Genomic DNA, 86687 nt, shown 5'->3' with positions numbered 1-86687 from the left:
AAAAACACCTCCGATTTCAGTACTTGTGGTAAGTGTACCATCTCGAAGGTGTTTTATAGTGTCTCATTTTACTGTGTTAGTCTATTTCTTCAACGGCTTTTTTATATGGAAGAAACTTATACCCACCAGCTCCAAGAAACGACGAGCGCGATGATGGAGACAACGATCGCGGCAATGACTGCCATGGAACGTTCCCTCCGGACCAACATCGAAGTGATGCCGGAAAGGAGTGCGACAACAAAGGACGCAAGGGACATCAGCAGCAGAAACGTCAAGAGCAGGTTGTCGGACATCTCCCCCTCAAACGCCAGCGGCAACTCCTGGAATGCACCGGCAAGGGCAATAACCAATGCCAACAATAATGGGACGACCGTGAAGACAACGGAAATATTGCCGAGCTTTGATTTAGGCCAAATTGTCATATCAGCCTCCACCTTTCCCCGCATTTTACGTTCTGCATAGTGTATTCCACTTGACTTCCCCATTTCCTGCCGAACGCATTGTAAAGATTGTTAAAATCCGAGCCGGCTGCGCACCTCGGCTGTGTAGTTTTGGCTGACGGGAATCGTCGAGCCGTCGCGTAAAGTCAACACATAATTCGACGCGATGTCTTTTGCGATTTCTTCTATATAATGCACGTTGACGATAAATGAACGATGGACGGTCAGGAAATAGTCGGGCAGTTGTTCTTTCAAGTTCTTTAATGTATGGCTCGCACAATATGAATCTTCTTCTGCATAGAACCAGGTTTTCTTTTGGCTGCTTTCGATATGGGATACTTTCTCTACGGGGACTGGGCGCCAACTGTCATCTTGTTTGCCAGTCAAAAAGGCAAGCGGCTTTTTTCTGCCGACCACATAATCCGGCGGCAAAGTGATGACCAGCACCGCCTCCCGGTCATCGATGGTGATCGGATAGCCGATGCCGTAATAAGCGGATCCAAGGACCGCTTCTTCGACATACATTTCGACTTTGCGGCCTTCTTTTGCGACGCGTGCCGCGATGGTGCCGGATGATACCGGTTGCCCTTCTTTAATGGAGAGATCGTGGACCCCGGCTTTATAGTAGATATACTGATTATCGGCCGCAACCGCGATCGACGCCTCTTTCGGAATCCAGTCCCCGATGATGAATCCTACCTGTTCCAGTACAGTGTTTGCCATAGCCATTTCCCCTTTCAAGTCCATTCATCCGAATATTCTGCCTTTTGTCCGCCCATACCGGCTTTTGTCATTTTTTCAGGACAGGCTGAATATTCTGTTATATATTAATATACATCAAAACAAACTGTATTAATACAGTTGATTTTAAAAAATATTTTACACCGGAAAGGGATGGTTGGAATGGTAAACAAACAACAGCAAATCGAGGAATTGAACAAAGCATGGCAGGAAGATAAACGCTGGGAAAACATCGAGCGTCCATATACAGCGGAAGATGTCGTCAAACTCCGCGGATCGGTCATGATCGAGCATACACTTGCAAAACGTGGTGCAGATCGCCTCTACCGCCAGATTAACGAAATGCCTTTCGTAAACGCTCTCGGCGCACTTACCGGCAACCAGGCAGTGCAGCAAGTGAAAGCCGGGCTTCAAGCGATTTACTTGAGCGGCTGGCAAGTAGCAGCGGATGCGAACTCCGCAGGCCAGATGTACCCCGACCAAAGCTTGTACCCGGTTAACTCGGTTCCGGATGTTGTCCGCAAGATCAACCGTGCATTGCAGCGTGCAGACCAAATCGATAGCGTTGAAAACACAGAAGGCTTCGACTGGTTCGCGCCGATCGTAGCGGATGCTGAAGCAGGCTTCGGCGGGCCGCTTAACGTATACGAATTGATGAAGTCGATGATCGAAGCTGGCGCAGCTGGCGTCCACTTTGAAGATCAACTCGCTTCCGAGAAAAAATGCGGACACCTTGGCGGCAAAGTATTGCTGCCGACTCAAAACGCAGTGAAAAACCTAGTCTCTGCTAGACTTGCAGCTGACGTGATGGGTGTCCCGACACTGATCATCGCCCGCACGGATGCAGATGCAGCGGATTTGATCACGAGCGATATCGATGAGCGCGACCACCAGTTCATCACAGGCGAACGCACACCGGAAGGCTTCTACCGCACAAATGCCGGCATCGACCAGGCGATTGCACGCGGCCTTGCTTACGCACCATACGCTGACTTGATCTGGTGCGAAACGTCCCACCCGAACTTGGAAGAAGCACAGCAATTCGCTGATGCGATCCATGCGCAGTTCCCTGGCAAGATGCTTGCATACAACTGCTCGCCTTCATTCAACTGGGCTGCGAAGCTTGATGAAGAAACCATTGCGAAATACCAAGTCGAACTTGGCAAGATGGGGTACAAATTCCAGTTCGTTACGCTTGCCGGTTTCCATGCACTCAACCACAGCATGTTCGAATTGGCTTACGATTACAAAGACAACGGCATGGCCGCTTACTCGAAATTGCAGCAAGCTGAATTCGCTTCAGAATCGAAAGGCTACACAGCAACGCGCCACCAGCGTGAAGTGGGTACTGGCTACTTCGATGAGATCTCGCAAATTGTCTCTGGCGGAACTAGCTCAACGACGGCGATGCAAGGGTCGACTGAAACTGAACAATTCCAGACAGCGAAAGGGTGATTTGATTGCTTACGAAATCGAATGTACAGATTACAGGTGAAGCGGTTCCAGGCATGGAGGAAATCTTGACTCCTGAAGCGCTGGAGTTCATTGAAAAGCTGCACACTCGTTTCGACAAGCGTCGAATCGAACTTCTGGAGAAACGCCAGGTGCGCCAAAAAGAACTCGATAGCGGCAAAAAGCTCGATTTCCTTCTTGAAACGAAAGAGATCCGCGAAGGGGACTGGAAAATCGCTCCCCTTCCGGAAGATATGAAAGACCGCCGAGTGGAAATCACCGGCCCGACCAACCGAAAAATGCTCATCAACGCGCTGAACTCCGGCGCGAAGATGTTCATGGCGGATCTCGAAGACGCGACAGCGCCAAGCTGGTTCAACGTTATCGATGGACAGGTCAATTTGCGCGATGCGATACGCCGCCAAATCGATTTTACGGCTCCTGAAACCGGCAAGAACTATGCGCTGAATGAAAAAACGGCAGTCTTGATGGTGCGCCCGCGTGGCTGGCACCTGCCGGAGAAAAACCTGCTCATTGATGGAAAGCCGACTTCCGGCAGCCTGGTCGATTTTGGGCTTTACTTTTTCCACAATGCGAAAGAACTGATTGACCGCGGCACCGGCCCTTACTTCTATTTGCCGAAGCTTGAGAGTCACTTGGAAGCCCGGCTTTGGAACGACGTGTTCATCTTTGCACAAGATGAACTCGGCATTCCGCAAGGCACGATCCGGGCGACGGTGTTGATCGAAACGATCATGGCGGCATTCGAAATGGACGAAATCCTTTACGAACTGCGCGACCATTCTGCCGGCCTCAACTGCGGCCGCTGGGATTATATCTTCTCTGTCATTAAGCGGATGCGCAACAATCCGGATTATATTTTCCCGGACCGCTCCCAAGTGACGATGACGGTGCCATTCATGAAGGCCTACACATCCCTCTGCATCAAAACTTGCCACAGAAGAGGTGCTCCGGCGATGGGCGGCATGGCTGCCCAGATCCCGGTCAAAGGCGATAACGAAGCGAATACAGCCGCTTTCAACAAAGTGGCTGAAGACAAGCGCCGTGAAGTGACGGACGGCCATGACGGCACTTGGGTCGCCCATCCTGGCATGGTCCAGACGGCGATGGAGCAATTCGACAAGTACATGCCGACACCGAACCAAATCGATAAACAGCGCGACGATGTCCACGTGACAGCGGAGCAATTAGTGGAAGTACCGGAAGGCTCGATCACTGAAGAAGGCCTCCGCTCCAACATCTCGGTCGGCATCCAGTATATCGCCTCTTGGCTCTCCGGAAACGGGGCTGCACCTATCAATAATTTGATGGAAGATGCAGCGACAGCGGAAATCTCCCGCTCACAAGTATGGCAATGGATCCGCCATCCGAAAGGCGTCCTGGAAGATGGCCGAAAAGTCGACGTCAGCTTGTTCCACGAAGCCATCGAACAAGAAGATGCGTTGATCAAACAAGCGGTCGGCGAACAGCGCTATAACACCGGACACTACGCGGAAGCCCGCGAGTTGTTTACAAGTCTCACGTTGCAAAGTGATTTTGCTGAATTCTTGACGCTGCCAGGGTACGAAAAACTAACCTAACAACTGGAGGAGATCACTATGAAAAACATGCAAACATTTGAGACGCGTACACGCAAAGAATGCCGGGAATGCGGTTGTGAAATTAAGGAACGCCGCGAATCGATCATCTATGAATGCGAACGCTGCATCGCGAATAAAGACGAATAGATAGTAAAAAGGGAGATCCGATTTCGGATCTCCCTTTTCTATCGATCATTCCTGGTTCGATGCTTCAATGCGGTAGCTTTCATCAGCTTCGATGGCGTTGAAGATATTGATATAGCGCATGCCTTGCGGCGAAGGTTCTTCTGGTGCTTCGTCTTCATCAAGGACTTCTTTGAGTGGTTGCTTGACCGGCTCCTCAACGGTCGCATCGTAATCTTCCATCAAACTTTGCAGTTCACCATAAGAGTCGATGCCTCTCGATTTTTTCACTTCATTAAACAGGCGGTCCGATTCGTCTTGCGTCAATTCAACGTAACCGACCGTGATTCGTTGCTTTGCCATGTCTACCCCTCCAGCTTCATTGTTTCCCTTCCATACCCTTGTGAAGAAAACGGCTAAACATGCTTGGTGAAAACTGGAGATTTCCGCTATGATGGAAACAGCAGGAAAATGAAAGTGGAGGGATTCTATGCGCGTCGCCATATTCGATTTCGATGGCACTTTATATGCAAAGGAAACATTTCAATTGATGATGAACCATTTAAAAAATCACCCGATTCATAATCGCCGATACCGCAAATTTTACCGCGCCATCATGCCGCCTTATATCGGCCATAAACTGAAGATTTATCCGGAAGCGAAAATGCGGGCCCGTTCTGTCCAGGCGTATCTCGCCGCACTCGAGACTTTTTCGAAACAAGAGCTGGAAGAATACTTTGGCGAAATCGCCGAGCTCATGCACGATGATTTCAACCACGAAGTCGTCGAGCGCCTGAAACAGCATGTCTCCAATGAAGACTACTGCATGCTTGTCTCCGGCGCATTCACGCCGCTCTTGCATGCCGTGACGAAAGAATTACCGATCGAGAAAATCATCGGCACGGAAGTTCCTTACGAAGCGGATATTCTCGACCATAAAACACCAGTTGTCCATATCCAGGGACCGCTCAAAACCGAGAAAATCTTGGAAGCACTCGGAAATGAAACGATCGATTGGGATAATAGCTATGCTTACGGCGACAGCCTGTCAGACGTGCCGGTGCTGGAACTTGTCGGCAACCCGGTCGCTGTTCGCCCAGAAGCCCGCCTCCGCGCGCTCGCCTCTGAACGCAACTGGGAAATTATCTAAAAAAGAATCGCACATAGCGATTCTTTTTTATTATGAGGCGCTGCGCCATTCCATTAGACGGATGGCCATCGCCATGCAGATGCTGCCGAAACCAAGGAGCAGCAATAGTGGCATCGCGACCGCCTGCAGGCCGTTACCGTAGACGGCGACACTCGTTAACGCCTGCAAGCCATATGTGATGGGCAATGCTTTCGATAGTGCCAGCAGGATTTCATTGGTCACCAGCTCAATCGGCCAGAACGCACCGCCAACCATCGCCATCCCCGTCGCGACAATCGGAATGACAGCGCCAAGCTGCTGCGGCTTAGTAATGAGCGAGATAATCAACAGCCCGAGCGCGACGATGGAAAATGTATAACATGCCGCAATGGCGATCAATAGCCAGAACCGGTCCCCCAGCTCAAAACCGAACGCAAAGCGGAACAACAAGAAGATAAGCGTAATCTGGGAGAACCCGATCAAAAAACTATACCCGAGATGGCCCAGATACATCTGCCATTTCCGGACCGGTGAAATAATCATCCGGCTCCACGTTCCCGTTCTCTTTTCATCCACGATGCGCAACAGGCTGAACATGATCGTATAAATGACAAAGAATAAAGTCATGCCAAACAATAGCTGGAGCTGCCCATTGTATTGAAAACTGTCGCCTTGCCCTTGCAGCGATTCGACCTTAAGCGTCAACGCCGGCTCCGCCAATGAAGATTCCATCTCTGCCCTGATCCCTGGCGTTGTCTGTTGCGCCTTTTCCAAGCGCAATTCTTCTGAATAGATGCGGCGCAAAAACGAATCCAAGGCAAAACGCGCCGGGTCTTCCCTGCCGACAAGCAAACGATAATCGGCCTCAAGCAAGTTGACCGCTTGCGAGACATCGCCTTCCGCTACATACGAACGAGCTTCAGATTCGGCCATTAATTCAAACTGGAATTGATCTCCGCCGTTCAAGCGCTCAAGCCACGTTTGCGCCCTTAGCTCATTCATCGATTCATCGGCATAAACCGGTATCGTTTGCGGTCCGCTTTGCCCTCCTGCCGCTGTAACGGAGACGAAAATAACGGTCAGCCCGAACATCGCCAAAACGAGCAAAGGTTTTCGGTAAAAACGGCGCCATTGCAATAAGAACACAGCTTTCATGCCGCTCCCCCCTTTCTCGGAAATAGAGCGAGTGCCATAAGCAAAAATACCGCTGCCACGACCGCAATCCGCATGAGCGGACCTGTCAACTGGCCGAGATCCGGTTCCAATAACCAGGAAAAATAGGCGGATAGCGCCGCACCGTTCGGAGTCCAATTGCCGATCGCGCGAAGCAGTTCCGGCATGCCGTCAAGCGGCATAAAACTGCCGCCGACAAATGCCATCAGGGAAATGACGCCGCCAGAGAAAATCGCCGGCACGGCATCGCTTTCAAGCCTCAATGTTATAGCGACCATTAAAGCGGCGAGACAGCCGACCGCTGATGCCAGTGTAATGGAAATGATGGCGATCCCCGACCAAAAAGTCCAGGAATCAGCTGCGAAGGTCCGGAACAATAGCGCCGATAAGCTGAACAGCAAGGTGAGCTGTACGAATACGATTGCCGCGGCGGCGATGGCTTTGCTGCTTAAATACAGCAGCGGCGAGCGGTTCGACAAACGGATGCGGTCAAAGACCATTTGTTTTTGTTCCATGTTCGCCTGCCCAGCGATCGTGGATCCGACAAAGAGTACGAACATGACCGCCATGCCGATCGTATAATATTGGAACGAAGTTATCGGCTCCCGTGCGGTGATTGTTTCGATGCCGCCGGATACTTCCGCTGCTGATTCCTGTCCTGACAGCCTGGAGATCGAAGCTTCAAAATTCACGGTGCGTACAAATTCATTGAGGATGGAATCAAGGACATCCGTTTGCGGCGATGATAAATCCGCTGCCAGCAATTCAATTTCACCGCCTGAACTTTCGCCGAACAGCATATTCCTCAAGGAATCCCGCGTAAACCCTTGCGGCAAGGTGATAACGGCATCTACGGTTTCTTTCTCCAGGCTTTCTTGCGCCTGCACCCGGCCCATCCGTTCGACCGTTACCAATTCACTCAAATTTTCATCTTCGAGAAGCGAGACGAGCATCGTTTGCGGGCTGGCCGATTCAGCCGCTTGTTTGAGTGCCTGTGCTTGTTCTGGCGGCAGCCCCATTTCCCCGATTTCGCTCTGGATCGATGCGACTGCCTGCGCTTCGTCTTCTTCTGACACTAATGCGATGTCCATTTCCAAAGCTTCCAAATCCCCTGAAAAAATGCCGCGCAACGAAAAGCCAAGAATGGCAATGAGCAAAAAAGGCATAGCCAAAAGAATCAACAGTTCGGAACGGTCGCGGAGCAATAGCATGATGTCTTTTATTAGAAAAGCGCCCATAATGCTCCCTCCTCAGTCCCTTAATTTCCGTCCGGTCAAACGCAAGAAGACATCTTCAAGTGTCGGCGTCTGGACATTGACGTTGATTACTTGCGCGCCGTAGCGCTCTGCTTCGTGGAACAAAGCCGCAAGCATTCTGGTTCCTCTCGGGATGATCAACTTCAAGCTTTGGCCCTCGACTGTCGCGTGTTGCACTCCCTCTATTTCGCTGAGTTTCGTGAAGAGCTCCGGATAATTCTGGTCAAATTCAATCAGTACCGTTTCCTGATCCGACAAGATCGCTTTCAGTTCTTCTTTCGTTCCTTCCGCGATGACCTTGCCGTGATCCATAACGTAAACCCGGTCGCAGAGCTTTTCAACTTCCTCCATGTAATGGCTTGTGTACAGGACCGTCATCCCTTCGTCCCGGTTGAGCTTGCGGATTGTCTCTAATAAGTGGTTGCGAGATTGGGGATCGATGCCGACAGTCGGTTCGTCCATAATAAGCACTTCGGGTTCATGCATCATCGCTGCCGCCAGGTTGACTCTCCGCTGCATGCCTCCTGAATAATTTTTGACCAGCTCTTGTTTCCGGTCTGCTAAACCGACAAGTTCCAACACATACTCGATGCGTTGTTCGAGCTTGTTTCCCGACAAGCCGTAAAGCCGGCCGAAAAATTTCAAGTTCTCATAAGCACTCAACTCTTCATACAAAGCGATTTTTTGAGGAACGACGCCAAGCACACGGCGCATGTCATCCGGTTTTTTTAATACGCTCTTGCCGTTAAGCCGGACATCGCCGGAGCTCGGCTTCATCAACGTGGAAATCATGGCGATCGCCGTAGATTTTCCAGCCCCATTCGGACCCAACAGCCCGACCGATTCCCCTCGATTGAGCACCAGGCTCACATCGTCGACTGCGACGGTGTCTTTGAACTTTTTCGTCAGCTGCTCCGTTTCAAGCATAAGGCACCCCTTCTTCTAAATATCCTGTTAAAACTATCCTACTGCAATTCACTAAAAATGCCATTATATTCAATAAGAATGTTCAAGATTTTGCTGCAAAGCCTTTTTTCATCTATTACTGCTCACAATAAAAAGACAGAGCTCCAAGGCCCTGTCTTTTCAATTTTTATGATCCTTCTTCAGCCATCGTTTCCAAACAAATTCGCACACCGCGCAACAAATCTTCATGCGACCAGCTCGGCAGCTTTCCGTGCTCGATCGCCAGCTGATGGTCTGCCGGGATATGAATAAAGCCCGACAGCATCTCCGGCTTGTTCATGGCGGCATAACGAAGACCTTCATACATAATGTTATTGCATAGATATGCACCAGCTGTATTGGAGATTTCCGCTGGGAGGCCCGCTTGAAGCAGAGCTTCCGTCATCCTGCGCACCGGCAAAGTCGACAGATACGCATCAGGCCCTTGTACGGAAATCGGTTCACCGACCGGCTGGTAGCCTTCATTATCCACATCGCCGTCTTTGACATTCAACGCGACACGCTCCGGCGTGATCTTGTAGCGGCCAGCTGCGAGCCCCAAAGAAACGACCGCATCGGGCTTCAGCTCGTCGACCCATTGCACGATCAAATCGCCTGAACGGTTAAAATCGACCGGCAAGATGCGGCTGATGATACGGTATCCGCCAATCTGTTCGGCGTCCAATTTCTCCGCAATCCTCATCGTCGGGTTTACCGCGTATTCCAAGAAAGGTTCAAATCCTGTTAAAAGCAAAGTTTTCATCTGTCCACACTCCAATTTTCTGAACTATTTGAATTAATAAATATTCATTAATATGTATAAAAACTCTTTTACTTAACAGTTCTCCGTGTTAAGATTCATTTTATCGAATAAACATACGACGGAGGGAATTATTATGAAAAAATCATATTTACTTGCAGGCGGCGCTACAGCGCTTCTTTTGACAGCTTGCGGCCAAGAAGAAACAGGCGCTGGAGCTGCCGAACAAAAAGAGGTATTGGAAATGGGCACATCCGCTGAGTTCGCCCCGTTTGAATCACGCAATCCGCAAGGCGACATCGTCGGTTTTGATATCGACCTTGCCAATTATATCGCAGATGAACTCGGCGTTGAACTGAAAATCACCGACATGAAATTCGACGGCTTGATCGGCGCTCTGCAAAATGACCGCGTCGACCTGGTCTTGGCCGGCATGTCCGCAACGGATGCCCGCAAGGAAAACGTTGATTTCTCGACGGAATATAACCATTCCGGTGAAATGTTCGTTTCCCAAAAAGGTTCAGGTCTCGAAACGCTTGAAGATCTGGAAGGATTGACAGTTGGCGTACAGCTCGGCACGATCCAGGAAGAAGGCGCAAAGAGCATCATTGAGGATGAAGCGATCGATTTCGAACTGAAGGCGCTCGATGATTCCGGCGCATTGATTCAAGAAATCCTGTCCGGCCGCATCGATGCCGCTTATATGGATAAGCAAGTCGCACTCGGCTATATCGAAGCACAAGGGCTCGATGCATTCGATGACCCGACGACCGCTTCTCCTGGCATGGCGGTAGCTTTCCCGAAAGGCAGCGAGTTGGTGGAAGAAGTGAATGCTGTCCTTGCTGAAATGGAAGAGAGCGGCAAGCTCGATGAACTGAAAGAAAAATGGCTCACAGACGAGCAGTAAAATTCGCCTTTAGAAAAGAGTTGGAACTGTTATGAATCTTGATTTCTCACAAATCGTCCCGTATATCCCCTTCATGCTTGAAGGGATTTGGGTGACCTTAAAATTCGTCTTCTTCGCGATCATTCTCGGTTCCATTCTTGGAACCTTGCTGGCACTCTTTAAAATCGGATCGGTGAAACCGCTGAGATGGTTCGCCGATTCCTATACGTCGATTTTTCGCGGCACGCCGCTTATCTTGCAGCTGATGATCATTTATTATTCAATTCCGCAATTGACCGGCTATGACATCTCGCCGTTTCTATCGGCAATTCTCGCGTTCGGTTTGAATTCCTCCGCGTATATCTCGGAAATCATCCGCGCCGGCATCCAGGCAGTCGACAAAGGCCAGCTGGAAGCAGCGCAAGCCCTTGGCGTCCCTTACAGCGCCATGATGAAAGACATTATCCTGCCGCAAGCGCTGAAGAACATCCTGCCTGCCTTAATGAATGAATTCATCACGTTGACGAAAGAATCCGCCATCGTTTCGACGATCGGCTATCTGGACTTGATGCGCCGTGCCCAAGTGGTCGGGGCGGACTTGTTCCGTAATTTTGAACCGCTATTGTTTGTCGGTGTCATCTATTGGTGCCTCGTTATGGGACTCACTGTCATCGGGCGCATGGTCGAAAGGAGATTGAAGCTTAGTGATTGATGTACAAGCCTTATCGAAACAATTCGGAAACAACCTCGTATTGAGCGATATTACAACCAGCATCCAAAAAGGCGAAGTCGTTGCGATCATCGGCCCGTCCGGTTCCGGTAAATCGACTTTCCTGCGCTGCTTGAATTTACTGGAGACGCCGACTTCCGGTGCGATTGAAATCAACGGCAAGAACTTGACCGCTTCCAAAAAAGAGATTCATAAAATCCGACAGCAAATCGGCATGGTGTTCCAGCATTTCCACCTCTTCCCCCATATGACGGTGCGGGAAAATTTGATGTATGCCCCGATGAAAGCAAAAGGCGTCAAAAAAAACGACGCTGAAGAAAAGGCACGCCAATTGCTTGAGCGCGTCGGCTTGGCGCAAAAAGCCGATGCCTACCCGAACAGTTTGTCGGGCGGCCAGAAGCAGCGCGTCGCCATCGCGCGCGCACTCGCCATGGAACCGGAACTCATGCTGTTCGATGAGCCCACTTCCGCTCTCGATCCGGAAATGGTCAAGGAAGTGCTCGAAGTCATGAAAGATCTCGCGAAATCCGGCATGACGATGATCGTCGTCACGCACGAAATGGGCTTTGCCCGTGAAGTCGCAGACCGTGTTTTATTTTTGGACCACGGCGTCCTTGTGGAAGAAGGCGAACCCGAAAACTTTTTCAAACATCCGTCGAGCGAACGCGCACGTGACTTTTTAGATAAAGTGCTGTAACCAGAAACGTTCATGTGATGCTCAAAACTCTCGCCCATTTTCGGCCTGTCCCCGTGCTATAATCGGTAATGCAGGAAATACCCGAAATTTGAGGTGGAAATTTTGTTCAGAAAGCTTGCCATATTGATCATTACTTTGTTTTTCATGGCGCTGATCATCTTTACAGCGGTCATGTTTTTAAAAAATGAGGAAACCCTTTATACGTATCAGGACGTTGAACTCAGCATCGACAAGCCGACCTTTATCACGCTCGGCGAAGCCCAGACGGAAACCGACGGGAATGTCACGACTGAAGTCTACCCGCTGACATTCCTCACACTGTCGGTCGGCTCGCTGTCCATCACCGAGGAAACTTTGCCGAACGGCGATGTCCTCCTCTTCGACAAAGCCGAAAATACCGGTTGGATGCCGTTCACGTTCTCCATGAACCGCAGCGGCATGGCCGATGCTGAAGTGACACGCTGGAACGAAGAACCGATGTTGCAGCAAGAGGAAGAAACTTACGGCACCGATGCGACGCGCAATCCATTTGGCGTCATTCGCAGCGCAGATACCGAAACGCTGCAAGGCAATATCTATGTTTCCCGCGGCTTGTCGCTCGGAAACGGTGAACGCGTGCAGGAACTGCGCCATGAGATCTATGACTTCCCGGTCGAAGAAGGCGTGATGGAAAAGAGCTTGTGGCTCCCGCCGAAACACCAAAGCGAAAGCTGGATGCTCATTTCAAGCGAAACGCTGTTCGACTCCACTGAAACCGAAACCGACTGGGTTCAATTCGCCAACGCCAATCGCCGCGCGCAATTCAATTGGCTGACGCCGGATGGGCCTCGCCAAAAGATGGCCTTGACGGATGACTTGCGGACCGAGCTTGCCTATACCATTCCAGAAGATCCGGAATCGGCGTACCCCGAATGGTCCGAAGAAACATCTTCGCGCTTTTTTGAATCGATGCAACAGTATTTAGCTGAATAAGCCTGAATCCCCCTGGATGGAAGTTCGCCAGGGGGATTTTTTGGGGGTTAAACCTTAAGCTTCATGTGCTGATGGATCAACAGACCGATCTTCGCAATCAATTGACAGGCATCGAGCGGATGATCTGCCCCTTCCACAAAGACCGCAGCGATGATGAAACTTTTGCCTTGCCCAAAAATCCCGGCATCCGCCTGCAGGCCAGCCAGTTCGCCGGCTTTTCCGTAAAATTGCACTTCCTCTTCTTCGATTGCTGCAGTCAGTTTTCGGCTTTGCTGCTTGCCCAAAATATCCATGGCACGTTGACGTTCGCGTTCCGGCAAGATGCCTGGCCTGGCGAACGCTTCCATTAACCGAACCATATCGCTGGCACTGGTCCGGTTGTCGAGCCCTTTTTCAGCCGCTTCAAAATCCATGAAGTTGCGCTCGATTGCTGTATTCTTCATTCCGAGATCACTGCACGCCTTATTGACAAGGTCTTTCCCAAGCAAATCCAGCACCGCATTGGAGGCGGCATTATCGGAAACGATGATCATCAAAGTCAATACATCCCACAAGGCCAATTCTTTAAGAGAATCCATATGGTCCAATATGCCAGCTCCGCCGGTCGTTGTGCCCCCGAATGCAACCTTCTGGCCACCCGACAAGGTGCCGTTTCCGATTTGCCTGCACGCTTCGAATAACAGGGCCAATTTGACCGTACTGGCTGCCTGCATCGAAACTTCGCTATTGATGCAGACGCGTCCTGAATGGGAGTGCACTGCCACACTAACACGGCCGGAACACTCGACAATCAGTTGTTTAATTGCATTTTCCACTCTTGCCACGCCCCTTCCCTTAATGATTCCATTCGTCAAAAATCGTTCCAGTCCTTTAAGTCAAATTAATATTAAAAAGACAGAATACTCTGTATAATGGAAAGTGAAAATAGAGAGGGTCCGTCGTTCTTGCGATTTTAACAAAAGGAGGATAATGTCATGGAGCGCAAATGGGTGGAACGAAAAGAAGTCGAATTGCGGCTCGATGAAGAGTTCAATGCAATTTTGAACATGATTGGCGAAGGCGGCCCGGACTACGCAAGAATCGATGAAGACACCGAACCGAAGGAATTGAGGGATTGGCTCGCCGAGGAATTCGATTCGATTTTGAACATGATCGGCGAAGGCGGCCCGGACTATGCACGGAACGATGAAGACATCGAAAGGCAAATCATGAAGCACGACGAAGCCAAATCCCAAGACCTTCACTGATGGCTCCCCCTCCTTATCCGGAGGGGGATTTTCTATTGAAAAAAAGCACCAGCTCATGGCTGGTGCTTTTGTTATTCCATCATGTCCGCAAGCAACGAATAAGAATGCAGGCGATCTTCCTGATAAAAAATCGGTGAATTGACGATGACTTCGTTGGCGCGGGTTTTCGAGACAAATGCGGCAAGTTTTTCGCGTACTATTTCCGGCGTTCCGACGATCATCGATTCGGATTTCAGTTTGTCGCGGAACATGACGATTTCACGCGGCGTCCACACCGACCCGAGGTCATCAATCGGCGGCTGAAACGTTGTCGGTTCACCTTTCATTAGCGCAAACATTTGCTGCTGCGAAGATGTGGCGAGCCACTCTGCACGCTCCTGCGTATCCGCTACGATCAGCGACACGCCAACCATCGCATACGGGCTGTCGAGCGCCGCGGATGGTTTGAAATTCTGATGGTACAATTGCAGCGCCTGCATCGTAAAGTCCGGCGCAAAATGGCTGGCGAATGAAAACGGCAAGCCTTTTTGCGCAGCGAGTTGTGCGCTGAATCCGCTCGACCCGAGGAGCCATAGCGGAATGTCCATGCCTGTTCCAGGGTACGCTTTGACGCGGCCGACCGGTTTATCGGAGAAATAATTCTCCAATTCCATCACTTGCTGAGGGAATTCGTCGCCTGTGCTGTGAAGTGTGCGACGCAGGGCATAAGCCGTCGCCTGGTCGCTGCCGGGTGCACGGCCTAGGCCTAGGTCGATGCGGTCCGGATACAATGACGCAAGCGTCCCGAATTGCTCCGCGATGACCAGCGGTGCGTGGTTTGGCAGCATGATGCCGCCTGAACCGACGCGGATCGAGTCGGTTTTCCCGGCGATATGCCCGATCAAGACGGACGTCGCCGAGCTGCCGATGCCTGGCATATTGTGGTGCTCCGCCAGCCAGTAACGGTTGAACCCAAGTTTCTCTACGTGCTGCGCAAGTTCCACGCTATTTGCAAATGATTCCGTTGCGTTGCTGCCCGAATTGATCGGCGCCAAATCGAGCACGGCCACAGGAATCTGCTGAAATGTTTTTTGTGTCATAGCTTTAAGCACTCCTTTACCTCCCCTATTGTAACGCTCAAGTTTCGGAAGGCGTACGAAAATGCTCAGAGACCGTATTTCATTTTCTCACTGGACGCGAACTGCCCACCGGAGGCACAGCCAGGCACTGAGGAAAATGCTCACCCACAGCGCGAGGTTAATGGACAAAATGACAGGATAGGAAACCGTCTGCACTTTCTTCTTATAGAAATAGACTACAACAAGAATTGCCTCCACTGTCCACAATGGAATCATCCAGAGGAACTCAGGTGCTACGAAGCGTTCGTTTGTGTAGTTCTCACTGATGGCCCCTTCCGCAAAAAATATGGAAATCGAGATGGCCATAAACCCGCTGAACAATAAATTGCCCCATAATAAGACTGCTTTCATGCTCCGCCACTCCCTATGCAAGTTTGGTGAAACCTAGCCTGAACACGAGTTGATGTTATGCATTTAGCTTTTGGACGATCCTGTTCACTTCGTCCAACTCATCTATAGCGTAATCCGCCTCGGCTTCATTCCAATAAAAATCTTTTTTCCATACCCCGATCATGCCGGCATTTTTAGCTGCCTCCACATCCGATGTTGGATGATCGCCGACGAACAAACTTTGGGGCGGCAGGACATTCAACCGGGCCATCGCTCTATCGAAAATCCGCGGATTCGGCTTTCTTAAATTCTCGCTTTCGGAAATCAAGATTGCATCAAAGCACTTCTCGATTCCCAAGGCTTTAATATTATCCATCTGGAATTTGCCCTTGCCATTTGAAATGATTCCTAGTTTCATGCCTTGTTGTTTCAAGCTCTCCAGCATTGCTTGAAGCCCATCGAAAGGGACGCAATGGAAGCGAAAATGGGCGAGATAATCTTCCAATAAATTTTCCATCGTTGTCTGTTCGATTCCAAATTCCTGGATCAATTGAGCATAGACCCGGTCTTTCCACACATAGCCCCGCCTGTCCAATTCAATAAAGCGCTCGGCATACACGTCCTTTGGAATATGCCCGAGAGATCCATGCATCCGTTCGTATTGATCGTCGATAAACGACACGACTGAAGCATCCCGATTGAGCAAGGTCCCGTCCAAATCAAACAGCACCGCTTGAATCATCGAGAGTCCTCATTCCACAATCGTTCCCCGCTCTTCCCATCTAGCGTATCAGTTAAAACAAACACATCCGGATTGCTTAAAGCACGCCATCCTTCAAACCCGAAGCCTTCCACATAACGCGACAGAAGCAAGGCCATAATATTACCGTGGGTAACGATTGCTGCTGTTTGGCCACTTTTTTCAAGCTCACCCACGACTTGTGAAATACGGTCCAGCGCCTGTCTGCTGGATTCGCCGCCTTCAAGCACAAGATCGTGGTCATCGAATGTGCTCTTCAAGCGCTCGAACCAATCCGTAAGATTTCCTGAACTCAAGACCCGTTCTTTCAAACGCTCGTCGGTTTCGATTTCTACAGCCAACGCTTCTGCTAACGGTGCGATCGATTGAACGGCTCGCGTATAGGGGCTCGAGACGATTCGCTCGATTCCCGCCTCGCTTAAAAAACCGCCTAATTCCACAGCTTGTGCCATGCCAGTTTCCGTAAGCGCTGCCTTGGGCTCCTGTCCAGTTGCGGCACAATGCCGGATGATGTAGATCTTTGTCACTTAACACCACTCCATTTCCATTTATAAGCCAAGCAAATCCGCCATGATTTCCGCGCTGCCTGGCGAGAACATGAATAAGGAAAACCCAATGCATAGAGCACCGCCCACGAGCAAGCCGATTTTCACGATGAGCGGAAACCCTCTTTTCGGCAAGATCCCTGCAAAAAACAAGCAAATGCCGACGAACAACAACAGCATATACCAGAAACCCATGCGCCCACCCCTTTTTTAATTTGTTAATAACTGGACGCTTCCTGAATGAAAAGGTTCTGCTGTTATGCTAATGCCACTCCTGCATCAAGCTTATCATATGCCTGAGCGCTTATTCGGCATAAAATTCCCCGCTGCAAAAAATTGCAGCGGGTGATTTTTTTTACTTATCCATCACTTCTTTAAAATAGTTCACGGTTTTCATTTCCCCACCCCTCGTTCTCGTGTCCCATGTCAGTTCGGTGAAAACCTCAGATAGCGGCGCATACAGGCCGCCATGTTTTTGAGCCCATTCGAGTGCGACTGTGTTCTCGAAAAGCTGCGCCATTTTCTTCATCAGGCCCTTCGCTTCAAAGCTTTGCAGGGCGGCATCGAATCCGGCAAACGCCGTCAGCTCCTCACCAAGCTCTTTGGTTTTCTCTTTCAGCAATTCCACATCAGCGCTCGCCTGTAGCTTTGCCAGCCGCCCTTTGATATGGTCGATGAATATTTCATGCGCTGATAATTTATTGACGAGGCGGATCAGCTCGAGCCCAAGAATATTTGCCGTACCTTCCCAAACGGTGAGCACTTGTGCGTCGCGCAATAGGCGCGGTGTTATGAAATCCTCGATATAGCCATTGCCGCCGTGCATCTCGATCGCTTCGTGAGAGAAATGGATCGCCTGTTCCGCTGATTCTTTCTTCAAAATCGCGATGAGCAGGCGGTTCAGTACTTGTTCTTCTTGTGCGGCGCTGCCCGCTGCGACGCGGTCATACAAACCGATTAAATCAAAAATCGCCGCCGTTTCAAACTCCTGCTTGGCGCGCAGCTTCATCAGGCTGTCCTGCACCATCGGGAAATCAGTGAGCTTTTGGCCGAATGCATTGCGGCGCTCGGCGTATTCCGCCGCTTCATCAAGCGCGCGTTTCATAATGCCGATCGATGCGACCGCGTTACAGATGCGCGATAAATTCAACGCTTCCATCATGTACTTGAGGCCACTTTTCGGATCACCGACGACATATGCTTTAGCGCCGTCGAATTCGACTTCTCCCGACGGCACCGCCCTTACGCCGAGCTTGTCTTTCAAGCGGCGGATCCTGATGCCGTTCAGTTCGCCGTCCACTTTCCACGGCACCGCGAACAACGTCAGCCCTTTCGACCCTTCCGGTGCTCCCTGCCTGCGGGCGAGCACCATCGCGACACCCGCCATGCCGGCATTCGACGCGAAATATTTTTCTCCATACAAGCGGTATCCATCATCGGTTTCAAGCGCCTGCACGACATTCGCCCCGACGTCTGAACCGCCTTGGCGTTCGGTCAGGAAGGTCGCGCCTTCAAACAGTTCCGTATCGCCCGTCGCACAGACATGCGGAAGGAACCTTTCTTTCAGCGCTTCATCTGCGTAATGGTCAAGCAGATAAGCCGTCGCCATCGTCAAAGTGACCGGGCAGTAAAAGCCGGGTTCCGATTGCGCTAGTAAATACCCTTGCGCAAAACTGTAGACGTAATTGCCTTTTCTTTCGAGTTCCGGAATCTCTTTGTGGATGTAACCGACGATTCCGGTCCTGTAGGTTTCATCGACTGTCTTTTTATAGCCTTCGTTGACCCATACGTGCGAAATGTCTTCGCCGAGCCGGTTGTATTTCTCGAGTTTCGGCGCACCTTCCCGGTCGGTATGGCGCGCGCGTTCATCGATGTCGCCTGCAGCGAGCTTCCCGAATGCTTGCAGCTCGCGTTCTGCATAGCGGAAAAAATCCTCCGGCAATTGCTGTGCCAAAATCTTTTTCAAGGTCTCGTCATTTGTATAGAAATTGCGTTCGCCGCTTGGTGCGGCACCTTTTAAGACGACCATTTAAACACTTCCTTCCCGCAGCGGCTGCTTGAGGATCTTGCCGGAGGCGTTGCGCGGCAAAGCTTCGACTTGTTCGATGAGCTTCGGCACTTTATAGCCTGCCAGCTCCTTTTCGGCGAACGACTTGATTTCGTCTGCGCTCAATTCACGCGAGGCGGCGAAATACGCTTTCACGGTTTCGCCCCATTCCGCGTGCGGCACGCCGATCACCGCCGTTTCGTGGATGTCCGGATGCTCCAGCAGCACTTCCTCGATTTCTTTCGGATATATATTGACGCCGCCTGATATAATCAAATCCTTCTTGCGGTCGACGACCCAAATAAATCCGTCCTCATCGAATTTCGCCAAGTCGCCGGTTTTCAGCCAATCGCCAATAAAGGTTTCTTTCGTCGCTTCCTCGTTCTTGTAATAGCCGAGCATATTGCCTTCGCCGCGCAGCAGGATCTCCCCGACTTCACCCGCAGCCACGTCCTGCCCGTCTGGATTTACAATTCGGATTTCAGTATGGAGCGCGGCGCGTTTCCCGATGCTTCCCGCTTTTTCTGCGTGTTCCGGACCGGTCATCAAGGTTCCGCTCGGCCCTGCTTCTGTCAAGCCGTACACGCAGACTAAATTATTCGTGCGGAATGATTCCTGGACGAATTTCACTTCGCCCGCAGATAACGGAGCGCTTCCGTAAATCCACCATTTCATCGAAGACAAATCACGCTTAGCGATATCCGGATGCTTGGCGGTCATGAGATAAGCGACCGGCGCTCCGAAGAAATGCGTCGTCCGTTCCCCTTCGACCGTATCAAGCAACAAGTCCGGCGTGAATGTCGGGACGAGCACATGCTTTGCGCCGACGATCATCCCGGCCACCAAAAACAGATGGAGCGGTGCGGAATGGCTGAGCGGCATCATGTGCAGCAGGCGGCTGTCGGGCTTCATTTCCATTTCGACGCAGATCATTTGCGCGACCGTCAGCACATTGCGGTGGCTGAACAGGACGCCTTTTGGTTTGCCGGTCGTGCCGGATGTATACAGGATTGTCGACGGCTCGTCGTCCTGTGCATCGGAAGTTAGCTTTTCCGCTTCCTCTACAGCTGCCAAATCAGCGAATGCTTCCCATCCTGGCACTGCTTGCCCGGTCTTAACCGTCAGCAACCCGTCTGTTTCCGACTCCATCACGGCATCAAATATCAATTCGTGGGCAAAAAGCGCTTTGGCATCCGAATGTTCCAAGATATAGCCGATTTCTTTTGGCCCGAGTTTTGCGCTGATCGGCACGATCACCGCATTGATGCGTTGCGCAGCGAAATACGTCATCACGAATTCCGGCACATTCGGCATGAACAGGACGATTTTATCTCCTTTGCCGATGCCTCGTTTCAACAGCGCGTGCGCCAAATTATTTACAGTCTTATCCACTTCTTGGAACGTCAAGCGCTGCCCCATCCCGACCAGCGTCTCTTGTTCCGGGTATTTCCGTGCATTACGCTCCAGCAATTGTGAAATATTCATTTTTCCATCCCCTTCAGTTTCGATAATTTCTCGTTAAACTCCCCAAGCAAAGACTCCATCTCCTGTTTCGTCTTTTCAAGCTCCTCGATGCGGCGCTCCATTTCCTGTATTTGCTTCTGGCCGTATTCGATCGTGCGTTCAAGCTGTTTCCTGCCCGAGCGGTCAGCATCGAACAACAACACCATTTCCTTGATTTCCTCCAATGTGAAACCGTATTTCTTGCCCCGGTCGATGAGCTTGAGTTTCGCGATTTCGGCATTCGAAAACAGCCGCTTATTGGAACCCGTCCGCTCGGGCTTGAGCATGCCCAGTTCCTCGTAATAACGGATCGTCCGCGTGGTCACCCCGAATTCCTCTGCGGCTTCACGTATCGACTTCATCTGCTGCCCCCTCACTTTGTCTGATTGTTGTGATAATTCCAGTCTAGCATTGACGTTAACGTAAAGCACAAGGGCTTTTTGCACAAAAAAAGCCAGCAACCTGCCGGATGGACAGGTTGCTCGCTCGAGATAGACCTTATTCAATTCCATACCATTTCAATGCATTCAGATAGAGCACCTTTTCCGCTTCTGTGCCGCCCAAAGTTTCTTGGATAATTGTCACATCACTTGCCCGGAAAGGTGTTTTTGCTCGTGTCGACGGAAGGTCGGTGCCAAACAACAGCGCCTCCGGATCAATTTCATGGATGGCCCGGACTGCGTCAGACGGATCAAAATCAATTCGGCCGAATCCGGTCGCTTTCACCTTCACGCCTTGGTCTACTAGCTTCAAGACATCTGGAAATCCCGCTTTTGACAAACCGAGATGATCGATGGAAACCGACGGCAACTGGCTGATTGTGTCTTTCAGCTCCTCGAGATCGTTTGAATCGATGTACAGCTCGGCGTGCCATCCGGCGATATCATGGACACGCCTCGCGAAATGATCGAGCCGCTCGATGGTTTCCGAACCGCCGCGCTTCACATTAAACCGCACAGCCCGTACGCCTTTTTTGTGAAGCTCCAGGATTTCTTCATCCGATGTGTCCGCCGGCAATTGCGTCACGCCGGCAAACCGGGCGCCGAGCGTTTCGAGCGCATCGAGTAAATACGATTGGTCAAAGCCTTGGAACGATCCCGACACGATCACCCCACCGGTCACCTCAAACCCTTTTACGGATTGAAGATAATCAGAAACGGTGAATGCAGGCGGCAAATAGCCTTGATTTTCGGTCAACGGGAATCGGGGGTCGATAATATGCAGATGGGCATCGAAGATTTTCACTTTATTCATCGCTTCAGTTCTTTCGTCAAAGCTGCAATCGCCCGCCTGACATTCCTTAGGTTCGTTTTATCGTTCATTTCAGTTCGCGCATGCAAAAGCACTGGCCGCAGTGATTCGACGGAACGCCCGAACTCGTACATCCATTCATAGCGCGGCACCATCCACGTATGGAAATGATGTGTCGTGTCTTCATTATAGAAATAATAGACCGACTCGATGCCAAGGATGTCGCGCTGTGCTTTGCGGATTTCCGAAAGGATCGCGATGTAATCGAGACGTTCTTCTTCCGTCAATTCATCCAGGCTTTTCAAATGGCGCTTCGAGGCGAGAATGATCAAGCCAGGGATTGGATAAGCCACATCCTGATGGGCATGGAAATGCTCTGTCTCTACCACCACGCCGCCTTCGGGTTCGATCAAGCCATTCACCAACGCACAGCTCAAGCATTCGACTTCGACGGTTTCGCCATTTGCCAAAGTGATGGTTCTCATTTTAATCATCCTTCCTTTTCATGGCTTTTCTTTACCGGAACGACCCATCCCATGCATAAGTCGAAAAAGAGGCCAATTTCTCGAAATAGTGTTCCAGCCGCTGGTATACGGAAGGGACAATCAAGCGCTCGCGGTTCATTTGCTGAAACTCGATCCAATTGACTAGCTGCGCGGCGCACACTTCTCCTGCCTGAAGTTGCAAGGCATCCATATCGATGCGCTCCTTGCACCTCCAGACGTAACTGTCCAGAAAATAATTGCCGCCTTTCATTTGCCCTAGAAACTGCAATTCCCCTGGCCTTGCGAACAAGCCGGTTTCTTCTTCCAACTCGCGAAGCGCCCCCGCCAAGCTGTTTTCTCCCGCAATGACAGAACCACCCGTTGTTTCCCACAGCATCGGAAGCGTTTTTGCCGGGTCTCTTTGCGTCATGAAGATCCTTCCATCTGCATTGAGCGTAATCACTTCGACGACAATGTGGAACTCACCAGGCTGCAATTTATTTCCTCTAATATGTTTTTTCCCGAGCGGGTTCCGCTCCCCATCATACAAATCCCAAACTTCCATTTCTCTTGCTCCCATCCTATCGTCATTAATTTCCATGCTAACTTTCTTACTATTTAAGCTCTGTATTTACTTTAATAAATATTCCCATTAATTAACAGACTTTTTTTCATCATTTGCGATTTTCTAAAAAAAAAGGCACTGGAGGCAGATGCCCCCAGCACTGGTTTTATTTCATTGCGTTCATGTTAATTACGCAGGGAACCGACTGCTTGTAAAAAGCTGTTGCGGCTATCGCGTCCGTACCTCCCGAGATCCTTGTGGAAAAATGTGTTTACCATATAGTCCGCGGCACAGTCCAGGCTGCACCCGTGCGAAGACATGACAAGCGTAAGATAGGACTTGAAATACGCTGGCTGCAGGCGGCCTCCGTGGTTGACTGTCATCACGATCCACTCCCATTAGCAGCAGCTGCCGATTGCGGTTGGCTGCTGGCCATTCTTGGAAACACCCGAACTGCAAACGCCCGTTTCCGGCAACTCCAGCTCCACTTTTTCTGAAGCTGCAATATCGCCGGTGAGATAAGAGACGATGGAACGGACTTGTTCATAACCGGTCGCCAGCAAGAATGTTGGCGCACGGCCGTAGCTTTTCATGCCGGCAATGTAAAACCCTTCCTCTGGCTGCCGCAATTCCTTCTCGCCGTGCGGCCGGACCGTTCCACAGCTATGGACGTTCGGGTCGATCAGCGAAGCGAGTGCTTCAATGCTTTCGGTGGCATCATCGATTTTCAAGCGAAGTTCTTTCAAGAAATGAAAATCGGGACGGCTGCCCGTATTGACGATGATTTCATCGATTCCTTCGATCGAATGGCTTTTTCCTTGCCATTCACCCGTCAAGGATAGTTTTCCTTCTTTTCCGGAAACTTGCTCTATGCGAAACGGCGTAAAGACTTTCACACGCCCGGAATCCACCAATTCATGGACACGCGCTCCGAGTTCACCGCGCGCTTCTAGCGCATCCTCCGCTCCGCCGCCGTAGACATCCTCGATTTTCGGTTTGCGCAGAATCCAGGAAATCTTCCCTTGATGTCCAGCATCCTCAAGTACGGCAAGATCCAATAAGGTGTTGATGGCAGAATGCCCTCCGCCAATGACCGCTGCGTGTTTTCCGGCATAACGCTCCCGGTCTTTGCCATGAATATCGGGGATTCCATAAAAGATATGCGCTTGCTGGCTGCGCTCGCTCTGTGTCCAAACCCCATCCGCTTGAAGCGGATTCGGCTGGCCCCAAGTGCCTGTGGCATCGATGACGGCTTTCGCTTCAATCCGCTCCGTCTCCGCACCGCCTGTCTCTACATAGATCACGAAAGCTTGATGCTCTCGGTTCGCCGTCTTCAGCTTGTCTTGATGTTTTCGGCTGATGGCACTTACACGGGCATTGAGGCGGATAAATGGCTCGAGTTCGGGGACAGCAGCCAGCTTCATCAAATAATCTTCCACCAGCTCGGCTCCTGTCGGCAATTTATCCTCCCCTGGCGCATTCCAGCCAGAGCGGTCCAATAAGGCTCGCGCCGCTTTATCGATATTGTATTGCCAAGGAGAGAACAAACGGACATGTCCCCATTGCAGCACGTGATGGCCGATTCGGTCACCCGCTTCAAGCACCAGAAACTTCTCACCCGCCAGCGATAAATGGGCAGCAGCTGCCAAGCCGATTGGCCCTGCCCCGAGGACCACGACCGGCAAGTCCGGCGCTGTCTTTTTCGTTCTTTCGAGTTGGATGGTTTGTGGAGTGGTTGAACAACAAGTTGTTTGAGTGTTCATGTATTAGCCTCCTTATTTTCCAAAACTTGATTATTGCAAGCATTTATTCGACTTCAATACATTGGTTTACAGCAGACCGAGGATTTCGCCATCGCCTCGTTCAGCAACTTGATCGATTGCAGCACCATATCCCGTTCGAATTCAGTCATATGCGAGAAGATTTCCTCGAGATGTGCCTCCATGTCTTTCTGGATGGCAAGCGCTACTTTCTTTCCTTCTTCTGTCAAGCCCAGCACCGAGATCCGTTTATCCGCAGAAGACGGAACTTTTGTGACCAAGCCTATCTTCATCAAGCTTTGCACTTGCCGGCTGAAAGTTGACAGGTCGGTCGCAAGGGCATCTGCCACTTGTTGCATGGATGGCCATTCCCGGCGGTCGATCTCATAAAGGATATGGCTTTGCACCAAGCTGATTTCCACATTGTCAACTGTACAGCAATTTTTATTTAATAAGCCAAAGCGTTTAACCATGCTTTGAAAAAGTTCCCGTTTGTTTTCCATCTTCAACACCTCTAGTGATAGCATATAAAATTAACTTGCAAATTGCAAGTATTTATTTTAATATTTAATCTAATTATAAGAATCGGAGTGATGCATATGGAATACATCATCAGGCCGGCGGTGGAGTCGGATTGGCCGGAAATCAAGCAAATCTATGAAGCGGGCATGGACAGCGGGCTCGCTACCTTCGAAACCAAAGCGCCTAGTTATGAACTCTGGAGCGATAGCGAGACAAGTTATTGCCGGTTGGTTATTGAGGCAGAAACGCAAATACTTGGCTTTTGCAAGCTGTCACTTGTATCGAAACGCCCTGTTTACTCGGGTGTCGGGGAAGTGAGCATCTATATCGATCCCGCTCATTTCGGCAAAGGCGTTGGCCAAAAACTCATGGAAGCCCTTATTCAAGCCTCGGAACAACAAGGCTTCTGGACCTTGGAAGCCAAGGTTTTCCCTGAAAACGAAGCGAGCATCCGCCTTCATAAGAAAAACGGATTCCGTGAAGTCGGTGTCCGTGAACGCATCGGAAAACGGGACGGCGTCTGGCGCGATAATGTCCTGCTCGAACGCAGAAGCAAAGTAAACGGGATCCACTAAAAAAAGAGCTCACGAATGAGCTCTTTCATCTATTCAACAGCCAGTCGGCGCGCCAATCATGACCAGGCCGCCTTGCTCGCCTTGCGTGTCAAAATCCAAAGCGAGCTCCTCTGCCATTTCTTTTGCGTCCGGCGCGACCGCTACACTGATGCCGTTCACATCGATGAGTTCATCCGTTTGTTCCGGTGCATCGAGCGATAGGCCGATTTGCGGGCCGCAGCAGCCAGCGACTGCATAAAGACGCAAGTTTTCCGTTTGCTGTTCTTCCAGAATGGACTGGATATAGTTCTTAGCTTCATTGGTAATCATCATACGATTCATCTCTCCTATTCTTTTCAATTATTCTTCACTCTAATATGGATTAGGCTTGTGGAAAAATACGGTGCAGCGATTCTTTCAGTTCCGGCTTCACGCTGATGATTGGCCGGACGTTCATGGCCATCTGTTCGGCTTCGTCGACCGTCTTGGCTTCACCTAATGCAAGCAAGGTGCCGATCGCGACCGTACCGGTGCGATTGCTTCCGCCTGCGCAGTGGAAAAAGATTTTCTTGCCTTCCTCATAAGCAGTGACGACCCCGTCCACTGCTTCTTGGATCGACTCATCCTGCTGCTCGAGTGAATCATCGACAATCGGCGTGTGGATGCGTGTATAGCTTTCATCGCTGTTCCCTGCTTCTGCGCGCAAATCGAAGACGACGTCGATGCCTTCGTTTTTGACGGCAGTTTTCGCATCTGCTGCGCCGCCGATGAAAATGCGGTCTTTCACTATTTGCTGGTATGCTTCACTCATCGTTTGCCTCATTCCTTCCAAACTAATTTGATGTCCCTATTATTATAAAATGAATTCTTTCAGCTGGTCATATCCAATTTTCTCTTCTTCGAGCCAAGGAATGATGGCGCATTTCTCGGCCAGTTCCTCATCGACTTTGCGAATCCACTTTTTCTCGGAGATCGCGCGTCCCCTCAGTACAGCATCTGCTGTATTTGTAGCATAAAGGCTTTGGTTAATGACCCACCATTTCGGCTCGATCCCGGCACGCTTTAAGTCTTCTTCGAGACGCGCCGCTTCCAACACCGGCGTCGCTTCCGCCAAGGTGACGATGACGACGCCTGTTTCTTTTGGATTGCGCAGCCTGGGCAATAGGTTTTTAACACTGTCCGGCACATCACCGGTCGAGCGGCTCATTTCCTTATGATAGGCTTCTGTCGAATCGAGCAGCAATAAAGTATGCCCGGTCGGCGCGGTATCGATGACGACGATTTCGTTCTCGGATTTCTCCACTACTTTGGCGAAGGCTTGGAACAACGCGATTTCTTCGGTGCACGGTGACTCCAGGTCTTCTTTCAAATAAGCGAGCTCTTCCTCGGTCATTCCGCTGCCAGCCTGTTCGATAACAGCGTCTTTATAACGCGCCACTTCGATGTCAGGATTGATGCTGCTGATGGACAAATTGTCGCGTATGCCGCTTCCTTCAAACGTATACGCCAAGTGAGCTGCTGGGTCGGTCGTCGTCAAATGGACTTTATGGCCTTTCTCGGATAAGCCGACTGCGATGGCGGATGCGACGGAAGTTTTGCCGACGCCGCCTTTGCCCATCGTGAAAATGACGCGCGTATTGTGTTCGGAAAAGTCATCGATGACGCTGTTCAATCCGGGCAAGTCGAGCGGACCTCCCGCTTCTTCCGTTTCGAACGAAGTGATCGCGTATGAACTGAACAGATGGCGCAAGTTTGCAACGCCTGTGAGCGAATAAGAAACGTATGGCAATGAATAAGCCATCACTTGCTTCAACGCTTCAGGTGTCTGTTCAATCGCCGCACGCTGCCGCTTGTAGAATGCTGCCGAGACCGCGTCTTCCGGCTGATGCGTCTGAAGCAGCCCATTGACGATGAGCAATTGGTTTTTGATGCCGATTTCTTTTAATTCAAATGACGCACGGTCCGCCTCGAGCAAGGAGGAATTGTCAGGGCGCGCCACTAAGATCAAAGTCGTTTTGTTGCCATCGGACAGCGAATCCACCGCTTTTTTGTACAGCGCCTTTTTGCCTTCAAGCCCATCAAGCGGGCCGAGGCACGATGCGCCGTGTGTGCTGTCTTCCAAAAATCCGCTCCAAGCCGTCGGCAATTGCAAAAGGCGCAGCGTATGGCCGGTCGGTGCCGTATCGAACAGCACATGGTCGTATTGCGCGAGAATCTCCTCGTCTGCCAACAAATGCGAAAACTCATCGAATGCCGCGATTTCGACCGTGCAAGCCCCGGATAATTGCTCTTCCATCGTTGCGAGCACCGCCTCCGGCAATTTGCCGCGGTAAGGCCCGACGACACTCTCTTTATAAGCTTTGGCCGCTTGTTCGGGGTCAATGTTGCAGGCGGATAAATTCGGGACAGACGGAATTGATTTCGGATCATTTGTCAGTTGGACTTCCAGCACGTCTTGCAAATTAGAAGCAGGATCGGTGCTGACGAGCAATACCTTCTTGCCCTGATCAGCTAAGGCGACAGCTGTTGCACACGCAGTCGAAGTTTTCCCGACACCGCCTTTACCGGTGAAAAATAGAAACGGGGTGACGGCCATTTGATTCGGATTGAACAATGAATACATAGGAACGCTCCTTTAGTTGTTGATGTTCAGTGACACGTGCACACGCGGCTTTTCATGTAATTCGGACGGTGCGGTCTCGAACCACTCTGCCAATTCTTCTGTTGTCGGGTATTCGGCAAGCTTTGCGACTTCTCCGTTGACCAGCACAACTGGCAACGCGTCCGGGCCTTTTTCAACTAGCACTTGATTGACTTTTTTATTTTCCACAAACGCCGATGGGTCGTCCGTCAAATTATGGCGTGAAATTGCAAATCCCTTTTTCTCGAGTGAATACACAGCCGACGCAATGCGCGTCAGTTCCGGATCTACAGCGGGGCCGCAAACACCCGTCGAACAACACATCGCCGGATCGAAAATTTCGACCTTTTTCATCATTAACTCTCCTTCAACTTGTGTAGTTTGGTTTTATCAACTAAGACTAAAGTCATCGTACATATGATCACTCTATTTAAAACTTCGTGCAGCTAGATATGAAAAATTCGGCACTCCACTATTGGAGTGAAGCGGAAGGCCTTGACTCCTGAGGGACCTCACCGGGCAGCCGATATCGCAACGCCCTATCGCACCGACTGCATGGCACGCATCCTGTGGGCCAAAACAAGGCCAAGCGCGCAATCTCCTCCTAACGAAACCTCAATTATTCACCAGTTGCCGCGAAATGGCGGATGCGCGCTTCGATGTCATCGCGTACCGACTGGAATACTTTCCAGTTCTCTTCTTCTGTGCCCTGCGCCTTCGCCGGATCCGTAAAGCCCCAGTGGTCGCGTTTTACATGAGGCGGTGTCATTGGGCATTTATCAGCCGCATCGCCGCAAAGTGTCACGACGAAATCCGCATTGTTTAAGATATCGGTGTCAATCACATCGGACGTTTGTCCTGAAATATCGATATTCACTTCATTCATTGCCTTTACGGCGTTCGGGTTGAGGCCATGCGCTTCGATTCCGGCACTCAATACTTGCCAGTCATCGCCCAAAATTTCTTTCCCCCAGCCTTCCGCTATTTGGCTGCGGCATGAATTGCCTGTGCATAAAAAGTACAATGTTTTTTTCGTCATATTGATTAACTCCCTTTTTCGTAATTTATTTTTCTATATACTGCATCTGAGTAGTTTTTCCACACTTTATGACATGAAGCAAAACTGCGGAGACTCCCGCGGGAAAGCGAGACAGCAGAGACCCCACAAGAAGCGTAGCTTCTGAGGAGGCTCGGCGCTCGCCCGCAGGAAAGCGCAGTAGTTTTGCTCCATATCGCCGTATCAAACTTTCAATTCTGAAATTATTCACAACGAATGCGCAGCCCCTGTTCCACCAATTTCTCGATGCGTTCATCCTGGCTCGGGATGAATGATAAGACTTGCATAAGCATGCTGTACAATTCACTGTCTTGGTTCAATGAATAGAAAATCCATTGCCCCTTGCGCTTTTCCTTTACCAACCCGAGATCCCGAAGCTTGCGCAAGTGCTGGCTGATTGCCGACTGGCTGATGTCAAAGATCTCCACGAATTCACAGACGCAGCAATCGTTTTTTTCGAGCAATTTGACCATCGACAATCTCGTCTTGTCGCCTAACAGCTTGAGCACCATGCTCGCCTTGTCGATTTCTATTTCATGCGCTTTCACTTCCATCGGATGATTCCCCCCGCTTCTAAGCTTCGTTAAATTAAATTCTTTAATAGCAAATACAGCATATCAGCATATGCTTATATACTCAAGTAAAGATTCTGAAGTGGTAGCTTGCGCTATTTAAGTTTCCCATAAAAAAAGAGCGGAACGATTCCGCTCCTGCCCATTTGACCCTGTATTCAATGATGGTGTCTTGCCGCCCCAGGCTCTTCTTGCTCTTGGCAGCGGATCGAGTCGTCGTGAGGATGATCTTCGGTTTCCAACTGCACGGTCACATGGCCGATTTTCAGCTCCAAAAGCGCATGTTCAATGTCCCTGAGCACCTGCTGGCTTTCCTTAAACGAGATATGTTCTTTAATGACCACATGTCCGGACATGGCATTTTTTCCACTCGTGATGCTCCATACGTGAAGGTCGTGGATGCTTTTTACGGCCGGCAGCGCTTCGATTGCCTGCGCCACTTGCTCCAAGTCGACATTCTTCGGCGTGCCTTCCATTAAGACATGCAGCGCTTCCTTGGTTACACGCCAACCGCTGATTAAAACGAGGACGGCGACCACCACACTCGCCAGTGGATCTGCCCATGCCCAGCTGAAAAAAATGATCAACAGGGCTGCCGTGATCGCGCCGACCGATCCAAGCAAATCACTTAAGACATGCAAAAAAGCTGCACGAAGGTTCAAGTTTTCTTTTGTATCGCCGCCGCGCATCAAAATCCATGCAACAAGGATATTGACGAGCAAGCCGATGACCGCAATGGCCAGCATCCCCGAAGTCGCAATTTCCGGTGGATCGGAAAACCGGTGATAAGCTTCATAGAAAATATATAGCGAAATCAAGACGAGCGTCACGCCATTAAAGACCGCCGCTAAAATTTCAAAACGTTTATAGCCATACGTCTTCATTTGGTCAGCCGCTTTTTCACCGATGGTAAACGCCAGGTAGCCGACGCCTAATGAAATGGAATCGCTGAGCATATGGCCGGCATCCGCGAGCAGCGCAAGGCTGTTTGTCAAGTACCCACCTACCGCTTCTACGACCATGAAGCTTGTGATGATCAGAAAGGCGACTAACAATGTTTTTTTATTGCGGCTATGCGAATGATCATGTGAAGATCCCATTGCCCCCACCTCCACTCCAGCTTTTCAAAAGCTTTTTCCATATTGGTATTCCCGAATTCCAGCTGAAAATCCTTTCTTGAAAACCTTTAAAAACGCAGAAAAACCGGCCTCATGAGCCGGTTTCGTCAATTTTTTCAGCAGCTGCACTCAAAACGGATTCCAATGAAGCTTCGAAACGCAAATTCATCTCCCGTCTCAACAGATGCAATTTTTGGGCATGTTCTGGTTTCACCCCGGTAATGACCGCATCGATTCCCATGACCCCCAAGGTTTGCACGAGCGATTCCAAGTAACTGACGCCTTCTTGCGTCACCGTTCCCATTGCCGTCAAATCGACGACAACCGTCTCGGCCTCATATTCATAGATGCGCGTGACAATAAACGGGCGAATCGCTTCAACTTTTTTCGCATCCAAATTGCCGAACAAGGGAATGAGCACATAGGCTCCGCCGATTGCGATGCACGGGGCGGAAAGTTCGCGCACTTTCTCCAGCAGAGCATCCGACCGTTCTTTTTCCTTGAGCAATTCGTAATCTGTTTCTTTCAAGCGGCCCCTCAAGCGAATTAACTGCGCCATGCTGGCAGCCATTTGTTCATCTTTTGGCACCAACACGAGATTCAGCAAAAAATCGCTGTCCCAGCGGTAGTGGACATCTGCCAAAAAAAAGCCCGCCGCTGTGATGAAATTCAATTCGACAGGTTTTTTGCCGTCGCGTTGTTTCAACAAGCGTTCCGCTTTCGGCCTGCTGCCTTCATCAAGCAATTCAAAAAAGGTTTCCGGTTTGCCGAAGAGCTGTTCGGCCTCCAGGGATTGGTCGACGACCGCAAAGCTATTGTTCAATTGAAAAGCCGGAAGCGGCCATTCAGCCAGTGGAGAGCGTGTCATCGTTCGGCCCCTTTCCCGTGCGGATCCATTCCCTGAGCGCACCGAGTTCCCGAACGACCACCGCTCCTTTTACATGCAAATCCGCAAAGCTCGACAAAGTGACGGCCCTGCCACCAATGAGAACGGCTGGATTTGAGTCCACCTTAGAGAATGCTTCCGCGTAGGTTTTTAACACCGGCAAGCGGTGTGCAAGGGCCCCTGACAGGGCAACAACATCCGGCTGCCAGTCACCAGCCAATTCGAGAGCTGAATCGAGCGGCAAATTCGGCCCCATATAGCGGACATCATAACCTTCATCACGGAACATGGCCGCGACCATCTTGAGCCCGATGTAATGCTCTTCGCCTTCTGGGCCAAAGATCATCGCTTTTTTGCGGCCATCCTTATCTTTATTGCGTAGTTCCGTAGCGGACAAGACAAAATCGCAAACGGCGGTTGCCAAATGCTCTTCTGCCACCGAAATCTCATTTTGTTCCCATAATTCGCCGATGCGGTACATCGCCGGCGTCAAGAGTTCGCCGTAAAGCTGTTCATGTGAATGGCTTTCCAGGAAATCCTGGACGTATTTCAAAGCTTCCTCTTCCTCCCCTTGGAGAAAAAGATCCGAAAGCTGTGTTGACTCGTTCATTTGATCAGCTCCTTTTATGTGGAGGGAGCTCCAATAACCGGACTGCGCGATCGAGGCAGCCCCGCATGAAATCTCCTTGCGTTGTTTCCGTATAGCGCGGCACGATTTCGATAAGCCGCCTGAAATTATCGATGATGAGCGCAGTTTCCACGTTGCGGCTTACGAGCACCGTCTCGAGCCAGATGGCATAATCGAGAAAGGATTGTTCGCTCTGCAGCTCCCAAGCCGTTTCGAGATAATCCAAGTGATGATGATTGTCCTTGACGGTATGTTCATATCCCCTATCGCCGAAACGCTCCCATAAATTCGGGTACGCTTCGTAAATGCCGTCTGCCGTGTCGGTTGCGATTTGCTGTTTCTGCTCCAGGTTCATTCGGCCACCACTTCGTATTGATGGACTTTCGGGACGATTCCCGCGAGTTCCTGGTCTGGGTAGTTCTTCTCCAGGTCATGGATTTCCTTGAACTCCTGGCTCTTGACCCAGTTCATGTATGCCTGTTTGGACTGCCATTCCAGGTGGACGGTCAGTTCGTGGCGCTTTTTCGTGTTCTGGATCAACCGGAATGAAGTGAAGCCTTCCGCCTGGTCCACGCGCCGTGAACGTTTTCGGTATATTTCTATGACGTCTTGCACTTTGTCTACCGGTACACTGACGGTCGATGTGACGATGTACATAATTTCAGAACCCCTTTGCAACTGGCCTTGCGGCGGCCAGGCATGATAAAAGTATACCTCAGCATACCATTTCAGCCTCCGAAATAAAAGTGAGCGCCTTTTCTGGAATCGCAAGAGTATTTTCAATATTCCGCTTGTATTTCTTAAGCGATTGCCGTATGATGGAAAACATCAACCAACCACAACTATATAAAATGATTCTTATCTAGAGAGATGGAGGGATTTGGCCCTGTGAAGTCTCAGCAACCGGACGAGTTTGTCACGGTGCTAATTCCAATAGGCGTAGCCTAGTAGATGAGGAGATGGCATATACAGCAGGGGCTTTCTTCTTATCATAGAAGAACGCCCCTGCTTTTTGATTTTGAAAGGATGAGGATCATGACACAACATAGTTTAGAAACGCGCCTGGTGCAGCTGGGCAATCGCAGCGACGAACGGACCGGGGCGGTCAATCCCCCGATTTACCTTTCTACCGCCTATGAACACGAAGGCCTTGGCAAATCCACGGGCTACGACTATACGCGGACAAAAAATCCGACACGCCAGCTGCTTGAAGAAGGAATCGCAAACTTAGAAGGCGGCGATGCAGGATTTGCGTGCAGCTCCGGCATGGCCGCGATCCAATTGGTCCTCTCTCTGTTCCGCCCGAACGATGAAATTTTGCTTCCTGAGGATATTTACGGGGGCACATACCGATTGCTGGAACAATATGAAGAAAAATACCATATCCGTCCCGTATACGATTCCTTCATCGATCCAAAGACGGTTGAAGCGAAAATCAATGCCAATACGAAAGCGATTTTCATCGAAACGCCGACCAACCCGCTGATGCAGGAGATCGATTTGGAAATATACGCCCAACTGGCGAAGCGCCATAATTTGCTGTTGATTGTCGACAACACCTTCCTGACGCCTTTCTTGCAGCAGCCGCTCGCAATCGGCGCTGATATCGTGCTGCACAGCGCAACCAAATACATCGGCGGCCATAACGATGTACTTGCCGGGCTTGTCGCCGCAAAAGGCAAGACTTTATGCGAAGAGCTTTTCAACGCCCACAACTCGGCTGGCGCTGTGCTGTCGCCGCTCGATTCCTGGCTGTTGATCCGCGGCTTGAAAACTTTGCCGCTTCGCATGCGCCAGCACGAAGCGAATGCCAAGGAACTCGCCCGCTTCCTTGAAACGCAAGAGACCGTGACAGACGTGCTGTATCCGGGAAAAGGCGGCATGCTGTCGTTCCGCCTGCGTGAAGAACAATGGATCGGGGAATTCCTCGAGAGCCTATCGCTCATCACGTTCGCCGAAAGCCTCGGCGGTGTGGAAAGTTTCATCACCTATCCTGCGACGCAGACCCATGCCGATATGCCGGTCGCGGAACGCACGGCGCGCGGCGTCTGTAACCGCCTGCTCCGCTTCTCGGTAGGCGTAGAGCAGGCAGAAGATTTGATTGCTGATTTATCGCAAGCCCTGGCCAAACTGGAAAAGGAGGTCGTTTCCCATGAGTGAACGACGCGAGACGAAATTGATCCATTCCGCAGGCATCGATCCATTAACAGGCGCAGTCAATGTGCCGATTTATTTATCATCGACTTTCCACCAGGAAAGCATCGATTCGTTCGGCCCATTTGATTACAGCCGCTCCGGCAACCCGACGCGCAAATCACTTGAGGAAACGATCGCCAAACTTGAAGGCGGCGCACGGGGCTTGGCCTTTTCTTCCGGCATGGCGGCCATTTCATCGGCATTCATGCTGTTGAAAGCCGGCGACCATGTGCTCGTTTCAGAAGACGTGTACGGCGGCACTTACCGCTTCATCACGGAAGTGCTGGAAAAATTCAAAGTCGATTACACATTCGTCGACATGACCGACCTTGGCGAAGTGGCCGCGGCTTTCCTGCCGAATACGAAAGTGGTTTACATCGAAACCCCTTCCAATCCCGTCATGAAAATCACCGATATCGAAATGGCCGCCAAACTGGCAAAGGCGAATGACGCGATGACGTTTGTCGATAACACGTTCATGACACCGCTTTACCAGAATCCGCTTGAACTCGGCGCGGATATCGTGCTTCACAGCGCGACGAAGTTCCTGTCTGGCCATAGCGATATCACAGCTGGGCTGGCGGTGACAAAAGATGCCGGCCTCGGGGAACAATTGGCCTTCATCCAAAACACATTCGGCTCTGTGCTCGGCGCACAGGACTCTTATACATTGATTCAAGGCATCAAAACGCTCGGCGCCCGCACGAAACAATCCGGCGAGACGACCGCACGCATTGCGGAATATTTGCATAGGCATCCGCTTGTCGAGGAAGTCTATTATCCGGGCTTTTCGTTCCATCCCGGAAACCCAATCCATAGCCGCCAGGCAAGCCATGCAGGCTGTGTGCTGTCGTTCCGCCTGGCGGATAAAGACGCAGCCCGCATTCTTGTGGATACTTTGGAGATCCCGGTATTTGCTGTCAGCCTTGGCGCCGTCGAATCGATCCTGTCCTATCCGGCTACCATGTCCCATGCGGCCATGCCCCCCGCTGAACGTGAAAAACGCGGCATCACCGATGGGCTTCTGCGTTTCTCTGCAGGGCTCGAGCATCCCGATGACTTAATCAACGACTTCAGCCAGGCGCTCGAAAAAATTGCCATCGCCAAAGGACTCAGCGTCGCTGATTGATTGTGCTCATTAAAAAAGACTGTCCCCCTCGTCATCTAACTGACGAAGCCGGACAGTCTTTTTTTTATGCCTTTTCATCCTGCAGCCACGAAACCTAAGAAAGCCTGAATTCCAGGGGGAGGGGAATTCAGGCTTTCTTCTATTTATTATAAGACAATCTGCTGGGCAGGCTCTTTGAGCGATACTTTGGCAACGCCCGTTTCTTCGGCAGCCCTAGCGACTGCTTCAGCGACCGCCTGTGCAACGCGCGGGTCGAACGGCTTCGGTATCACATAATCCTCGTGAAGTTCATGGGTGGCGATCAAGGCGGCAATTGCTTCAACTGCCGCGATTTTCATCGCGTCGTTAATGTCGCTCGCCTGTACATCGAGTGCGCCCCGGAACAATCCAGGGAATGCCAATACGTTATTGACCTGGTTGGCGAAATCGGAACGCCCTGTCCCGATGACCCGGGCACCGGCCGATTTCGCGGCTTGCGGCAAGATTTCAGGATTCGGGTTCGCCATCGCAAAGATGACCGGATCTTCATTCATCGAACGCACCATGCTTTCCGTCAATGCGCCTTCTGCCGACACGCCGACAAAGACGTCGGCACCGGCGATGACATCCGCCAAATGCCCTTGTTCCATCTGGTAATTGCTCATTTCCGCCACTTCCGCCTTGAACGGGTTCATGCCATTCGGGCGGCCATTATAAATCGCGCCTTTCGTGTCGCACATGACAATATGGCCGAACCCGAATTTCGCCAGCAATTTGACAATGGCGATGCCCGCTGCACCAGCGCCGTTGACGACCACTTTCACATCTTCCACTTCCTTTTCAACGAGCTTCAAGGAATTGATGAGGCCGGCCAGCGTGACAATCGCAGTGCCGTGCTGGTCGTCGTGGAATACGGGAATGTTCATTTCCTGTTTCAAACGCTGTTCCACGATGAAGCAAGTCGGGGCGGCAATGTCCTCCAAATTAACGCCGCCAAATCCCGGTTCGAGCAATTTGACGGTCCGGATGATTTCTTCAGCATCCGTCGTATCGAGGCAGACCGGGAATGCATCCACACCGGCAAATTCCTTGAACAATAAAGCCTTCCCTTCCATGACCGGAAGCGCTGCTTGCGGGCCGATATTGCCGAGCCCGAGCACAGCGGTGCCGTCCGTAATGACCGCGACCGTATTGCCTTTCATCGTGTAGTCATGCACTTTGCTTGGATCGGCATGAATTTCACGGCACGGTGCCGCTACGCCAGGAGAATAGGCGAGGCTCAAATCCCTTTCGTTTTCCACAGCCACTTTTGAACGAATCTCCAATTTCCCTTGATGCCTTTTATGCAAGTTCAGCGAATCGTTTTTCAAATCGGTCATTTGCCTCATCTCCCTTTTGATTATAATTGTTTATTATATCGCCTCCTCGCTTAATTGAAAGACTTTTCTTGCAATTCTGATTAATTTCAGACTTTAGGCTGATAGAGAAAGAGTGAAGTCCCATACCTTATTTCCGTAGCCTCGTTGTTGACACCGAATATTTTCCCCGGTAACCCGCGCTGATAATCGCGATATGGTCCACACTAATCCTCAATTTTTTAAAAAATAATTAAACAGCCCCTATACAGCCGAAAAAGCCCGCTGCTTGAGCGGGCTTTCCAGCAAATTCATTTGTTCACTTCCTGGTTTCAGCAAGTTTGATGGATGCGAGTGTGGATGTGATCGCCATCTCATCGGGATCATCGACACTTCCACGGAATTCACGTTTTATTTCACCATAGCCTTCGACGAAATAATTACGATAGACTGAACCATCTTCTTCTTCAATCGTTTCGAGCATGAATACGTTATCGAAATTTTGGTATGGCGTCTCTAAAGTGGCGCCTGTTTCGACAACCGTCGCATCACCGATTTCCTGGCCTTCTTCGATCGGGAATTCCAGATAGGTCGAAATCACCTCCAAGGCTTCCAATTCTTCAAAGCTGGCCGTGTATTCATCGTAGAACTCCCCTTCCTGCTTAACGAGCTCGATGCGGTCATCATGCAAGCGGAAAACTTTAAGAACGACAGTTCCGCCGTTGTCTTCATAAGTTGCGACATGATTCGCTTCCATATAATCGGTTTTCAGCGTAAACTCGGCAAATTCATTGCCATATCCCTCAAATCTAGCAGTAGACCCATCTTCAAGGAAGTAATCATATGGATCGACAGCGGCCTCTTCGCTATCATGGCTATCTCCGCTGGTGGTTTCCGCTGGCGTTTCTTCCGATACCTCTTCTTCAACAGCCTCTTCCTGCACTGCTTCTTCTGCAGGTTCCTCCGTTGCCATTTCTTGCGTTCCACAGCCAGCTACTGCAAGAACAAGTGCCAGCCCTCCCAAACCAAAGCGATAATTCATCAACTCTCCTCCTTTTATAAATAAGTGCTTACCATATTAATTTTACCGAATATTCAGTTATTAATAAACGAAAAAAGGTATTTTTGTTCCAACTCGGTCAAAGATGGAGCGAATTATGGTAAATCGGTTTCAGGTGGATATCGTATTCTTTCCGCACTTCGTTCAAATCATAAATATGTCCCCGAAATTCCGGGTCTTCGAGTTTTTCAATCTGTTCATGCACAAGATCGGCAAAATAGACGCCGACGGCTACGCCTTTTGGATATTTACGTTTCACTTCTGCCACAAAATCGTCTGTCAGCTCTTGATTGAACGCATGATACAAAGCGGCATTCACCACAGTCAAGGAATCTTTCGTCGCATAGGAGACGACATAATAATTGCCATATTCGTCTTTCAGAAGATCGCGTTCGGCTTCTATATTCATTCTCTTCTCCTCCTTTAAACGCTGTTGCTTTTCCATACCCTCAGCAAGCTTAGTGAAAACAGGTTTCAGGGTCCATAAAAAAACCTGCATGCCGTTAAACGGCACGCAGGTTTTTTCCATTCAATACGCCAGTTGCACCAAATCGCCGAATAGCGAAATGAGCAATAAACTGACCGCTCCGACAGAAACAGCTGCAATCAAGCCGATGTAAAACGGCTTCAACCCCATCCCCCGGAATATTTTCAAATTGGTCGATAACCCGACGCCTGCCATGGCAAGGCCGAGCATATACGTCGAACCGAAGGAACTCCAAAAGCTGTAGAACTCTTCCCAGCCTGACGCGCCGAACACGCCGAAAGCCTGGCCGCCTGAAGCGAGTGTCGCATCACCGACCGTGCGGAGAAGCGACAGCAGAAGAAACCCCAAAATGAAGAACGGAAACAGTTTATACCATTTCGGCATTGTGCCCCCGTCCTGCCCTTCGCTCCGGAAGAACAAATACGCGATAAGCGGAATCACGGCGATGATGAACAGATTGCGTGTCAATTTCGTGATGGTCGCCACGTCAAGCGCAAGTGTCGAGCCGTACATTTGCTCATACATCAAAGCAGCGCCAGTTACTTGCGCTGTGTCATGTATAGCGGTGCCAAGGAACAGGCCGGCTTTAATCGGCTCATCTGCAAAAAAGAAATGGGCGAGGTATGGATAGAACAACATGCCCGCCAGCCCGAAAACCGTGATATTGGCAATAGCATACGAAATTTCGTTTTCTTTTGCGCGGATCACCGGGGCCGTCGCCATGATCGCCGTCACGCCGCATATGCCCGTCCCATTGGCGATCAAGGCGCCGAGCCGGTTGGACTGGCCAAGAAGTTTCGTGAAGTACAAGGTGACGCCGATGCCGAGGCTGATGCAAGCCACGATGAGCGGCATGCCCCATGCGCCGAGCGTCAAGGCTTCCGTCAAGCTCAAGCGCAAACCGAGCAGGATGATGCCAATGCGCAATGCGTATTTGACCGCAAAACCGACACCGCTAATGAAGATCTCCGGCAAGCCTATTGTGTTGCGGATAATGATGCCGACCAAGATTGCTACAAAGATTCCCGACACCGGGCTTTTGCCGCCTTCGGGCAAGAACCCGGCCGCTCCGAGTGCCGCACCAATCACATCCGCTCCGTAAATTCCTGCCCATATAACCAACAAACAAAGGGCCAGGCCTGGAAGCAGCCTGACCATTCGCTGATTTTTCATGTTTTTACCCACGTTTATCTGCTCCTTGCGAACCGTCTTTTGATTTCGTACTAATCGTACCATCAAAATGTGGCTCCGTCTAAGGGCGTTTAAGCTAAGATTTCTTCAAGCAGCCCGATGATGCGCTGTTGCTGCTCCGGTTGCAAGTCAGATCCCGAAGGCAGGCAAAGCCCTTCTGCAAATAATTTTTCACTGACAGCCGTCTTGCCATGCGGATTATGCGAGTAGAATTTGCAGCCAGCAAACAGAGGCTGCAGATGAAGCGGCTTCCAGACACGCCGCGATTCGATATTATGTGATTCCAGCCATTCACGGATAGCCTCAGGCGACCGGTCGGTTCTAGCCGGGTCAAGCAGCATGACCGTCAGCCAGCGGTTCGAGCGGGTGCCTTCAAGTTCAGGCTGGAATTTTACGGCTTCGTGCGTGCCGAGCGCGGAAAAATAGCGGCCGAAGACAGCTCGGCGGGCCGAGACGCGCAGTTCGATCGCCTCGAGCTGTGCACGCCCGATACCTGCGAGCACATTGCTCATCCGGTAATTATAGCCGACACGGCTGTGTTCATAGAACGGCGCGTCATCTTTCGCCTGGGAAGCGAGAAACCTCGCTTGCGCCACACCTTTTTTGTCGTTCGATACCAACATGCCGCCTCCGGACGTCGTGATGATCTTATTGCCGTTAAACGAATAAATACCGTATGTCCCAAGACTCCCGGTTTTCTTGCCTTTATAAGTGGACCCGAGCGATTCCGCTGCATCTTCGATGATTGGCACCCCGTAATGATCGCAAAGGGCACTGAGTTCATCCATGCGGGCACTTTGTCCATAAATATGTACAATAATCACCGCTTTGGGAAGTTTGCCCTCTTGTTCTGCGGCTGCGAATGCTTTTTGCAGCGCCCAGGGAGACATATTCCATGTTTCTTCTTCCGAATCGATAAAGACTGGTTCCGCCCCAGCATAGAGAATCGGGTTGGCGCTCGCCACAAACGTCAAACTGGAACAAAAAACACGGTCTCCTTTACCGATGCCCAATAGTTGCAGAGCCAGATGGATCGCGGCAGTCCCAGAAGACAAAGCAGCCGCCGCCTGCGTCGTGGCATACGCCGCCATTTCCGCTTCGAACTGGTTGACATTCGCCCCCATCGGCGCGATCCAATTGGACTCGAACGCCTTGCTGATATACTTCTGCTCATTCCCTGTCATGTGTGGGGCAGAAAGAAAAATCCTATCACCTGTTTCTTTAACCGGAACCGGAAAGGGCACAACCGATGTTCCTGTATCCTGTCGAATGTTCATGTATAACAGCCTCCTCTACTTTCTTGGCACGGTCAGTCCGTGCTGTAATCACTTCGGCAAGTTCTCGGGAATTGCAGGTTATTGATGATCAAGCCGGCAGGACCGGTTTTTTCCGCCGGGCTATTCGAGCAGCCTCTCACCTTAAAAATCATGTCTTCACCGAATATAGCGGCCATTTCCTGGATAATGTCTTGTTCAAGTTGTGGAGAAACGACATCGGTTCCTCTGAGCCATATTTCAATTGCATCCAGAGAGTTCTGGACAAACTGCATCGAAGGCGCAGCTTGCTGGAATTTCCCCTGCACCGTCGCTAAATACAAACTGGTCACCTTTCCTCTGCTCCTCGATTGCAAAAAGCCGGATATTGGCTTAAACGGCTTGCGGACTACCGGATGGGCACTGCCGCATGGACAGGGACAATGCACTGGCATCCACTGTTCTTGAATCTTCAGCCGGATCAGCGGTGTCCCTTTTGTATGGAAGCGGGTCAAAAGAACTTCGCCTTTGTCGGTAAACTCCATCACACCTGTCCGCATATTGAAATGCAGATTCCCCGCAGAGCATTCAGAAAGAAATGGCGAACGCTCGGTTTTCATGCTCCACCGGCGGGCGGAGCATCCGAACGCGCTTTCGATCTCCAACCGTTCGCTTTCGGATAAGATCTCCGTTTCCACAAAAATGGCCACAGCCTGAAAATCCAATAGAAGACGATGATCGTTGATGAAACGGGCCAGCGTCAAAATCGCTTCAGGCAAGCCATCGATGAAATCGGGACGGAACCCATTCAGATTCCGGACCACCGCCGAAAGGAACGGTTCCGTGCAGTGATGGGCTGAATAGAGGCGCTGATTGAGATAGTAAATATCACGCCAGAACGCTCCTTCTTTTTGGCCGATGGGAACAAAATCCCCCTGATGGAATGTGGCCCGCTTCATATCCAGGTTGACTGCGCCGTGCTGCTTCTTGAAATGGTCTACTGCTGCGGTTTGTTTTTGCAGATCCAAGTTGCTTAGCCATAAGCGGGGCAATTGGCCTGACCCTGAAATTTCAGCTTCTCCCCTTTTTTTCCGAACTGGGGGTGTACGGATGTCATCGATCCGTTCATTGAAAAGCTCTTCTTCGATAATCGGAAGCTGCCGCAAATCACTGGCAAACCGAATATCAGCTAAATCCCCTCCATAAATATCCTGGTAAAATGCGCTATGTTCAGCAGCATGGTGGAGAAGTGAGCGAAGTTCCTGGTCCTGGTACCTCTCTTCTGATTGCCGGTCATTTTCATCCATGCCGGAAAGCTGATGAAGAAAGCGATAATAGCCCATGCCGTACCTTTTACGTGAATTGGCGTATTCACGAAAACTGAGCAACAGATTTTGGAGGTAAACAGGAGAATTCCCATACAGTTCCGTTGATAGCAGCTTCACTTTGCATCCCCCCTGCGCTTGTAGGCAAAAACTGTAATCAGGCTAATCCCCCTTCGACCTTCCATTCTTCTTTCAAGGCTGTTTCCTTTTCTTTGCTTTCCTTCGGGCGATTCGCAAGCTTCAATAAAGTCTCACGGATTTCCTGTTCTTCCATTTCGGGAAGCTTTTTCAATACACGGCTGATTTCCACTTGACTGATCGGGGTGGCTTTTCCGATGTGGATTTTCGCAAATACTTTCTCCGATTGGATTTCACTTGGATCGAGCAGCTCTTCATAGAGTTTTTCGCCAGGCCGCATGCCGGTATAGTTGATTTGGATTTCATCCTCTTCGAAGCCGGACAAGCGGATCATATTGCGTGCCAAGTCTACGATTTTCACCGGTTCTCCCATGTCCAGCACGAACACTTCACCCCCTGATGCGAGCATGCCGGCCTGGATTACCAGCCGTGAAGCTTCCGGAATCGTCATGAAATAACGGGTCATTTTCGGGTCGGTAATGGTGACCGGGCCGCCTTTTGCGATTTGTTCGCGGAATAGCGGCACGACACTGCCCCTTGAACCGAGGACGTTGCCGAAACGCACTGCGGCGAATGTCGTATCAGAAGAAATCGCTAAATTTTGGACGATCATTTCCGCAAATCGCTTGGAAGCCCCCATGATGTTGGGAGGATTGACAGCTTTGTCGGTGGAGATCATGACGAAGTTGCCGACCCCGTGGCGATCTGCCGCTTCCGCCACATTCTTTGTGCCGAAAATATTGTTTTTCACCGCTTCAAGCGGATTCGCCTCCATTAATGGCACGTGCTTATGGGCAGCGGCGTGATAAATAATGTCGGGCTTGAATTTGCCGACCATTTCAAAGATCCGTTCTCGGTCCTGGATATCGGCGATGATTGGGACGATATCGATTTCTTTCGGCACTCTTGCGCGCAGCTCACGGTCGATCGTGTAAATCGAGTTTTCGCCATGGCCCAGCAACAGGAGGCGTGCCGGTTTGAAGACGCTGATCTGGCGGCATATCTCCGAACCGATTGACCCGCCGGCACCGGTGACCATAATGCTCTTCCCTTCGATTTTTTCAGTCAACGCTTCCATATCCAGGCGAACCTCTTCACGGCCGAGAAGATCCTCGATTTTCACGTCCCGGATATCGCTGACTTTGACTTTGCCGACCATCAGATCTTCGATTCTCGGAATGGTCTGCACTTTAAGCCCGGTGTCGATGCATAATTTCGTGACTTCCGCCATCTCCCTTTTGGACAGCGAGGGCATGGCGATGACGATCTGGTCAATCTGATTCTCGGCAGCCAATCGAGGGATTTCTGAAATCGGCCCCGAGACCCCTAATCCAAAAATCTCCAGCCCCCATTTCGTGCGGTCATCATCGATGAAAAGAATCGGCTTTCTTCCCCATTGCGGATTCTGCTTCATCTGCCGGACAATCATGCGCCCGGCTTCACCCGCTCCGACAACAATTGTGCGGCTCAATTGGGCTTCACCTTTACGCGGCTCGCGCTCGTGATACAAACGGAATGAAAAGCGCGATGCCCCGAGGAATAGAATGAGGAACATCCATATCAGCGCCAGGATTCGGACAAACACCCCACCAGTCTGGATGTATTGCATGACCGTCGCCACGAACATCGTCAAAGTGACCGCTTTGACGATCGACTTCAGCTCATGGACGGAAGCGTACGCCCATACTTTCCGATATAGCCCGTAATGCCAGGCAAAGGAATGATGGGCGATGAACAACGTGACCGTCATGAACAGCAGCAGCTGGTTTGACATGATGTTGTCAAACGGCAGCAAAAACAAATAACAGAGATACGTTGCTGAGAGGATGATCAGCGAGTCGATTATGAACAATGAAGTATAGCGTTTAGTAATCGTCATATCATTAGCTCCTTCACCTCACGCAGGTGCCGCTTATTAATTGTATTCATGGCTGTAATAATGGTCCTTGCTGAGTTTGTAATTATTCATCACGACGCCGACGATATAGGCTTTGGATGTTGCTAGGCTATCGCGCGCCTTGATTGCGCTTTGCTTTTCGGTTTTTCCCGTATTGACGACGAGCACCGTGCCGTCGCATTTATTCGCCAGAATCTTGGAATCCGTCACAGACAGGATCGGCGGCGAGTCGAAGATGATCAAATCGTATCGTTCCTTCATCTCAACGAGCAATCGATCCAGCACCGGCGAATCCAACAGTTCTGCCGGATTGTGCGGAATCTGCCCTGAGGTCAGCAATTCCAGGCCGCGGATGCCGCTGTCGCGTACACTTTGCTCAAGCTCTCCCTTACCGACCAATAAATTCGACAACCCGATATGGTTGTTCAAGTTAAATGTATGGTGCAGCGTCGGTTTGCGCATATCGGCATCGACGAGCAGCACTTTTTTTCCGGATTCCGCAAAGACGACGGCCATATTGGCTGAAGTCGTCGATTTGCCTTCTTCTTTCGAAGCGGAAGTGAACAATAAAGTCTTCATTTCATTTCCAGGCAAGGAAAAATTGATGGTCGTGCGGATCGTGCGGTATTGTTCACTGATGACCGAATTCGGTTTAATACGTGCTACCAACTTTCGGGCGAGCGGCCGTTTTGACGCTGTCTGATTCAACATTCTCATCCAACTCCATTCTGTCATTATGTTTCGATGGTTTATCCGTTCTGTCCAAATCGCCTACCGGGCTCACCACCCCGAGTACTTGCAAGCCAAGCAATTCATCGATATCCTCTTCGGTGCGCACCGTTGTGTTCAATTGATCCAGAACAATCGCAAGCCCAGTTCCTAGCATGAAGCCGATAATCGCGCCAACTGCCATATTGAACAGCGGATCCGGTTTAACCGGCTCGGGGCTCGCAGGCATTGTGGCAGGAGCAAGTATGCTGACGTTGTCGACACGCATCAAATTGCGGATTTCCTGTTCAAACACTTTGGCGGTCGTATTGGCGATCAGCACGGCCTGCTGCATTGACCCGTCTTCGACTTCGAGCGTCACGACTTGCGAATCCTCGATGCTTGAGACTTCGATCCGTTCATTCAATGATTGCACCGTTTCGTTAAGCCCGAGTTCGTTGATGACTTCTGTCAATATCGCCGGGCTCTTGATGATGACGTTGTAGGTGCTGATCAATTGCAGGTTCGTATCGATATCCTGCATGCTGAACTCCTGTGCATTTGCCGGGGCTTTATTGACGAGGATCTGAGTCGATGCCTGATAGACCGGCTTCATCCATAAATAACTGACAGCTGCCGCGATGGCGACAAAAGCGACCGTAGTCGCGATGATCAGCGGCAGGCGTTTCTTCAGGTTCTTGAAAAACTCTTTCATATTGAATGTACTTTCCATGTCTTCACCTCATATCCCCATGTACGGGGTGATTTTGCTTGTTCAATGGAGCTGTTTTTCTGCAAAGCGGCCGATGATCCACAGACGCAGCGCCTTTCCGTTATGCGCGTTTAACATGAGGATGATCCATAATACCAAGCCGATCGGCATCAACAGCACCTCGGCCACCCATCCTGTCATTGGCATCATGCTGGCTGCTGTAAATAATGTAAAAAAAAGAATCGAGACGTATACGGACTGGAAAGCGTGGTAACGGACGAAACGATTTTCCCGCTCAACCATCAACAAGATGAAGCCCGAGAAAAACCCGAGCAAATACGCAAGCGATCCAGCTACATTTTCCGAAAGGCCAAGCCCAGTGATGGAAGGCTGTGTGCTCGGGGCTTCCCGGCTCTGCTTGAAGACGGTTTGCTGTTCGAAACTCACAGGCGGTTCATTCGTCATCTTGATTTTGTTCTCAATCATCTGCTTTTCCTCCTTGATATCTGTCTTCCTATCGGTTAAGACCCATACTAAAGAGAGCAGGTTAAAACAAAGTTAAATAGTTTTACTAGTTTTATTTATCTAAAAAATTAATTCATGATGGAGCTTTCGTCATGCTTATGCGCACAAAGCTTCACAAGATTTGTCGCAAATAAAAAAAGCCGATCCGTTCGCCTCTTAGGCGATATGATCGGCTTTTCCCTCTTCAATTGGTGAACTTATATCCAAATCCCCGGACGGTCTGGATATAACGCGGAGCTGTTGGATCTTTCTCCACTTTCCGGCGCAGGTTGCTGATGTGGACCTTGACGGTTTGGACATCGCCTTCCGAATAATAGCCCCATACTTGATCGTATAATTGCTCGGCTGTCCAGACGCGATTCGGCGTCTGTGCCATTAATAACAATAATTGAAATTCTTTATGGTAGAGTTTCACGGGCTTGCCCTTTACATACAGTTCGCATGAATCGACATGGATATGAAGGTCGCCGAATTTCAAAATCGACAGCTTGTCCTCTTCCCCGCTTTTCCAGCCATTGCGGCGCAAGATCGCTTTGACGCGCGCTTCCAATTCAGTGAAATCGAAAGGCTTGGTGATGTAATCATCGCCGCCCACTTCCAGCCCTTGGATTTTATAGGCAAGTTCTTTCCTGTAGCTGACGAAAAGGATCGGCGTCTTGGTCCGTATCCGGATTTTCTCGCACAATTCCAAACCGCTCATGCCGGGCATTTCGATATCCAGCAAAATCAGGTCCGGATTTTCTTTTGACAGCACGTCCATCGCTTCATACCCGTCTTCCGCCTCGATGATTTTATAGCCTTTCTTCACCAGGAACAAACGCATCAATTCGCGGATGCCGTCTTCGTCTTCGACAATCAATACAGTCGCACTGTTCATGAAAAGTCCCTCCCATGGGTTATTAGTATCTCAAGGGCAGGGCAATGATGAATGTACTGCCTGCGCCTTCTTCGCTTTCCGCCCAAATTTCGCCTTTATGCGATTGGATGATTTCTTTGGCAATGGCAAGGCCAAGCCCGCTGCCTTTGTAATGGATCGATTCATCAATCTTGAAAAACCGGTCGAAAATATGCGGCAAAGCCTCTTTTTTGATACCGCAACCATTATCTTCTACCCGGATGATCAACTCACCATCCGCTTCCGATTCGTCCAGCACATGGGCGCTTGCACAGATGCTCGTCGATAAAGTGATGCGCCCTTCTTCCGGCGATGTATGCTTGACCGCGTTCCATAACAAATTCGAAAAAACTTGATCGACGCGGTCCACGTCTAACATAAGCCGCCAATCCGATGGCATTTCGTTTCCACCAGGCCCCGCAAAACGGAAGCGCCTGCCACTTTGTGCAAGATCTGCTTCCATGGAAGCCGCAATCCGCTCCAGCCACTCATCAAGCGGCAGTTCCCCGAAACGCAGCGTCATATTACCCGATTTATATTTCGACAGCTCGACCAGGTCTTCCGTCAAGCGCTCAAGCAATAAGAGCTTTTTGTGGATCATATCCAGATAACGGGGATTGTTTTCCTCGATCAAGCTCTCTTTCACTGCCTGGATATAGCTGTGGATCAAGGTGATCGGCGTGCCCAGTTCATGCGAGATTGCCGACAGCATCTCATTGCGGGATTTCTCGACTTCCTGGATTTCGTCATTCACCGTCAATAAGTTCATATTGGTGATCTCCAAAGCCATCGTCCGCTCTTTAACGTTGCGCTCGAGGAAGAAATTCAAATTGGTGATTTCCTGTGTCATGCTGCGAAGCGTAGCGAGTGTTTCCACCCTCATCAAGAATTCTTCAACATCGCAGGGTTTCACTAAATAATCATTGGCCCCTGCACTGAACGCGTTCGTTTTTTCCCTGACACTTTCCTTGTCGGACAACATCAAAATCGGCAATTCCGTCAAGGTGGCATTGACCCGGATGCGAGAGCATAGTTCATCTCCGGCCATATCCGGAAGTTCGTCATCGAGAACGATCAAATCCGCCGGGCGGTTCTCCAAATGCACGAGCGCTTCTTCTCCGCAACTGACCCCTTCCGCCCTATACCCTTCTCCTTTAAGCTGATGAATCAGCATCAGGCGGTTGACTTCTTCTGCCTCGACGACCAAAATGCGCAACCCTTTTCTGACGTTCTTTTCCTTGATCAGGGAATTTGCCAGCTGCGAAGCAGTCAGTTCCTTAATTTCGGTTGACGGTTCGGATTCCGCTTCTACCCCTTCTTCCGAATGTGGCAGCGTAAATGTAAAAGACGAGCCTTCCCCAAGGACCGATTCCGCTTTCAGCCATCCTCCTTGCATTTCCACAAGCCTTTTGGTGATTTTAAGCCCCATCCCTATGCCCAGATGTGGTGTTGTTGAGTTGCCGATCGGTTCAAACAAACGATCCAATTGCTGTTCTTCCATTCCGCTCCCAGTATCTTTGACCGTAATGGCGATTTGTTTTTTGATAATTTTTGCAGAAATGATGATTTCTCCGCTATCAGTATGTTCCACGGCATTCCCGACAAGATTATAGAGTACTTGGCGCACGCGTTCCGAATCGGCAATCGCTTCGGGGAAATCAACAGGAATCGTGTGCTTCAAGCTGACCTCTCCTGATTTCAGCAATGGTGTGCACAACCGGATCACGGCATCCGCAACGGCCGGCAGTTTCACTTTCTCCAGATGCAAAGACAGCATATGGTGTTTCGGACCTGAAAAATCCAATGTTTCATTGATCATCCGTGCCAGTTTTTTGCCGCTCTCAGAAATCGTCTCCAATTGCTGGATAACGGAAGGCGGCATTTTGTTATAGGCGGATTCTCGAAGAGATTCCGTTATTCCCACCATGCCGTATAGCGGCGTGCGCAAACTATGGGAAGTGATGGCGAGCAACTCATCTTTGCGCTCATTGACTTGCCGAAGCCGCTCGATTTCAATGCGCTGCCGTTCAGCGGAACTGCGTTCGCGCTGAAGCCTTTCTTGTTCCCTGATTTTCTCTTTGTCCCTTAGCGCCAATGCAGCGAAAAGGACAGCGAAGACCCCTAAGAAGAAAATCAAGCCTTGTGCCGCCATGGTGATTGGCAAAACCCCTGAAACATAGAGTGCGTCAAATACCGCAGCGGCTAAAAAGAAGAGTAAAGATACCATATAATAACGGGCATGGACCACTCCCCTTTTCATGCCATAGGCTGCTATTAACAGGCTGACAGCCAATGTCGCACCCAAAGCCAGCGTCAGCAGCAGCCTGGCCCACTCGAACGAAATGAATAAAGTAGTCAAAACCACTGCATTGAATACGAGCAGTGCCTTGATCATCCGGTCCGTTTCAGGCAAATGGCGCTTTGTATTCAATAAGCCTTCCGTCAGCATCGTCGCAGACATCGCTGACAGCCCGACCATAAAAAACACGCTATAGCCATTCCATAAATCCAGCTCCGGCCAGATAACGTCCAAGCTCAATCCTGCTGCAGAGGAAAAGAGGAAAAAGGCCGTGATGGCATAAATGACGAAAAACAAATAAGCGCGCTGTCGGATCGTGATGAAACGGTGAATATAATAGAACAAAAACATCAAGCCTAACCCACCAAGCACACCGACAAACGCGACCTGTTGCCTTGTCTGGCTCTCAAACGCCTCCCGATCCCAAACGGTAACCGGCAATTGAATCGGCGCAGCAGATTCAACGCGCATCCAGTAAACGGTCGGCTCGCCTGTGGGCGGTGCTATCGGAAAGACTGCCGTCCTATGGATAATTTCCGTATCTGCCTCCTGGCCGCTCCGATTAACTGTAAATCCTCCTTCGCCATCACCTGTATAAAGGCTCACTTGATCGACGCTCGAAGATCCCAGTTCGAGAAGCCATTCCTTGTCGGCTTGAGCCGTGTTTTCTACTTCCAGCATTAACCAATATACTGATGTGCTAAATCCGATATTTACCGGATTATTACCAGCAGGCATAAAATTCCAAACATGAGGGGGCTGTTGGATATCTTCAATTTTCAGACTGCCTGATTCATCCTCCAGAACAGAAAGCCGGCTGCCCGCAACAACTTCTTTCTGAGTATCGTCCAGCAGGAGCAGATTGCCGGAATCGGCTGAAGTGTTCATGCCGACAGCCGCAAGCGCCATACAGCACACGAGAAAAAAGAATAGGACTGAGATTATCTTTCTCTTGGAATAACTCATGGCACAGCACCTCTTTATCCGAATTATCAGATATCTATAACTTTCCGCATTTTTTTGTTGGATATGGCACGAAACAGCCGCAATAACCATTAGACCTAAGGCAAAAGATTTATTTTTAAATTTTTAAATCCATATTATGTATATAAACTAGGTTTATTGATTTAACAAAATCATATCATTTATCACAGGAAAAGAAAACCATTTTAATTTCCGAATATTCAAATATATATTTAGAACTATGATTTATACACCATTTTATTCGCCTTGGTCCAAAAGCATCAAAAAAAGCCGCAAGCTTCTGCTTACGGCTGCAATATCTTAATTGCATCGGTTTCGTTTCCTTTTGCTTGATACATCGCCTCGTCTGCCCGCCTTAGAATGGAGGAAACACTTTCCTCTTCCGATGAAGCTACAGCTGTCCCCAAGCTAAAATTGACCACTACGGGATTGCCTTTGATTGTCCAATCTCCTGTAAGCGCCTCACGGATTTTTCCAGCAGCTGCTTGCGCTTCTGGATGAGTGGCCACGCCTTTCAGAATCACGATGAACTCATCTCCGCCCATCCTGGCGGGAATGTACCCCGTCTCCTCCAGCTTAGCTAAGCGCAATGCAAACTCCACCAGAACCATGTCCCCGAAATCATGTCCGTACTCATCATTGATGCGTTTGAAATCATCGAGATCCAATACAGCCAAGGCCATTTTTCCGTCTGCTTTCTCCTGCTCTCCCAGTTTGTTGCGGCTGTATTCCTGGAAATAGCGGCGATTCGGCAGCCCTGTTAATGAATCATGGAATGCATAATATTCCAATTGGGCTTCGTATTTCTTCTGCACTGAAATATCACGGACAATCATGACCATATGGGAGAATGCGCCTTTCTCATCGTAGACAGGCGTCCCGTTTATCTCCCCCCAAATCCATCCACGTTCCGGATGATCGAAGCGCAACTGCAAGGAATATGGCGCTGCCTTTTGCACTGCCTCCAGAAACTGCTGATCCACAAACACTAAATCGTCTGGGTGCACGTTAAAGAACGGCTTCTGCTTAACTGCTTCTTCGGATGCAATGCCGAAAATTTCCTGGCTCGATGGCGATATATATAAATATTCCTTTTGCTTGTTCATCAAGACCACCACATCGTAAACATTTTCGGCGATCACCCGGAAATTCTTTTCGCTTTCCAAATACTTGGTGACCAGCCTGTCCAACTCAGTCATGTTTTTCGCCATCATATAATAGCCCGTGACCTTGCCTTGGACGCTGATCGGGATGAATTTCACCAAACACCCGATCGCTTTCCCGCTCTTGGATTGCAGGCTTAGCCGATGGTCTTTATAGAGACCCGATGCCGCTTCTTCGAAGATTTCTTTCGATTTACCACGTTCGTTTTGCTCGACCAGGCCCGAGAAATCCTTTCCAGCCAATTCACTGATCGGCCGCTGGATAAGCGCCCTGGCCATCCGGTTCCCCCCATTGATTTGCCCATCCAATGTTACAGTGAATACCGCATCGCCGTTGCTTTCAAACAAAGAACGGTATTTGGCATTGCTTTCTTCGAGGCGGCTGAGCGCTTCTTCCCGCGCATGCTTCGCCAGTTTTTCCTCCGTCACATCATTGACCACGCTGATGATATGGCTGCACCGGCCGGTCTCGTCAAACATCGGCGTCAAGCGCGACTTTGAATAACGCAGTTCGCCGCTTGGGGCATAATAGGAATCTTCATAGAAAATGCTCGTCCTTGCCGTTAAGGCCTGGTCATAAAATCGGATCAGCTGCCGTGCAATTTCCGGTTCGTGCACTTCACGAAATGCCTTTCCGACAGCAGAATCGTCCATCTGCGTATTGGCTTTGACTGCTTCGTTGATGAACTCGTAAATCCATTCATCCCCCTCAATCCTGACAATGAAAACCATCTCTTCTATCCCTTCAAGCAATACACGCTCCAACGCCAATCGTCCTGGCCTTCTCCCCATCTTCAATCCCCCAATTTCCCGTAATGCCACTGACTTGTTATAACTTCTTTAACATCTTATCAAACTTTCCAGGCATCAGGAACATTCTGCCTGGCGGTACTCCTATTGGCACAATCGCCACCGGCAAATGATTGGTTCCGTTTGCCCAACTGCCAAGCACTCCATAAGCCAAGCTCAACCGCATCCGCTATAATAAAAGCATCTTCATGCAAGCAAACTGATTTTTTGCAGTCATTATACAATTGAGCCGTAAACTAGGAGGGACAATTATGTGTTTGATCAATTTGCAATTCCAGCAGCATCCCCGCTATAAATTAATCGTTGCCGCAAATCGCGATGAATTTTATGGACGCCCCGCAGCGCCTGCCCATTTCTGGAAAGATTCGCCCGGGATTCTTGCCGGCCGTGATTTAAGCCAGATGGGCACTTGGCTCGGCGTCCATAAATCGGGGCGTTTCGCTGCGCTGACCAATTACCGGGACCCCGACCATATGACAGCGGGCGCTAAATCACGCGGTGAACTGGTCACACAATTTCTGGATGGCCACATCTCGCCGGCAGATTATTTGCGGGCGATCAATGATAAGGATTATGCCGGATTCAATTTAATCGCAGGCGATGCGGACGGGCTGTATTATTACAATAATATTCACGGCGAACCGGTAAAAGTTCCGCCTGGCACCCATGGATTAAGCAATCATTTCCTGAACACGCCTTGGCCAAAAGTCGAGCGCGGCAAAGAAAGACTTGAGGCCTATGTATCGGTGAATGAACAACTGGAACTCGACCGCCTATTTGAAATTTTAGCGGATGCCGAGCAAGCGCCGGACCATCTGCTCCCACAAACCGGCGTCGGCTTGGATCTGGAGCGTGCCTTATCTCCGATGTTCATCAAAATGCCCGATTATGGAACGCGCTCAGCCACCGTATTGCTCATCGGCCATGATGGGCTGGTCACTTTCGCTGAGCGAAGCTACGAAAACGGCGAGTTTCGTGAGGACCGCAAATACGAATTCCAGATTTCCTGAAATAGCGGGCAACAAGGCGCACGCCCGGCTCCAGGCATTTTATGGAGTTCCAGGAAATATTATATACTTTTGCCTCTTTACCATTGAAATGACATTCAATAAAACAAATCCACAAGAAACCCCAAGCGGGCAATCCGCTTGGGGTTAAATTCAAATTCCTATGCAAAATCGACGCCCATGCTTTCGAACAGGCGCTTGTATTCAGGATACCAGCGCTCCCATTCAGAAGTGCGCTCGATTCCATGGCCATCTAAAATGGCTTCCATAATATCCAGCGCCACATGCCATCCCGCAACGTCTTTAGGAGTGTGACCAGTAATGTCCGGCAAGGTCTCGATCATCTTCACTCTCGTCCCCTCGCCATCCGGGCTCAGTTCAAAATGCACATGGTCGTCACCCCATTCAAATGCAAGAATCTCGCCTTCTTTATAATCGGTAATCGGTAATTCCTTCTTTTTCCCACGCCCCATTTCCAATGTCAGATGGCCCGATTGGCCTTCTTTTTCCATTTGGAGCCCTGAAAACCAGCGGCGGATTTTGTGGTTGTCTGTCAGCATCGCCCACACTCGGTCTGGGGAATGCTCAAAATATCTGTCGAATGTCGCATTGTAGCCGGTAGGATTTTTGGTGATTTCTGCTGTCATTGAAATTCCTCCTCCACTCATCTTTATTATTAGTATACCCAAGTTCCGTGTGTTTTCTACTTAAATCGGGTATATTGTGCGGGAGGAGCTGAAAACGATGAGATTGGGATATGCATGCATGAACACCGAACTTAAAACGATTTTTCGTACCTTGCGCTTAGCAACAGCTGAAAAAGAGGGCGTCGGGAAAATCAAGGAATTAACCATCCAAAATATGGAGACAACTTTAGAAGTCATTCGCTGGAATCTGGAACAAGGCATCTTTTTTTACCGCGCCTCCAGTTCCATCGTCCCCCTCTCCACCCATCCGATCAATGATTGGCGTTGGTGGGAAGACGAAGACTTTTTGGCGATAGCCAGCGAAATCCGCCGATTGGTGGATGAACATGGAATCCGGGTTTCCGTGCATCCCGGACAATACACGGTCTTGAATTCCCCAAAACCCGAAGTTGTCCTGAAATCGATCGAAGACCTTGAATACCACGATAAATTGATCCAATTGCTTGGGGGTACAGATATCATACTGCATACAGGCGGAGCATATGGCGACAAAGAAACCGCCAAACGGCGTTTCGCCGATAACTACTTGATGCTGTCCGCTAGCATCCGGCAGCGGCTGAGGCTTGAAAATGACGATAAAACCTTCACATTGCGTGATGTGCTCGATGTGCACGCCATGTGCAAGGTGCCGATTTGCTTCGATATCCACCACCATAATTGCAATAACGAGGGGGAACCGGTTGATTTCTCGGAAGTCTTCGCTACTTGGGAAGGTTATGGCCGGCCGAAAATCCACATTAGCACCGGCCGTGAAGGTTTTACTGACTTGCGCCACCATGACCTCATTTCAGAAGAGGATTTTTCCGAATTGCTGAAGCTGGTCGAAGGCTACGAAGTCGATATCATGTTTGAGGCGAAACTGAAGGAACAAGCGGTCCTGCCGTTTCTCCATAAACTTCAAAACCTATAGAAAAACCGCCTGGACAGCCGTCAATCGGCTATTCAGGCAGTTTTTTTATACAGCCGGCATTTTCGGGAATTCCAATGTGAATTTGGTGCCTTTGCCGACTTCCGATTCGACGGTGATCTCTCCGCCCATTTGGGTGAGTATGCTGTAAGTGACCATGAGGCCAAGCCCTGTCCCTTTCGACTTATTGGAGAAATAAGGTTCGCCGAGGCGCTTGACCTGTTCTTTTGTCATGCCTACCCCTTCGTCTTTGATATGCACACAAACCGATTGCGCAGACGTTTCAAGTTCGACCTCCAGCCGTCCCCCATCAGACATCGATTCGATCCCGTTCCGGATGATGTTCACAAGTGCCTGGTGGAGTTTTTGCGAATCCCCTAAAATCGGGCTGGCTGAGTCGCCCGCCTGCACAAGAATCTCGACATTCCTGGCATTGGCGTAAGGTGTCATGATCTTGATGACATGGGATAGTTCCGGCTCCACCTCAATGCGTTTCAATTCCCCGTAGGCCGGTTTTGCATAGACCAAATAATCGTCGATCAAATCCTCAGCGACTTTGATCTCCTCGAGGATGGTCTGCTGGAACTCCAGCTGTTTCGCCCGGGGATATTCATACTCCTGAAGCAATTGGACAAAACCTTTTATACTTTGCAGCGGGTTGCGCAGTTCATGCGACACGGCGGCCGCAAAATGGCTGACCGTCTCCATCTTCTCATGGCGCATGAGCGAATTATATAAATACTCCTGTTTTTGCAGATGCTCGATCAGCAAAGCGGTCAATATGATAATGCCGCCTTGATTCAGCATGAGCATAAGCCAAATCCCGATCAGGTTGTGGATTGGATCCCCGAAGAAAAAGTAGCCTGCAAATAAATTGAATAGCAGCGACACGATTGAAATGGAGAAAACGAGCCCAGCTTTCCACCAACGGTTGGCTTTCCGGTAAACCGGCCCAAGGAAAGGCACGCCAGCTGCCAGTAGAAACTGGTTCAGGATGGCGATATACATGCCGTCTCCGCCAATGGCAATGCGGCCGACAGCCGAAACGATGAACAGCACGGCACTGACCACAGGGCCACCGTACAAGGCGCCAACAATCATCGGCACTTGCCGGAGGTCGAATATATAATCTTCCGTAAGGAATTGGTATGGAAATACCATGCACAGGATGATGGAGATGGAAAACAGAATCGTCATGGTAATCCGGTGGCTGACGAAAAAGTTTCGCTGTCCGGCTGTCGCGAACATCTGATAGAGGATGATCGGAAAAATGATGAAGAAGATATTATTGATCATGCCGGTCATCATCGCTTCCATGCGTGCACCTCCTGTATCCGTTTCAGAATACTATTATACCGATAACTTCCCCTCCCCATCCAGCTATTTTTAACGGGCTTTATATGGATGTTGGATTGCCGCCCGTATTTTCTCCAAGGTCCGCTCCCTGCGCTTTTTCATGCCGGATAAAGTGACACCATAGAGTTTTTGCAATTCTGTCAGGCTGTAGCCGTCTATATACATCTCCTGGAGCAGCCGGCGTTCTTTCGTGCTCAAAAAAGCCGCATCCAGCCACTCCGGCAACTTTTCAGCCACCCACTCCACCGCTTCTTCCTCTTCAAGGAATAAATCGGAATTCTTGACCTTCTTGCCTCCTTTTTGGCGCTTTGTCAATTCGTCTTTCATGGCGCCATTGATGCTGCGGTAGGCGAACGGCGCAAAATGCCCAATGCCGGGATCATGTTTTTCCCAAGCCTGCCACAGCGCAATAAACCCAAGCTGGCGAAATGCATCATAATCGGTGTAAATATTCAATTTGCGGATAATCGATGAGATCATCGGCGCGTACTGCTCTGCCACTTCCGTAAAATCTTCCATCTTCTTTTCCTTCTGGACGTCCTGTTTATTCCCGGGTGAATCCAGCTTATGAAAGCTCGGCATTTGAGTCCAGACAGCATTCTGCGTATTAATATTTTTAAATTGGATAAAAAATCCATATGGCAACACATAAATAATCATCAGATTCCACAATAATTACCATAACGAATGAATTTGTATTGATTAAAAAATCGGTAATCCTTTTTTTCTATAAAGTGAAAGGGAGAGAAATCGGCTGAACACTGCGGCAATCCACCGAGCGATGCGGAGGTCTTGCTGCCAGCCCGACTCATCCCCCTCCGCAATTAGGGTGCATATGGATCTTCAATCGCCATTACAAACTTGAGGCAATCTCTCCTGTCAAGATGCGTATCATCCGATAGGCAATTCTGCATCTCCATGGAAGTCGAGGTCTCGAACGACCATTTATACGCACAGCAAATAGGGCGGAATGAATTGATTTTCTCTGAATCGGCTGAACGATGTTTGCCGTCAGCTGAATTTAAAAGACGCCTCGCTTTTGCCGGCAGTATCCCGCAAAGGAGAGGCGTCTTTTGTTTAAGCGGCATGATCGGCGAGCAGTAGAATAAATAACTCAATCGCCCAGGCGTCTTGTGTCTTCTTTTTAACCGGGTCGGTCACAAAAAAAGCCATATGCCCGTCCCATATCTTTGTCTCACCTTCGTAGCGCAGTGCTGCCGAAAGCCCTTCCCTCTCCAGCCAGCCTATCAGCCTGTCCGCTGATGACCATAACTGTTCGGGCGGCCCGTTGTGAATTGCGTGGGCATAATCCCCACCAGGCAAATACCCTGAAACGATGCGTCGATCTTCAGGCAGCAGCTTCTGTGTCGGGATGCCAACTTCGATCAGCCGCTGTTCATTGTCATCCAGGCACCAGAAACGAATAAACGGCATTCCAGCAGGCTGCTCGTTGTGTGCTGTTAACCACGCCAACACTTCAGCTGCGAGTTCAGGCGCTTCCCTCACTTGCTCCGAAATCCTGGCAGTGATGCCGACATATGGCTGTTCACTGCGCTCTTCAATGGTCGGTACGTTCATATACTGCATGCACATAACCCTCCCGTTCCATCTTTTGCTATTCCATACCCGCCACCGGACTTTTTCAGTCATGAGCGCTTTCCACCGGGCCAACTTAGCCGAAAATCAAAGCGGGCGAAAAGCATGCATTATCCAGTAAAAATTTCTTACGCCCTATATATTATTTACTGAATTTTCAAACATAAAGGTAGTTTTTATAGATGAAAGTGATATAATAAGACTATAAAATTCAGTGAAACAAGAATTTTTTCATAAGGTTAAGCCTTCGTTCATACAAATTCGCCCTATACATAAGCCGACTGTCGGCTAAATCACACAAGGGGTGAGCAGAATGTTTTCCAAATGGAGCAAGTTGCTAGCGATTACGGGGTTATTGCTCTTTTCACTGCTGTCGTTCACCGGCCAGGCTGATGCAGCCTCCTCAACGTTCGTCACGAAAGGCAATACGACCAGCAAAGTCGTTGCACTGACCTTTGATGACGGATCGGACGGGACGAATATCAATAAGATTCTCGACATCCTGAAAACCAACAACGTCAAAGCTACTTTCTTCGTGACAGGGACCGGCATCAATCATCATCCAAGCTGGATCCGCAATATCGCGAACGCAGGACATCAAGTCGGCAACCATTCCTATTCGCATCCTGACTTCACGAAAATCAGCATCGCTGCCATGCAAAGTGAACTGGCAAAAACAGAAACCGCCTACAAGAATGTCACCGGCAAATCCACTAAACCGATTTTTCGGGCACCATTCGGCGCATATAACGCTACTGTATTAAAAGGTGTTGGTGATGCAGGCTATACCCACACCATTCAGTGGAATATCGACACCGTCGACTGGAAAGGCATATCTTCCACTGACATCACCAATAAAGTCGTCAACAATATCGTGCCGGGCTCCATCGTATTGATGCACACAGGAGCAGGCGCACCCGGGACTCCCATTGCGTTGCCAGGCATGATCAGCAAATTGAAAGCGAAAGGCTATAAGTTCGTCACTGTTTCCGAGCTTTTGAAATTACCCCCAACTGGTGGAACGACTTACACGGTCAAAGCCGGGGACACACTTTACAGCATCGCCAATAAATATAATGTCACTGTCGCCGCTCTTGCGAAAGCCAACAACATCACCAATTACAATTTGATCCGTGTTGGCCAGGTGCTGGTGATCCCAGGGACCACTCCACCGCCGGCAACGACCGTTAAATACACAGTTAAAGCCGGGGATACGCTTTATAGCATCGCGAGCAAATACAATACGACCGTAGCGGCAATCGCATCCGCCAATAAAATCACCAACATCAATCTCATCAGCGTCGGCCAAATCTTGATCATCCCGGTCAAACAAGCACCACCGCCAGTGACGACCGTCAAGTACACGGTGAAAGCTGGGGATACACTTTACAGCATCGCCAGAAAATACAACACGACCGTCACCGCCATCGCCAAAGCGAACAATATCACCAACGTCAACTCCATTAGCGTCGGCCAAGTGCTGACCATCCCACGCTGACATTGAACGCAAAAAAAAAAAGCCATCCTCGGATGGCTTTTTTGCGTTCCTTTTTAAAAGGGCGTATTGTTTACCCAGACAATCATGCCGGGCTCTTCTTGTACAAAAAACGTTTATACAAGCGGAAAATAATGATCGCCATCACCAATAGAAAAACGATGGCCAAAACGGGGACGATGAAAATCAAAACCGGAGCAACTGTAGCGGTGATGTCCTCAGCAACTGACACAGCCGGGCCCATCAAAGCCGTATCACTCACTCCTTTAACCGCCGTCAAAGTCGCATGTGATGCCGTAGCTACACCGCCGCCTCCGATGATTGCGATCGCCCATTCGAGGAACGGATTCATATCGCCGATGAATGATGCCGTCAACAAAATTCCCGCCAGTGCCGCCACAGGCGTAGAAATTAATTTCATGAACGACCCGACCGCGGGAATATAATTAACCAGAATTTCAAATATCGTGGCAGCACCGAACGCAATGAGCGCAGGCGTACTGCCAACCCAACTAAACCCTTCCGACAAAGTGACCCAATCTACCCGCTCGAAAATTCCGGTTATCAATAATGGTGTGAAAATACGGAAGCCGACCGTCGCGCTTAACGCCAGGCCGATCAAAACCGCCATGACCATCTCCATTCAAACACCTCCAGAAATCTTCTCTTTATCGATTCCATACCCTCCTGAAAAATAAACTAACTACATGAGATGAAAACACCCTGGAGATCGTCATTAAAAAAGGATGAAAAAGGATTCCCTTTTTCACCCCTCCACCGAGACGGCTCAATTATTGTTCATCCATCATCATTTGGTAATGGATGTAGTCAAAAAAATGCAGTTCACCCGGCAATTCCTCTCCTGCCACTGATTCCGCACGCTGCATTGCCTGTTTGGCAAATTCCTGTTGGCCGATGCGGTCGAAATACTGCCATAAGTAATAATAGACCGCAAGCGACTCATAATCGACAGTCGGCTTTCCGGTTTCCCGATCATAGCGCCCCGCCAATTGGCCATTACTCCCCCACTCCTCAATCAGCCAGCTTTCAAATTCAGGGGATTCGATGCCCTGGCCAAAGCGGTTGACCGCAATCAATAATTGGTCGATCATATGGACTTCATCGCTTTTCATGTATTGTTTTTCGTCGAAATCATAATACTCGGGGAAAAAAACTTCAGTTTCCCCCGTATCCAGCATAGCAAACGACTCCGGAAGCACGGTCAGTTCACCGATCAAATAACTGAGCGTAATCCGGTTCCCTGCAAGCTTATAGGACCAGTCGTAATAATCAACCGCAGTCCCTTGCTGATGCTGGCGATCTTCAATCGCCGACATGATTTTCCGGGAAAGTTCCAAATAGCCAGGTTCCTTAAATTTCTCTGCAGCACCTTCCAAAGCAGCTGCAATGCGCACATCGTCAATCAATGCATTTACGTTCGCTTCTTCGTATAGGCGCCAGGGGATAAACACCTGCCCCCCTGTTTCAACCATGAAACGGTCATTCAATATCGCTGCCTGTTCCGCGAAATTCCCTTCGTCTCCAACTTGAAGCAGGTATTCCATATACAAGCCGAGGCTCTCCGATAAATATTCAGACTCCCGGTTGTCTGGATAGGCATGGATGACCCCTTCATCATTCACATAATGGGAATCGACCGTTTCCTGAACTGTCGTCCCTTGCCCATTGACCATGCCGCACCCTCCTGTCGCCAAACTTCCCAAAACCGCCAACACGAATAACTTGCTTCCTTTTAATCGCTTCAACTGAGTAAATTCCCCATTTCACCGACCGTAGTAATCGCCGTTTTTTTAATTTTATATCGCGCAGGCCCGGCCTCTGCACCCATCACTCGCTCGATTCGCTTCACCAAAGGTTGAACAGGATCCTCTTCCGTTTCCTTCACGAGAACATACACCGCCCCTTTCCTGCTTGTCACGAGATCCCGTTCCCCAACGATAGACAGGAGGGCTGCCCGTTCCAATTCCAAAATCCTTGCCGGGCAATTGATGTAAGGCGTGACTTCCATCAGCCATGCACGTTCTTTGCGTTTGCTCGTCTTCAACATCCATAAAGCCTGTTCGACAAATTCCTGTAAATTCAACGCACGAAGTTCCCCTTCTTTTTGCAATAAGGATTGACGCTGCAGCTCCAACCGCACCGATTCCTCTTCCAATGACTTCATTTGTTCGGAAACAATCCACAGTGAAAATTGAAAAACCGATAATAGAAAATAAGTGCCGATCGACGTGAGTGAAGCAGTTGGCTTCTGGATGGCCAACCCAATCGATGCGACCAGGACAATAAATAGAAAAGCCGGCAGCCATTTTCTGGGCAACAATAAGATGAAAGGAACTGAAATGAAAGCGGCCGCTAAAGCATGCTCATAAAACGGCCAACGGAAATAAAGTAAGGCAAGGCCCGAAAACAACGCTAAGCCTATAAGAAGTGGTAAAAATTTCATTTTATTCATTATATTATCTTCCTCGTAAAATAATTGGTAAAAACTCAAAAAGATATTGAAGTTCATTACCAAAATTATCTTACACTAGCCCGAACAAAAAAACTATGGGACAGAGAAATTCTCTGCCCCGAACTTCGTTCAGATAATCGGTGTCATTGTTTGCCCCAGAACTCACTATCTGTTTTGCGTCTGCGGAATTTCTTAACGACAGCAGCGGCGGCGATGAAGACGAAGATGAGAAGCGGGATGGAAGCCCACCAAAGATCTCTTGTCGTTTGCGCAACCAGCACACTCATCGGGCGTGAAACCTCAATATTGCCATCCGTCGTTTCAACCACCATGCCATCTACTTCGGTTTTATGATCCATTTCTTTCAAATCGACCCACTCGTATTGATCGTATTTCTCCAGCTTGGTCATCAATTCATCAAACTTATCGATTCCGAGATAAGGATGGTAGAAAAACGCCAGATAGCTATCGCTGAATTGGGCGGCATAATCGGCTTTCTCCATCATTTCATCGACCGCCTTATCGTTATCCGGATTGATATAGCCCATCGTTTCCGGAATGACTTTCATGCCGTGAAGCCCTGCTGGAGTGGATTCGTACAATGGCACAAAAGTCCCATCATAGGTCCGGTCGGAAATTTGGATCTGGCCGACATAGGTCGTGAAATACTTGGAAAGCTCTTTATAGCCGGTTTGCGACATGGAATAATGGGGCGCCTCGAAAGCAATCGGATACAACCCTTCTGCCGTCATTTCATAGACCCCATTGACGATCGAATTGTAAATATGCGTCTGTTCGTAAGGCAAACCGACATTCTGGACGAATTCTTCGTATTCTTCATCTGAAGCGAAATCTTCACGCAGCTTTACTTCATCGGTATTCGACTGGTAGATGGGGCGGTCATGTTCGACATCCCAATATTCGAATCCCTCACCGGTTTCATCTTCCCGGTATTGATGGAGGTAACCATGTTGAATGATGCTGGCGCCGTTTTTCTGCATCTCCTGCAAAACCTCAACCAACTCGATAGCTTGGGACAAATGGATGCGCTGCCCGGTTTCCGGGTTCGTATAGACCGGCACAACCGTCACTGCGTATGGAATGTTCCGTTCTGCCAAGTAATCGCCGACTTGCTTCACGAGAACCGGGTCACTTCTCGGATGGATGTCTTCCAGGCGGATCAACTTTTTCGGCTGGGATTTCTCTTCATCGAAAAAGTCGAAGAGCGACTCGCCGACGATATCGCTGAGCCTGCCGGTAATCGAGTTAGCGGCGACATAATACAGATTGTCTTTTTTGAAGATCAGCGGATGCGTTCCATCTGCTGCCTGCCCTTCATAGAGAACGTCCATCTCTTCGATGCCGTTAATGAGCAGCATATCTTTTTCTTCCTTCAAATCGAACGCTTTCCCATCACCGATCACGCCATCAATCGTCCGGTAATCCCTGATAGATAGATCCGGAGCTTCCTTGAAGTACTCGAAATAGTTTCCGATGAACATTTTCTTGACGTCATCGTATTGGTCGACAATGAACAACTCTTCTTGCGTCAATTGCCGCTTTCCGAGGCCAAAATAAATGACATGTGTGTAATCGCCTTTTTCGTATTTAGCAGCAGCCTCTTCAATGGACTGGATGGTAATGTCCGAACTGAAATGCCCGACCAGCATATCCAAAAGCGGCACTTCTTCCCTTTGCGTCTGCTCTTCCGCATGATACAGAATAAGCACTTTCGCCTGTTTATCGGACGAGTCATCAGCTGCAGCCATTTGCCACGGGCCGGCGGTCAGGAAGGCGAGCAGCAATACGAAAGTCATGATTTTCTTCATCAACAGCGCCCCTTTCCTACTTCGACTCATCTTCCATCATGAGGTGATAATGGATGAAGTCGAAGAAATGCGTTTCACCTTCCCCATTTTCTTCAAACATTTCGGTCGCGCGGGATTTCACTTCTTCAGCAGCCTCCTCTTCGCCGATGATGAGAAAATATTCATTCATGAAAAAGTACATTGAAAGTGATTCATACGTTACTGCCGGTTGCAGGGTCTCGCGGTCGTACCTTCCGTATAACCGCCCTTCTTCTTCCCATTCTGTTTTAAGCCATTCTTCAAAACGCTCTGACGATAACCCGATACGTTCACGGTTAATCGCTATAAGCAATTGGTCGATCGGATGGATGACATCACCCTTCACATATGCTTCTTCCACCACATCGAAATACTCCGGAAAGAATACTTCATCGGTGTCGACATTCTCCAGCACCCGATCGGCGTTCATGTCTTTCGGAACATCATCTATTAAATAGCTCAAGGTCACTCTTTGTGCTGGAAATTCCACTTCCCAATCATAATAATCGACTGTATAATCATTATTCGTTTGGATACGGGAAATGGTTTCGATAATCCGGTCTGCGGTTTCCGAATACTCGGGCTGACCGAATAATTGATCCGCCTCCCTGAGCGCAGCCGCGATCCGGATATCATCAATTAACGCATTGACCGTTGCATCCTCAAAAATCAGCCAATTGATGAAAAAGTTATCTCCTTCTTCAACTACGAATTCGTCCATGAGGTTTTCGTATTGCTCTGCGAACTTCTCTTCATCTTCCATCATGACCAAATATTCCATATACAAGCCGATGCTCTCGGACAAATATTGCGAATCGGGAGCCGATGGGTAAGCATGGATAAAATTATTTTCGTCGAAATAGGCTTCCGCAAAATCTTCCGGAACCACTTTTTGCTCCACCGGCTGTTCTTGATCCTCTGGCGCCTGTTGCTCATCTGGTTGAGGCGACGGTTCGCTTGCTTCCTCGCTGCAGGCGGCGAGCATGGCCACACCCATCACCGGCAAGAGCCATTTCCTCATGAATCCACTCTCCCTTTGAAGCGCTGGGTTTTGTCCCAGGCAATCGTTTTTTTGCGCAATTTGCTCCATGTATAAGTGGCAACGCTGCGGATCAGCAGCAAGATGAACAATTGGGCATAAGTGAAGTACATGATTAGCACATACAGCACATTGGTCAATGAAACATTCCGGTCGACGACAAGCGCACTCAACAGCTGGGCGGTATAGACAATATAGGTCATAAACCAAAGCATCATGAGCGGGGCACCGATATTCGGGATCTCAACTCCCGAAATGCTCAGGATGAAAAAGATGTCCGAAATCAGCAGCATCAGCACAAAAATCAGGTACGTGAAAAGATGCTGCAAACTGAGCACGAATGTTCTGCCTTTCCAGTGCGACCAATCCTTCATCGATTTCTCCAATAAATACAAATTGCCGGTCAACCAGCGTGTCCGTTGCTTGATGAAAGCTTTAAGCGTTTCCGGCTCCTGCTCCCATGTACGCGAAGTCGGAATGACCGGCAGCACATAACCAGCAGCTGTGATGCGGACCGTCAGTTCGGCATCCTCCGCCAAAGCATAGACATCATAGCCTCCCAGCTTCTCGATGACCGAACGGCGCAAAAGCATGTTCGTCCCCGCTAGTGAACCAAGTCTGAAAAGTGCCCAGCGTCCGCATTGCATGAGCAATTGGAACACTTGGAATTCAAGCGAAATCATACGGGTCAAGACATTGGTATCGACATTTTTCGTCTTGACATACCCGACAGCACCGGCTGCGTTCGGCACCGTCTCGGCAGCCTGGACCATTTTTTCCAAAGCGTCTGGCTCAGGCTCATTATCCGCATCATAGACGACAAAATAATCCGAATCCGTCACACTCAAACCGTAGTTCAATACCCGCGATTTCCCCTTCGGATTGCCCGGCGGAACTGGAATATAATGGATTCTCGAGAAGACTGCAGCGAATTCCTGGACGATGGCAGCTGTCCCATCCTTGGAACTGTCGTCCAAAAGGTAAATATCGAGTTTGCCTTCGTATTTCAGCCGCGCCATGGCGCGCAATGTATTTTCAATGACGATTTCTTCATTATGTGCAGGGATCAGCACGGCCACGCTCGGATAATGTTCGATTTTTGGCGGATTGCGGAATTGCAGCCGGTACCAAACGCCGCCGATTGTCACCGCGGAATAGAACAGCAGCAAGACCCAAAACAGGACAACTGTGGCTGTGATGAGTATATTCATATCGCCCTACCCAAAGCACGCGACAATTCATTCAAATTGGACACCTGCTCCTTCCTGATTTCATATGGTGAATCCAGCAAATTCAATTCCTGCTTCACCTTGTCACGGTAGCGCTCCATCATGAGGCGCACTCCTTCTTCGTCTATATCTTTCAACAGCAGGTAAATTGACTGGCCGGTCGAAGTCGCCAAGTCGAACTTCTGGCGGATCGTTGACAATGTCGCCCGTTCAAGCGATTCTTTGATGTTTTGTTGGGTGCGCTTGTTTTTCGTATTGATCGTGATTTCCACGAACCATGTCTCTTCCTGGCGGCGTTCTGTCGTTTTGAGCACCCATTGCGCTTGCTCTGTGAACTCATTGACCGTCAGGATGTCCGTTTCGCCGTGATATTTCTGGAGAAGCTGCACTTGCCGGCGCAATTCGCTCGCCTCGTAGCCGATCTTCTTGATCTGGTTCAGCAATAGCCAGAAAGACAAGATGAAACCCGTGAATAGCAAATGGCTATAAACGTACATGAGCTCCAAGTCAGGCCGTTGCGTGAAGAAAAAGGAAAATACTGTCAAGAAAACACCATAGCTCAAAATGATGCTGATGCCGTACAGGAACACATAACGTTCATGGATCAAAGTCATGAACAAGATGGATAGTCCCGCCACCAGCAGCATTTCGGTGGAAAACGGCAGAACCAGCGAGAATAACGCCCAACCGAATCCAAGCACCATCAAAATCAAAATTCCGAGCTTCAAATTGTTCTTCATTCCGCCCACCCCATCCCATAGGTTAAAATACCCGTTATTTATTCCAATATTATAAATATTGAAATATCATATACCTATACTACTACAAGGAGGGAATTTAAACTAGTATAAAATGTATTGACAGTAACAATATCCTGTGATTTTTTAATCATTATAGGTATTAAAGCTCATATAATTCCAATTTTCAGATATCATTTCCGTTATGTAGAATGGCATAAGAAGCTTATTCTAAAGCTGGTGAAAGCGGATGCAAAAATTTCCAATAACTTTCTGGAATTACATAATCGTTTTTTAAACCATTTCCAGATCCTTGTCCTGTTCCCTCGAACTTTGGGCCCCAAAAATAAAGCAATAGAAAAAAGCTGCCGAGTCGGCAGCTTTTTTCATTTCACAAATACGTATACATGACCGGATTGTCCATGTTCTTCTTTAAACGCTTGAATCCGTTCTTCTTATAATATGCACGGATTTTCTTGTTATACGCTTCATCCTGTTTGGATGTATTGGTGTAATAGCCCGGGATAACGACCAGCAGTTCTACATCCAGGAAACGCAATTCCTCCAGCATCTTCTGCCCGAACGATTCCCCGATGCCTTTGTTGCGCTCTTCTTCGGCCACCTGCAAATCGTCGAACACTGCAACCAAGCCAAAGACATCGTCAATATCCGGTATATGCTTCAAATCACGGTAAACTTCCCCCAGGCCTTCGGAGATATGTTCGGCATACATCGCCAGCGATTCAAGCGAACTTCGCTGGGGATTGAACAAATAGAAATGGGCGTCCCCGACTTGCGGCTGTTCTTCCTCGCCCTTCAACTTACAATCTGCTTTACATGCAAAGATTTCAGTTCCAGACCGCATCTCTATCCGATAGTCGACGTGGATATCGTCTTCTGTAATCATCGAATCTCCTCCTTCACAATGTCTATTCGATTGTATACATCAAGTATGTCATTTATTATCAGAAAATTCAATCACCCAAAACCTATTCTTTTTTCTTTTCTTCAGCCAGTTTCTTTTCGAAGAGGTCAAGCAACTGCGATTTCAGTTCAGGGCGCTGCAGGGCGAATTCGATTGTCGTTTCGATAAATCCGTATTTTTCCCCAACATCGTAACGTTTGCCTTCAAAAGCGAATGAATGGACAGGGCGGATCGCATTCAGTTTTCCGATGGCATCGGTCAATTGGATCTCCCCGCCGGCCCCCGCTTCCTGCTCTGCCAGCAAACGGAAGATTTCCGGTGTCAAAACATACCTGCCCATGATGGCGAAATTGGACGGGGCATCGCCAGGCTTAGGCTTTTCGACGAAATGGTCGACCTTCATGAGCGGCCCGTCGGTTTCGGTCGGAGCGATGATGCCGTAGCGATGGGTTTCATCACTGCTTACTTCCTTGACTCCGATGACCGGGCTGTCGGTTTTCTCGAACTGCTCGATTAACTGCAAGAGCGCTGGCGGATCATTTTGGACGATGTCATCCCCGAGAAGCACCGCAAATGGTTCGTCACCGATGAAATGCCGTGCCGACCAAATCGCATGGCCGAGGCCGAGGGGCTGCTTTTGGCGGATATAATGGATTTCCACTTCGGACGTGGCAAGGACCGAGTCGAGCATATCGAGCTTCCCTTTTTGTTTCAAGATTTGTTCGAGCTCAAATGCATGGTCAAAATGATCTTCGATGGCACGCTTACCTTTTCCCGTGACAATGATGATACTGGTGATGCCGGATGCAATCGCTTCTTCGACGATGTACTGGATTGTCGGCTTGTCGACAATCGGCAGCATTTCTTTCGGCATCGCTTTTGTCGCCGGCAAGAAACGGGTGCCGAGGCCTGCTGCCGGGATGATTGCTTTAGTGATTTTCATGGGCCTTCTCACCTTTCCTATGCAGTCGTTTACTTGAGAGTATAGCATTGTTTCCAAAAAGCAAAAAACCTCCACTTGGCGGAGGTTTTTACAAAGTGTTGAAGAAGTCTATGATTCGCTATAAATTTAAAAGTGAGTCATCTTGTCTATATTCAAAAATCAATGGTCTATCTAAGTATTTGGAGAAGCATTCGCTCGACTCCTGTGGGACTAGCGGGTTTGAGAGACCCCGCAGGCAATGAATGAGCGAAGCTGTGCTGAGCACATTCATTTGCGATGCTCGAACATAGGGAGAGTTGAGCAACGTTTTTAGTGACGAGGAGGCTCGATTCCCGCCCCACGGAGTCGTGCGATAAGCTTCGGAAAATACGGTTTCCTGAGTTTCTCGACAACCTGAAAAAACCTCCGCTTGGCGGAGGTTTTACTCAAACGAAAAGATGTGCGAATAAGACGATGATTGGCAAGGTGATTGCTGTGCGCAAAAGGAAAATGACCAACAGCTCCCAGAACTTCACCGGAATGTTCGAACGCAGGATCAGGATGCCGATTTCCGACATATAGATCAATTGCGTGAGCGACATGCCGGCGATGACAAATTTCGTCAAATCGCTTTCGATGCCGCTGCCAAGTACTGCAGGCAAGAACATATCCGCGAAGCCGACGAGTAAAGTCGGCGCCGCTTGTGCAGCTTCCGGCAAGCCCAACAGCGTCAGCAGCGGAATGAGCGGATACGCGATGATGCGGAAGATCGGCGTGTATTCCGCGATGACTAAAGCGGCGGTGCCGAGCGCCATGACCAGCGGAATCAAGCCGAGCCAGATATCCATAACCGTGCCGACACCCGACTGTGCCAGCTTCTTGCCGCTTGCGGCTTGGCTCGCTTTCAAACGCGCGGCTTCAAAACCCCATTTGACCAAGGAAACATTGTCCGGAATGCTGTCGTCGATTTGTTTCCCGACCCCTTCCCGGTATGTATCGGTTTTGCGGGACAAGGGCGGAATGCGCGGCATGATGATTGCCGCCACAAGACAAGCAACCGAAACCGCCAGATAAAACGGCAGGAACAGATGGCCGATGCCGATGACATTTGCGACGACCAGGCTGAACGCGACAGAGGCAATCGAGAACGTCGTCGCGATGACAGCCGCTTCACGTTTCGTGTAATAGCCTTCATCATATTGCTTCATCGTCACCAAGACCCCGACAGGCGCAGCGCCCATCCAGGAAGCCATCGCATCGATCGAGGAACGCCCCGGCAGCGTGAACACCGGGCGCATGATTTTATTGAGCAAAGTGCCGACGAACTCCATCAAGCCGAACTCGACCAAAAGCGGCAAGAGAATGCCGGCAAACAAAAACCAAGTCAACAGCACCGGAGCCAGGTCATAAAGCACAACCCCGCCTGTATTGCGGGACGCGATCGCTTGCGGGCCGATTTCATAAAAAGCCATGAGGCCAACCGCAAATCCGATAAAGCGGATTGCCAAGCTGACGGGTCCGATGATGAATATCGGGCGAAGCATATCGGAATTTTGGATAAATCCAGGTTTTGCGATGCTCGCCGCCAAGCCTGCGACTGCCGAGAAGCCAAGAAGCACCAAGATGAACCCAGGAATCCATTCCCCGAACGTCGATAGCAGGAATGAGGCCAGAATGCCGACCCCGATTGTAATTTGCCCATCATAGGAGACAGGGACTAGAAATAACAAAGCCCCGATCAATGATGGGATGATGAATTTCCATGTTGCGGATGGCGATAAAGCCTGTTTCTCTTTTGGAATGCTGGTCATGAACGTTTCCCCCTTTTGTATATTCCCCTTCAATTGTTACTGTAAGTTCGTTAATGCCTTGCCCAGTACGTTGATGCCTTCATCAATCTGTTCTTTTGTTACCGTCAGCGGCGGGATCATGCGGATAACTTCGCCTGAATTGCCGCATAGATAGAACAGCACCCCTTGTTTCAGGCAATCATCCAGTACCGTCATGACCGCTTCCCCGTCCGGGCGTTTCGTCTCCGGATCCATCAATTCGATGCCGATCATGAGACCGACGCCGCGCACTTCACGAATCATGGGATGTTTTCTCTTCAGCTTGCCCAACTCTTCTAAGGCATAGGCGCCGAGCGTCTGGGCATTTTCCAGCAGCCGCTCTTCTTTCAACACTCCGATCGATGCAAGCGCTGCCGAACAAGCGAGCGGATTGCCACCGAAGGTCGTCCCGTGCGTGCCGAGTGGCCACTGGTCCATCAATTCTTTGGAGGCCACCGTCGCGCTGAGCGGAAGCCCGGCAGCGATGCCTTTTGCGACAGCCATGATATCCGGCGTGACGCCGAATGTCTGTGCAGCGAACCAATTGCCGGTGCGGCCGAAGCCGGTCTGCACTTCATCGAATATCAACAGGATGCCGTGGCGGTCGCAGATTTCGCGCACTTTTTCGAGCCATTCTTTCGGCGGGATGATATAGCCGCCTTCCCCGAGCACCGGTTCTAAAATGATGCACGCCACTTCTTCCGGCGTCACTTGGTGATTGAATAATTTCTCGATATCGTGTTCCAGCTTTTCAGGAAAGAACACAGAGGGATCTGCCCCTTCCGGCAAATCATCCGGATGCGCATACGGCAATTGATAGGTCAGCCAAGACGGCTGCATATGTTTGCGGTATTTGCTTTTTGAAGTCGACACACTCAGCGCCCCCATCGAACGCCCGTGGAAACACCCGGTGAACGATACGACGTACGGGCGTTTCGTGACGTATTTCGCAAGCTTGATGCCGCCTTCGATCGCTTCTGTCCCGCTATTGGCGAAAAAGAAATTATCGAGTTTTCCGGGCATGATTTGCTGAAGTTCGTATGCCAGCTTTAAAATCGATTCATAGATGATAACTCCGGACGGCCCGTGGATCAGATGGTCCGCCCCGTCCTTGATCGCCTGCACGACTTTCGGGTGGCGGTGCCCGACATTTTCCACTGCGATGCCGGATGTGAAATCCAGGTAGGTACGCCCATCCGCCCCGTAGTAATAGCAGCCTTCCGCTTTGACGACCGGAAGATTCGGGTGGTCTTTTGCCATGCTCGGGGCCAACAGATTGCCGATGGAGTTCGTCATTTCCATCCAGTCCTGTGTTTGTTTTGTTGTCATAAGTCTTCATCCTTTCCTGTTGCAATGGCATGCTTTTTTAGTTTACGCACGACGGAGGGCTGGCTGATGCCGAGCCGTTCCGCCATTTCAGTCGTTGTGCGGTAGCGCTTTTTGGCATTTTCCAACACTTTCTTTTCGACCACATCAAGCAGATGCGGCAAAGTGCGGCCTTCGAGTTCGATGCCGACTTTCTCATCTTTTGCCGGGCGGTAGCTCGCTGGCAGATCCTCGAGCAGGATTTCACCTTGTTCACTTTCGAGATAACTGCGTTCGAGCACATTGCGCACTTCGCGGAAATTGCCTTTCCATTCCAGCTGCAACAGATGGACATACGCTGGATCTGCCAATTTTTTTCGCACACCGTATTTATCTCCAAGTTCTTTGATTGTCCGGGACAGGAACGCTTCCAGATCTTCCGGCCGTTCACGCAGCCCCGAGAGCTGAATCAGCGAAACATGCAGTAGATAGAATAAGGCTTCGCGGAACCCTCCTTCTTGCATGCGCTCTTCCAGAGAAGTTTCGCTGATCGCAATCAGCCGGATGTCCCGTTTTTTGACAAGCATTTTTTCAAGCATCGATTGCGTACGGGCGGACAGCCGGTCGATTTCATTCAGTACGAGCGTCCCCCCTTCCGCCAGGCTGAAATAGCCGCCATCGCCTTCAAAAGATTCAATGAATATCGTTTCCGGAATCGCGCCGCAATCAACTTCGATAAAAGCTCTATCTCTTCTCGCGCTGTGTTGGTGGATGAGCTTGGCGAACAAGCTTTTTCCGGTTCCACGTGGGCCTTCGATTACTAAAGAAGCATCATATTCAGCAAGTTTCAACGCACTGCGCAGCGCCCGTTCGGATTGTGCGCTTTGGGCAATGACGCCTTCGACCGATAATTGCCTGCCCCGTAAATGCGCCAATTCCCCTTTGACACGGTCCATCTCCGTTTCCAGCGATTCCAGGTATTCCTTCATGATCATCAATTCCGATACTTCATAGGAGTAACTGATGACGTATTCCACTTCGCGCTGTTCATCGAATACCGGCATGCCAGTAATGAGCATCTTTTTTCCTGTTACCGTTTCCTGGACGAGCACCAGTTTTTTCTTCCGTTCAATGACTAGCGGTGTAACCGCTGGCGTAAAGACGCCTTCCTGCTCCAACTCATAGATGGAGCGGCCAAGCAGGGCAGCCGGTTCCAAGCCGTAATGCAAGCCGCTCATTTCCGTCACTTTAATGATGCGGCCTGCCCGGTTGGTGATGATAATATCTTCATCGTGCATCTCCATTACTTCTTCGACAGCGTCCGGCACAAGCAAATGTCGGTGCATTTTCCCACCTCATTTATTCATTATTGTATAGACTATACGATAATGAATAAACAAAAAGCAAGACAATTCGAATAATTTATTCTTTTTTCTTTTGAGATCATCACCAATTGATTGAAAGAAAACTCTTTTATAATTCCATGGACCTATTCTAAAAATAGTTACTCAAGACTATACTATTCTAGATATTCCATTTATTTCACATATAGGAGGATTTACATGAAGGGTGCGTTAACATTTATCACTTCCCTCTTGTTGGCTCTAGCGATCGGAACAGTTCCGGCGTTGGCCATTTCAGAGGACGACCGCGGCTTTGACCGTTTATTGGCCGAAATCGGCTGGGAAAAAGCGGATTACATCGATTATTTGGACAGCAAAGGATGGGCTCTGGAGGAGTTCGATTCCGCTGCAGGACTCGGCACGCCGCTTACAGAAGCCGGCATTGCACAAGTTATGGTTACATACGAACTGACACGCGCCGAATTGAACAGCTTATTGGAAGAGTTCGGAGATGTGGATGCAGGCGTAGACGTATTGGATGGGAATTTCATCATTTTCATGGAAGACCTGGAGGAATCTCTCGATTTCTATGTGAGTTTGGGGGAAGACTTAACACCGATTACCGAAGCGAATCTGGCTTTATTGCTTGAGGATTACGGCTTTGCTTCCAAGGAAGAGCTGGAAGAATTCCTTAACTTGTTTGACGATTCACTCGCAGAATACGAGTTCATCGAGGACTTGGAAAGCTCCATCCTGTTCTATCAGGAAGACTGGCTGTTTGATATGGACTTGGAGGGTGCATTCGCTGAATTCGGCTTGACCGAACAAGAACTCGAGCGTCTGGCAAAGCATTTTGAAACACTCGATTACACGAACCCGCAATTTGAAGAACGCTTGATGGCACTCAGCGAGCGCATGATGGCAATCGAGGAATTTTCGACCGTGACCGAATTGTCCGCTGAACAAATCGCGGAACTTTTGTCAATCTATGATGAATTCATGGAAATCTTCGAAATGGAGGCCAAGTACTATTTTGTCAAAGGCGATGAGAAAAAGGAGATGAGCGTGCAATCCCTTATTTCCCTCGAATCGACGGACGGCTATGACCTCTTGATCGAGCTGTACAATTTACAAGGCGACTTTCTGGCGGACATCCTGTTGACCGCTGATATGTTCGGGTCGGACCTCATCGTCGACACCGGAAAAGAATTGGAAAACAGCACACCGACGGTTACTCCGCTGCCAACAAAACCTGTGGATAATACGAATCAAACCGTTAAAGGCGGAAAGCTGCCGAAAACGGCCAGTGATTTTGCGCAAAACACAGCGATCGGCCTCGGCTTTATCGCATTCGGCGCTTTGCTGTTCAGGCGCCTGCGGGTAAAACCAACAGCATGAACAAAAAGTACATGTCTTGGTTGATGGGGGTAGTAGCAGCCGGAATGATCATTTTCGGCGTATGGTTCAGCGGCACGCAATCAGCGACTTTCGCGAAAGGCTATCTGCTATACAAAGCGGATTCGGCCGCTGCAGAGGATTTCGCGCCGAAACTGCAGACGACAAACGCCGAAGTTTCCTTGCCGGATGCTGAATCGCCTGCGTCCCGAGTCGAAGAACCAGCGGAAACAACCCAACTCCCGAAAGACATTCGCTACCCGTCAGACCCGCAAATCGGCGACTTGATGGGCGAACTGATCATCCCGAAACTCGGGGCAAGCTTGCCGATCATCCACGGCACCGATGAAGATGAGCTGGAAAAAGGCGTCGGCCATTATGCAGGAAGCGTCCTGCCAGGGCAATCCGACAACTCCGTCTTGTCAGGGCATCGCGATACGGTATTCCGGGAACTCGGCAAAGTCGGCAAAGGCGATGAGTTCATCGTCCACACCGCTGACGGCACGTTTACTTACCGCGTCCGCCAAGTGCGCATTGTCGATGAAGACGACCGCACCGTCATCGTCCCGAAACCGAGGGCGACTTTGACCGTCTCCACCTGCTATCCTTTCGATTTTGTCGGCTATGCACCCGACCGCTATATTCTGGTGGCCGACCTCGTCTCGAGCAGCTAAACGAAAGACCGCAGCTTCCTTTAGGGAAGCTGCGGTCTTTTTTTGTATGCACTAGTAAAGCCCTGAATTCTCATTCAGGGCTTTACACTATTCTATATTGACGATGTCGGAGATGTAGAAGAATCCGTAATCGTCCATGACGATCGTATAAACTTTCGTGCGTTCCTGCACCGACCAATTGCCTTCTGCATCCTTAAATTCAAATGCTTCTTCTGTATAGACAAGGGCATGGTCTTCCTTGATTTCAATATTGGTGATATCAAGTTTATTGAAAATATGTTCCATGTTTTTACCGGTAATCTGGTCGATATATTCGATCATGCTATTGTAGATATCGCTTTGATAGACCAGCAAGTTCTGAACGTAGTAGAAGTCTTCTTCCTGCAATGCCAGTTCGTAAAATTCCTGATAGCTCACGACAAATTCCGTCAACGATTCTTCCGAGAATTCATGTGTCGTGCTGTAATCGAATTCGTAGTTTTCGTCTTCGTAGCTGCTGTCGAAATCATCGTAGACCGGGAAAATCTTGGCAACCGCTTCACGGCTCATCGGGTTTTTCGCCCATGCATCCAACTGGTCATACATTGAATAAAGCGGAATGGAGAAGCCGATGGAATCCCCTTCTGGGAATAGCAGTGAGTTGATGCCGATGACTTTTCCTGTTGCTGCGTCAAGCAGCGGCCCGCCGCTTGATCCCGGCGCAAGAGCTGCATCGATCTGATAGATATTTTCGTAAGTGAATTCCTGGTAGAAATCACGGTCGATGCCTGTCAAATACCCCATAGACGCAGTGTTTTCAAAACCGGACGGGCTGCCAAGCGCGATGACTTCCGCGCCGACATCGGTTGGGGCCATTTCCACTTCCAAAGGCTCGATGCCGGTCAAATCATTCACTTGAATTAAGGCAATGTCGGATTCAGCTGAAATCCCGACGACGGTTCCCTCATGATCCTGTCCATTGATGTTGCGCACGATAACATCCGTATAGCCTGACACAACGTGAGCGTTCGTCACGACCATCCCTGTATTCGTAAATAGGAACCCAGAGCCTTGCCCGCCTTCCGTCAAGATGGTGTAGACGCGTGATTGTGCATCTTTAATGATGGCCGTCTTGTCTTTCTTTTTCGGCTCGACTTTTTCTTCTTGGTCGGAAGGGTGCGTGATATTCTCCGCTTTGGTCACTGTTCCCTCAACCGGTTCTTCAGAAGACACTTGTGTTTCCGGCTCTTCAACCGGCATCTCTTCTTCCACTGGCTCTTCTTCCACCGGTTCTTCCTCAGACATCTCCTCAGACGCTTCGGTGTCTTCCTGCGGCAGTGCCACTTCCGGCTCCTCAGCGCCCAATAGCTGCCCTAGTCCAAATCCAAGCCCCAATAACACCGCCAACAACACTAGCGCATAGATGAATTTATTGCGCTTCGGTTTGCGTTGCTTTCTTGTGGCAAGCGGCGCTCCGCAATTATCACAGAACTTTGCAGACTCATCATTCATCGTGCCACACTTTGTGCATTTCATAGCTGTACCTCCTGCCGGACATAATTCATCCCCGAATTTTCTTCATTATAAACCTTAGAACGCCAAACCTCCACCTTAGGTTGCCTTTGTAATATTTTGTCCTTATTTGGTAATAAATTTCAAAATTCAGAACAACAATTCTATTCTTTTACCGTGACTTAAGACACTTATTTTTTAAAATAAAAGACAGCTATCAGGATTTTCCATTATGGCTCCAAATTTGGCGGTGTGCTTCGGTGAACTTGTTCGCCACCCCAGTCATGCATTTCTTTCAACAGTTTTTTTAAGCTTGTGCCTTTCGGGGAGATTGAATACTCTACTTTCAACGGCATTTCATTGAATTGCTTGCGCGTTATCAATTCATCTTTTTCGAGTTCTTTTAATTGTTGGCTTAACATTTTATGGGTAATACCCGGCATCAGACTTTTCAGTTCGCTGTATCGCTGGGTGCCATCATATGCCAAATGCCAGAGAATGACCGGCTTCCATTTTCCGCCAATTTTCTGAAGCGTATATTCTATCGAACACTTTAATTTTCCATGCTCGTCCACAATAATCTGATCTTCCATTTTATTGACCTACTTCCTTTTTGGGTAGCATCTTCCGGAAAAGTGCATACTATTCAATAGAAGAATAAGCCTCTATACTGAGGCTGTCAAACAAATGAAGGAGGATTTTTTTGAAACCGTACCCTAGAAGCTTTTCCCATATTGGCCTCTCTGTGCCTGATCTTGACCAAGCAGTGAAATTTTATACAGAAGTACTCGGCTGGTACACAATTATGGAACCTGCCCCTGTTTATAACGACGATACCGCTATCGGCCAAATGTGCCGAGATGTATTCGGGAATGACTGGAAACATTTCCGGATCGCCCATCTCGCTACCGGCGACAAAATCGGCATCGAACTTTTCGAATTCCCAGAGAACGAAAAGCCTGACAATAACTTCGAGTATTGGAAAACCGGCATTTTCCATTTCTGCATCCAGGACCCCAATATCGAAGAGTTGGTCGAGAAAATCAAACAGCACGGCGGCAAACAACGGATGCCTATTCGCGAATATTACCCGGATGATAAACCCTATAAGATGGTTTATGTCGAAGATCCTTTTGGCAATATTTTCGAAATTTATACGCACGGCTACGAACTTACCTATTCACAAGGCGCCTATTGAGCATAGAAAAACAGGAGTCCGCTATATATGGGACTCCTGTTTTTCTTGTGTTCATTTTTTCATCTATATGTACTGAACAGAAATCTGGCCGAGCTACAAACTGCAGCTACTTGCTCCATCTTCTGTCGATGTATATCAAAAAAGCAATGCCTCAGCATCGCTTCCTGCACTCGCTTCTATTGCAAGCTTTGGCAAGTTCAGCGGACGTCGATTCCTGTGACCGCTTCCTGCAGTACCAACACCTCGCCGAATAGCTGGGCATCCGCTTTCCCGCTTGCTTTCGCTTGGTCGTTGACACGCTGCAGCAACTCATCCAACTGCCCCTGAATTTCTTGATACTCTTCAATGGTTAACGTGCCTTTGCTGTCTACATGCCGTTCCAGCTGTTCCAATTCTTCTTCCACGTTGCCGTGAGGGCCCAAACGTTCGATCACTTCGCGCCCCGGCTCGTGCTTTTTGCCGTCCGGTTCAGTCTCGCTTGCAAACGTCACCGGTTCGAAATGTGCCATAAATACAAAGCCAAAAGCGAGTGCCGAAAGTGAAATGTCCAGAGCAGAAATCTTCAAATGATTTTCCTCCTTCGAATGGGTCTGCTTTCACTTATAGGCTAACCGATTTCTCCGCTTCCGTAACCCCTTTCTGGACAGTCTTCACCAACACTTAACAAACTTTACAATCGGTTTTTTGCGCAAAGAAAAAAACCGCCACCACAGCGGTTTTTGCTTATCTGTAATCTGCACGGGTCATGCGCCCATTGTATGGCAACCGTTTTTGCTGTTCCAAATCACGTTCACGGTTCTCGATTTTCGCGGCGATGACGCCGAGCAAGGTGCCAAATGCAGCTCCTGCAAATACTTCAATCGGCTGATGGCCGAGCAGTTCCTTCAACTCTTTATCGCGCTCCACAAATTCAAAACTCGGAAACTCGCCGGAAATCTTCGTGAAGCTGTCCTCGAGGTCATTCACCAATCGTGCGATCTCGCCTGTGTGGCGGCGTATGCCTTGTGCATCGTACATGACGATGGCACCGAATACGACAGCGAGTGCCGTTTCTGTGTGGCGCGCGCCTTTATTCGAAGCGACATATGCGGCGAGTGCCGATACCCCTGCTGAGTGGGAGCTTGGCATGCCGCCGGTCGTGAAGGCTTGCTGCCAATCCCATTTTCCTGCCACCACTTTATGCGTGACAATTTTCAATCCTTGTGCGATGCCGATCGCCCCGAGCGACGTGATCATACCACGGTTCATCTTTCTCATCTTTTCATCCTCCAATACAGTAGCTGCTGCGGCTGCTGCCGCCTGATAACTCCCTTTACCCTGAAATCCCTGAAGATATGTAAAGGCAGGGAATATTTTTGGAGGAAACGTTTAGAAAAGCAGGTTTTCCGTTTATTTTAATTGCAAATCGACTTCAAACTTCACATCAGGCGATACAGCCCCTTTGCTGCCGAAGATGGAGTACGCCGGATACGATGGAAGCAAGCTTTTCGTTGGAGAAGGGATCGAGTTCGCTGCGGTCAATAAAATCGGCGCATCCTTTTTAGCTGCAAGGACCGACCCCGCTAAAGCGTCCGGAAAATTCGTGCCTGTGGCGATAAAGGCTTTTTGTTTCCCCATCGGCAAAGCTTGGTTGATCAACTTGCCGGTATCGTAACGGCTGGTTCCACCGTACCGCTTGGCACCAGGCAATTGGGCCATGACGGCATTGCTGACCGCAGCCGTGCCTCCTGTGACGATCGTCGAATTTTTACCGGATAGTGCAGTTTTCGTTTCTGCCGGCAATGTGCCCGTCCGCGTCAGCAAAATCGGGATGCCGTTTTTCGCTGCGTAAGGGGAAACGGAAAGAACATCCGGGAAATTTTGGCCGTTGGAGACAACTGCCCGGTCACTCGTGATCTTTTCAGCAATCAGCGCGGCCGTCTCGTAGCGTGATTTGCCGCCGATGCGGTCGACTTTATTGACCAGCTCGCCCACTTGCTGTTCAACAGTCGCCGATAGCGCTCCGTTGCTGCCGAGAAGAATGGCAGTGCCAGGCTTCAACCGCCGGATTTCAGCGGCAGCTGCCGGGTGGAGGGCATCCCCTTTTGTCAGCAGGATCGGTGCGTTTTCTTTGTAGGCAAGCGGGCCGCCCGCCAAGGCGTCCGGAAAGTCTGTGCCTGTCGCAATGATTACTGTCGAAGCGGAGCTCCATCCGGCTTTCGAAATGGCAACCGCCGTGTCATAGCGGCTGGAACCAGCCAGGCGATTCGACCAATGGCTGGCATCCAAAGTCAGTGCACGATCGACATTGAGGCGGCCATGGCCGTAGTAATCATCTTTTCCAGGCGCCCCGAGGTCTTTCGCAGTCAACATCAAGCGCCCTGCGATATCGGCATTGCTGAGTTTCGGCTCATTCGCTTTCAGCAACGCTGCAGCCCCGGAGACAATCGGCGTGGACATGGAGGTCCCGTCCATTTCGCCGAATGATTTATTGGGAAATATGGAAAAAACGCCTGATCCCGGGGCAGCGATATCGATCGTTTTGCCGAAGTTCGAAAACCCGGAGCGCTTATCCGTGGCATCAGTCGAGGAGACCGACACGACTTCTTTATAGGCGGCTGGGTAATAAGGGGAGCTGATGCCATCGTTGCCGGCTGCTGCGACAACCAAGACATTTTTGGAATGCGCATATTGCACAGCTTCCCTCAATGCCTTCGTGTCGGAATAAGCGACAAGGCTCATATTGATAATATCTGCCCCATTGTCCACTGCATGGTAAACGCCGGCGGCAACGTCCGAAATAAAACCATCCGGCCCGTCGAATACATCGATTGGCATGATGCTCGTCGATGGTGCCACGCCGACACCGAATAATTCATTGCCCATATTGCCAGCGATAAGCCCAGCAACATGCGTCCCGTGGATTTCTACGCTGACATCACCAGGTTTTCCCGTGATGACATTGAACGGGGAAACGGTGCGCCCTTTGAGATCCGGATGCAGCAAATCGAATCCGTCATCGATAACCGCCACGAGCACATCGGCTTTCCCGGTCGTCTTGTCCCAGGCGGACTCTGAACCGATGAGCCGGTGGTGGTATTGATACCCTGCGTAAAACGGGTCGCTCGGTATCGCGGCCAATTCCACACGCCGGTCCGCCTCGACGTATTCAATATCGCCTTGCTTGGAAAGTTCCGCCATAAACGATTCCAAGCTCTGCCCTTGCGGCACTTCGAGCGCGACGATTTGCCCTGTGCCCGTTTCCGCTGTCGTGACTTTCTGTGCAGCAGCTGAGCCTTTCATAACAGCTTGCTCCCGCAGTTTAACAATAACCCGGTCTGCCGGGTTTTCTGCCGATTCCTGCGCCTGCGCCGTTGTGCCAATGCCGATCAGAGAAAGGGCTAATGTCATAGCCGCCAATGCTGTAGTTGTCTGTTTCATGGTCATTCCCCTCACAATCCCATAGTCTTTCCACCCTATATTTTCTGATCATTCAACTAGATATTTACGGGAATTATACGTCCTTTCCGGATAAATGCCTAGACAATGTAAAAAATCTTTTGAATTTCAATAAAAAATGGATATTATTCTCTACCCTCGGAAACCTCTCTTTTAGCACTAATGGCATATTTTTTATTTTTTCAATCAAAAAAACAACCCCTTGTCAAATGGATGACAAGGAGCTGTTGCAGTAAGTAGCACTTATTTACTTAATTCGGATAGTGGGGTTGGAATGACGGCTTCGTGAAGAAGGATTTCCAACTCTTCCATATAACTCGCTTTCTGTTGGGCCGTCCAGTTGAATACGCCTGCCATATAATCCGCAGCGGCTTCTTTATGGGCGTGTACCCAGTGGATATCGAAATACAGCGCGCCTGTGCGGCGGATGAAGAAGTCAACCGGCTTGCAGACAGCTTCCGATTCGATTCCATAGCGCAGCATCGCATAGACGAGCGGGTCGAGATTATGCCCAGCGGCATCAGTTAATCCGTCCGTGTAATGGCGCAAAACATGGTCGACGTTCGCGCCGTAGCGGTTGACGAGCAATTCCATTGCGTCTTCTGTGAGCCCGAATTCGGCCGCACGTTTCAAGCGGTCGGCCTTGAATGCTTTAAAGCCTTTCGATCCGCCCACTTCACCGCCGGAAAGCGCCATTTTCTTCGTCGATACTTTCTTGAAAGAAGTACCGTATTCATCCTGAAGCTGCTTAGTGACTAAGTCCATGATGCTTTCGCCCATCTTGCGGTAGCCGGTGAGCTTGCCGCCTGCAATCGAAATCAAGCCGGAATCCGATACGAAGATTTCGTCTTTACGGGAAATCTCGGATGGATCTTTGCCTTCCTCGTGGATGAGCGGGCGCAATCCTGCCCAGCTGGATTCGATATCAGCAGCCGTGATCGCCACATCCGGAAACATGAAATTGACGGCTTCTAACACATAATCACGGTCTTCCGTCGTCATCGTCGGGTGCGCGATATCTTGTTTGTATACGGTATCGGTCGTGCCGACATACACTTTGCCTTGGCGCGGGATGGCGAATGCCATGCGGCCGTCCGGCATGTCAAAATAGATGGCCTGTTTCAGCGGGAATCGTGCCTGGTCGAACACCAAATGGATCCCTTTCGTCAGCTGCAGGGTCTTGCCGTTTTTCGACTTGTCCTCTTCGCGCAAGGTGTCGACCCACGGGCCGGCCGCATTGACGATTCTTTTCGCGAAGATTTCGTGGATCGTGCCGTCTAGCTGGTCTTCCGCTACCACGCCGACCACTTTGCCGTTGTCGTAGAGAAAGCCTTTCACTTTCACATAGTTCAATGCCAGCGTTCCTTTTTCGACAGATTTTTTCATGACTTCCATCGTCAAGCGCGCATCGTCCGTCTTGTACTCGACATAATAGCCTGCGCCTTTCAACCCTTGTTGTTTTACAAGGGGCTCGCGGCGGATTGCTTCATCACGCGAGAACATGCGGCGGCGTTCGGCTTTCTTGACGCCTGCCAAGTAATCGTAGACGCGCAAACCAACATTGGTGCTGAGGGGTCCGAATGTGCCGCCTTTATGGAACGGCAGCATCATCCATTCGGGTGTCGTGACATGCGGCCCGTTTTCGTAGACGATTTCGCGTTCTTTGCCGACTTCTGCGACCATCTTCACTTCAAATTGCTTCAGGTAGCGCAAACCGCCATGCACGAGTTTCGTCGAACGGCTCGAAGTTCCTGCCGCAAAATCCTGCATCTCCAGAACTCCTGCGCGAACGCCGCGTGCTGCAGCGTCGAGCGCGATCCCCGCTCCAGTAATGCCGCCCCCGATGATCAATACATCGAGTGGCGCTTGTTTCATTTGTCCATATGTTTCTGTACGTTGCAAGCTTGAGAATTTCATTCTTAACCGACTCCTTATCCAATATTTTCCATATCAAAAAGAGAGACCCGTACACAGCCGCAGATTCACATCTGCTGTACTGGCATGGTCTCTCCTCGTCTCCGGCCATTTATCTCTCGTGTGATTAACTTGTAAGTTTAGTTGACGGGCTTGAATGTACGGGTTGCGGCTACGGCATTTTGCCAGCCTGTGTATAGGCGCTCGCTTGTTTCATCCGCCATTTCCGGCTCGTAGGTTTTATCGAGCTGCCATTGTGCGGCAATCTCGTCTTTGTCTTTCCAGAATCCTGTAGCCAGTCCTGCCAAGTAAGCAGCCCCGAGCGCCGTCGTTTCCTGGATGCGCGGGCGTTCAACAGGGACATGCAGCAGATCCGACTGGAACTGCATCAACATGTCGTTGCCGACTGCGCCGCCATCGACGCGCAAAGTCTTCAATTCAATCTCTGCATCTTCTATCATAACATCTACAACGTCTTTTGTCTGATATGCGAGCGCCTCAAGCGTCGCACGGATGAAATGCGCTTTCGTCGTGCCGCGCGTCAAGCCGAATACTGCGCCTCTCGCATCGGTATCCCAATACGGCGTACCGAGCCCGACAAATGCCGGCACCATATAAACGCCGTCCGTCGAATCCACTTGCTTTGCGAAATCTTCACTCTCAGGCGCCGTCTCGATGACCTGCAGCCCGTCGCGCAGCCATTGGATCGCAGAACCTGCCACAAAAATGCTGCCTTCGAGTGCATATTCGACTTTGCCGTCGACGCCCCAAGCGAGTGTCGTCAGCAAGCCATGCTCGGATTCGACCGCTTTTTCACCAGTGTTCATCAGCATGAAGCATCCAGTTCCGTAAGTGTTTTTCGCCATGCCTTTTTCGAAGCATGCTTGGCCGAACAGGGCTGCCTGCTGGTCGCCTGCAATGCCTGCAATCGGCACTTCGTGGCCGAAGAAATGATAATTAATAGTATGTGCATAAATTTCTGATGACTGGCGTACTTCCGGCAGCATGCTCTTCGGCACGGTCAGGATGTCGAGCAGTTCATCGTCCCACTCAAGGTCATGGATATTGTACATGAGGGTACGCGATGCGTTGCTGTAATCCGTGATGTGCGTCGAGCCGCCAGACAAGCGGTAGACGAGCCATGTGTCAATGGTGCCGAACATCAGATCGCCATTGTCCGCTTTTTCCCTTGCGCCTTCGACATTGTCGAGGATCCATTTCACTTTCGTGCCGGAGAAGTACGCGTCGATCAAAAGACCGGTCTTTTTACGGAATGTATCGTTCAATCCCTGTTCTTTCAATTCATTGCAGATTCCGTCCGTTTGGCGTGATTGCCAGACGATTGCTTTGTAGATCGGCTTGCCGGTGTTGCGGTCCCAGACGACGGTCGTCTCACGCTGGTTGGTGATGCCGATGCCCGAAATTTCGGATGGGTCGACGTCTGTCTTCCGCAATACTTCGGCGATGCAGGCAAGGACGGAAGTCCATATTTCATTGGCGTCATGCTCGACCCAACCCGGTTTCGGGAAAAATTGCTGGAATTCCTGCTGGCCCGTCCCGACGATCTCGCCGGCATGGTTCAACAAGACCGCCCGCGAACTGGTTGTTCCTTGGTCGATTGATAGAATATATTTTTTACTCACTGGAATCTCCTCCGCTAACTTATGAAATGGTTTCTTCTCTTAATTGCTTGGCCTTCGCTCGGCCATTTTTTAATTCTACACTGGCTGCCCCGACAAATACCAGGACGAGCACTAAACTCAATGCGAAGAACGGCAAGCCGAAATCTCCTGTAAAGATCGCTTTGTAGAACACTGCCCCATAAATGCCCCCGAATACTGGCCCCACGATCGGCACCCAAGCGTAGCTCCAGTCTGACGGCCCTTTACCTGGAATCGGAAGCAAGGCGTGTGCGATACGCGGGCCCAAATCACGCGCAGGGTTGATGGCGTATCCCGTCGTCCCGCCGAGCGACATGCCGATCGCGATGATGAGCGCACCGACGATCAACGGGTTCAAGCCTTCCGTAAAATCATTGGCACCGATAAACAACAAGCCCATGACGAGCACGAAAGTCCCGATGATTTCACTGATCAAGTTGGAAAACGGACGCCGGATGGCCGGTATCGTTGCAAATACAGCGAGTTTCGATTCCGCTTCTTTCGTTCTGTCCCAGTGCGGAAGATAGTTGAAGAACACAATCACGGCACCGATGATGGCACCCAGAATTTGCGCGGCAATATAGACCGGCACCTGTGACCATGGGAATTCACCGACAAATGCAAAGCCTAAAGTGACTGCCGGGTTCAAATGCGCCCCTGAGAAATTACCGACCGCATAAACGCCCATTGTGACCGCAAGGCCCCAAGCGATCGTAATGACGATCCAGCCTGAATTTTCCGCTTTTGAATCTTTTAAAACCACGCCCGCTACAACACCCGCGCCAAAAATGATAAGGATCATCGTACCGATCAATTCCGCTAAAAACATTGTCATTTTCCCTACACCCCTTTTTAAGATATTCCGCTTTCATCAAAACCGGCCATGTAACAAGACCAAGATTCAAGCAGGATCTCCATGTCTGATTAAGCCCCGAACACAAAAAAATCCACATCGAACGAAGGCCCATTGAAATGGGCCTTGTCCGATGCGGATCTCCTATTCTCCTGCACGGTCCTTAACTTGTAAAATCAATTTAGCAGTTTTTGAAAACGCTGTCAACAATTAAATCGGGCTTATTTGGAAGTGAGGAAAGCTGAAAAAATCGGCACGCTCTCCCTGAAGAACGAAACCCGAGGGATCGGCTTTACAGAATTACGTATCCCATAGCTCTGCCTGGGACGTCGAGACGGCTTCCGCCCCGCCTTCATAGGCAAGTTCGATGTCTTCTTTCGTGCGGATCAAGCCCCCTGCAATGATCGGGATGCCGGTCCGTTCGTGCACTTCCTTGATGATCGACGGGATGAGCCCCGGCAATAACTCGATGTAATCGGGTTTGACTTGGTCGATCAAGCTCAAGTTATGCTCGAGCGCATGGCTGTCGAGCAAGAACAAGCGCTGGATCGTCGTCAATTTATTTTTCTTGGCAAGAGCGATGACATTGCTTCTTGTGGAAACGATGCCATCCGGTTTCACTTCGCGGACCAAATACTCAATGCCGTAAGCGTCCGTTTTCAAGCCTTGGATCAAATCCGCATGCAAGATGACTTTCTTGCCTGCTTTCTTGGCAGCAGCGACGAGCGGCTTGAGCTGGGCGAGCC

88 protein-coding genes and 1 riboswitch (1 of these 89 only partly in view) are annotated in these 86687 nt (G+C 49.8%); of the genes, 18 read left to right on the top strand and 70 right to left on the bottom strand.

Annotated features, from left to right (window positions below):
* Nucleotides 1-116: 116 nt before the first annotated feature.
* Together AB9R92_RS14235 and AB9R92_RS14230 are read right to left on the bottom strand one after the other, a co-directional pair.
* Entirely contained in the window at nt 117-422 is a 306-nt protein-coding gene (locus AB9R92_RS14235) for a hypothetical protein (protein ID WP_370670084.1), read from the bottom strand.
* Nucleotides 423-512: 90 nt separating this feature from the next.
* The gene (locus AB9R92_RS14230) at nt 513-1163 is read right to left on the bottom strand and encodes a LytTR family DNA-binding domain-containing protein (RefSeq protein ID WP_370670083.1); all 651 of its coding nucleotides are present in this window, start codon (nt 1161-1163) and stop codon (nt 513-515) included.
* A 180-nt stretch (nt 1164-1343) separates the two neighbouring features.
* Between AB9R92_RS14230 and aceA the strand changes: the two genes are divergently transcribed.
* From aceA to AB9R92_RS14215, 3 genes are read left to right on the top strand one after another with little or no spacing between them, the layout of a single operon-like run.
* Nucleotides 1344-2636 carry an isocitrate lyase gene (gene aceA / locus AB9R92_RS14225; RefSeq protein ID WP_370670082.1) on the top strand — a complete coding sequence of 431 codons (1293 nt, stop codon included), beginning with the start codon at nt 1344-1346 and terminating at the stop codon, nt 2634-2636.
* A gap of 5 nt (nt 2637-2641) precedes the next feature.
* On the top strand, nt 2642-4234 hold the full coding sequence (gene aceB / locus AB9R92_RS14220; protein ID WP_370670081.1) for a malate synthase A: 1593 nt from the start codon (nt 2642-2644) through the stop codon (nt 4232-4234).
* Between the two features lie 18 nt (nt 4235-4252).
* Complete coding sequence (locus tag AB9R92_RS14215; RefSeq protein WP_194098862.1) at nt 4253-4381, top strand: YhfH family protein; 129 nt, start codon at nt 4253-4255, stop codon at nt 4379-4381.
* A gap of 45 nt (nt 4382-4426) precedes the next feature.
* On the opposite strand, the gene AB9R92_RS14210 is transcribed toward AB9R92_RS14215, so the two are convergent.
* A complete protein-coding gene (locus tag AB9R92_RS14210) occupies nt 4427-4720 on the bottom strand; it encodes a hypothetical protein (protein WP_370670080.1) in 294 nt (97 codons plus the stop codon).
* A 127-nt stretch (nt 4721-4847) separates the two neighbouring features.
* Here AB9R92_RS14210 and AB9R92_RS14205 point away from each other — a divergent pair, with 127 nt between their 5' ends.
* Nucleotides 4848-5507, top strand: a complete 660-nt coding sequence (locus AB9R92_RS14205) for an HAD family hydrolase (protein WP_370670079.1) — start codon at nt 4848-4850, stop codon at nt 5505-5507.
* A gap of 30 nt (nt 5508-5537) precedes the next feature.
* Here AB9R92_RS14205 and AB9R92_RS14200 read toward each other — a convergent pair whose 3' ends face one another.
* The 4 genes from AB9R92_RS14200 to pcp all read right to left on the bottom strand — a co-directional run bounded on the left by AB9R92_RS14200 (nt 5538) and on the right by pcp (nt 9623).
* Nucleotides 5538-6641 carry an ABC transporter permease gene (locus tag AB9R92_RS14200; protein ID WP_370670078.1) on the bottom strand — a complete coding sequence of 368 codons (1104 nt, stop codon included), beginning with the start codon at nt 6639-6641 and terminating at the stop codon, nt 5538-5540.
* Nucleotides 6638-7897, bottom strand: a complete 1260-nt coding sequence (locus tag AB9R92_RS14195) for an ABC transporter permease (RefSeq protein ID WP_370670076.1) — start codon at nt 7895-7897, stop codon at nt 6638-6640. Before AB9R92_RS14195 ends, AB9R92_RS14200 begins: the two co-directional genes overlap by 4 nt.
* A gap of 12 nt (nt 7898-7909) precedes the next feature.
* Nucleotides 7910-8842 (bottom strand): ABC transporter ATP-binding protein, encoded by a 933-nt coding sequence (locus AB9R92_RS14190; RefSeq protein WP_370670074.1) that lies wholly within the window; start codon nt 8840-8842, stop codon nt 7910-7912.
* 166 nt (nt 8843-9008) lie between these two features.
* Entirely contained in the window at nt 9009-9623 is a 615-nt protein-coding gene (gene pcp / locus AB9R92_RS14185) for a pyroglutamyl-peptidase I (RefSeq protein ID WP_370670073.1), read from the bottom strand.
* 133 nt (nt 9624-9756) lie between these two features.
* Here pcp and AB9R92_RS14180 point away from each other — a divergent pair, with 133 nt between their 5' ends.
* The 4 genes from AB9R92_RS14180 to AB9R92_RS14165 all read left to right on the top strand — a co-directional run bounded on the left by AB9R92_RS14180 (nt 9757) and on the right by AB9R92_RS14165 (nt 12905).
* Entirely contained in the window at nt 9757-10527 is a 771-nt protein-coding gene (locus AB9R92_RS14180; RefSeq protein ID WP_370670072.1) for an ABC transporter substrate-binding protein, read from the top strand.
* 31 nt (nt 10528-10558) lie between these two features.
* Nucleotides 10559-11218, top strand: a complete 660-nt coding sequence (locus tag AB9R92_RS14175) for an amino acid ABC transporter permease (RefSeq protein ID WP_370670071.1) — start codon at nt 10559-10561, stop codon at nt 11216-11218.
* Complete coding sequence (locus tag AB9R92_RS14170) at nt 11211-11933, top strand: amino acid ABC transporter ATP-binding protein (RefSeq protein WP_370670070.1); 723 nt, start codon at nt 11211-11213, stop codon at nt 11931-11933. Before AB9R92_RS14175 ends, AB9R92_RS14170 begins: the two co-directional genes overlap by 8 nt.
* A gap of 102 nt (nt 11934-12035) precedes the next feature.
* Nucleotides 12036-12905: a hypothetical protein gene (locus AB9R92_RS14165; RefSeq protein WP_370670069.1), complete on the top strand. Its 870-nt coding sequence runs from the start codon at nt 12036-12038 to the stop codon at nt 12903-12905.
* Nucleotides 12906-12952: 47 nt separating this feature from the next.
* Here the strand turns inward: AB9R92_RS14165 and AB9R92_RS14160 are convergent, their stop codons facing one another.
* Nucleotides 12953-13720, bottom strand: a complete 768-nt coding sequence (locus AB9R92_RS14160; RefSeq protein ID WP_370670068.1) for a serine hydrolase — start codon at nt 13718-13720, stop codon at nt 12953-12955.
* Between the two features lie 159 nt (nt 13721-13879).
* On the opposite strand from AB9R92_RS14160, the gene AB9R92_RS14155 reads away from it, so the two are divergent.
* Nucleotides 13880-14152 (top strand): hypothetical protein, encoded by a 273-nt coding sequence (locus AB9R92_RS14155; RefSeq protein WP_370670067.1) that lies wholly within the window; start codon nt 13880-13882, stop codon nt 14150-14152.
* 71 nt (nt 14153-14223) lie between these two features.
* On the opposite strand, the gene AB9R92_RS14150 is transcribed toward AB9R92_RS14155, so the two are convergent.
* The 13 genes from AB9R92_RS14150 to AB9R92_RS14090 all read right to left on the bottom strand — a co-directional run bounded on the left by AB9R92_RS14150 (nt 14224) and on the right by AB9R92_RS14090 (nt 25019).
* Complete coding sequence (locus AB9R92_RS14150; protein ID WP_370670066.1) at nt 14224-15231, bottom strand: LLM class flavin-dependent oxidoreductase; 1008 nt, start codon at nt 15229-15231, stop codon at nt 14224-14226.
* 87 nt (nt 15232-15318) lie between these two features.
* Nucleotides 15319-15621, bottom strand: coding sequence for a hypothetical protein (locus tag AB9R92_RS14145; protein WP_370670065.1), 303 nt, complete (start codon nt 15619-15621; stop codon nt 15319-15321).
* Nucleotides 15622-15676: 55 nt separating this feature from the next.
* Nucleotides 15677-16342: an HAD family hydrolase gene (locus tag AB9R92_RS14140; RefSeq protein ID WP_370670064.1), complete on the bottom strand. Its 666-nt coding sequence runs from the start codon at nt 16340-16342 to the stop codon at nt 15677-15679.
* Nucleotides 16339-16887, bottom strand: coding sequence for a histidine phosphatase family protein (locus tag AB9R92_RS14135; RefSeq protein ID WP_370670063.1), 549 nt, complete (start codon nt 16885-16887; stop codon nt 16339-16341). Before AB9R92_RS14135 ends, AB9R92_RS14140 begins: the two co-directional genes overlap by 4 nt.
* Nucleotides 16888-16908: 21 nt before the next feature.
* The gene (locus tag AB9R92_RS14130; RefSeq protein WP_370670062.1) at nt 16909-17100 is read right to left on the bottom strand and encodes a hypothetical protein; all 192 of its coding nucleotides are present in this window, start codon (nt 17098-17100) and stop codon (nt 16909-16911) included.
* A 160-nt stretch (nt 17101-17260) separates the two neighbouring features.
* Nucleotides 17261-18934: an acyl-CoA dehydrogenase family protein gene (locus AB9R92_RS14125; RefSeq protein WP_370670061.1), complete on the bottom strand. Its 1674-nt coding sequence runs from the start codon at nt 18932-18934 to the stop codon at nt 17261-17263.
* The gene (locus tag AB9R92_RS14120) at nt 18935-20437 is read right to left on the bottom strand and encodes a class I adenylate-forming enzyme family protein (protein WP_370670060.1); all 1503 of its coding nucleotides are present in this window, start codon (nt 20435-20437) and stop codon (nt 18935-18937) included.
* Nucleotides 20434-20817 (bottom strand): MerR family transcriptional regulator, encoded by a 384-nt coding sequence (locus AB9R92_RS14115; RefSeq protein WP_370670059.1) that lies wholly within the window; start codon nt 20815-20817, stop codon nt 20434-20436. The genes AB9R92_RS14120 and AB9R92_RS14115 overlap by 4 nt, the downstream gene beginning before the upstream one ends.
* 136 nt (nt 20818-20953) lie before the next feature.
* The gene (locus tag AB9R92_RS14110) at nt 20954-21700 is read right to left on the bottom strand and encodes an amidohydrolase family protein (RefSeq protein ID WP_370670117.1); all 747 of its coding nucleotides are present in this window, start codon (nt 21698-21700) and stop codon (nt 20954-20956) included.
* Nucleotides 21701-21705: 5 nt separating this feature from the next.
* Nucleotides 21706-22191, bottom strand: a complete 486-nt coding sequence (locus AB9R92_RS14105; RefSeq protein ID WP_370670058.1) for an HIT family protein — start codon at nt 22189-22191, stop codon at nt 21706-21708.
* A 31-nt stretch (nt 22192-22222) separates the two neighbouring features.
* Nucleotides 22223-22756 carry an NUDIX hydrolase gene (locus AB9R92_RS14100; protein ID WP_370670057.1) on the bottom strand — a complete coding sequence of 178 codons (534 nt, stop codon included), beginning with the start codon at nt 22754-22756 and terminating at the stop codon, nt 22223-22225.
* 398 nt (nt 22757-23154) lie between these two features.
* A complete protein-coding gene (locus tag AB9R92_RS14095) occupies nt 23155-24519 on the bottom strand; it encodes an NAD(P)-binding domain-containing protein (RefSeq protein WP_370670056.1) in 1365 nt (454 codons plus the stop codon).
* A gap of 53 nt (nt 24520-24572) precedes the next feature.
* A complete protein-coding gene (locus tag AB9R92_RS14090) occupies nt 24573-25019 on the bottom strand; it encodes a MarR family winged helix-turn-helix transcriptional regulator (RefSeq protein WP_370670055.1) in 447 nt (148 codons plus the stop codon).
* Nucleotides 25020-25115: 96 nt separating this feature from the next.
* On the opposite strand from AB9R92_RS14090, the gene AB9R92_RS14085 reads away from it, so the two are divergent.
* A complete protein-coding gene (locus AB9R92_RS14085; protein WP_370670054.1) occupies nt 25116-25613 on the top strand; it encodes a GNAT family N-acetyltransferase in 498 nt (165 codons plus the stop codon).
* 33 nt (nt 25614-25646) lie between these two features.
* Here AB9R92_RS14085 and AB9R92_RS14080 read toward each other — a convergent pair whose 3' ends face one another.
* From AB9R92_RS14080 to AB9R92_RS14030, 11 genes are all read right to left on the bottom strand, one after another.
* Nucleotides 25647-25925: an iron-sulfur cluster biosynthesis family protein gene (locus AB9R92_RS14080; RefSeq protein WP_370670053.1), complete on the bottom strand. Its 279-nt coding sequence runs from the start codon at nt 25923-25925 to the stop codon at nt 25647-25649.
* A 49-nt stretch (nt 25926-25974) separates the two neighbouring features.
* Nucleotides 25975-26403, bottom strand: coding sequence for a protein-tyrosine phosphatase family protein (locus AB9R92_RS14075; RefSeq protein WP_370670052.1), 429 nt, complete (start codon nt 26401-26403; stop codon nt 25975-25977).
* Between the two features lie 42 nt (nt 26404-26445).
* The gene (gene arsA / locus AB9R92_RS14070; protein WP_370670051.1) at nt 26446-28215 is read right to left on the bottom strand and encodes an arsenical pump-driving ATPase; all 1770 of its coding nucleotides are present in this window, start codon (nt 28213-28215) and stop codon (nt 26446-26448) included.
* A 12-nt stretch (nt 28216-28227) separates the two neighbouring features.
* The gene (gene arsD / locus AB9R92_RS14065; protein ID WP_370670050.1) at nt 28228-28587 is read right to left on the bottom strand and encodes an arsenite efflux transporter metallochaperone ArsD; all 360 of its coding nucleotides are present in this window, start codon (nt 28585-28587) and stop codon (nt 28228-28230) included.
* 265 nt (nt 28588-28852) lie between these two features.
* The gene (gene arsC, locus AB9R92_RS14060) at nt 28853-29272 is read right to left on the bottom strand and encodes an arsenate reductase (thioredoxin) (protein WP_370670049.1); all 420 of its coding nucleotides are present in this window, start codon (nt 29270-29272) and stop codon (nt 28853-28855) included.
* Between the two features lie 221 nt (nt 29273-29493).
* Nucleotides 29494-29844: an ArsR/SmtB family transcription factor gene (locus AB9R92_RS14055; RefSeq protein WP_370670048.1), complete on the bottom strand. Its 351-nt coding sequence runs from the start codon at nt 29842-29844 to the stop codon at nt 29494-29496.
* A gap of 176 nt (nt 29845-30020) precedes the next feature.
* A complete protein-coding gene (locus AB9R92_RS14050) occupies nt 30021-30962 on the bottom strand; it encodes a cation diffusion facilitator family transporter (RefSeq protein ID WP_370670047.1) in 942 nt (313 codons plus the stop codon).
* 109 nt (nt 30963-31071) lie between these two features.
* On the bottom strand, nt 31072-31848 hold the full coding sequence (locus AB9R92_RS14045) for an STAS domain-containing protein (RefSeq protein ID WP_370670046.1): 777 nt from the start codon (nt 31846-31848) through the stop codon (nt 31072-31074).
* Entirely contained in the window at nt 31826-32476 is a 651-nt protein-coding gene (locus AB9R92_RS14040) for a cobalamin B12-binding domain-containing protein (RefSeq protein WP_370670045.1), read from the bottom strand. Before AB9R92_RS14040 ends, AB9R92_RS14045 begins: the two co-directional genes overlap by 23 nt.
* A 4-nt stretch (nt 32477-32480) precedes the next feature.
* A complete protein-coding gene (locus tag AB9R92_RS14035; protein WP_370670044.1) occupies nt 32481-32849 on the bottom strand; it encodes a hypothetical protein in 369 nt (122 codons plus the stop codon).
* Entirely contained in the window at nt 32846-33151 is a 306-nt protein-coding gene (locus AB9R92_RS14030) for an antibiotic biosynthesis monooxygenase family protein (RefSeq protein WP_370670043.1), read from the bottom strand. The genes AB9R92_RS14035 and AB9R92_RS14030 overlap by 4 nt, the downstream gene beginning before the upstream one ends.
* 198 nt (nt 33152-33349) lie before the next feature.
* A riboswitch (SAM riboswitch) is annotated at nt 33350-33452 on the top strand.
* A 77-nt stretch (nt 33453-33529) separates the two neighbouring features.
* Between AB9R92_RS14030 and AB9R92_RS14025 the strand changes: the two genes are divergently transcribed.
* Both AB9R92_RS14025 and AB9R92_RS14020 read left to right on the top strand, forming a co-directional pair.
* Complete coding sequence (locus AB9R92_RS14025; RefSeq protein WP_370670042.1) at nt 33530-34654, top strand: methionine biosynthesis PLP-dependent protein; 1125 nt, start codon at nt 33530-33532, stop codon at nt 34652-34654.
* Entirely contained in the window at nt 34647-35819 is a 1173-nt protein-coding gene (locus AB9R92_RS14020; protein ID WP_370670041.1) for an aminotransferase class I/II-fold pyridoxal phosphate-dependent enzyme, read from the top strand. Before AB9R92_RS14025 ends, AB9R92_RS14020 begins: the two co-directional genes overlap by 8 nt.
* A 146-nt stretch (nt 35820-35965) precedes the next feature.
* Here the strand turns inward: AB9R92_RS14020 and ystJ are convergent, their stop codons facing one another.
* The 13 genes from ystJ to AB9R92_RS13955 all read right to left on the bottom strand — a co-directional run bounded on the left by ystJ (nt 35966) and on the right by AB9R92_RS13955 (nt 52582).
* Entirely contained in the window at nt 35966-37177 is a 1212-nt protein-coding gene (gene ystJ / locus AB9R92_RS14015; protein ID WP_370670040.1) for an NADP-dependent malic enzyme, read from the bottom strand.
* A gap of 295 nt (nt 37178-37472) precedes the next feature.
* Nucleotides 37473-38195, bottom strand: a complete 723-nt coding sequence (locus tag AB9R92_RS14010) for a hypothetical protein (RefSeq protein WP_370670039.1) — start codon at nt 38193-38195, stop codon at nt 37473-37475.
* A gap of 97 nt (nt 38196-38292) precedes the next feature.
* Nucleotides 38293-38622 (bottom strand): hypothetical protein, encoded by a 330-nt coding sequence (locus tag AB9R92_RS14005; RefSeq protein WP_370670038.1) that lies wholly within the window; start codon nt 38620-38622, stop codon nt 38293-38295.
* A 120-nt stretch (nt 38623-38742) separates the two neighbouring features.
* Nucleotides 38743-39873 (bottom strand): YeiH family protein, encoded by a 1131-nt coding sequence (locus tag AB9R92_RS14000; protein ID WP_370670037.1) that lies wholly within the window; start codon nt 39871-39873, stop codon nt 38743-38745.
* Between the two features lie 89 nt (nt 39874-39962).
* Nucleotides 39963-41075, bottom strand: coding sequence for a DegT/DnrJ/EryC1/StrS family aminotransferase (locus AB9R92_RS13995; RefSeq protein WP_370670116.1), 1113 nt, complete (start codon nt 41073-41075; stop codon nt 39963-39965).
* A 125-nt stretch (nt 41076-41200) separates the two neighbouring features.
* Complete coding sequence (locus AB9R92_RS13990) at nt 41201-42589, bottom strand: phenylacetate--CoA ligase family protein (RefSeq protein WP_370670036.1); 1389 nt, start codon at nt 42587-42589, stop codon at nt 41201-41203.
* 37 nt (nt 42590-42626) lie between these two features.
* A complete protein-coding gene (locus AB9R92_RS13985) occupies nt 42627-44486 on the bottom strand; it encodes a polysaccharide biosynthesis protein (RefSeq protein WP_370670035.1) in 1860 nt (619 codons plus the stop codon).
* Nucleotides 44487-44522: 36 nt separating this feature from the next.
* Nucleotides 44523-45221, bottom strand: coding sequence for a CpsD/CapB family tyrosine-protein kinase (locus tag AB9R92_RS13980; RefSeq protein ID WP_370670034.1), 699 nt, complete (start codon nt 45219-45221; stop codon nt 44523-44525).
* The gene (locus AB9R92_RS13975) at nt 45157-45945 is read right to left on the bottom strand and encodes a YveK family protein (RefSeq protein ID WP_370670033.1); all 789 of its coding nucleotides are present in this window, start codon (nt 45943-45945) and stop codon (nt 45157-45159) included. Before AB9R92_RS13975 ends, AB9R92_RS13980 begins: the two co-directional genes overlap by 65 nt.
* Nucleotides 45946-45987: 42 nt before the next feature.
* Entirely contained in the window at nt 45988-46410 is a 423-nt protein-coding gene (locus tag AB9R92_RS13970) for a DUF4870 domain-containing protein (protein WP_370670032.1), read from the bottom strand.
* A 223-nt stretch (nt 46411-46633) separates the two neighbouring features.
* Nucleotides 46634-47326: a response regulator transcription factor gene (locus tag AB9R92_RS13965; protein ID WP_370670031.1), complete on the bottom strand. Its 693-nt coding sequence runs from the start codon at nt 47324-47326 to the stop codon at nt 46634-46636.
* A gap of 22 nt (nt 47327-47348) precedes the next feature.
* Nucleotides 47349-50531, bottom strand: a complete 3183-nt coding sequence (locus AB9R92_RS13960) for an ATP-binding protein (protein WP_483313900.1) — start codon at nt 50529-50531, stop codon at nt 47349-47351.
* A gap of 380 nt (nt 50532-50911) precedes the next feature.
* Nucleotides 50912-52582: a diguanylate cyclase domain-containing protein gene (locus tag AB9R92_RS13955; RefSeq protein ID WP_370670029.1), complete on the bottom strand. Its 1671-nt coding sequence runs from the start codon at nt 52580-52582 to the stop codon at nt 50912-50914.
* Nucleotides 52583-52851: 269 nt separating this feature from the next.
* Here AB9R92_RS13955 and AB9R92_RS13950 point away from each other — a divergent pair, with 269 nt between their 5' ends.
* A complete protein-coding gene (locus tag AB9R92_RS13950; RefSeq protein WP_370670028.1) occupies nt 52852-53610 on the top strand; it encodes an NRDE family protein in 759 nt (252 codons plus the stop codon).
* A 158-nt stretch (nt 53611-53768) separates the two neighbouring features.
* On the opposite strand, the gene AB9R92_RS13945 is transcribed toward AB9R92_RS13950, so the two are convergent.
* A complete protein-coding gene (locus AB9R92_RS13945; RefSeq protein WP_370670027.1) occupies nt 53769-54254 on the bottom strand; it encodes an SRPBCC family protein in 486 nt (161 codons plus the stop codon).
* Nucleotides 54255-54351: 97 nt separating this feature from the next.
* On the opposite strand from AB9R92_RS13945, the gene uvsE reads away from it, so the two are divergent.
* A complete protein-coding gene (uvsE, locus tag AB9R92_RS13940; RefSeq protein ID WP_370670026.1) occupies nt 54352-55224 on the top strand; it encodes a UV DNA damage repair endonuclease UvsE in 873 nt (290 codons plus the stop codon).
* 45 nt (nt 55225-55269) lie between these two features.
* Here uvsE and AB9R92_RS13935 read toward each other — a convergent pair whose 3' ends face one another.
* From AB9R92_RS13935 to AB9R92_RS13925, 3 genes are all read right to left on the bottom strand, one after another.
* On the bottom strand, nt 55270-56538 hold the full coding sequence (locus AB9R92_RS13935) for an ATP-binding protein (RefSeq protein WP_370670025.1): 1269 nt from the start codon (nt 56536-56538) through the stop codon (nt 55270-55272).
* Between the two features lie 69 nt (nt 56539-56607).
* The gene (locus AB9R92_RS13930) at nt 56608-57096 is read right to left on the bottom strand and encodes a sigma-70 family RNA polymerase sigma factor (RefSeq protein ID WP_370670024.1); all 489 of its coding nucleotides are present in this window, start codon (nt 57094-57096) and stop codon (nt 56608-56610) included.
* A 558-nt stretch (nt 57097-57654) separates the two neighbouring features.
* A complete protein-coding gene (locus AB9R92_RS13925) occupies nt 57655-58164 on the bottom strand; it encodes a GyrI-like domain-containing protein (RefSeq protein WP_370670023.1) in 510 nt (169 codons plus the stop codon).
* Nucleotides 58165-58486: 322 nt separating this feature from the next.
* On the opposite strand from AB9R92_RS13925, the gene AB9R92_RS13920 reads away from it, so the two are divergent.
* Complete coding sequence (locus AB9R92_RS13920; RefSeq protein WP_370670022.1) at nt 58487-59671, top strand: LysM peptidoglycan-binding domain-containing protein; 1185 nt, start codon at nt 58487-58489, stop codon at nt 59669-59671.
* Between the two features lie 82 nt (nt 59672-59753).
* On the opposite strand, the gene AB9R92_RS13915 is transcribed toward AB9R92_RS13920, so the two are convergent.
* From AB9R92_RS13915 to AB9R92_RS13860, 12 genes are all read right to left on the bottom strand, one after another.
* Nucleotides 59754-60311 (bottom strand): DUF4126 domain-containing protein, encoded by a 558-nt coding sequence (locus AB9R92_RS13915; protein ID WP_370670021.1) that lies wholly within the window; start codon nt 60309-60311, stop codon nt 59754-59756.
* Nucleotides 60312-60459: 148 nt separating this feature from the next.
* Nucleotides 60460-61362, bottom strand: coding sequence for a hypothetical protein (locus AB9R92_RS13910; RefSeq protein WP_370670020.1), 903 nt, complete (start codon nt 61360-61362; stop codon nt 60460-60462).
* 68 nt (nt 61363-61430) lie between these two features.
* Nucleotides 61431-62141, bottom strand: a complete 711-nt coding sequence (locus tag AB9R92_RS13905; RefSeq protein ID WP_370670019.1) for a hypothetical protein — start codon at nt 62139-62141, stop codon at nt 61431-61433.
* Between the two features lie 143 nt (nt 62142-62284).
* Nucleotides 62285-63970: a DUF2334 domain-containing protein gene (locus AB9R92_RS13900; protein WP_370670018.1), complete on the bottom strand. Its 1686-nt coding sequence runs from the start codon at nt 63968-63970 to the stop codon at nt 62285-62287.
* A 16-nt stretch (nt 63971-63986) separates the two neighbouring features.
* Complete coding sequence (locus tag AB9R92_RS13895; protein WP_370670017.1) at nt 63987-65009, bottom strand: hypothetical protein; 1023 nt, start codon at nt 65007-65009, stop codon at nt 63987-63989.
* On the bottom strand, nt 65006-66238 hold the full coding sequence (locus tag AB9R92_RS13890; RefSeq protein ID WP_370670016.1) for a glycosyltransferase family 2 protein: 1233 nt from the start codon (nt 66236-66238) through the stop codon (nt 65006-65008). The genes AB9R92_RS13895 and AB9R92_RS13890 overlap by 4 nt, the downstream gene beginning before the upstream one ends.
* Nucleotides 66235-66996 (bottom strand): hypothetical protein, encoded by a 762-nt coding sequence (locus tag AB9R92_RS13885; RefSeq protein ID WP_370670015.1) that lies wholly within the window; start codon nt 66994-66996, stop codon nt 66235-66237. The genes AB9R92_RS13890 and AB9R92_RS13885 overlap by 4 nt, the downstream gene beginning before the upstream one ends.
* 388 nt (nt 66997-67384) lie before the next feature.
* On the bottom strand, nt 67385-67900 hold the full coding sequence (locus AB9R92_RS13880) for a hypothetical protein (protein WP_370670014.1): 516 nt from the start codon (nt 67898-67900) through the stop codon (nt 67385-67387).
* An 82-nt stretch (nt 67901-67982) separates the two neighbouring features.
* Entirely contained in the window at nt 67983-68861 is an 879-nt protein-coding gene (galU, locus tag AB9R92_RS13875; protein ID WP_370670013.1) for a UTP--glucose-1-phosphate uridylyltransferase GalU, read from the bottom strand.
* A gap of 425 nt (nt 68862-69286) precedes the next feature.
* Complete coding sequence (locus AB9R92_RS13870) at nt 69287-70651, bottom strand: YjiH family protein (protein ID WP_370670012.1); 1365 nt, start codon at nt 70649-70651, stop codon at nt 69287-69289.
* A gap of 36 nt (nt 70652-70687) precedes the next feature.
* The gene (locus AB9R92_RS13865; RefSeq protein WP_370670011.1) at nt 70688-71998 is read right to left on the bottom strand and encodes an aspartate aminotransferase family protein; all 1311 of its coding nucleotides are present in this window, start codon (nt 71996-71998) and stop codon (nt 70688-70690) included.
* A complete protein-coding gene (locus AB9R92_RS13860) occupies nt 71995-73320 on the bottom strand; it encodes a sigma 54-interacting transcriptional regulator (RefSeq protein WP_370670010.1) in 1326 nt (441 codons plus the stop codon). The genes AB9R92_RS13865 and AB9R92_RS13860 overlap by 4 nt, the downstream gene beginning before the upstream one ends.
* A 216-nt stretch (nt 73321-73536) precedes the next feature.
* On the opposite strand from AB9R92_RS13860, the gene AB9R92_RS13855 reads away from it, so the two are divergent.
* The gene (locus AB9R92_RS13855; protein WP_370670009.1) at nt 73537-74715 is read left to right on the top strand and encodes a processed acidic surface protein; all 1179 of its coding nucleotides are present in this window, start codon (nt 73537-73539) and stop codon (nt 74713-74715) included.
* A gap of 11 nt (nt 74716-74726) precedes the next feature.
* A complete protein-coding gene (locus AB9R92_RS13850) occupies nt 74727-75386 on the top strand; it encodes a class D sortase (RefSeq protein WP_370670008.1) in 660 nt (219 codons plus the stop codon).
* Nucleotides 75387-75473: 87 nt separating this feature from the next.
* Here the strand turns inward: AB9R92_RS13850 and AB9R92_RS13845 are convergent, their stop codons facing one another.
* Entirely contained in the window at nt 75474-76901 is a 1428-nt protein-coding gene (locus AB9R92_RS13845; protein ID WP_370670007.1) for a trypsin-like peptidase domain-containing protein, read from the bottom strand.
* Nucleotides 76902-77107: 206 nt separating this feature from the next.
* Entirely contained in the window at nt 77108-77470 is a 363-nt protein-coding gene (locus AB9R92_RS13840) for a winged helix-turn-helix transcriptional regulator (RefSeq protein WP_370670006.1), read from the bottom strand.
* A gap of 110 nt (nt 77471-77580) precedes the next feature.
* Between AB9R92_RS13840 and AB9R92_RS13835 the strand changes: the two genes are divergently transcribed.
* Nucleotides 77581-78075, top strand: coding sequence for a lactoylglutathione lyase family protein (locus AB9R92_RS13835; RefSeq protein ID WP_370670005.1), 495 nt, complete (start codon nt 77581-77583; stop codon nt 78073-78075).
* A gap of 197 nt (nt 78076-78272) precedes the next feature.
* Here the strand turns inward: AB9R92_RS13835 and AB9R92_RS13830 are convergent, their stop codons facing one another.
* The 7 genes from AB9R92_RS13830 to AB9R92_RS13800 all read right to left on the bottom strand — a co-directional run.
* Nucleotides 78273-78641 (bottom strand): hypothetical protein, encoded by a 369-nt coding sequence (locus tag AB9R92_RS13830; protein WP_370670004.1) that lies wholly within the window; start codon nt 78639-78641, stop codon nt 78273-78275.
* 157 nt (nt 78642-78798) lie between these two features.
* Nucleotides 78799-79332, bottom strand: coding sequence for a divergent PAP2 family protein (locus tag AB9R92_RS13825; protein WP_370670003.1), 534 nt, complete (start codon nt 79330-79332; stop codon nt 78799-78801).
* Nucleotides 79333-79464: 132 nt separating this feature from the next.
* Nucleotides 79465-81495 (bottom strand): S8 family serine peptidase, encoded by a 2031-nt coding sequence (locus AB9R92_RS13820; protein WP_370670002.1) that lies wholly within the window; start codon nt 81493-81495, stop codon nt 79465-79467.
* A gap of 261 nt (nt 81496-81756) precedes the next feature.
* The gene (locus AB9R92_RS13815; protein WP_370670001.1) at nt 81757-83430 is read right to left on the bottom strand and encodes a glycerol-3-phosphate dehydrogenase/oxidase; all 1674 of its coding nucleotides are present in this window, start codon (nt 83428-83430) and stop codon (nt 81757-81759) included.
* A 137-nt stretch (nt 83431-83567) separates the two neighbouring features.
* Entirely contained in the window at nt 83568-85070 is a 1503-nt protein-coding gene (gene glpK / locus AB9R92_RS13810) for a glycerol kinase GlpK (RefSeq protein ID WP_370670000.1), read from the bottom strand.
* A gap of 19 nt (nt 85071-85089) precedes the next feature.
* Nucleotides 85090-85923: an MIP/aquaporin family protein gene (locus tag AB9R92_RS13805; RefSeq protein WP_370669999.1), complete on the bottom strand. Its 834-nt coding sequence runs from the start codon at nt 85921-85923 to the stop codon at nt 85090-85092.
* Nucleotides 85924-86241: 318 nt separating this feature from the next.
* Nucleotides 86242-86687, bottom strand: partial view of a glycerol-3-phosphate responsive antiterminator gene (locus tag AB9R92_RS13800; RefSeq protein ID WP_370669998.1) — the 3' portion only. It continues 100 nt past the right edge of the window; the window shows 446 of its 546 coding nt (coding positions 101-546); its start codon lies off the right edge, out of view; its stop codon occupies nt 86242-86244.

The organism is Planococcus sp. SSTMD024, from assembly GCF_041320495.1.
Classification (GTDB): domain Bacteria; phylum Bacillota; class Bacilli; order Bacillales_A; family Planococcaceae; genus Planococcus.
Note: the sequence above shows the minus strand (reverse complement) of the source record. Positions and strands in the feature narration are given on the sequence as shown.

What these genes read in the sequence shown, in the direction of transcription:
- AB9R92_RS14235 (WP_370670084.1), bottom strand. Translation starts at nt 422, where the DNA reads ATGACAATTTGGCCTAAATCAAAGCTCGGCAATATTTCCGTTGTCTTC.
- AB9R92_RS14230 (WP_370670083.1), bottom strand. Translation starts at nt 1,163, where the DNA reads ATGGCAAACACTGTACTGGAACAGGTAGGATTCATCATCGGGGACTGG.
- aceA (WP_370670082.1), top strand. Translation starts at nt 1,344, where the DNA reads ATGGTAAACAAACAACAGCAAATCGAGGAATTGAACAAAGCATGGCAG.
- AB9R92_RS14215 (WP_194098862.1), top strand. Translation starts at nt 4,253, where the DNA reads ATGAAAAACATGCAAACATTTGAGACGCGTACACGCAAAGAATGCCGG.
- AB9R92_RS14210 (WP_370670080.1), bottom strand. Translation starts at nt 4,720, where the DNA reads ATGGCAAAGCAACGAATCACGGTCGGTTACGTTGAATTGACGCAAGAC.
- AB9R92_RS14205 (WP_370670079.1), top strand. Translation starts at nt 4,848, where the DNA reads ATGCGCGTCGCCATATTCGATTTCGATGGCACTTTATATGCAAAGGAA.
- AB9R92_RS14200 (WP_370670078.1), bottom strand. Translation starts at nt 6,641, where the DNA reads ATGAAAGCTGTGTTCTTATTGCAATGGCGCCGTTTTTACCGAAAACCT.
- AB9R92_RS14195 (WP_370670076.1), bottom strand. Translation starts at nt 7,897, where the DNA reads ATGGGCGCTTTTCTAATAAAAGACATCATGCTATTGCTCCGCGACCGT.
- AB9R92_RS14190 (WP_370670074.1), bottom strand. Translation starts at nt 8,842, where the DNA reads ATGCTTGAAACGGAGCAGCTGACGAAAAAGTTCAAAGACACCGTCGCA.
- pcp (WP_370670073.1), bottom strand. Translation starts at nt 9,623, where the DNA reads ATGAAAACTTTGCTTTTAACAGGATTTGAACCTTTCTTGGAATACGCG.
- AB9R92_RS14180 (WP_370670072.1), top strand. Translation starts at nt 9,757, where the DNA reads ATGAAAAAATCATATTTACTTGCAGGCGGCGCTACAGCGCTTCTTTTG.
- AB9R92_RS14175 (WP_370670071.1), top strand. Translation starts at nt 10,559, where the DNA reads ATGAATCTTGATTTCTCACAAATCGTCCCGTATATCCCCTTCATGCTT.
- AB9R92_RS14155 (WP_370670067.1), top strand. Translation starts at nt 13,880, where the DNA reads ATGGAGCGCAAATGGGTGGAACGAAAAGAAGTCGAATTGCGGCTCGAT.
- AB9R92_RS14150 (WP_370670066.1), bottom strand. Translation starts at nt 15,231, where the DNA reads ATGACACAAAAAACATTTCAGCAGATTCCTGTGGCCGTGCTCGATTTG.
- AB9R92_RS14145 (WP_370670065.1), bottom strand. Translation starts at nt 15,621, where the DNA reads ATGAAAGCAGTCTTATTATGGGGCAATTTATTGTTCAGCGGGTTTATG.
- AB9R92_RS14140 (WP_370670064.1), bottom strand. Translation starts at nt 16,342, where the DNA reads ATGATTCAAGCGGTGCTGTTTGATTTGGACGGGACCTTGCTCAATCGG.
- AB9R92_RS14130 (WP_370670062.1), bottom strand. Translation starts at nt 17,100, where the DNA reads ATGGGTTTCTGGTATATGCTGTTGTTGTTCGTCGGCATTTGCTTGTTT.
- AB9R92_RS14125 (WP_370670061.1), bottom strand. Translation starts at nt 18,934, where the DNA reads ATGGTCGTCTTAAAAGGTGCCGCACCAAGCGGCGAACGCAATTTCTAT.
- AB9R92_RS14120 (WP_370670060.1), bottom strand. Translation starts at nt 20,437, where the DNA reads ATGAATATTTCACAATTGCTGGAGCGTAATGCACGGAAATACCCGGAA.
- AB9R92_RS14115 (WP_370670059.1), bottom strand. Translation starts at nt 20,817, where the DNA reads ATGAAGTCGATACGTGAAGCCGCAGAGGAATTCGGGGTGACCACGCGG.
- AB9R92_RS14105 (WP_370670058.1), bottom strand. Translation starts at nt 22,191, where the DNA reads ATGAGAACCATCACTTTGGCAAATGGCGAAACCGTCGAAGTCGAATGC.
- AB9R92_RS14100 (WP_370670057.1), bottom strand. Translation starts at nt 22,756, where the DNA reads ATGGAAGTTTGGGATTTGTATGATGGGGAGCGGAACCCGCTCGGGAAA.
- AB9R92_RS14095 (WP_370670056.1), bottom strand. Translation starts at nt 24,519, where the DNA reads ATGAACACTCAAACAACTTGTTGTTCAACCACTCCACAAACCATCCAA.
- AB9R92_RS14090 (WP_370670055.1), bottom strand. Translation starts at nt 25,019, where the DNA reads ATGGAAAACAAACGGGAACTTTTTCAAAGCATGGTTAAACGCTTTGGC.
- AB9R92_RS14085 (WP_370670054.1), top strand. Translation starts at nt 25,116, where the DNA reads ATGGAATACATCATCAGGCCGGCGGTGGAGTCGGATTGGCCGGAAATC.
- AB9R92_RS14080 (WP_370670053.1), bottom strand. Translation starts at nt 25,925, where the DNA reads ATGATGATTACCAATGAAGCTAAGAACTATATCCAGTCCATTCTGGAA.
- AB9R92_RS14075 (WP_370670052.1), bottom strand. Translation starts at nt 26,403, where the DNA reads ATGAGTGAAGCATACCAGCAAATAGTGAAAGACCGCATTTTCATCGGC.
- arsA (WP_370670051.1), bottom strand. Translation starts at nt 28,215, where the DNA reads ATGTATTCATTGTTCAATCCGAATCAAATGGCCGTCACCCCGTTTCTA.
- arsD (WP_370670050.1), bottom strand. Translation starts at nt 28,587, where the DNA reads ATGAAAAAGGTCGAAATTTTCGATCCGGCGATGTGTTGTTCGACGGGT.
- arsC (WP_370670049.1), bottom strand. Translation starts at nt 29,272, where the DNA reads ATGACGAAAAAAACATTGTACTTTTTATGCACAGGCAATTCATGCCGC.
- AB9R92_RS14055 (WP_370670048.1), bottom strand. Translation starts at nt 29,844, where the DNA reads ATGGAAGTGAAAGCGCATGAAATAGAAATCGACAAGGCGAGCATGGTG.
- AB9R92_RS14050 (WP_370670047.1), bottom strand. Translation starts at nt 30,962, where the DNA reads ATGGGATCTTCACATGATCATTCGCATAGCCGCAATAAAAAAACATTG.
- AB9R92_RS14045 (WP_370670046.1), bottom strand. Translation starts at nt 31,848, where the DNA reads ATGACACGCTCTCCACTGGCTGAATGGCCGCTTCCGGCTTTTCAATTG.
- AB9R92_RS14040 (WP_370670045.1), bottom strand. Translation starts at nt 32,476, where the DNA reads ATGAACGAGTCAACACAGCTTTCGGATCTTTTTCTCCAAGGGGAGGAA.
- AB9R92_RS14035 (WP_370670044.1), bottom strand. Translation starts at nt 32,849, where the DNA reads ATGAACCTGGAGCAGAAACAGCAAATCGCAACCGACACGGCAGACGGC.
- AB9R92_RS14030 (WP_370670043.1), bottom strand. Translation starts at nt 33,151, where the DNA reads ATGTACATCGTCACATCGACCGTCAGTGTACCGGTAGACAAAGTGCAA.
- AB9R92_RS14025 (WP_370670042.1), top strand. Translation starts at nt 33,530, where the DNA reads ATGACACAACATAGTTTAGAAACGCGCCTGGTGCAGCTGGGCAATCGC.
- AB9R92_RS14020 (WP_370670041.1), top strand. Translation starts at nt 34,647, where the DNA reads ATGAGTGAACGACGCGAGACGAAATTGATCCATTCCGCAGGCATCGAT.
- ystJ (WP_370670040.1), bottom strand. Translation starts at nt 37,177, where the DNA reads ATGACCGATTTGAAAAACGATTCGCTGAACTTGCATAAAAGGCATCAA.
- AB9R92_RS14010 (WP_370670039.1), bottom strand. Translation starts at nt 38,195, where the DNA reads ATGAATTATCGCTTTGGTTTGGGAGGGCTGGCACTTGTTCTTGCAGTA.
- AB9R92_RS14005 (WP_370670038.1), bottom strand. Translation starts at nt 38,622, where the DNA reads ATGAATATAGAAGCCGAACGCGATCTTCTGAAAGACGAATATGGCAAT.
- AB9R92_RS14000 (WP_370670037.1), bottom strand. Translation starts at nt 39,873, where the DNA reads ATGAAAAATCAGCGAATGGTCAGGCTGCTTCCAGGCCTGGCCCTTTGT.
- AB9R92_RS13995 (WP_370670116.1), bottom strand. Translation starts at nt 41,075, where the DNA reads ATGACAGGGAATGAGCAGAAGTATATCAGCAAGGCGTTCGAGTCCAAT.
- AB9R92_RS13985 (WP_370670035.1), bottom strand. Translation starts at nt 44,486, where the DNA reads ATGACGATTACTAAACGCTATACTTCATTGTTCATAATCGACTCGCTG.
- AB9R92_RS13980 (WP_370670034.1), bottom strand. Translation starts at nt 45,221, where the DNA reads ATGAGAATGTTGAATCAGACAGCGTCAAAACGGCCGCTCGCCCGAAAG.
- AB9R92_RS13975 (WP_370670033.1), bottom strand. Translation starts at nt 45,945, where the DNA reads ATGGAAAGTACATTCAATATGAAAGAGTTTTTCAAGAACCTGAAGAAA.
- AB9R92_RS13970 (WP_370670032.1), bottom strand. Translation starts at nt 46,410, where the DNA reads ATGATTGAGAACAAAATCAAGATGACGAATGAACCGCCTGTGAGTTTC.
- AB9R92_RS13965 (WP_370670031.1), bottom strand. Translation starts at nt 47,326, where the DNA reads ATGAACAGTGCGACTGTATTGATTGTCGAAGACGAAGACGGCATCCGC.
- AB9R92_RS13960 (WP_483313900.1), bottom strand. Translation starts at nt 50,531, where the DNA reads ATGAACACTTCAGCCGATTCCGGCAATCTGCTCCTGCTGGACGATACT.
- AB9R92_RS13955 (WP_370670029.1), bottom strand. Translation starts at nt 52,582, where the DNA reads ATGGGGAGAAGGCCAGGACGATTGGCGTTGGAGCGTGTATTGCTTGAA.
- AB9R92_RS13950 (WP_370670028.1), top strand. Translation starts at nt 52,852, where the DNA reads ATGTGTTTGATCAATTTGCAATTCCAGCAGCATCCCCGCTATAAATTA.
- AB9R92_RS13945 (WP_370670027.1), bottom strand. Translation starts at nt 54,254, where the DNA reads ATGACAGCAGAAATCACCAAAAATCCTACCGGCTACAATGCGACATTC.
- uvsE (WP_370670026.1), top strand. Translation starts at nt 54,352, where the DNA reads ATGAGATTGGGATATGCATGCATGAACACCGAACTTAAAACGATTTTT.
- AB9R92_RS13935 (WP_370670025.1), bottom strand. Translation starts at nt 56,538, where the DNA reads ATGGAAGCGATGATGACCGGCATGATCAATAATATCTTCTTCATCATT.
- AB9R92_RS13930 (WP_370670024.1), bottom strand. Translation starts at nt 57,096, where the DNA reads ATGGAAGATTTTACGGAAGTGGCAGAGCAGTACGCGCCGATGATCTCA.
- AB9R92_RS13925 (WP_370670023.1), bottom strand. Translation starts at nt 58,164, where the DNA reads ATGCAGTATATGAACGTACCGACCATTGAAGAGCGCAGTGAACAGCCA.
- AB9R92_RS13920 (WP_370670022.1), top strand. Translation starts at nt 58,487, where the DNA reads ATGTTTTCCAAATGGAGCAAGTTGCTAGCGATTACGGGGTTATTGCTC.
- AB9R92_RS13915 (WP_370670021.1), bottom strand. Translation starts at nt 60,311, where the DNA reads ATGGAGATGGTCATGGCGGTTTTGATCGGCCTGGCGTTAAGCGCGACG.
- AB9R92_RS13910 (WP_370670020.1), bottom strand. Translation starts at nt 61,362, where the DNA reads ATGGTCAATGGGCAAGGGACGACAGTTCAGGAAACGGTCGATTCCCAT.
- AB9R92_RS13905 (WP_370670019.1), bottom strand. Translation starts at nt 62,141, where the DNA reads ATGAATAAAATGAAATTTTTACCACTTCTTATAGGCTTAGCGTTGTTT.
- AB9R92_RS13900 (WP_370670018.1), bottom strand. Translation starts at nt 63,970, where the DNA reads ATGAAGAAAATCATGACTTTCGTATTGCTGCTCGCCTTCCTGACCGCC.
- AB9R92_RS13895 (WP_370670017.1), bottom strand. Translation starts at nt 65,009, where the DNA reads ATGAGGAAATGGCTCTTGCCGGTGATGGGTGTGGCCATGCTCGCCGCC.
- AB9R92_RS13890 (WP_370670016.1), bottom strand. Translation starts at nt 66,238, where the DNA reads ATGAATATACTCATCACAGCCACAGTTGTCCTGTTTTGGGTCTTGCTG.
- AB9R92_RS13885 (WP_370670015.1), bottom strand. Translation starts at nt 66,996, where the DNA reads ATGAAGAACAATTTGAAGCTCGGAATTTTGATTTTGATGGTGCTTGGA.
- AB9R92_RS13880 (WP_370670014.1), bottom strand. Translation starts at nt 67,900, where the DNA reads ATGATTACAGAAGACGATATCCACGTCGACTATCGGATAGAGATGCGG.
- galU (WP_370670013.1), bottom strand. Translation starts at nt 68,861, where the DNA reads ATGAAAATCACTAAAGCAATCATCCCGGCAGCAGGCCTCGGCACCCGT.
- AB9R92_RS13870 (WP_370670012.1), bottom strand. Translation starts at nt 70,651, where the DNA reads ATGACCAGCATTCCAAAAGAGAAACAGGCTTTATCGCCATCCGCAACA.
- AB9R92_RS13865 (WP_370670011.1), bottom strand. Translation starts at nt 71,998, where the DNA reads ATGACAACAAAACAAACACAGGACTGGATGGAAATGACGAACTCCATC.
- AB9R92_RS13860 (WP_370670010.1), bottom strand. Translation starts at nt 73,320, where the DNA reads ATGCACCGACATTTGCTTGTGCCGGACGCTGTCGAAGAAGTAATGGAG.
- AB9R92_RS13855 (WP_370670009.1), top strand. Translation starts at nt 73,537, where the DNA reads ATGAAGGGTGCGTTAACATTTATCACTTCCCTCTTGTTGGCTCTAGCG.
- AB9R92_RS13850 (WP_370670008.1), top strand. Translation starts at nt 74,727, where the DNA reads ATGTCTTGGTTGATGGGGGTAGTAGCAGCCGGAATGATCATTTTCGGC.
- AB9R92_RS13845 (WP_370670007.1), bottom strand. Translation starts at nt 76,901, where the DNA reads ATGAAATGCACAAAGTGTGGCACGATGAATGATGAGTCTGCAAAGTTC.
- AB9R92_RS13840 (WP_370670006.1), bottom strand. Translation starts at nt 77,470, where the DNA reads ATGGAAGATCAGATTATTGTGGACGAGCATGGAAAATTAAAGTGTTCG.
- AB9R92_RS13825 (WP_370670003.1), bottom strand. Translation starts at nt 79,332, where the DNA reads ATGAGAAAGATGAACCGTGGTATGATCACGTCGCTCGGGGCGATCGGC.
- AB9R92_RS13820 (WP_370670002.1), bottom strand. Translation starts at nt 81,495, where the DNA reads ATGAAACAGACAACTACAGCATTGGCGGCTATGACATTAGCCCTTTCT.
- AB9R92_RS13815 (WP_370670001.1), bottom strand. Translation starts at nt 83,430, where the DNA reads ATGAAATTCTCAAGCTTGCAACGTACAGAAACATATGGACAAATGAAA.
- AB9R92_RS13805 (WP_370669999.1), bottom strand. Translation starts at nt 85,923, where the DNA reads ATGACAATGTTTTTAGCGGAATTGATCGGTACGATGATCCTTATCATT.